The sequence below is a fragment of the Roseateles violae genome (assembly GCF_030410485.1).
In the GTDB taxonomy this organism is placed as follows: Bacteria; Pseudomonadota; Gammaproteobacteria; order Burkholderiales; family Burkholderiaceae_C; genus Roseateles_D; species Roseateles_D violae.
Map to the genome: position 1 here is coordinate 322128 of NZ_JAUHHC010000004.1, position 111920 is coordinate 434047.

Below are 111920 nucleotides of genomic sequence, written 5' to 3' on the forward strand. Positions count from 1 at the left end.
CATCGCCACCGCGCAAGTCGCCCACATGACCAGCGCTGACCTGGTCGCGCTGGGCACCTCCGGCATCCGTGCCCTGTCCAGCGCCCAGCTCGGCGCTCTGGACTCCGCCCAGATCGGCAGCCTGACGACGGACCAGATCAAGTCACTGACCACCGCCCAAATCCGCGGCCTGGGCAGTGACGACTTGAACGCACTGAGCACCACTCAAATCCAGCAGCTCAGCACCGACCAGATCCGGGCGCTCACCACGACGCAAATCGGCACGATGGAAACGGCCGACGTGCAGGCGATGAGCAGCAGCCACTTCAGCGCGATGACGACGGCCCAACTTGGGGCGCTGACGACGGCGCAGGCAGCCGTGATCAGCACCGAGGACCTGGCAGCGATCAGCAGTGCAGGCATTCGCGCCTTCAGCTCAGCTGATTTCCACGCCTTCGATTCGAGCCAGATCGAGGCGCTGACCAGCAGTCAGTTTGCGGCGCTCAGCAGCAGCCAAATCAGAGGCATCGATACGGCCGACATTGCGGCGATCGGCACCGAAGACATTCATGCGCTCAGCACTGCGAGCTTGCGCGGACTGGATGCAGATCAGGTCCATGCGATGACCAGCAGCCAAATCGGCGCACTGTCCTCCAGCCAGCTTGCATCGCTAACGACCAGTCAGGTCCATGCCCTGCAGTCGGATGATATTGGTGCCTTGACGACCGCCCATGTGGCGGCACTGAGTTCGGCACAGCTTCATGCGCTGACGACCGAGGCCTTCGTAGCCTTGGGCTCGGAGGACATCATGGCCCTCACGACCCATCAGATCGCCGGCCTCAGCACTGAGGAATTGGCCGCGATGACGTCCGCACAGATCCTGGGCTTCGAGGCAGAAGACATTGCCAAGATGGATATGACACAGGCCGCGGCGCTGGTTCACAACACGGCAGCCACGGCGGCCATGACTGGCGACCAACTTGACGCGCTGTTCCTGACCTCGCCGATCATGCTGGACCTGAACGGCAATGGGATCGAGACCTTGTCCGCCAGCCATGGCGTGCACTTCGATCTCAACAACACCGGCAACAGCGCCAGCAAGTACGGCTGGGTCGGAGGTGGAGACGGCCTGCTGGCGATCGACCGCAACGGGGACGGCGTCATCAACAATGGCGGCGAACTGTTCGGCAACGGCACCATGCTGACCAACGGACAGCGCGCTGCGAACGGCTATATCGCGCTACAGCAGTTGGACGGCAACCACGACGGCGTGCTGAATCAGTCGGATGCTGCATTCAAGGACCTGCGTATCTGGGTCGATGCCAACCACAACGGCAGGACCGACGCCGGCGAACTGAAGAATCTGGCCGATTTGGGCATCACGGAACTTGACTTGAACGCGAAGGCAGGCTCCGACGTCAACAACGGCAATCTCGTGGGCCTAATCTCGGGCTACAAGACGGCCGATGGCGTAACGCACGAGATGGCCGATGTCTGGTTCGCGAAGGATGTGACACCGCAGGTGAACGAAGCGAAGCCGAGTGTTGGCCTGGGCGATGTGCTTGCTGCGCCGAGCAGTCATCTTCTCGGCGACAACAGTGACACGATAGCTTCGTCGACACAGGCAACCAATGCGCACCAGGCAGCCATCGTCGATCGCAAACTGATCGATGACGAAGAACGCAACAGGCTCGGCGGCCCCCTGCTCTAAGCTGATATCGCAACGGCGGCGCGGCATTTCTAGAGATGCCGCGCACGCTATGCAGTAGAAAGAATCCGTCTTTTCGTTCGGAGAAGAGCAGTGCTTGCCAAGCAAGCAGCCAAGTCAACAGCATGCGGAAAACAAATCAGATGCCAGGCCTATCCCTCGCTATTTGATCATTCTGCGCTTTGCGACCGGCATAGACTCGGCACATGGGTCTTGGAACTTCATCGCCTGTCCGGCTGTATCAGATAGCCTATTCGAATTCGACGCTCGCGAGCGTGGATCCTGAATACCTGCTACTCGACAATCTCGACAACCAGCGTCCTGACTGGTACGAGTATTGGGCGATACGCCGCTTCCTAATAAGCGAGCACTTGGCAGAGGACGCTTTCTATGGCTTCTTTTCGCCTAAGTTCAGCAGCAAGACCGGTTTGACGCACGCCAGCGTCACGAGCTTCGTGCAGACCCATGCGCCGAACACGGACGTCTACCTGTTCTCGCCTCAGCCCGATATGGGCGCATTCTTTCTCAACGTATTCGAGCAAGCGGAAGTTTTCGACCCGGGCTTCATCAAGGCTTTTGGTGCCTTTCTGGAGGCAGTTGGGCGGCCGACAAGGAATCTAGGCGGCATGATCATGGATTCTCGCCAGACCGTCTTCTCCAACTACTTTGTGGCCAGGCCTGCCTTCTGGCGTGAATGGCTTGCCCTGAATGAACAGTTGTTCTGCATCTGCGAAGGGCCGGAGACCGCGCTGCAACGGGAGTTGACCAAACCCACCAGCTACGCAGGGGGAGCGCACCGCAAGGTATTCATGATGGAGCGAACAGCTTCGTATCTGCTCAGCACGCAAACGCATTGGCGCAGCCGAGCGGCCGACACTTTTCGATTCGCCTGGTCGGCAACGCGCTTCTCGGAACATCGCGGCGAGGCCATTCTGAGCGACGCTCTGAAGATCGCCTACCGAGACCAAGGCTTTCCGGAATACCTGGCGGAGTTCGTCAATCTCCGGGAGCGCTTCCGCGCCAGTGCCGCGGAGCGGCAGCCCATCAACGGCTCCGTCGACTCAATACGCCAGGAGATTGGGGCATGAAAACCGCGTGCGCCATCATGGCGGTCTATAACGAAGCCGATGTGGTGCGCGAAGCCGTCACAAAGCTGATCGAGCAGGGTGTTGATGTCTACCTGATAGACAACGCGTCTACCGATGGCACCGCCGATGTGGTTTCCGACCTGGTTGGGCGCGGCGTGGTCGACATTGAGACGGCCCGCTTTCACGAGAACGGGCGGGAGGTTTACGACTGGACAGCGCTGCTGCGGATGAAGGAGCAGCTCTCGCGCAGGCTTGGCCACGACTGGTATTTGCATGTCGACGCCGATGAGATCCGCTACGCCCCCTGGCCGGAGCTCTCTCTGCGCGAGGGTTTGGATCGGGTTGACGGCGCCGGCTACAACCTCGTGAATTTCAAGCTGTTCAACTTTCGTCTGACGGCCGACACGCGCGTCTGCGGCGACTTCGAGTCGTCAATGACGCTTTATTCGAGTATCGAGCGATTCAACCAGCGTCAAGTGAAAGCATGGAAGGCGCACCCGGATGTCGACATCGCGTCGCTCGGGGGACACCACATTCGGGTGCCCGGCGGACGCGTGTTCCCGACGCGATTCATCCACAAGCACTACCCGGTGCGCAGCCTCGAACATGGTCGTCGCAAGATCCTTGCCGAACGCAAGGCCCGTTTCTCCGATGCCGAGAGGGCCCGAGGCTGGCATGTCCAATACGACCACCTCGCCGACGTCGATTCGAAGGACGTATTCTGGGATCCGGCCGCCCTCGTGGCTTTCGATTTCGCATGCGAGAGTCATGCGCTCTTTGTCGAGTCGAACAGCGTGCTGACCGAGTCCTTCGGTGAAGGCGGCGAACCGGTCAACGATGCGAATTTCGTGAATCGGTGGACTCTGCGGCTGACTCAGGCAGGCGTTGATCCGCAACATGCCACACAACTTATCGCCGCCGCGGGACGCATCGCGCAGTTGCTATCGCAACAGGATCTGCCGCCGATCGCTGCAACGCCCGATGACGCGATTGCACTGCGTCGCATCATCGCCTCGTTCGCTCGCATGCGCTACCTCGACGGGGATCCGTCGCTCTACGGGCGACTGCCACAATTGCGGTTTCGCTGAGATCGATTTGACGGACTACGGCGCGGATTGCGTCACCTGATCAAGACGCAGGCGCGCCTATTGCGCCTGGGTCGCTGCTGTGTATTCCGGCTGCGGAGTCGTACCTTGCTACGAAACCCGTATTAATCTGGCTCCATGCGAGTGCCATCGCCCGCGGCCTGATCTCAGGCGGGTTTGCGAAACAGGAAGCAGCCACAGGCGTAGCGCTGTCCGTCGGCCGTTTCGGGTGCGACATGCTCATCGAAGCGGCCGTTGTCATTGACGAGCGAGAACTCGACCAGTTCCAGCCTTCCAAAGCGACGCACGATGTCAGAGGCCCTAAAAATACGATGGGCATTGAACACGACGCAAGGTTCACCGACCGGCACCACGAAGTACAGCAGGCCACCCGGCGCCAACACTCGCTCTAGCGCATCCATCGCGGTATCGGCGCCGTGGAAGTCGATCGGGTCCCCGTAGCGGCCCAGACCGATGTGTTCGATCACGTGCATGCACGATAGCGACTGGATCGAGCCATTATCGATCTGCAGATCGAGTAGGTTTGCATGACCAGCCACAAGGCCCGGCAGCTTCACCTCACAGGGCCGGTAGTCGAGAAAACGCATGGGCTGAAACGCCGATGCAATGGTAGTGAAGCGGTGATCGCTGCCGATATCGACGTGCTCCGCCACCGGGTTGGCAACCAAGCGGCGGGCGGCCCAGGCCGTGTGATAGACGTAGTGCGCGTCGATCGCCGTCGTGGTCGTGGCGTCATCCAGGCAGGGGCGCTGCTGCACGGTCCAGTCGGCGGGCAGTTGTCCCTGCGAAAAGAAGGTCTGAAAGTCGACGCGAAACTGCTCCCGGTCGAGGACTGCGCGGAAGTCAGCTGCCGGTGTCGGCGTCTCCAAAGCGTCACGCACTCGGCGCCAGCGGGGCGGGCACAGGTGCAGGGACGGCTGGTGAACCAGCGACCAGGGGTCCGGATAGCTCACGTCATCGCTGCCCGATAGCATGGCTCCCCACCAGGAATAGGTGGAGTTCGAGATCACATGGCGACCACACAGAGACATCAGGCAAAGGTCGGCAAGATCGTCGCCGCTGCTTACCAGCGTGTGTGCGATGCCTGCCTGCTTCAGGAAATGGCTCGTGAAGTTCGGTTCGTCGGAAAACACGAAGAGGTCTAGGGGGCCGCGACGTGCGGCCAGCCAGCGCAACGATTGCAGCACGTAGTCTGTCGAGCAGATGCCATGATGGCTATAGTCATGGCGGCGCAGGTGCACTGCGGTCGGCCTCACCGCGCTACGTATGCGGTCTGCCCACGATGCAACGGCCGGCTCGATACAACGCCGCAGTTGCTCGCGGAGCATCGCCAGATCACGCGCGTCGACAAAGCGGTGATCTTGCCAATAGCCATCCATCACAAGATGACTGATCTCAGCCGGCAGGCTGTAACGATCCGGCAGGCCACCTTCGGGTACCACGAAATCGGGCTCGCGCAACAGGCGGATGCCCTCGCCGCGCAGCGTGGCAATCTCGGTGCACTCGGCATCGGGAAGGATGCGCCGCAATACCGAGTTGCGGCCGAAACCATCGCGCGCGAACGAACTTTCGTCGAAGGTCACGCGACTGCCGCTGGCACGCGCCAGCTTCAGCGCAAACGCGATCTGAAATAGCTGGTTGCCAATGCCCCCTTGCAAGCGCTGCACCAAAGTACAGGCAAGAGGAGGTGCAGCGGTCGCGACGGAATTGGCGATGACAGCATCCATGGATCTCGGGCTTTCTTGAGGTCAGGCGGCCGTGAGGCCATAGGTCATTGCGTCGTAGTTGACGTCACGCTGCTCGATGTCCGAGAACGAGGGCCTCTGGCGACCGAACGCGGGTGAGAAGATGTACCAGCGATCACGCCGCTGCAGCGTCTTCCATGCTTGGTCAATCGCCAAACGCGCCGTCACCGCAGCGCGGGGCTGCAGGCCGCGCAGAGCTTCCATCTGCGGGATGCAGTCAGCAAAGCACGCCAGTACGGCAGGCGCGTAACGACGGCTGACCAAGTAAGCGGCGGCCGACTGCGCCTCAAGCAATCGCGCAACGCCCGGCTCGCGAGGTGGCGGCGCCAGCACGGCCGTACCCATCAGCAATAGCGCATCCCAATCAACGCGTTCGTTAGCCAGCGCATTGAACGCGTTGACAAACTCGCCCCAGGGCCGCACGAGCTCGAAATCGTCCTCGAGCACCAAGCAGTAGGGTGCGCTTTCCTGCGTCAGGAAATGCGACAGCGCCGCGACATGCGACTTGGCGCAACCCAGTGCACCGAAGTCCGCGTCGGCCACTGCTGGCCATCGCTGAATCGCGGCCGGATTCAGCCCCTTCGACAAGCTGGTGGCCTGCAGATCGTTCCAGCGGTCGGCGCGCTTATCGAGATTGATGGCGTATATCTTCAGCATGATGGCAGCTTGCCGGAAACGATTGGTAGATCGCACATCGGTGCATGGCGATCCCCTGATCGGTCTTGCAGGAGCCGACACAATGATCTTCCTACAGAGTCGCCGACCAGCGGACACGTCGGCACCGGCCAGCGGTGCATCTGACATGAACTCTAAGGGGAGTACATGTCAGCAAAGAGCCGAATATGTGGACTTCGGTCGGTCAATTCAGATCACAGTTGAGCACCAGGAAAGTCCCGATAGCAAAACTTGCACCTCAAAGCTGAGGCGAGAGATCACGCAAGACCGAAACCGGACGCAAGCCAGCATGCAGTTTCTTCAGCGCAACGGCGTCATCACCCCCCGCCCCTGCGACCAGATGATGGCCACCACCTGTTCGGCGTCGAACAAGGCGTTCACATGGGCGATGCGCATCGAGTAGTAGTCGCCCTCGGCGGCCATCACGTCGAACAGCGAGCGGCGGCCCAGCTGCTGCCATTGCTGCAGGGTCGAGGCGCGCACGCGTTCGCTGTTGCGCAGGATGTCGACGACGCGGCGGGCGCGGTCGAGCGCGGAGCTGGCGGCCTCGTGCATTTCCTGCACGCGGTAGCGCTTGGCCTCGATCGCCTCGTCGCGCTGCAGATTGGCGGCCTGCGCGCGGCGCAGCGCCGAGGTGACGGCCGCATCGGCGCCCGGCGTGACGATGGGAATGTTGACGCTGACGCCGCCGAGCCAGTCGCTCTGGCGCGTCTGCCCGGTCGAGGTGGAGCCATTGACCAGCAGGCTGACGCTGGGCCCCTGGCCGGCCTTGACCGATTCGGCATAGCTGAACTGCGCCTTGGCCTGGGCCGCGGCCTGGGCCACGTCGGCGGCCAGCAGCACGTCGGCCTGCATCTCGTTGAGATCGGGCAGCTGCGCCAGCACGGCGCTCATGCTGGCCGCGCGCGGCAGCGGGTCGCCGACGAAACGCTTCAGCCGCACCTCGGTCTGGCGCAGCGCCGACAGCGTCTGCGCATAGGACAGATCGGCCTGCTGCTGGGTCTTTAGCGCCTGCACCAGTTCGCTGGCGCGGCCGCGATCGGCCTTAGTGATGATCTCCAGCGATTCGACCAGGCAGGCCATCTTGCGCGTGTACTGCGCATAGACCTGGGCCTGCAGCTGGTAGCGGCCGCGGTCCAGCGCCAGCGCCACCGTCTGCAGCGCCAGCTGCTCCTCGGCGCCGGTCTGGCCGAAGCGGGCCGCGTCGGCCAGCTGGCGGCGCCATTCGGTCAGCTTGCTGATGCGGCCGGAGTCGTACAGCGGCGCCGTCACATTGAGCGCGCCGCGGGCCTGCAGGCCGCGCGCGGTCGTCACGCCCTCCAGCACGCCGCCGACATGGCCGGCCGTGCCGCCGACGCTGACGGTGGGCATGCGCTGCGCCTTGGCCTCCTCGTAATCGGCCTCGGCCGCCATCGTCAGCAGCTTCACCGCGCCGATGCTGCGGCTGCGCTCCAGCGAGAGCTGCACCAGCTGCTGCAGTTGCGCGCGCGGATCGGTGCTCGAGGTCTCGAGCAGCTCGGCATCGCGCGCCGCCTGCGGGTTCGGCGCGCCCTCGCCTTCGCAGCGGCTCTGGGCGGGCGGCGGGGCCTCGGTCGAGGCGGCTGGCGGCTGCGGCTTGGCGGGCGCCTTGCTCGGCGCGGCCGTGCCGGCATTCGACAACAGGGCCAAGCTGAGCAGAAGACCGGCGCCGAGGCGCGCGGATTGGGGGGTGGAGACGATGTTCACGGACGCACTACCGGGAGCAGAACAGATGCCCCGTATGACACCATGCAGCGAGCGCTTGCGAAGCCGCGATAAGGAGGCCGCCTGCACCGCATATGCGGGCATCGCGCGCCGCGGGTTCAGCGCTCCTGCAGCGCCTCGCGCGACTTCAGCATCGGCCGCAGGATGTAGCTGAGCACCGAGCGCTCGCCGGTGCGGATCTCGACCGTCGCGGTCATGCCCGGGATGATGGGCAGGGGCTCGCCCTTCAGGTGCAGGTCGGCGCGTTCGGCGGCGACGATGGCGCGGTAATAGGTGCCCTCGCCGCCCTTGTCGGCCTCGCCCAGCGCGTCGGGGCTGATGTACTCGATCTCGCCGTGCAGGCCGCCGATCACGTTGTAGTCGTAGCCGGCCAGCTTGACGACGGCCGGCTGGCCCAGTTGCACGAAGCCGATGTCCTTGGGCTTGATGCGCGCCTCGACCAGCACGCGCGCGCCCAGCGGCACGATCTCCATGATGGCCGCGCCGGTCGTGACCACGCCGCCGACCGTGTTGATGCGGATGTTCTTCACCAGGCCCTTGACCGGCGATTTCAAGACCGTGTGCTTGATCGAATCCTGGCGCACGACCGCCTGCTCGTCGACCTGGGCCAGCTCGGTCTGCACGCGGGCCAGATCGGCGCTGGCCTCCTGGCGCGCGCGGCTGATCCGTTCATTGCGCTGCTGCTGCAGCTCGTTGACCTGGCGGTTCAGCCGCATCACCTCGACATCGGACATCAGTCCCTTGCCGGCCATGTCCTGCGCCAGCTTCAGCTCGCGCGCGAGCAGCGCGATGCTGCGGTTGATGCTGGCCACCGCCTCGTCGAGCAGGCGACGGCGCGCCTCGAAGACCTCGGTCTCGGCCTCGACGATGCGCCTGACCTGCTGCACCTCGGGCGGGAACTGCAGCGCGCGGCCGGTCGATTCGGCCTGCAGCCGCGCCACCTGGGCCATCTGCGCCAGGCGCTTGGCCTGGTTCTCGTTCTGCGCCGCCTCGGCGCGGGTCGGGTCCAGGCGCACGAGCGGCTGGCCGGCCTCGACCTCCTCGCCCTCGCTGACCAGCAGCTCGGCCAGGGTACCGGTCTCCAGGCTGGCGATAATCTGCTCCTTGCCGTCGGGCACGATGCGCGCCTGGCTGCGGGTGATCTCGTCCACCTGCGCAAAGGCGGACCAGGCGATCGCCACCGCCAGCACGACCAGCAGCAGGTAGAGCGCCCAGACGGCGCGCGGCAGCGGCTCGTCGATCAGGGCCGACTGCACGCTGCCGACGAACAGGCCTTCTTCACGGCTGAGACTGCGTTCTGCGGACATGGCTTAGACCGAGGCGGAGCGCTGCACCGGCTGCGCGGCCGGATGCATATGCAGATTGGAGGCCTGTTGCTGCTGCTCGGCCGGGGCCGCCTGGGCCGGGCGCACGCCGGACAGCGCCGCCAGCACCTGGTCGCGCGGGCCGTCCAGCACCAGGCGGCCGCTGTCGACGACGATCACGCGCGAGACCAGCTCCAGCACCGCGGGCCGGTGGGTGACGACGATCAGGGTGCAGTTGCCGGCCGCGTCGCGCAGCTGGCGCAGGAAGGCCATCTCGGACTGCGCATCCATCGAGCTGGTCGGCTCGTCCATCAAGAGGATCTGCGGCTTGCTGACCAAGCTGCGTGCCAGCGCGACCAGCTGGCGCTGGCCGCCCGAGAGCAGCGAGCCCATCTCGCCCACCGGCAGATCCCAGCCCATCGGATGCTGGGCGACCACGCGGTCCAGGCCAGTCAGCCGCGCCACCTCGACCAGGCGCTGGGCATCGAAATGCCGGCCCATCAAGACGTTGTCGCGCAAGCTGCCGTGAAACAGCCGCGGCTCCTGCGAGACGAAACCGACCCGACCGCGGAACTCCGCCGGATCGATCTGGCGCAAATCGATGCCATCGATCTCGACCATGCCCTCGGTGGGCTGATAAAGCCCGGCCAGCAGGCGCAAGACCGTGGACTTGCCGCTGCCGATGCGGCCCAGCACGGCGATGCGTTCGCCGGCGGCGATGCGCATCGTCACGTTCTTCAGCACCTTGGGCGCCTGCGCGTCGCCCTGGGCCGGATAGGCGAAGCCGACGTCGTTCAGGCCCAGCCGGCCGCTGACCTGGGCCAGCGGCACATAGTTGCGCTCGGCCTGGCGCTCGGTCGGCGCGCTCATCACCGAATTCAGCGAGAGCATGGCCGCGCGCGCGCCCTGGTAGCGCGTCGCCAGGCCGACCAGGCTGCTCAGCGGCATCGTCGCGCGGCCGGCAAACATCACCGCGCCCAGCAGGGCGCCCTGGCTGATGCTGCCGTCCTGGATCAGGTAGACGCCCCAGACCAGCATGACGAGATTGATCGCCTGCTGCATGGTCATCGCGATATTGCTGCTCCAGCTCGACATCGTGCGGCCGCGCAGCGCCGACTCGGCGGCGATGGCCGTGCTGTTCTCGTAGCGGCGCAGGAAGCGGCCCTCGGCGCCCGAGGTCTTCAGGTCTTCCAGCCCCTCGATCGCCTCCACCAGGGTGCCCTGCAGATCGGCCATCTCGGTCATGTTCGTGCGCATGGCGCGGCGCAGGCTGCTCTGGATCACCAGGCTCAGGCCGATGATCAGCGGGATCGCCAGCACCAGCACCCAGCCCAGCGGCCCGCCGACCACGAAGGTCATCGCCACGAAGATCAGCACAAAGGGCAGATCGGTCAGCGCCGACATCGTGGCCGAGGTGAAGAACTCGCGCACGATCTCGACCTGGGCCAGGTAATGCGCATAGGAGCCGGCCGAGGGCGGCTTGTGCTCCATGCGCACGCCCAGGGTCTGGCGGAACAGCTTGGCGCCGATGATCAGATCGGCCTTGCGGCCGGCCAGGTCGATCAGATGCGCGCGCAGCTGGCGCGCGAACAGGTCGAACAGCAGGGCCAGGCCGGCGCCGACGGCCAGCGTCCACAGGGTGACGATGGCCTGGTGCGGGATCACCTTGTCGTAGATCACCGAGGTGACCAGGCCCGAGACCAGCATCAGCACATTGGACAGCAGCGCCGCCAGCATCGCCGAGCGGTAGTAGGGCACGAAGCGCTTCAGCGTGCTCCACAGCCAGTGATCGCCGGCCGGCGGCAGCAGCGGCTGCTCGCCCGGATTGCGCTGATGCGCCTGCGACTGCTCCTGCGGCGAGACCACCAGCACGAAGCCGCTGAACTCGGGCTCCAGCTCGGCCGTCGTCGCCGTGCAGGCAGCCGCCTCGGGGCCGGGGAAGACCACCTCGTAGCGCCCATCGTCCAGGCGCTTGACCAGCACGCAGGCATCGCCGCCATTGAGCAGCAGCACGGCCGGCAGCAGCAGCGGATTGATCTCGTCGATCGTCTTGCGCAGCAGGCCGGCGTTGTAGCCGGCCTCGCGCATCAGGCGCAGCGCCTGGTCGGGCGCCAGCGCGCCGTCGACCGGGGCGCCGGCACGCAGCGATTCGGGCGAGCGCGCGCGCCCATGATGACGGGTCAGCCAGGCCAGCGCCTGCAAGAGCGGATCGCCGACCGGCTGCTCGGCCAGGCCTTGCAGCGGATCATCGGGTTCCGCCGGCCGCGCGCGGTCGACCGTGCTGTCGGCGGCCAGGCGCAGGCCGCCGCGCGCCGGCGCCGCACCGGGCCGGCCGCCGTCAAAGAAGGGATCGTGACGCCCGGGCTGCCGCATCAGCTGCCTTGCTGCGCCTGCTCACGGCGGCGCTGGGCCAGCGCCAGGGTCTCGAACTCGCGCTCGAGGTCGCGCACGACGGTGGGCATGTCGAACAGCGCCGAGCTGCGGCCCTGCTCGCGCAGGTAGCGCTTGTAGGACGCCGCACGGGCCGGCTTGCGGCCGATCTGCACCGCGCGCTGCTCGTACTCCTCCAGGCTGTAGGTGATCAGATCGGGCAGGCCGACGGCGCTCAGCAGGCTGCCGGCCATGCGCGAGATATAGCTGCGGCCCGCGCGGGTCAGGATGGGCGTGCCCATCCACAGGCAGTCGCTGGCCGTCGTGCCGGCGTTGTAGGGGAAGGTGTCGAGAAACAGGTCGGCCAGCTGGAAGCGGGCCAGATAGTCCGGCGGCGCGACGCGCGGCGCAAAGATCAGGCGCTCGGCGGCCACGCCATGCTCGGCGGCAAGCTTGAGCATATTGGCCCTGGACCATTCGTTGTCGGCCAGCAGCCACAGCACGCTGTTGTCGACCTGGGCCAGCACCCGCATCCAGCTGGCGAACACGTCCTCGCCGAATTTGTGGTTGTTGTTGAAGGAGCAGAAGACGAAGGCGTCCTCGGGCAGGTGGTACTGCGCGCGCGTCGGCGTCGCGCCGACCTCGCGCTGGCGGTCGCTGACCTGGTAGCTGTTGGGCAGGTAGATCGGCTTCTCGGTGCAATAGGGCAGGTACTCCGGCGGCATCACGAAGCGGTCGGCAATGATCCAGTCGACCCCCGGCAGGGCCGAGGTAGCCGGCAGGCCCAGATAGCCGACCTGGATCGGCGCCGGGCGGTAGGCCAGGATATTGGGCCGCGCGCCATTGGTCAGGCCCTGCAGGTCGACCAGCACGTCGATGCCGGCCTCGGCGATCAGCTGCGCGGCGCGGCGGTCGTCCACGCCATGCAGGCGCACATGGTGGTCCATGGCCTTCAGGATGCGCGCGCGCAGCGGCGTGCCGTCGTCGCGGCTCCAGTCAAAGGCCCAGAGCTCGAAGCGCTCGCGGTCGTGCAGCTCGTAGAGCTCGGCGGTCAAGAGGCCCACCGCATGCATGCACAGATCGCCGGACAGATAGCCGATGCGGATCTTGCCGCTGCGCGGGGTCTTTGCCTGCGCATAAAGCCGCTCGCTGGTCTTGACCACCTTTTCGTGCACGAAGCGCTGCGCCGCCATCAGCTGCAGCGCCGGGTCGTCGCTGGCGCTGAGCATGGCCAAGAGCGAGGTGCTGCACAGCAGCTGGTTGTGGGTGACCTCGCCGACCGGCTGGTAGACCGGCCAGTCGCATTGCTTCTGGCGGATGTGCACATAGTGCTGCATCACGTCCGGCTGCTCGGGCTTGAGCTCCAGGCTTTGCCGCATCAGCGCCTGCGATTCGGCATAGCGCTTGTTCGTCTCCAGCAGGCGCGCCGAGTTGTTCAGCGCATGCAGGCGCAGGCCTAAGCGGTCGGCACCGACGCCATCGGCCTGCTCGTCCTCGGCCACCGTCTTCCATTCGGCCAGCGCCTCGGCGACCTTGCCCAGGTGCTCCAGCTGGTGGCCCAGGTTCAGGCGTGCCTGGGCGAAATGCGGGGCCAGGCTCAGCGCCAGGCGGTAGGCGGCCTCGGCCTCGGCATGCTTGTGCAGCGCGCCCAGCACCGTGCCCCAGTTGAAGCAGGCGACATGGCGATAGGGCGAGCCCGGCGTGCCGGCCACCCAGTTCTGATACAGCAGGGCCGCCGCCTCGGGCATGCCGGCCTGCTGCAGGGTCTGCGCCTGCGCCATCAGCTGGCCGAGCTCCATCACACCGGAGCGCGCGACGGCAAGCAGTTGCTCGACCTGCTGCAGGGCGGTGCTGGGGCTGGCGGTGGCGGGGGTCGAAAGATCCATGGCGGGCAGGCCGCGGCGAGCGGCTTGTTTGAGCTTGGGCGATGTTAGAAGCCCTGCCCCGGCCGGATCGCCCCGATTAAGGCCCGGATTGGATCGCAATTCGGCGCTTGCAGCGGCCGGCTGGCGGCAGCCGGGCCCGGGAAGACCCCAATCCTTCACGATCTGGGCGAAGAAGCCGCCCTTATTCCAGTCATTGCCGGCCGGCAGCCCTGCCGAGAATTCCGACCATGCTGACCGCCCTGCTCAAGCATTGGAACCGCAAGCAAGCGGCGTCGATCTCGACGCTGGGCCCGGTTGCGAGCACGCGGCTGGCCTCGCGCTCGGCGAACCGGCCGGCCGGCGACTCGATCTGGCAGGGCCTCATGCGCCTGCTGCCCGGCGAGGCTGATCCCTGGCAGGGCCGCGGCGCAAACGGCGGCCACGGCGCCATGGCAAGCGCGCGCCAGCGCTTTGCCGCCTGCCTGGACGATCTGCAGGGCGATGGCGTCGAGGAACTGCTGCGCAGCATCCGCCGCAGCCGCACGCTGGCCGATCTCTGGCATCTGCGCACCTGGCTCTATACCGAGATCGCCCGCGCCCATTCGCAATGGGAGGCCGAGCAGCGGCTGGCGCCGCTGAACGCGCATTTCGTGAGCCTGGCCCGCGGCGCCGCGCGGCGCCATTGATCGAAGAAGAAAAACGGAAAGAAAAACAAGATGCAGCTGACCCTGCGCGAGATCCCGCAATTCCTGCCGCCCTGGGCCTATGCCAGCGCCGGCCGCCCCGACGAACGCCGCGGCCGCCTGGCGGCGCGGCGCAGCTTCGTCGAGCAGAAGCTGGTCTTCATGCGCGCCGCCGCCCGCGTCGCCGGCCCGCTCGGGCAGGCGCTGCAGCAGCAGCTGCGCCAGGCCAGCGAACCGATCGAGCTGTGGCTGCTGCGCAGCAAGCTGCTGGACGCGCTGCTCGCCGACGAGGAAGACCGCCTGGACCCGCAGCGCCAGCAGATGTGCGACGCGCTCGACTCGGCCTTTGCCGAGACCGAGCTGTCGAGCCGCTGGTAGTCGGCTGCGAAGCGCTGACTGGCGCTCAGCGCCCCAGATAGTCCATCTTGCCCAGCTCGACGCCGGCGTGGCGCAGCAGCGCGTAGGTCGTCGTCGCGTGGAAATAGAAGTTGGGCAGTGCGAAGTGGCGCAGGAAGTTCTCGCCGCTGAAGCGCAGCGGCTCGCCCGTGCGCCGCGGGATCTCGATCACCCGCTCCTCGCTGCCATCGATCGCCGCGGCCTCGAAGCTCTGCACATAGTCCAGCGTGCGCTGGATGCGCGCGATCAGCTCGTCCAGCGTCGCCTCGCTGTCCTCCCATTTGGGCACCTCCTGGCCGGACAGCCGCGCCATGCAGCCCTTGACCCCGTCGCTGGCGATCTGGATCTGGTTCTTGAAGGGCAGCATGTCCGGCGCCAGGCGCAGCGTCAGATAGACCGCGGTATCGAACTTCTTCTTCTCGGCATGGGCCTTGGCCGCGTCCATCCACTTCAGCATATTGCCCAGCATGCGGGCAAAAGCCGGCGCACTGGCCGAGTACATCGAGATCGTCATGGCTCTGTCTCCGGGCGTATAGAAATTGAAGCGCGCATCGTAACGATTTGCGCCCACCGCTGCTGCGCCGGGCCTCGGTGCAAAATAGCCCGGCCATGAACATCATCATCCTCGACGATTACCAGGACGCGGTGCGCAAGCTGCGCTGCGCGGCCAAGCTGGAACACCTGAACGCCAAGGTCTTCACCAACACCGTCAAGGGCATCGGCCAGCTGTCGATCCGCCTGCGCGATGCCGAGGTGCTGGTGCTGATCCGCGAGCGCACCCATTTCAACCGCCAGCTGCTGGAAAAGCTGCCCAAGCTGAAGCTGATCGTGCAAACCGGCCGGGTCGGCTCGCACATCGACGTCGAGGCCTGCACGCGGCTGGGCATCGCGGTGGCCGAGGGCGTCGGCTCGCCGGTGGCACCGGCCGAGCTGACCTGGGCGCTGATCATGGCCTCGATGCGGCGGCTGCCGCAGTACATCGGCAATCTCAAGCATGGCGCCTGGCAGCAGTCCGGGCTGAAATCCGGCTCGATGCCCCCGAACTTCAATGTGGGCATGGTCTTGCGCGGCAAGACCCTGGGCATCTGGGGCTACGGCAAGATCGGCCAGTTGCTGGCCGGCTTCGGCCGCGCCTTCGGCATGCAGGTGCAGGTCTGGGGCAGCGAGGCCTCGCTGCTGCGCGCCCAGGCCGACGGCTATGCCGCGGCGGCCAGCCGCGAGGCCTTCTTCGAGAGCAGCGATGTGCTGAGCCTGCATCTGCGCCTGGTCGAGGCGACGCGCGGCCTGGTGACGCCGGAGGATCTGGCACGCATGAAGCCGACCGCGCTCTTCGTCAACACCTCGCGCGCCGAGCTGCTGGCCGAGGGCGCGCTGGTCTCGGCGCTGAACCGCGGCCGGCCCGGCATGGCGGCGATCGACGTGTTCGAGAGCGAGCCCATCCTGCAGGGCCATCCGCTGCTGCGGCTGGAGAACGCCGTCTGCACGCCACATATCGGCTATGTCGAGCAGCAGAGCTACGAGCTCTACTTCGACACCGCCTTCGACAATGTTCTGAACTTCATTGCCGGCAAGCCCAGCAATATCGTCAACCCCGAGGTGCTGAAGGTTCGCCGGTGAGCGGGCAGCCCCCGGCGACGACGCGGCCCGCCTCGCTGTGGGCGCTGTTCTGCGCCTTCACCTGGCTGGCGCTGCAGGGCTTCGGCGGCGTGCTGGCGGTCGCGCAGCGGGAGCTGGTCGAGCGGCTCAACTGGCTGTCGCGCGAGGACTTCGTCGAGATGCTGGCGATCGCCCAGGTGCTGCCCGGGCCCAATGTGGTCAATCTGTCGCTGATGATCGGCGACCGCTTCTTCGGCCTGCGCGGCGCCTTCAGCGCGCTGGCCGGCATGCTGCTGCTGCCCTCGCTGATCGTCATCGCGCTGGCCGCGCTGTACGGCCAGCTGGCCGCCCACCCGCTGGTTGCCGATGTGCTGCGCGGCATGGGCGCGGTCTCGGCCGGTCTGATCATCGGCACCGGCATCAAGCTACTGCCGGCGCTGCGCCGCAATGCGATCGGCCGCTGGCCGGCCTTTGCGCTGGCGGCGCTGAGCTTCATCGCCATCCTGGTGTTCCGGCTGCCGCTGCCGCTGCTGGTGCTGGTGTTCGGCGGCCTGGGCATGTTCATGGCCTGGCGGCAACTGAAATGACGGTCGACCTCGGCGCGCTGTTCCTGCATTTCCTGGCGCTGTCGCTGCTGGCGATCGGCGGCGCGATCACGACCGCGCCGGAGATGCACCGCTATCTGGTCGGCCAGCAGCATTGGCTCAGCGACACCGAGTTCACGACCTCGATCGCGCTGGCGCAGGCGGCGCCCGGGCCCAACATTCTGTTCGTCGCGGTGCTGGGCTGGAACGTTGCCGGCCTGGCCGGCGCCGTCACCGCGATGGCCGGCATCCTGATCCCCTCGACGGTCCTGGTGCTCAGCGCCATCCGCTGGGCGCGCGCCAAGCGCGAGAGCCGCGGCGTGCGCGCCTTCACCGCCGGCATGATGCCGCTGACCCTGGGCCTGATGCTGGCCACCGGCTGGCTGATCGCCGAGCCCTTTGTGCGCGAACCGGCGCACCGCTGGCCGACCCTGGCGCTGATCGCCGCCACCCTGGTGCTGATGCTGAAGACCCGGCTGGGGCTGGTGTGGATCGTGCTGGGCGGCGGCCTGCTGGGCGGGCTGGGCCTGGTCTAGGCTCGGTCTAGGCGCGGGCCGCGCGGTAGAGCTCGCCGTCGGCGGCGGCGATCAGTTGCTCCAGCGAGGGCTCGGCACCGGACGACGCCAGGCCCTGGCGCAGCCTGATGCCCTGGGCGGCGGCCGCCGCGCACAGATGCCGGGCCAGCGCCTGCGCCTCGGCCGCGCCGGTTTCCGGCAGCAGCAGCAGGAAGCGGGCCTCGCCCCAGTCGGCCGCCAGATCGCCATCGCGCGCCTGCTGGCGCAGCAGCTCGGCCAGCCGCGGCCGCGCCGTCTCGGCCTCGGCCTCGGACTCGATCTCCAGCAATAGCGCGCACAGCGGTCGGGCGCGCCGCCGCGCTGCGCTCCACAGCCGCAGGCCCTCGTCGAAGAAGGCGAGCCGGGTCGGCAGGCCGCTGAGCGGGTCGAGCCGGCGCTGGCGGCCGGCCGCCCAGCGCTGCCGCAGCCGCGCGCGCGAGTCGCGCTCCAGCGCCAGCGCCAGCAGCAGCGCCTGAGCCAGCACGCCGAGCTCGAGGCCCTGCGCGGTCCAGCCGTTCAGCGGCAGCCAGCCCCAGATCGCCATCACGGTCAGCGCGGCGCCGGCCGGGCCGCCAAGGCTGGCGGCCAGGAACAGCGCCGCGGCCGGCTGCTGGCGCTCCAGCGCCCAGAGGCCCAGCTGCAGCATCGCCAGGCCGGCAAGCAGCAGCAGGGTCAGCGCCCAGGCCAGCGCCGCCACATGCCAGTCCAGCGCGATGCAGGCCGGCAGCGGCAGCAGCGCCAGCGGCAGGCCCCACAGCAGCTGACGCTGCCGCAGCGGTGCCAGCTGCCCGAGCCGCAGCAGCTGCGCGCCGAGCAGCAGGCCGGACAGGCCGAACAAACCGGTCGCCAGCGGAATCGCATAGCGCTGCACCGCGGCCTCCTCGGGCCAGACAAAGGCATAGCCGAGCCCGCTCAGCGCCAGCTCCAGCGCGGCAAAGGCCAGCAGATGCAGCGCATACAGCGGCTGGCTGGTCTGGCGCAGGCCGGCGAACAGCAGCAGCTGATGAAGAGCCAGGGCCAGCAAGGCGCCGCAGACCAGCAGCGGCGGCAGCGCGGCGGCCTGCAGGCGCGGCGCCGGCCCGGCGCGCGCCTGCGCCTCGTCGAGCAGGCGCAGCGGCAGCACCATCGGGTCCTGCGAGGCGACGCGGATGAACAGCTCGCTCTGGCCCGGCGGCAGGTTCAGCGGGAAACCATAGCCCAGGCCCGGCAGCAAGGCCGCGGCGCCGGCGCGCGGGCCGGCCTCGTCGCCGCTGTGCGCCTGGGCGAGCATGCGGCCGGCCGCCAGATGGTGGACGTCCAGGCTGTCGATCCAGCTCATGCCCAGCGCCAGCCGCAGCGCCTGTGGGCGCTCCAGCGGGTTGTCCAGCCACAGATAGATCCAGACCGGCCGCGCGGCCAGGCCGAAGCTGGCGACGCTGCGGTCGTCGCGGCGGAACTCGCCGCGCTGCAGCGCCGCCCTCGCCTGCTCCAGCCCCAGCGGGCCGTTGCGCTCCTGCAGATAGAGCAGGTGCGGGCCCAGCGGGGTTTCGGGCAGCTGGTCGATGCGCAGCGGCTGCGCCTGGGCAAGGCCGGCCAGCCAGCACAGGGCCAGCAGCAGCAGTTTCTTCAGCGGGGCCATCTTGTCGATCCTCTTGAAGATCGCCTGAGGCCCCCGGGCCTCAGGCGTCCTTGGTGCCGAAGATCTTGTCGCCGGCGTCGCCCAGGCCCGGGATGATGTAGCCCTGCTCGTTCAGATGGCTGTCGATCGCGGCGGTCCAGCAGCGCACCTCCGGATGCGCCTTGCCGAGCGCCTCGACGCCTTCCGGCGCGGCGACCAGCACCAGCGCCCGGATGTCCTTGCAGCCGCGGCGCTTGAGCAGATCGATGGTCGCGATCATCGAGCCGGCCGTGGCCAGCATCGGGTCGACGATCAGCGCGGTGCGCTCGTCCAGCTGGCCGACGAAGCGCTCAAAGTAATGCACCGGCTGCAGGGTCTCATGGTCGCGCGCCAGGCCGACGACGCTGATCTTGGCGTTGGGCACCATGTCCAGCACGCCGTCCAGCATGCCCAGGCCGGCGCGCAGGATGGGCACGACGGTGACCTTGCGGCCGGCGATCTGGTCGACCTCGGTCGGACCGCTCCAGCATTCGATCGTCGTCTTCTCGAGCGGAAAATCGGCGGTGGCCTCATAGGCCAGCAGGCGGGCGACCTCGCCGGTCAGCTCGCGGAACTTCTTGGTCGAGATCTCGGCCTCGCGCATCAGGCCGATCTTGTGCTTGACGAGGGGATGGTGGACTTCGATGACGGCCATGATCAGCAGCTCTTGTTAGATGGAAAGGAATGGGCGCGATTATCGGCTCTGGGCCCGGCGCTGGCGCAGCGCCTCGTAGAGGCAGACACCGGCGGCCACCGAGACATTGAGGCTCTCGACCGCCCCCTGCATCGGGATGCTGACCAGCTCATCGCAGGTCTTTGCGGTCAGCTGGCGCATGCCCTCGCCCTCGGCGCCCAGCACCAGCGCGACCGGACGGTTCAGATCAATGTCGTAGATTGACTTCTCGGCCTGGTCCGAGGTGCCGACGACCCAGACATCGCGCTCCTTCAGCTCCTTCAGCGCGCGCGCCAGATTGGTCACCATCAGATAGGGCACCGTCTCGGCCGCGCCGCTGGCGACCTTGGCCACCGTCGCGTTGAGGCCCACCGCATGGTCCTTGGGCGCGACCACCGCCTGGGCGCCCGCGCCATCGGCGACGCGCAGGCAGGCGCCCAGATTGTGCGGATCGGTGACGCCGTCCAGCACCAGCAGCAGCGGCAGCTGCTCGGCCGCCTCCAGATCCTCCATCACCGCGTCCAGCGAATGCTGCATCGCGATCGCGTTGACGCGGGCGACCACGCCCTGGTGGCGCGGGCTGCCGGCCAGCTTGCCCAAGCGCTCGTCGTCGCTGTCGACCAGCTTGACGCCGGCCTCCTTGACCCTCTCGACGAAGCCGCGCATGCGCTGGTCGCGCCGGCTGGCGTCGATATGGACCTCGGTGATCGACTTCGGATGCGTCTTCAGCCGCACGGTGACGGCATGGAAGCCGAACAGGATTTTGTTGGAGCTCATGCCCGCATTGTCGCCTGCAGGAGCAGCAAGGCGCCGATCAGCAGCGGCTGATGCAGCATGTAGAAGCTCAGGGACCAGCGCCCCAGCAGGGCCAGCGGCGCGAGCGGCGCCGGCAGCGGCCCGGCCAGCAGCGCCGGCCGCTGCGCCAGCAACCAGCGGCCCAGCGCATGGCCCCACAGCATCAGGCCGAACCAGGGCAGGATCGGCACGAAGTCCTCGGTCACCGGCTTGCGCGTCACCAGGCCCAGCCAGTTGCTCCAGCGCGTGTCGAAGAACGGGTGCTGCACCCATTGCGGCAGCAGCACCGCCGCCAGGCCCAGCAGCAGGCAGGCGGCCGGCGTCAGCCGCGGCCCCAGCGCGCGCAGCAGGATCAGCATCAGCGCCATGCCGTGCAGCACGCCGAAGCTGATGAAGCTGCGCGGGAACATCAGCCAGGAGCCCAGCGAGACCAGCAAGGCGCAGCCGGCCACCTGGGCCCAGCGCCTCCAGAAGCGCCGCCAGGGCTGCCCCTGGGCCAGGGCCAGCGCCTGACCCAGACCGGCGCAGAGCAGGAACAGGCTGACGATCATGGTGCGCTGGCCGGTCCAGAAGGGGTCGCGGTAGAAATCGGCGCGCAGCCAGCCGAAATGGCTGAGGTCGAAGCAGAAGTGGAAGGCCGCCATCCAGACGATGGCCGCGCCGCGCAGCGCATCGAGCCGCGGGCTGCGCCAGACGCCGGTGCCAGCCCCGGAATTCGGGTCGCGATTTATCATCATTTGGCCGGCAGTCTAGCGGCCACTTCCCCTCCTGCTCAGCTTGCAACCCTCGCTCACGATGCGCCGTCGAGTCCTGACCCTGTCCTCGCTCCTCTTGCTGTCGACCGCCCTGGCCGCGCCGCCACCGCCGGCGAGCCGCCCGGTGCAGCCGCGCGGGCCGCTGGATGCGGCCGAGCTGAACCATATCGCCGTGTTCAAGCGTGTCTCGCCCTCGGTGGTCCACATCACCACCTTGGCGCTGCGCCGCGACATGTTCTCGCTCAACGTCACCGAGGTGCCCAGCGGCACCGGCAGCGGCTTCGTCTGGGACGGCGCCGGCCATATCGTCACCAACGCCCATGTGATCCGCGGCGCCAACGGCGCGCGGGTGACCCTGGCCGACCAGAGCGAGTACGAGGCCGAGCTGGTCGGCGTATTCCAGGACCGCGACCTGGCCGTGCTGCGGATCAAGGCGCCGCGCGAGAAGCTGCCGCCTATTCCCGTCGGCTTGAGCCGCGATCTGCAGGTCGGCCAGCAGGTCTATGCGATCGGCAACCCCTTCGGCCTGGACCAGACCCTGACCACCGGCATCGTCAGCGCGCTGGGGCGAGAGATTGAGTCGCTGAACCGGCGCACGATACGCAATGCGATCCAGACCGATGCCGCGATCAACCCGGGCAATTCGGGCGGCCCGCTGCTCGATTCGGCCGGCCGGCTGATCGGCGTCAACACCTCGATCTACAGCCCCAGCGGCGCCAGCGCCGGCATCGGCTTCGCGATTCCGGTCGACGAGGTCAACCGCATCGTGCCACGGCTGATCCGCGACGGCCGCATGATCCGCCCGGTGCTGGGCGTGACCGGCGGACCGCCATCGCTGTCCGAGGTCTTGAAGCTGCCGCGCGGCGTCGCGCTGCTGCGCGTCGCACCCAACAGCCCGGCCGAGAAGGCCGGCCTGCGCGCTTTTGCCCGCGGCCGCGACGGGCGCCTGATCCAGGGCGATGTGATCACCGCCATCGACGACGAGGCCGTCGCCAGCTTCGACGATATGCTGACCCTGTTCGAGCAGCGCCAGGTCGGCGAGCGGGTCTCCTTAAGCGTCTGGCGCGCCGGGGCGACGCGCAAGCTGCAGGTCCAGCTGGCGGCCAGCGAGGATTGATCGCCCGGCAAGGAACTTGAACTATGGGCCCGGCCCGGCAAGGTCTTGGAGCGGGCTATAGACTGGGCCGATGAGCTTGCCCCTGTCCATCCTCGACCTCGCACCCATCGTCGAAGGCAGCGATGCCGCGAGCGCGCTGCGCCAGAGCATCGCACTGGCCCAGCATGCGGAAAAGCTCGGCTACCGGCGCTTCTGGGTGGCCGAACACCACAATATGGATGGGGTCGCCAGCTCGGCGACCGCCGTGCTGATCGGCCAGCTGGCGGCGGCCACCTCGACGATACGCGTCGGCTCGGGCGGCATCATGCTGCCCAACCATGCGCCGCTGACGGTGGCCGAGGCCTTCGGCACGCTGGCGACCCTGTTCCCGGACCGCATCGACCTGGGCCTGGGCCGCGCACCGGGCACCGACCAGCCGACAATGCGGGCGCTGCGCCGGCATCTGAGCACGGCCGCCGAGGACCGCTTTGCGGAGGATGTCGTCGAGTTGCAGACCCTGCTCGGGCCGCCGCGCGAGGGTCAGATCGTCCGCGCGATCCCGGGCCAGGGTACCGAGGTGCCGATCTGGCTGCTGGGCTCCAGCCTCTACAGCGCGCAGCTGGCCGCCTATCTGGGCCTGCCCTTCGCCTTTGCCTCGCATTTCGCGCCCGATCTGCTGCAGCAGGCGCTGGACATCTACCGCGCCCAGTACCGGCCCAGCGAGAAGCACCCCAGGCCCTATGCGATGGTCGGGCTGAACGTGATCGTGGCCGACAGCGATGCCCAGGCCAAGTACCTATTCAGTTCGCTGCAGCAGCGCTTTCTGGGCATGCAGCGCGGCCAGCGCGGGCCGCTGCCCCGCCCGGTCGACAGCATGGACGGCTTGTGGAGCGCTGGCGAGAAGGCCGGCGTCGAGCGTATGCTGGCCGAGTCGCTGGTCGGCTCGCCGGACAGCGTGCGCTCGGGCCTGGCGGCGACGCGCGAACGCACCGGTGCCGATGAGTTGATCGTTGCCTGCGCCGTGCACGACTTCGCGGCCCGGCTGCGCTCCTACGAGTTGCTGGCCGGGCTTTGAGCCGGCAACATACGCTTACGGGATGTTGGCCCGGCTGCGTTAACGTGCCGGCCGGACAGAGACAGATATCACGTTTGGAGCCCTGGGCATGCAGATTGCGTCGTACGAGTTCATTTCCGACAGCGGCCGGTTCGCCATCAGCTGGCGCCCTTATGGCCGCTGGCGCGTCAAGTGCGCGCAGGGATTGATCGACCGCTCGTTCGAGACGCCGCAGCAGGCGCTGGCCGAACTGGTGCGTCGCTTTCCGGTGCCGCCCGATCTGGACGACTGGATTCCGCTGGAAGCAACGGCCGGCGAGACCCTGCCCGGCGAACTGGACCCGCTGGGTCCGACCGGTAAGCTGGGGTAACAAGCGTAAGCCGGCAAGCAGCCGGCTTTTTCTTGGCAAGCCGGCGCAGCGCCGGCTGGTCTCCGCCCCTCAGCCCAAGGCCTTGCGCGCGTTGCGGAACATGCGCATCCAGGGGCTCAAGGCGCTCTTGTCGCCCGGGCTCCAGCTCATCTGCACATTGCGGAAGACCCGCTCCGGGTGCGGCATCAGCACGGTGAAGCGGCCATCGGCCGTGGTCACCGAGGTGAGGCCGTCCGGGCTGCCATTGGGGTTCAGCGGGTAGACCTCGGTCGGCCGGCCGGCGTTGTCCACATAGCGCATCGCGCGCGCGACCTGAGCCGCATCGCCGCGCTGCGAGAAGTCGGCATAACCCTCGCCGTGGGCGACGGCGATCGGCAGGCGGCTGCCGGCCATGCCCTGGAAGAACAGGCTGGGCGAATCGAGCACCTCGACCATGGCCAGCCGCGCCTCGAACTGCTCGCTCTTGTTGCGGGTGAACTTGGGCCAGTACTGCGCGCCGGGGATGATGGGCGACAGCGCCGCCATCATCTGGCAGCCGTTACACACGCCCAGCGCGAAGCTGTCGGGCCGCGCGAAGAAGGCCTTGAAGTCCTCGGCCAGCACCGGGTTGAACATCACCGAGCGGGCCCAGCCCTCGCCGGCACCGAGCGTGTCCCCATAGCTGAAGCCGCCGCAGGCGACAAAGCCCTTGAAGTCGCGCAGGCTCGCGGCCCCCGACTGCAGATCGCTCATGTGCACGTCGTAGCTGTCGAAGCCGGCCAGGGCCATCGCATAGCTCATCTCGACATGCGAGTTGACGCCCTGCTCGCGCAGGATCGCCAGCCTGGGCCGCGCGCCCCTATTGATGAAGGGCGCGGCGACATCGTCGGCCGGATCGAAGCTCAGCAGCTGATGCTGGCCCGGATCGTCGGCACGGCCGACCTCGGCATGCTCGCTGTCGGCACAGGCCGGGTTGTCGCGCAATTGCGCGATGCGCCAGCTGACCTCGTCCCAGCTCTTGTGCAATTGCTCCAGCGGCGCCGCAAAAACCTTCTTTGCATCGCGCCAGACCTCGATCTGGCCGCTGCTGTTCGGCTTGCCGATCACATGGCTGTGCTTGGACAGGCCATGCGCGCGCAGCAGCTGCAGCGCCGCATCGCGGTCGGCCGTGGCGACCTGCAGCACGGCACCGAGTTCCTCGTTGAACAGCGCCTTCAGGGTCAGCTCGTTGCGGCGCGCGTCGACCTGCTGGGTCCAGTTCTTGACGTCGCCCTCCTCGACCTCCTGCACCAGCATGTCCACGTTCAGGCTGACGCCGACATGGCCGGCAAAGCCCATCTCGCAGACGGTGGCCCAGAGGCCGCCGTCGCCGCGGTCGTGGTAGGCCAGCAGCTTGCCGTCGGCGCGCAGCGCGTTGACGGCGGTGACCAGGTTCTTCAGCAGCGCGGCATCGTCCAGATCGGGCACCGATCCGCCGAACTGGTTCAAGGTCTGCGCGAGGATGGAGCCGCCCATGCGGTTCCGGCCCTGGCCCAGGTCCACCAGGATCAGGCTGGTGTCGCCGGCCTGCAGCTGCGGCGTCAGCGTCTGCCGCACATCGGCAATCGAGGCAAAGGCGCTGATGATCAGCGAGACCGGCGCCGTCACTTGTCTATCGTCCCAGCGCGTGCGCATCGACAGCGAATCCTTGCCCACGGGAATGGACACGCCCAGCGCCGGGCACAGCTCCATGCCGACCGCCTTGACGGTGTCGAATAGCGCGGCGTCCTCGCCCGGCTCGCCACAGGCGGCCATCCAGTTGGCGCTGAGCTTGACCCGCGGCAGCTCGATAGGCGCGGCCAGCAGATTGGTGATCGCCTCGCCGACGGCCATGCGGCCCGAGGCCGGCGCATTGACGGCCGCCAGCGGCGTGCGCTCGCCCATGGCCATCGCCTCGCCGGCAAAGCCCCTGAAGTCGGCCAGGGTGACCGCGCAATCGGCCACCGGCACCTGCCAGGGTCCGACCATCTGGTCGCGCGAATTGAGGCCGCCGACCGTGCGGTCGCCGATGGTGATCAGGAAGCGCTTGGAGGCGACGGTCGGGTGGCGCAGCACGTCGTGGGCGGCCTTGCTCAGATCGACGCCGGTCAGCTCCAGCCGGCCGCCCGAGCGCTCGACGCGGGTGACATCGCGGTGCACCTTGGGCGGCTTGCCCAGCAGCACATCCATCGGCATGTCGATCGCGCGCTCGCCGCCCTCACCGTCTTCCAGGATCAGCTCGCGCTCTTCGGTGGTCACGCCGACGATGCCGAAGGGGCAGCGCTCGCGTTCGCACATGCTCTGGAACAGCTCGAGGCTTTCGGGCGCGATCGCCAGCACATAGCGCTCCTGGCTCTCGTTGCACCAGATTTCCTTGGGCGCAAGACCCGACTCCTCCAGCGGCACCCGGCGCAGATCGAAGCGCGCGCCGCGGCCGGCGTCGTTGACCAGTTCGGGGAAGGCGTTCGAGATGCCGCCGGCGCCGACGTCGTGGATAGCCAGGATCGGGTTCTTCTCGGCCAGGCCCCAGCAATGGTTGATCACTTCCTGCACGCGCCGCTCGATCTCCGGATTGCCGCGCTGCACCGAGTCGAAGTCCAGATCGGCCGTGTTGGTGCCGGCCGCCATCGAGGAGGCGGCACCACCGCCCATGCCGATGCGCATGCCCGGGCCGCCGAGCTGGATCAGCAAGGTGCCGGCGGGGAACTCGATCTTCTTGGTCAGGTCCGCGCGGATCGCGCCGAGACCGCCGGCGATCATGATGGGCTTGTGATAGCCGCGCTGGACGCCGTCGACTTCCTGCTCGTAGACGCGGAAGTAGCCGCCCAGATTCGGCCGGCCGAATTCGTTGTTGAAGGCCGCGCCGCCCAGCGGGCCCTCGATCATGATCTGCAGGGCGCTGGCGATGTGCGCGGGTTTGCCGACGTTGGCCTGTTCCCAGGGCTCATTCAATCCCGGCAGACGCAGGTTCGAGACCGAAAAGCCGGTCAGGCCGGCCTTGGGCTTGGCGCCGCGGCCGGTGGCGCCCTCGTCGCGGATCTCGCCGCCGGCGCCGGTCGAGGCGCCCGGGAACGGCGAAATGGCGGTCGGGTGGTTGTGCGTCTCGACCTTCATCAAGACATGGGCCGTCTCGGCCCGCGCCTCGTACTTGGGCGCGCGCCGATCTGTCAATGAAGGGCCGGCCGGCATCCAGCGTTCGATCGCGTGGCCTTCCATCACGGCGGCGTTGTCGGAATAGGCGATCACCGTGTGCTGGGGCGACAGCTTCTCGGTGTTGCGGATCATGCCGAACAGCGACAGCGGCTGATCCACGCCATCGACGGTGAACTTGGCGTTGAAGATCTTGTGGCGGCAATGCTCGGAGTTTGCCTGCGCGAACATCATCAGTTCGACATCGCTGGGGTTGCGCTTCAAGCTGTTGAAGGCATCGACCAGATAGTCGATCTCGTCGTCGGACAGGGCCAGGCCGAAGTCCTTGTTGGCCTTCTCCAGTGCGCCACGGCCATGGCCCAGCACGTCGACATGCTCGAGTGGCTGGGCGGTCTTCTCGTCGAACAGATGGCGGGCGTCCTCGCGGGCCAGCAACACGCTCTCGGTCATGCGGTCGTGCAAGAGCTCGGCGCAGGCGAGCAGCTCGGCCTGCGTCAGCGTCTTCACGCCGCCCAGCAGGCCCGACTTCAGCGTGATGCGGTACTCGGTAACGCGCTCGACGCGGTGGATGCCGAGGCCGCAGTTGTGGGCGATGTCGGTGGCCTTGGAGGCCCAAGGGCTGACGGTGCCCAGGCGCGGCGCGACGACGACCAGGGCGCCCTCGGTTCCGCCTTCGTAGGCATCGCCGTAGTTCAAGAGCGCGGCCAGCTTGGCCTCGTCCTCGGCCCCCAGCGCGGCATCGCTCCAGACCCAGTGCACATGGCGGGCCGCCACGCCGTTAATGCGCTCGTTGACCGCCTGCAGCCGCGGCAGCAGAGCCTGGGCGCGAAAAGCCGACAGAGCGTTGCCGCCCTCGAAAGAAAGCAGATGCTTGGTGGAAGCCATGGAGTCCCGCGATGCCTGCCAGACCGATGCGATCTGGCCTTCTGGATGAAGTGCGGGATTCTACCGAGGCTGACCGCCGCTCCCGGGCGAGCGGCGGCAATTTCACCAACTGGTCAGCCTTTGCTCAGCGCTCGGTCTTCATGCGATCGACGATGGCCTCGCAGCGATCGATCAGCGCGCCCTGGTCGATCGTCGTCAGCGCCCGGCCCTTCAGCACCTGGCGGCCGCCGACCCAGACGTCGGACACATGCTCGCGACCGGCCACATAGACCAGTTGCGCCGCCGGGTTGTAGACCGGTCGGCATTCCAGCGCGTCGAGCGAGACGGCGACGCAATCGGCCAGCTTGCCGACCTCCAGCGAGCCGAGCTCGTCGCCCCGGCCCATGGCCCGGGCCGCGCGCAAGGTCGCCATCTCCAGCGCCGTGCGCGCCGAGACGGTCAGCGGGTCGCCGCTGACGCCCTTGGCCAGCAGGGCCGCGGCGCGGATCTCGCCGAACATGTCCTGACGGTTGTTCGAGGCGGCGCCGTCGGTGCCGAGGATGGTGTTGATGCCGGCCGCCTCCAGCGCCTTCAGCGGCTGCACGCCCGAGGCCAGCTTCAGGTTGGAGTTCGGGTTGTGGACCAGATGGACCTTCTGCTTGGCCAGCATCTCGATCTCGGCCTCGTTCAGATGGACCATGTGCACGGCCATCATCTTCTCGTTCAGCAGGCCCAGCTTGTTCAGGCGCTCCAGCGGCCGCATGCCGTGCTGCTTGACGCTGCCCTCGACCTCGTCCAGCGTCTCGTGGATGTGGCAGTGCATCTGCAGGCCGTGCTGCTCGGACAGCTGGCGCAGCTTGATGAAGGTCTCGTCCGAGACCGTGTAGGGCGCGTGCGGCGCGCTGGTCCAGTCCAGCAGCTTCTCGCCCTTGAACTGCTCGTAGGCAGCCAGGCCCTTGGCGATGTAGTCGTCCGGCCCCGAGGCGTAGCCGGTCGGGAAGTCGATCACATTGATGGACACGCCGGCGCGGATGCCCGCATCGACCGCGGCGCGCGCCATCGCGGTGGGGAAGAAATACATGTCATTGAGGTAGGTCACCCCGCCACGCAGCGCCTCGGCCGCCGACAGCAACGAGCCCTGGTAGGTCCAGTCCTCGTCTACCCACTTCTTCTCCAGCGGCCAGATGTGGTTGTTGAGCCAGTCCATCAGCGCCAGGTCGTCGGCAACGCCGCGCAAGAGCGACATCGCCGAATGCGTGTGGCCGTTGATCAGGCCGGGAATCAGCACATGTGAGCCCAGCTCGACGCGCTCGGCGCTCGGATACCGGGCCTCGGCCTGGGCCCAGGGCAGCACGGCGGCGATGCGCTCGCCCTCGATCACCAGCGCATGCCGGTCCAGCACCTCGCTGCCGGGGGCCATGGTCAGCAGCCAGCGCGGCTTCAGAATCTTGGTCGTCGTCATCTCATCATCCTCATAGATCGAAAGCCTGGTCGAACAGGGCCAGCACGCGTTCGGCGTGAACGCCGATGCAGGCCTGCTGCACCGGCTGATCGCTCCAGGCCGTGCGCGCATGATGGCCCATGTCCTTGAAATCCTGAATCGTCTGACCGCGCGCCAGGCCCTCGCAGACGACGCGCACCGGGCCGGCGCGCAGTGTGAAGGCGCCGGGCTCGATCGCATAGGCGATCGCGCTGGCGTCGTGCGCATAGACGCCGGCGATGCCGTCGCGCTCGCTGTAGAAATCCTGGTAATGGCGGGTCGCGCGCCAGATGAAGTCGCCGACCTGGCCGCCGCGGCCCTGCAGCGCGGCCAGATAGCGTTCGTCCATCACCACCTGCTGGGTCACGTCGAGGCCGACGATGACCAGCGGCCAGCGCGCGGTAAAGACCTGGTCGGCCGCCTCGGGGTCGCTGATGATGTTGGCCTCGGCCACCGGCGTGACATTGCCGAAATGCCCGTTCATGCCGAAGGCGCCCCCCATCACGATGACCTGCCGGACCTTGTCGACGATGCCGGGATCGTGGCGCAGCGCCCGCGCGAGATTCGTCATCGGGCCGACGGCGATCAAGGTGATGGCACCGGGCTGCGCATTGACCATCTCGCAGATCAGCTCGTGTGCCGGGCGCGGATCGGGCGCCGGCAGCCCCCCATCGGCCTGCGCCTGGCCACCCAGGCCGTCCTCGCCATGCACATGGGCCGGGAACTCGGGCTCGCGGCTCGCCAGCAGCGGCATCGCCGCGCCGGCCGCCACCGGGATCTGCAGGCCGTAGAGCCGGCACAGCAGCTGCGCATTGCGCGTGGTCGTCGCCACCGAGGCATTGCCGAACACCGTGGTGACCGCGCGCAGGCGGATCGCCGGATGGCGGGCCAGCAGGTACAGCGCCATCGCATCGTCGATGCCGGGGTCGGTGTCGAAGATCACCTGCTGGAGGCCCAGGGCCGTGCTACTGCTCATCGCCGCTCCTCGTTGATCTCAAGTCCGTCAGGCGCGCGGCGCGAAGGCCGCGCCGAGTTCGGCGCGGCGCGGCATCGCCGACTGCACGCCGCTGCGGCTGACCGCGATCGCGGCCGCCGCCTGGCCCAGGCGCAGCGCCTCGGCGGCGCTGCGGCCTTCGGCCAGGCCGGTGGCCAGGCCGCCGACAAAGGTATCGCCGGCGCCGACCGTGTCGACCGCCTGCACCGCCTGGGCCGGCAGATGCTCGAGCCGGCCGCCGGCATCGGCCAGCAGCACGCCCTCGGCACCCAGCGTCACGACGACGGTGCGCGGCCCGCGCTGCAGCAGCGCCTGCGCCGCCTCGCGCGCCCCGGCCAGGCCGCTGAGCTGCGCCGCCTCGGTCTCGTTGAGCACCAGCCAGTCGCTTAAGCCCAGCAGCGCCTCGGGCACCTTCAAGGCCGGCGCCGCGTTCAGCACCGTGGTGGCCCCGGTGGCACGCGCCAGCGCGAAGGCCTCGGCGATCGCCGGCACCGGCACCTCCAGCTGTGCAACGACGACGGCGGCCGTCTGCAGCGCATCCTTGCTGGCGGCGACATCGTCGGGGCTCAGCTCGGCATTGCTGCCCGGCACATAGACGATGGCGTTCTCGCCGCCCTCGCTGGCGACCATGATGACGGCAATGCCCGGCAGGGCCTGCCCGTCGCGCACGACGCCCTCGCAGGCAATGCCCTCGTCGGCCAGCGCGCGCAGCAGCGCCGGCCCATGCTCGCGCGTGCCAACGCGTGCGACAAAGGCGACCTGGGCGCCCAGGCGCGCGGCGGCCACCGCCTGGTTCGCGCCCTTGCCGCCGGGCGCCATCACGAACTGCTGGCCGACCAGGGTCTCGCCCGGCGCCGGCAGGCGCATCCCATGGGCGACCATGTCCATATTGATGCTGCCGACGACGACGACACCGGTCCTCTTGCGTTCGCTCATTGCTTGTTTTCCCTCATCCCTTGTTCTCGGCCGGCGCGGCCGTGCTCTCGCGCACGACCAGGCGCGGCGTCAGCTGCACATCCTTCAGCGCCGCGCCCGGATTCTCGATCCGGTCGATCAGCACCCGGCCGGCCTCGTGGCCCAGCTGGCGGATCGAGCAGCCGACCGAGCTCAGCGCCGGAAACACATAACGGCTCAGCTCGATGTCATCAAAGCCGACGATGGACAGCTGCTGCGGCACCTTGAGCCCCAACTCGGCGGCGGCGCGCAGCGCGCCGATCGCCATCATGTCGTTGCTGGCGAAGATGCCAGTCACGGGCGCGGCCGCCCCACCTTGTGCGCGCAGCAGCTTGCGCACCGCCTCATAGCCGCCCGGGCTGGAGAAATCGCTCTCGACGACCAGTTGCTCGTCCGGCGCGAGGCCGGCCTCCAGCAGCGCGCGGCGCCAGCCCTCGATGCGCTCGCGCGAGACCTCGAACTCGGCCGGCCCGCTGATGCAGGCGATGCGGCGATGGCCCAGGCTCAGCAGATGCTGGACCGCGTTGTAGGCGCCCTGCTGGTTGTTGACGCTGACCCGGTCGGCGCGCGCGCCCGGCACCAGCCGGTCCACCGTCACCGAGGGCACGCTGGCCAGCTTGAAGATCCGCGCCAGCGCCTCGTCGTCGCCGGCCGAGGACAGCAGCAGACCGTCCACGCGTTTCTCCAGCAGGGTGCGCATGTACTGCTGCTGGCGCTTGGGGTCGTTGTCCGAGTTGCACAGGAAGACCGAGAAGCCGGCCAGGCGGCAGCACTCCTCGACGCCGGCGACCAACTCGGCAAAGAAGGGGTTGTTCACATTGGGCACCAGCACGCCGACGATCTTGGTCTCGCTCTTGCGCAGCGAGCGGGCGACCGCGCTGGGCAGATAGCCGATCTCCTCGACGGCGGCCAGCACACGCCGGCGCGCATCGGCGCTGACCGGGCGGGTGTCGTTCAGGACATGGGAAACGGTGGTGAACGAGACCCCGGCCAGGGCCGCCACATCTTTGATCGTGCTCAAGGTTTCGCTCGCCGCCTCGATGGCGGCTGTAGTCGGCAAACGTTTGCCAATGACCAAAGCATAGCCGAGATGTGCGGTCTTTCGCGGTCGGCGCGAGGAATTTGCGCAAATAGCGTCGAGCCCGGCGCCCCATCTAGCGAGCGGCGTCGAGCGCGCTCAGCGCCCCAAACGAAAAACCCCGACCTGCCGGAGCGGGTCGGGGTTGTCGGACGCTTGGGGCGATCAGCGCTGGGAGATCGGCTTGACGTCGCGGGCGCTGGCGCCGACGAAGAGCTGGCGTGGACGGCCGATCTTGTACTCCGGGTCGCCGATCATCTCGTTCAGCTGGGCGATCCAGCCGACCGTGCGGGCCAGCGCGAAGATCGCGGTGAACAGCGGCACCGGGATGCCGATCGCGCGCTGCACGATGCCCGAGTAGAAGTCGACGTTCGGGTAGAGCTTGCGGGCGACGAAGTACTCGTCTTCCAGCGCGATCTTCTCCAACTCCATCGCCAGCTTGAACATCGGGTCGTTGTGCAGGCCCAGTTCGTTCAGCACCTCGTGGCAGGTCTCGCGCATCAGCTTGGCACGCGGGTCGTAGTTCTTGTAGACACGGTGACCGAAGCCCATCAGCTTGACGCTGCTGTTCTTGTCCTTGACCTGCTTGATGAACTCGCCGATCTTGGCCACGCCGCCCTGCTTCTGGATGTCTTCCAGCATGTTCAGCGCCGCCTCGTTGGCGCCGCCGTGGGCCGGGCCCCACAGACAGGCCACGCCGGCCGCGATCGCCGCGAACGGGTTCGTGCCCGACGAGCCGCACAGGCGCACGGTCGAGGTCGAGGCGTTCTGCTCGTGGTCGGCGTGCAGGATGAAGATGCGGTCCATCGCGCGCACCAGCACGTCGTTGGGCTTGTATTCCTCGCAGGGCGTGGCGAACATCATGCGCATGAAGTTGCCGGCGTAGCTGAGGTTGTTCTGCGGGTAGATGTAGGGCTGGCCGATGGTGTACTTGTAGGCCATCGCCACCAAGGTCGGCATCTTGGCGATCAGGCGGATCGCCGAGATCTCGCGATGCTCGGGGTTATTGATGTCGGTGCTGTCGTGATAGAAGGACGACATCGCGCCGACCAGGCCGGTCATCACCGCCATCGGGTGCGCGTCGCGGCGGAAGCCGCGCAGGAAGAACTGCATCTGCTCGTTGACCATCGTGTGGTTGGTCACGCGGCTGACGAAGTCGGCCTTCTGCGTCTCGTTCGGCAGCTCTCCGTACAGCAGCAGATAGCAGGTTTCCAGATAGTCGCAGTTGGTCGCCAGCTGCTCGATCGGGTAGCCGCGGTACAGCAGCTCGCCCTTGTCGCCGTCGATATAGGTGATGGTCGAGTTGCAGGAAGCGGTCGACAGGAAGCCCGGGTCGTAGGTGAACTTGCCCGTCTGCGCGTACAGCTTGCGGATGTCGATCACATCCGGACCGATGCTGCCCTTGTAGATGGGCAGGTCCATTTGCGGGCTGCCGTCCGAGAACGACAGGGTGGCTTTGACGTCTGACGGGGTCATCATGGTCTCATTCCTCGGTTATTCGCTAAATCGATTCAGGGGGCGGTTCTGAGCAGGGCCAGAACCTCGTTCACATCGCTGCGGTCCAGCTCGCCTTCGGGTTCCTTGCGGCACAGGAACAGGTCCATCAAATCATTGTCGGACAAGTCCATCAGCAGCCGCAGACCTTCGGCCTGCGCTTCGGTGAGGCTGCTCTCGTGGCGCTTGAAAAAGCGCTCGATGAACAAGTCGTTCTCGAGCAGGCCGCGCCGGCAGCGCCAGCGCAGCTTGGAGAGCGCCCGTTCATCGATCAGGGTATCGGCAGCCATCATCGTCTCGGCATCAGACCGCGCGGCGGACCATCAATTCCTTGATCTTGCCGATCGCCTTCGTCGGGTTCAGGCCCTTCGGGCAGACATCGACGCAGTTCATGATCGTGTGGCAGCGGAACAGGCGGTAGGGGTCTTCCAGATTGTCCAGGCGCTCGGCGGTCGCCTCGTCGCGGCTGTCGGCGATGAAGCGGTAGGCCTGCAAGAGGCCGGCCGGGCCGACGAACTTGTCCGGGTTCCACCAGAAGCTCGGGCAGCTCGTGGAGCAGCTCGCGCACAGGATGCACTCGTACAGGCCGTCGAGTTCCTCGCGCTCGGTCGGCGACTGCAGGCGCTCCTTGTCCGGCGGCGGGTTGTCGTTGACCAGATAGGGCTTGATCGAGTTGTACTGCTTGAAGAACTGCGTCATGTCGACAATCAGGTCGCGCACGACCGGCAGTCCGGGCAGCGGCTTCAGCACGATGGTGCCGGGCAGCGTGCGCATATTCGTCAGGCAGGCCAGGCCGTTCTTGCCGTTGATGTTCATCGCGTCCGAACCGCAGACGCCTTCGCGGCAGCTGCGGCGGAAGCTCAGGGTCGGGTCGACCGCCTTCAGCTTGACCAGCGCGTCCAGCAGCATGCGCTCATGGCCGTCGAGCTCGATCTCGAGCGTCTGCATATACGGCTTGGCATCCTTGTCCGGGTCGTAGCGGTAGATCTGGAAAGTGCGTTTCATGTTGGCTCTCAATCCTTAGAACGTACGGACCTTCGGCGGCACCGATTCGACGGTCAGCGGCTGCAGGTTGACCGGCTTGTAGTCGAGGCGGTTGCCTTCGGAATACCACAGCGTGTGCTTCATCCAGTTCGCGTCGTCGCGGTTCGGATAGTCGTTGTGCGCATGGGCGCCACGGCTTTCCGGACGCGCCGCGGCCGAGGTCATCGTGGCCTTGGCGGCCTCGATCAGGTTCTCGACCTCCAGCGCCTCGACACGCTCGGTGTTGAAGACCTTGCTCTTGTCCTTCAGGCCGATGCCGCCGACGCGCTGGGCGACCTCGAGGATCTTGCTGACGCCCTCGTCCATCGAGGCCTGCGTGCGGAACACGCCGGCATGCTTTTGCATCGTCGAGCGGATGTCGTTGGCGACGTTCTGCGCGTATTCGCCGCTGGTCGACGACTCCAGGCGCGCCAGGCGGGCCAGGGTCTTGTCGGCCGCATCCTTGGGCAGCGGCTTGTGATTCTTCGTCTTCAGATTGAAGTCGACGATGTGGTTGCCGGCCGCCCGGCCGAAGACCACCAGGTCGAGCAGCGAGTTCGTGCCCAGGCGGTTCGCACCGTGCACCGACACGCAGGAGCATTCACCGACGGCGTAGAGGCCGTTGATGATGTCGTTGTGCTTGCCGTTCTTCGGCACGACGACCTGGCCGTGGACATTGGTCGGGATGCCGCCCATCTGGTAATGGATCGTCGGCACGACCGGAATCGGTTCCTTGGTGATGTCGACGTTGGCGAAGTTGTGGCCGATCTCCAGCACCGAGGGCAGGCGCTTGGCAATGGTCTCGGCGCCCAGGTGGGTCATGTCCAGCAGCACATAGTCCTTGTTGGGACCGCAGCCGCGACCTTCCTTGATCTCCTGGTCCATCGAGCGCGAGACGAAGTCGCGCGGCGCCAGGTCCTTCAGGGTCGGGGCATAGCGCTCCATGAAGCGCTCGCCATTGGCATTGCGCAGGATCGCGCCCTCGCCGCGGCAGCCTTCGGTCAGCAGCACGCCGGCGCCGGCCACGCCGGTCGGGTGGAACTGCCAGAACTCCATGTCCTCCAGCGGGATGCCGGCGCGCGCCGCCATGCCCAGGCCGTCGCCGGTGTTGATGAAGGCATTGGTCGAGGCGGCGAAGATGCGGCCCGCGCCGCCGGTGGCCAGCAGCACGGTCTTGGCTTCCAAGATGTGGACCTCGCCGGTCTCCATCTCAAGCGCGGTCACGCCGACGGCATCGCCCTCTTCGTCACGGATGATGTCCAGCGCCATCCACTCGACAAAGAACTGGGTGCGCGCCTTGACGTTCTGCTGGTACAGCGTGTGCAAGAGCGCATGGCCGGTGCGGTCGGCCGCGGCGCAGGCGCGCTGCACCGGCTTCTCGCCGTAGTTGGCCGTGTGGCCGCCGAAGGGCCGCTGGTAGATCGTGCCGTCGGCATTGCGGTCGAAGGGCATGCCGAAATGCTCGAGCTCGTAGACGACCTTGGGCGCTTCGCGGCACATGAACTCGATCGCGTCCTGGTCGCCGAGCCAGTCGGAGCCCTTGACGGTGTCGAAGAAGTGGTAGTGCCAGTTGTCCTCGCTCATATTGCCCAGCGAGGCGCCGATGCCGCCCTGGGCGGCGACGGTGTGCGAGCGGGTCGGGAAGACCTTGGACAGCACGGCCACGTTCAGGCCGGCCAGCGACAGCTGCAGCGAGGCACGCATGCCGGAGCCGCCGGCTCCGACGATGACGACGTCAAACTTGCGCTTTGCGAGTGTGGTTCCGATTTGCATTTTTTCTCAAAGCCTCCAAAGCACCTGGATCGCCCAGCCGGCACAGCCGACCAGCCACACGATCGTGAACACCTGCAGCGCCAGACGCACGCCGACCGGCTTCACATAGTCCATCCAGATATCGCGCATGCCGACCCAGGCGTGGTAGGCCAGCGAGATGATGGTCACGAAGGTCAGCGTCTTCATCCACTGCGAGGAGAAGATCGCGGCCCAGTGGTCGTAGCCGAGTTCGCCGGGCATCAGGAACTGCACGAGCAGCGCGACGGTGAACAGGGCCATCAGGACGGCGGTGATGCGCTGGGCCAGCCAGTCACGCAGACCGTAATGCGCACCGGTGACGATGCGCTTGGAGCCGAAAGTGCTCATGTCTTTTCCTTCTTCTCAGTACACGCCGAACAGCTTGGCGCCAAGCAGCACGGTCAGCGCCAGACTCAGCACGAGGGTCACCAGCGCCGAGCTGTGGCCCTGGGCCTTGCTGACGCTGTGCGTCGCGTCCATCCACAGATGGCGCACGCCGGCGATGAAGTGGTGCAGATAGCCCCAGATCAGGCCCAGCACGACCAGCTTCACGAACCAGGCCGGGACGACGCCGACGCCGGCGACGAAGGCATTGGTGAAGACGTCATAGGAGATGTCCGAAGTCAGGCTCTTGTCGAACATCCAGATGACGAAGGGCAGCAGCAGGAACATCAGCAAACCGCTGACGCGATGCAGGATGGACACGATGCCGGCCGGCGGCAGACGGTAGGAAACGATCTGCGTCACATGGATGTTGCGATAGACCGGGCGACTTTTATTGGTGGCGTCTGTCATAACCAACCTTGTTGTGGATGTAACGGAAGTGAAACCGGACGATTTTATTGCAATGCAACAGCGTCCAAGCGCCGCTCGTGCGGGCAGCGCAACGGCGGGGGACTTAGTTCAGTTCATTGCGATAGAAATGGGTGGAAGTGTTGTATAGGCCGCGGCGCAGTTCCACCGGCCTGTCCCCATAGGTGAAGGACAGGCGCTCGACACTCAGCAGCGGCGTGCCGACGGGCACCTGCAAGAGCGCCGCGCTATCGGCATCGGCCGCTACCGCGCGAATCTTTTCCTCGGCGCGGATCATGTGGACACCGAACTCGGCCTCGAACAGGCCATAGAACGGGCCGCGGTGCTGGGCCAGCCTCTCGGCCGTCAGACCCTTGAACAACTGGCCGGGCAGCCAGATATCGTCCAGCACGACCGGCACGCCCTTGCTGTGCAGCAGCCGCCGCACCTCGACCATCGCGTCGCCGGCACGCATCTGCAGCGCCTTGGCGATCCAGGCCGGCGCGCGCTGGCGGCGGCAGTCGAGCAGTTGCCGACCCAGCGCCTCGGAACCCTCGTCGGGCACCAGGCGCAGGAAGCGGTACTGGATTTTTTCCTCGGCATGGGTGGCGACGAAGGTACCCTTGCCCTGGCGGCGCACCAAGAGGTTCTCGGCCGCCATCTCGTCGATTGCCTTGCGCACGGTACCCTGGCTGACGCCGAAGCGCGCGGCCAGTTCCAGCTCGCTGGGAATGGCCTCGCCCGCCTTCCATTCGCCGGCCTGCAGCCGCGCGATCAAGAGGCTCTTGATCTGTCGGTACAGCGGGCTGAAGGACGCGGCCCCTTCGGGGCGCGGCAGTTCAGCGGCGGGGACGAGCGGCGTCGACATCGGCGCATTGTCCACCAATTTGACGGATGTCTTCTATAAGACATAAGACAAAACGGTCGCCGCGCCAATTCGTCGCATAATCGCGGGCTGATCGAGATGCGATTCAGGGAAAGCCCTGGGACTGACCTAAACTCGCTGGACCCGCCTCGAACGACCGAATCCCTTCATTCATCGTCATCCTCTCGGAGCTTTCACATGAGCAATAAGAAACCCGTTCGCGTTGCCGTCACCGGCGCCGCTGGCCAGATCGGCTATGCCCTGCTATTCCGCATCGCCTCCGGCGAGATGCTGGGCAAGGACCAGCCGGTGATCCTGCAGCTGCTGGAGATCCCGGACGAGAAGGCCCAGAACGCGCTGAAGGGCGTGATCATGGAGCTCGAGGACTGCGCCTTCCCGCTGCTGGCCGGCATCGAGGCCCACAGCGACCCGCTGCAGGCCTTCAAGGACACCGACTACGCGCTGCTGGTCGGCGCCCGCCCGCGCGGCCCCGGCATGGAGCGCGCCGATCTGCTGGCCGCCAACGCCCAGATCTTCACCGCCCAGGGCAAGGCGCTGAACGCCGTCGCCTCGCGCAATGTCAAGGTGCTGGTGGTCGGCAACCCGGCCAACACCAATGCCTATATCGCGATGAAGTCGGCGCCGGACCTGCCGCGCGAGAACTTCACCGCCATGCTGCGCCTGGACCACAACCGCGCCGCCTCGCAGCTGGCCGCCAAGGCCGGCGTCAAGGTCGGCGAGATCGAGAAGCTGACCGTCTGGGGCAACCACTCGCCGACGATGTACGCCGACTACCGCTTCGCCAGCGCCGGCGGCAAGTCGCTGAAGGACGCGATCAACGACCAGGTCTGGAACGCCGACACCTTCCTGCCGACCGTCGGCAAGCGCGGCGCCGCCATCATCGCCGCCCGCGGCCTGAGCTCGGCCGCCTCGGCCGCCAATGCCGCGATCGACCATATGCGCGACTGGGCACTGGGCTCGAACGGCAAGTGGGTCACCATGGGCGTGCCCTCGAACGGCGAATACGGTATCCCCAAGGACGTGATGTTCGGCTTCCCGGTCACCACCGAGAACGGCCAGTACAAGATCGTCGAGGGCCTGCCCATCGATGCCTTCTCGCAAGAGCGCATCAACATCACGCTGGCCGAGCTGCAGGGCGAGCAGGACGGCGTCAAGCACCTGCTCTGAGCGTCGCGCCTGAGCGAAACTAAGGGGTCGGCGCGCGCCGGCCCTTTTCTTTTTTGGGAATCCGACTTGAGCACCGCACTGCATCCGAAACTGGCCCTGTTCGAGGAAGGCGACGCCGCCGCGAGCCTGCCCGTCGTCGACCATTACTGCGGCATCGAGGCGCGCATGAAGAAGAGCCTGGAGCTGCAGGCGCAGATGGGCCCGGTCTTCGACATCACGCTGGACTGCGAGGATGGCGCGCCGATCGGCGGCGAAGCCGAGCATGTGCAGCTGGTGCTGTCCATGCTCAACGGCGCCGACAACCGCCACGGCCGTGTCGGTGCCCGTGTCCATCCGCTCGACCACCCCGCCTTCGAGGCCGATGTCGACGGCCTGATCGCCGGCGGCGGCGAGCGGCTCGCCTACCTGATGCTGCCCAAGCCGCGCGGCCTGGCCGATGTGCAGCAGGCCTGCGACTTTATCGATGCCGCCCTCGCCCGCCACGGCATCGCCAAGCCGCTGCCGGTGCACACGCTGATCGAGACCCATGGCGCCTTGCGCGAGGTGCAGCAGATCGCCGCCCATCCGCGCATCGAGTCGCTGTCCTTCGGACTGATGGATTTCGTCTCCGCGCATCGCGGCGCGATACCGCGCGCCGGCATGAGCGCACAGGGTCAGTTCAACCATCCGCTGGTCGTGCGCGCCAAGCTCGAGATCGCCGCCGCCGCCCATGCCTGGGGCAAGACGCCCTCGCACTGCGTCGTCACCGAGTTCAAGAGGACGGCGGCGATCCAGGAGGCCGCCCAGCGCGCCGCCCGCGAGTTCGGCTACACGCGCATGTGGAGCATCCATCCGGCACAGATCCAGCCCATCATCGATGCCTTCGCGCCCAGCGTGGCCGAGATCGACGAGGCGATCGACATCATCCACGCGGCGCAGGCCGCGCAATGGGCGCCGATCCAGTTCCGTGACGTCCTGCACGATCGCGCCAGCTATCGCTATTTCTGGCAGTTGCTGGAACGCGCGCACCGCACCGGCCAGGCGCTGCCGGTCGAGGTGCAACTTGCCTACTTCGACACGCCTGCCACCATCGCCGGCGCCTGAGCATCGGGAAAAGCAGGACGCTGTAGCGCCGGCGCGCCAGTGACAATCGCTCACCCGTCCCTTGCGCCGCCGAGGCTACAGTGCAGCGCGCCATCCCGAGCCGTAATGGCGTTTCCGCCGTATTTCAGAAAACCTCATGACCAAGACCCGCAGCCTTCCCCTCCTGACCCTGCTGATCGGCGCCCTGTCGCTGGCCGCCCAGGCCCAGCCTGCCGCCAAGCCGGCCGCCAAATCGGCCACAGCCCCGGCCGCGACGTCCAAGGGCCGCGCCGCCAAACCCGAGCCCAAGCCGGCGGCGCCGGCCCCGCTGCCGGATGCCGACGAGGAGCAGCTGGCCGCCATCGAACGCGCCTATCTGGGCACCTACGACTGCGAGTTCAAGCAGTCGGTCAGCATCACCCGCAACAGCAAGCAGGGCTATCTGGACGTGATGTGGCAGAAGAGCACCTTCACGATGAAGCCGGTGCTGTCCAGCACCGGCGCGCTGCGCCTGGAAGACGTGACCGGCCGCACGCTGATGATCCAGATCGCCAACAAGTCCATGCTGCTGGATACCAAGGTTGGCCAGCGCCTGGTCGATGAATGCCTGCACCCGGAGCAGCGCGCCGCGATCGAGCGCATGAAGGCCGAACGCGCCGCCGCGCTGGCCTCGGGCATCCAGCGCCCGGACAACGGCCTGGGCATCGAGCCCAAGGCCGCCGTCGCCGCGGCCGCCACCGCTGCTACGGCCGCCGCCACCGCCGCCTCGGCGGCCGACAGCGCCGCGCTTGCCGCCGCCAAGGCAGCCGCCGCCGCTTCGGCCCTCGCGGCCGCGGTACCGGCCACGGTTCCGCCCGCAGCGGCCGGCTCCGCGCCCAGCGCGCCGGCCGCCGCCAGCACCGCGGCCGCCGCAGCCTCGGCAGCCTCCGCCGCCACCGCTGCGGCAACGGCGGCCTCGGCCGCCGAAGGTGCGGCCGCCGTCGCGGCCAAGGCCGCGGAAGCCGCCTCGGCAGCTGCCGCCGCCGCCCTGCCGGCGAGCGCCACGCCGCCGGCCGCCGCAGCCTCGGCCGGCGCACCGAAGTCCTAAGGCCCTTCGAACGGCCCGGCGGGGCTGTCCGCGCGCAGGAAAGTATGTAAAATCATTGCATACTTTCCCTTCCATACCTGCTCCGGCAGGCATGGAGCGTCCCGGAGCCTCGCATCATGGAAGCCACCGTTGCCGAACGCGGGCAGATCACGCTGCCCAAATCCGTTCGTGATGCCCTGGGCCTGACCAAGGGCACGACCCTCAAGGTCGAGCTCGACGGCGCCCGCATCATCCTGCGCAAGAACGTCGACGACGCGATCTCGCGCGCCCGCGGCAAGTTCAAGCTCGACGGCTTCGAGTCGGTCGACGACGCGATGCGCGCGATCCGCGGCCGCGCCCCGGGCGATCCGGTCGAGAACTGAGCCGCGATGATCGCCATCGATTCCTCGGTCCTGATCGACCTGCTCTCGGGCAGCGCCCGCGCCGACATGGCCGAGGCCGCGCTGCGCGAGGCGCTGAGCCACGGCCCGGTGGTCGTGAGCGACGTCGTCGTCTCCGAGGTCTGCTCCTCGCTGCAGGGCGGCGACCAGGCGATGCAGGTGCTTGAGGACATGGGCATTCGCTACAGCGCGGTCGAGCAAAAGGCCGCGATCCGCGCCGGCGAGATGCAGCGCCGCTACCGCACGCGCGGCGGCCAGCGCCAGCGCACCGTTCCCGATTTCATCGTCGGTGCCCATGCACTCTTGCAATGCAGCGCGCTGATCACCGCCGACGACGGTTTCTTTCGTGATTACTTCAAGGGGCTCAAGCTGATCGTGCCGAGCACGCCGGCCTGATCGCCAAGCGCCCCACACCATTTACTGCCAGCCAACCAGGAGTCGACATGCTGCAAGCCTACCGCCAACACGAGTCCGAGCGCCGCGCTCTGGGCATCCCCCCGCTGCCGCTGGACGCCAAGCAGGTCGCCGAGCTGATCGAGCTGATCAAGAATCCGCCCGCCGGTGAGGACGCCTTCCTGCTGGACCTGCTGACCCACCGCGTGCCGCCGGGCGTCGACGATGCCGCCAAGGTCAAGGCCAGCTTCCTGGCCGCCGTCGCCCATGGCGACCTGAAGGTCGGCCTGATCTCCAAGACCAAGGCCACCGAGCTGCTGGGCACCATGGTCGGCGGCTACAACGTCCATCCGCTGATCGAGCTGCTGGCCGATGCGGAAGTCGCCGGCACTGCCGCCGCCGCGCTGAAGAAGACGCTGCTGATGTTCGACTACTTTAACGACGTCGCGCAATTGGCCAAGGGCGGCAATGTCTTCGCCAAGGACGTGATGCAGAGCTGGGCCGACGCCGAGTGGTTCACCTCGCGCCCCGAAGTGGAGAAGAAGATCACCGTCACCGTCTTCAAGGTGCCCGGCGAGACCAATACCGACGACCTGTCGCCGGCGCCTGACGCCTGGAGCCGCCCGGACATCCCGCTGCATTACCTGGCGATGCTGAAGAACACCCGCCCCGACGCGGCCTTCAAGCCCGAGGAGGACGGCAAGCGCGGCCCGATGCAGTTCATCGAGGAGCTGAAGAAGAAGGGCCATCTGGTCGCCTATGTCGGCGACGTCGTCGGCACCGGTTCCAGCCGCAAGTCGGCCACCAACTCGGTGATCTGGGCCACCGGCCAGGACATCCCGTTTGTTCCGAACAAGCGCTTCGGCGGCGTGACGCTGGGCGGCAAGATTGCGCCGATCTTCTTCAACACGCAGGAAGACTCTGGCTCGCTGCCGATCGAGGTCGACGTCAGCAAGCTCGAAATGGGCGACGTCATCGACGTGCTGCCTTATGAGGGCAAGCTGGTGAAGAACGGCGAGACCGTGGCCGAGTTCAAGCTCAAGAGCGATGTGCTGTTCGACGAGGTGCGCGCCGGCGGCCGCATCAACCTGATCATCGGCCGCTCGCTGACCGCCAAGGCGCGCGAGTTCCTGGGCCTGCCCGCCTCGACCCTGTTCCGCCTGCCGCAGGCGCCGGCCGCCTCGAGCAAGGGCTTCACCTTGGCGCAGAAGATGGTCGGCCGCGCGGTCGGCCTGCCGGAAGGCCAGGGCGTGCGCCCGGGCACCTATTGCGAGCCCAAGATGACCACCGTCGGCTCGCAGGACACCACCGGCCCGATGACCCGCGACGAGCTGAAGGACCTGGCCTGCCTGGGCTTCTCGGCCGATCTGGTGATGCAGTCCTTCTGCCACACGGCCGCCTATCCGAAGCCGGTCGACGTCAAGACTCACCGCGAGCTGCCCGCCTTCATCTCGAATCGCGGCGGCGTGGCCCTGCGGCCGGGCGATGGCGTGATCCACAGCTGGCTGAACCGCCTGCTGCTGCCCGACACCGTCGGCACCGGCGGCGACTCGCACACCCGCTTCCCGATCGGCATCTCCTTCCCCGCGGGCTCGGGTCTTGTCGCCTTCGGCGCCGCCACCGGCGTGATGCCGCTGGACATGCCCGAATCGGTGCTGGTGCGCTTCAAGGGCGAGATGCAGCCCGGCGTGACCCTGCGCGACCTGGTCCATGCGATTCCGCTGTACGCGATCAAGGCCGGTCTGCTGACCGTCGCCAAGGCCGGCAAGAAGAACATCTTCTCCGGCCGCATCCTCGAGATCGAGGGCCTGCCGGACCTGAAGGTGGAACAGGCCTTCGAACTCAGCGACGCCTCGGCCGAGCGCTCGGCCGCCGGCTGCACGATCAAGCTGAACCCCGAGCCGATCAAGGAATACCTGACCAGCAACGTCGTGCTGATGAAGAACATGATCGCCGACGGCTATGCCGACGCCAAGACGCTGCAGCGCCGCATCGAGAAGGTCGAGGCCTGGCTGGCCAAGCCGGATCTGCTGGAAGCGGACAAGGACGCCGAGTACGCCGCCGTGATCGAGATCGACCTGGCCGACATCACCGAGCCCATCGTCTGCTGCCCGAACGATCCGGACGACGCCAAGGTGCTGTCCGAGGTTGCAGGCGCCAAGATCGACGAGGCCTTCATCGGCTCCTGCATGACGAACATCGGCCACTTCCGCGCCGCGGCCAAGCTGCTGGGCGGCCAGCGCGACATTCCGGTCAAGCTGTGGGTCGCCCCGCCGACCAAGATGGACCAGAGCGAGCTGATCAAGGAAGGCCATTACGCCGCCTTCGGCACCGCCGGTGCGCGCACCGAGATGCCGGGCTGCTCGCTGTGCATGGGCAATCAGGCGCAGGTCCGCGAGGGCGCGACGGTGATTTCGACCTCGACCCGCAACTTCCCGAACCGTCTGGGCAAGAACACCAACGTGTATCTGGGCTCGGCCGAACTGGCCGCGATCGCCTCCCGCCTCGGTCGCCTGCCGACGAAGGACGAGTACCTGAAGGAAATGGGCGTGATCGACGCCGACAAGGCCAGCGTCTACCGCTATATGAACTTCGACCAGATCGAGGAGTATGCGGAAGCCGCCAAGGGCGTCACGGCCTGATCCGGCTTGCCGCCAAGCAGGGCCCGCCATCGGCGGGCCTTTTTAATTGCCTCGAGAATTCGACGATGAGTTTCGAACCCACTTCGATGCTGGACATGTCCAGCCCCCAGGCCAAGCGTGAGGCCTATGCGCTGCTGCAGAAGCAGGCGCGGGCCGTGCTGCACGGCGAACGCGACTGGCTCGCCAACCTCGCCCAGTTCACCGCCCTCGTCTTCAACAGCGTGCCCGATCTGAACTGGGCCGGCTTCTACCTGGTCAATGCGCGCAAGGAGCGCGAGCTGGTGCTCGGCCCCTTCCAGGGCAAGGTCGCCTGCGTGCGCATCGCCTTCGAGCGCGGCGTCTGCGGCGCTTGCGCGCGCACGCAGCAGGTCCAACTGGTCGAGGACGTCCACGCCTTTCCCGGCCATATCGCCTGCGACTCGGCCTCGCGCTCGGAGCTGGTGCTGCCGCTGATCGTGGACGGCCGGCTGCGCGGCGTCTTCGATCTGGACAGCCCGCTGCCGGCGCGCTTCGATGCCGACGATGCGCGGGGCTTCGAGGCGCTGCTGTCGGTGCTGGTCACAGGCACCGACTGGCCTTGAGCACTTAGTCGACGAACAGCAAGGCCGGCGTCTCCAGCAAGGCGCGCAAGGCCTGGATGAACTCGGCGGCGTCCTGGCCGTCGACGACGCGATGGTCGAAGGAGGAGGACAGGTTCATCAGCAAGCGGCCAACGACCTGCCCCTGTCGGAAGACCGGCCGCTCGACGATGCGGTTGACGCCGATGATGGCGACTTCGGGATGGTTGATCACCGGCGTCGTGACGATGCCGCCCAAGGGACCGAGGCTGGAGATCGTGATGGTCGAGCCACTCAGCTCGTCGCGCGTTGCACGGCCGGCGCGGGCGGCCTCGGCCAGGCGGCGGATCTCGGCCGCGCAACGCCAGGGATCCAGCGCCTCGGCATGGCGCAGCACCGGCACCATCAGGCCGGCCGGGGTCTGCGTCGCGATGCCCAGATGCACGGCCCGGTGCCGCGTCAGCACGCCGGCCTCGTCGTCGAGGCGGGCATTGAGCTGCGGGAAGTCGGGCAGCGTGCGGCACAGCGCGCGCGCCAGCAGCGGCAGCAAGGTGAGCTTGCCGCGCTGGGCCTGGTGCCGGGCGTTGAGTTGCTCGCGCAGCGCCTCCAGCGCGGTGACGTCGAACTCCTCCACATAGCTGAAATGCGGGATGCGGCGCTTGGCCTCCTGCATCTTCTGCGCGATCTTGCGGCGCAGACCGACGATGCGGATCTCCTCGACGCCATCGTCGCCCGAGGCTGATGCGGTCGGGGCCGCGGCCGGCATCGGCACGGCTTGGCGCGCGGCGGCGACCGTGCCGCGTGCCGCGACGAAGGCATCCAGATCGGCCTGCATGATGCGCCCGGCCGGCCCGCTGGGCTCGACCTCCGCCAGCTCGACGCCCAGCTCCCAGGCGCGCCGTCGCACGGCCGGCGAGGCAATCGGGCGATCGGGTGACAGCTGATCGGGTTGATGAGCGGGCGGCGCGGCCATCGGTGTCGCAGCCACGGCCACCGCAGCGGCCGGCGCCGGCGCCGCGGCCTCCACCGGCAGGGCCGGCGTCGCCACCTCCCCGTTGAAAGCAATCCGCAGCAGCTCCGCGCCAACGCGGATCAGCTGCCCGGCCTCGCCGCCCAGGCTCTGCACAACGCCTTGCACCGGCGACGGAATCTCGACCGTCGCCTTGTCGGTCATCACATCGGCGAGGATCTGGTCCTCCTGCACCGCATCGCCGGGCTGCACGCGCCAGGCCAGCAGTTCGACCTCGACGATGCCCTCGCCGATATCGGGCATCTTGATCGTGTGGATCGATGACATCAGGCCTCCATCGCGCGTTGCATCGCCGCCGCCACGCGGGCCGGGCCGGGAAAGTAGTCCCATTCCTGGGCATGCGGATAGGGCGTGTCCCAGCCGGTGACGCGCTCGATCGGCGCTTCCAGGTGGTAGAAGCAATGCTCCTGCACCAGCGACAGCAGCTCGGCGCCGAAGCCGCTGCTGCGCGTCGCCTCGTGCAGGATCAGGCAGCGGCCGGTCTTCTTCACCGAGGCGACGAGGGTGACCAGGTCGAGCGGCCACAAGGCGCGCAGATCGAGGATCTCGGCATCGACCCCGGCCTCGCGCGCCGCCGCCTCGGCCACATAGACCATGGTGCCGTAGGCGATCACGGTCAGCGCCCTGCCCGGCCGATAAACCGAGGCGCGGTCGAGCGGCAGCTTGTAGTAGCCCTGCGGCACCTGGCTCAAGGCATGCTCGCTCCAGGGCGTGGCCGGGCGGTCGTGGTGGCCGTCGAAGGGGCCGTTGTAGAGGCGCTTGGGCTCGAGGAAGATGACCGGGTCGTTGCACTCGATCGCGGCGATCAGCAGGCCCTTGGCATCAAAGGGGTTCGAGGGCATCAGCGTGCGCAGCCCGCAGACATGGGTGAACAGCGCCTCGGGGCTCTGGCTGTGGGTCTGGCCGCCGTAGATGCCGCCGCCGCAGGGCATGCGTATCGTGATCGGCGCGGTGAAGTCGCCGGCCGAGCGGTAGCGCAGCCGCGCGGCCTCCGAGACGATCTGGTCCGAGGCCGGGTAGAAGTAGTCGGCGAACTGGATCTCGGCCACCGGCCGCAGCCCGTAGGCGCCCATGCCGACGGCGACGCCGACGATGCCGCCCTCGGAGATCGGCGCGTCGAACACGCGCTGGCGGCCGTACTTGGCCTGCAGCCCGTCGGTGCAGCGGAACACGCCGCCGAAATAGCCGACGTCCTGGCCAAAGATGACCACGTCCGGGTCGCGCGCCAGCATCACATCCATCGCCGAGCGCAAGGCCTGGATCATCGTCATGCCGACGAGCGGGCCGGCCTCATCCGGCGAGCCGGCGGGCGGCGGCAGTTGTTCGGGCTTCATGGCCGGCCTCCGTAACGCTGCGCCTGGCGCAGCTGCGCCTGCAGATGCGGCGGCATCTGCTCGTAGACGTCCTCGAACATCGAGGCGATGCTGGGGATATGGCCATCGGCCAGGCTGCCGAAGCGCTCGGCCTCCTTCATCGCAGCGACCACCTCGGCCTCCAGCTCGGCCTGCAGCGCTTGCTGCTGCGCCTCGGACCAGAGCTCGCGCAGCATCAGATGCTGCTTCAGCCGCGCGATCGGGTCGCCCAGCGGGAAACGGGTCCAGTCGTCGGCCGGCCGGTACTTGCTCGGGTCGTCCGAGGTCGAGTGCGGGCCGGCGCGGTAGCTGACCCATTCGATCAGGGTCGGGCCTAGATTGCGCCGCGCCCGCTCGGCCGCCCATTGCGATGCGGCGTAGACGGCCAGGAAGTCGTTGCCGTCCACGCGCAGCGAGGCGATGCCGCAGCCGACGCCGCGCGCGGCGAAGCTGGTGCCCTCGCCGCCGGCGATCGCCTGGAAGGTCGAGATCGCCCACTGGTTGTTGACGACGTTCAGGATCACCGGCGCGCGGTATACATGGGCGAAGGTCAGGGCCGTGTGGAAGTCGCTCTCGGCCGTGGCGCCGTCGCCGATCCAGGCCGAGGCGATCTTGCTGTCGCCCTTGATCGCACTGGCCATCGCCCAGCCGACCGCCTGCACGAACTGCGTCGCCAGATTGCCGCTGATGGTGAAGAAGCCGGCACGCTTGTAGGAGTACATGACCGGCAGCTGCCGCCCCTTCAGGGGATCGCGCTCGTTGGACAGCAGCTGGCAGATCAGCTCGACCAGCGGCACGTCGTCGCGGGCGATCAGCAGCCCTTGCTGGCGATAGGTCGGGAAGCACATATCGCCAGCGCGCAGCGCCAGGCCATGTGCGCAGGCAATCGCCTCCTCGCCCAGGCTTTGCATATAGAAGCTCAGCTTCTTCTGCCGCTGGGCGATCAGCATGCGGGCGTCGAACACCCGCGTCTTCAGCATCGTGCGCAGGCCGCGCAGCAGTTGCGCATCGCTCAGGTCCGGCGCCCAGGGCCCCAGGGCGCGCCCGTCCTCGTCCAGCACGCGGATCAGCTGGTGGCTCAGCTCGCCGGTGTCGACCGGCGCGACCTCGACAGGCGGGCGCGGCACGGCGCCGGCCTTTGACACGCGCAGGTAGGAGAAATCGGTGGGACAGCCCGGGCGCCCGCTGGGCTCGGGCACATGCAGCCGCAGCTGCTCCTCGTCGTCGCTGGTCGACCGCATGCGAAACGCTCCTGCGCAGGGTATGCGCGCTTGGCTTCATCGATGTCATCGCGATCCGCGGCTTGGGGCCGCGCTCGCCCGCTGCTGCGCCGCGGCGGGATCACCGGCATGGCGCAGTGCCTAGCGTAGTCCATCTGAGCCCGCGGTGGCGCAGGGCCAAGCCCCGATCTCGATTACCCTAGCGGCTTCGCCCGAAAGACCTCCTTTTCCTCCTCCTCCGACCGTGAGCCTGCATCTCTCCCTTGTTCTTCCGCGTTCCCGCCGCCTGGCCCTGCTGCTGCTGCTGGCCCTGGCCGCCCTGCCCCCGGTCCAGGCGGCCGAGCTGAGGCTGCGCATCCTGGAAACCAGCGATGTGCACATGAATCTGCTCAACTACGACTACTACCAGGACCGGCCCACCGACGAATACGGCCTGGCCAAGACCGCCAGCCTGATCAAGGCGGCGCGCGCCGAGGCGAAGAACAGCCTCTTGTTCGACAACGGCGATCTGCTGCAGGGCAATCCGCTGGGCGACTATGTGGCCAAGATCAAGCCCTTGGCCGCCGGCCAGGTCCATCCGGCCTACAAGGTGCTCGGCGCGCTGCAGGTCGACGCGGCCAATATCGGCAACCACGAGTTCAACTACGGCCTGGACTTCCTGCGCCGCGCGCTGGACGGCGCGCCCTTCCCGGTCCTCAATGCCAATGTGATGCAGGCCGGCAAGTCGCAGCAGCCTGTGTTCAAGCCCTATGTGCTGCTGCAGCGCCGCTTCGCCGACGAAAGCGGCAAAGACCAGGACCTGAAGATCGGCGTGATCGGCTTCGTGCCGCCGCAGATCATGCAGTGGGACAAGCACCAGCTCGAGGGCAAGGTGGTCGCCGCCGACATCGTCGAGACCGCGCGCCGCTATGTGCCCGAGATGCGCGCCCAGGGCGCCGATCTGGTCGTCGCGATCGCGCACAGCGGCTTCGAGAAGAGTGCCGAGCCGCTGCCGCGCCTGGCCGAGAACGTCGCCACCGAGCTGGCGCGCGTGCCCGGCATCGATGTGCTGCTGCTGGGCCATGCGCATGCCGAATTCCCCGGCCCGGCCTTTGCCGGCTATCCGGGCGTCGATCTGGAGCGCGGCACCGTCTTTGGCGTGCCGGCGCTGATGCCGGGCCGCTGGGGCGACCATCTGGGCGTGATCGACCTGAAGCTGGACAGCCGAAGCGGTGCCTGGAAGATTGCCGACAGCCGCGCCTCGCTGCGCCCCATCTACCGGCGCGCCGAGCGCCGCGCCCTGGTCGATGCCGACCCGCTGGTGATGCAGCAGATCGGCCACGAGCACGAGCAGACGCTGGCCTATGTGCGCGGCCAGGTCGCGCGCACGCAGGCGCCGATCTTCAGCTACTTCGCCCAGGTCGCTGACGATCCCTCGGTGCAGTTGGTCGCACAGGCGCAGCTGGCTTACCTGAAGCGCGCGGTGCAGGGCACGGCGCTGGAGGGTCTGCCGCTGCTGTCGGCGGCCGCGCCCTTCAAGGCCGGCGGGCGCCAGGGCACGAGCAGCTATACCGACATTCCGGCGGGGCCCATCGCCGTCAAGCACATTGCCGATCTCTACGTCTATCCGAACACCATCAAGGTGCTGAAGATCAAGGGCGCCGAGGTGCGCGAATGGCTGGAGATGTCGGCCGGCCAGTTCCGCCGCATCGACCCGCGCGGCCCGGCCGAGCAGGAGCTGCTCAACCTCGACTACCGTTCGCACAACTTCGATGTGCTGGACGGCGTCAGCTACGCGATCGACGTCAGCCAGCCGGCGCGCTACGACGCCGAGGGTCGCCTGGTCGCGCCGGACGCGCACCGCATCGTCGACCTGCGCTACCAGGGCAAGGCCATCGATCCGGCGGCCGACTTCCTGGTCATCACGAACAATTACCGCGCCAGCGGCGGCGGCAACTTCCCGGGCCTGAACGCCGGCCGCATCGTCATCGACGCGCCGGACGAGAACCGCGAGGCGCTGGTCCAGTACCTGGCCGCGATGAAGGACGGCCTCAATCCCGGCGCCGACGGCAACTGGCGCATCCTGCCGGTGCCCGGCGTCAAGCTGCGCTTCGTCTCCGGCGCCGCCGGCATCCGCTACCTGCCGCTGGTGCCCAGCGTGCGCCTGGTGCGCGACCAGGGCGACGGCTCGGCCGTCTACGAACTCGCCCCTTAGCCGGCCAGTTCCTCGTAGCCGCCGGCCGACACGAAGACCCGCACGCTGTCGCCGCCGGCCGCCTTGGCCTCGGCGCAGGCCAGCGCGGCGGCACCGAGCACCGCGTCGACGGTCTCCAAGGTCGGCTGCAGCTGCACGACGCCGATGCTGGCCTTGACGCGGCTGCGGTGCAGGCCCCAGCGCAGGCGGTAGCCGGCGATCGCGGCGCGCATCTTCTCGGCGACGATCTGTGCGTAGTGCTGGTCGCAATCGGGCAGCAGCACGGCGAAATGGTCGTTTTCCAGCCGCGCGACCAGGTCGGAGGCGCGCACCTTGCCGACCAGCATCTGGCCCAGGCCATAGAGGAAATGGTTGCCGACCTCGGCGCCCATCTCGTTGACGATGCCGAGGAATTTGTCCACGTCGATCCACAGGGCCGAGACCGGCTCGTGGCGCCGGCTGCCGACATGGTCGGACAGGCGGCGCTCGAACTCGCGCCGGTTCGCCAGCTCGGTCAGCGCGTCGTGCTTGGCGGTCCAGGTCGGCTGCAGGCGCTGCTGGCGCGCGGCGGTGACGTCCTGCAGCACCCACAGCGCCTCGCCGCCCGGCTGCTCCCATTGCACCGGCGTCGCCTGCAGGCGCCCCCAGAAGCGGCTGCCGTCGCGGCGCACGAATTCGATCTCCTCGTCCAGCGGCCGGCCGGCGGCAAAGGCGGCGGCCAGGCGCTCGGCGACGCCGGCATGGGTGGTGTCGGAGACATGGACGTCACGCGTCGCGGCCCCGGCCAGATCGGTCTCGTCGCCATGGCCGAACAGATGGTTGAACTGCTCGCTGACCGACTCGAAGCGGCCCGCGTGGACGAAGGCCACCGCCATCGGCGCGCGCACCAGCAGCGCGTGCATGCGCGCAGCGCTCAGGTCGGCGCCCGCGGCGGGGGCCGGGGCGTGGGAATCGGTCGGCGGCATGGGCATCTCTCCTTGGCCGGTGCGGGGCAGCCGGCGCTTCTTTCCATCTCTGTCTGTCTATCGGCCGTTGCGGCCTTGAGCAAACCTAGGGATAACCCTCGCTCCGCAGAAAAGTGGCAAAGCGCGGCAGGCCCTTGCTGCTCATGCCGCGGTAACGATAGACCACCGTGCTGCCCACCGGCGGTGGCGCGCGCCGCTGCGCCTCGCTGAAGCCGCTGCCAAGCAGGAATTCGCGCCCTTCGGCATTGCGCACCTTCAGCGCGCCCAGCAGGCCCTGGTAGCGGCCCTCGCCCGGCAGATGCGCCAGCACCACGGCCTCCTCGTCGTCCTGCGGCTTCAGCTTCAGCAGGGCCGGCTGGCGGCCGCTCTTGTAGGGCGCGTCGGCCAGATGCAGCATCAGCCCCTCGCCGCCGTCCTTGACCAGGGCCGCCAGCCGCTGGCGCAACGCCGCGGGACTGGCCACCCGGCCCTGCGGCGCCGCCTGCAGCCCGTCGGCCCAGGCCGCCTCAGCGGCAATCGCGCGCAGGCGCTCGGCGCGCTGCTCGAAGCTGCCGTCGGCGCCGGGCAGCTCGAACAGCATGTAGCGGATCTGCCGCCATTCCTCGTCCAGCGGCTTGGCGCGGCGCACCGCGGCCGAGGTCGCGTCGAAACGGCCGCGGCCCATCCACAGCTCGCCGTCCAGCGCGCGCAGCGGCAGATGCGAGGCAAACCAGGCCGGCACGGCGATGGGCTGGCCCTGGCGGCTGAACATCAGATTGCCATCCCAGAAGGCGCGCACGCCGTCATATTTCTCGCTGACCAGATAGCGACGCGGATCGAGATTCGCCGGCGCCTTCTGCGCCAGCAGCAGGGCCGGCGGCTCGGCCTTGCCGGCAGATTGCGCCGGCCAGGCCATGGGCAGTGCGGCGGCGACCAGCGCGCCGTTGAATCGACGTCGTCCCTGCTGCATCGCAGCCTCCCTGCCCTCGATATGGACCGATGGATGCCCTGGACTGCGGCGGCGCTATTGTGGCGCAGTCAGCCCCTCGCAGCCCTTGCCGGGCTGGGTCTTGGCCTCGGCCTCGCGGTCGGCCGGGGTCAGCGGCGCGCCGCGGTCGATGACGATCAGCCAGCGGCCCGGCGACTCCTGGCGCCAGACCGAGGCAAAGCGGTTCGTCAGCTCGCCTTTCGGATTGCGCACCGGCCCGGTCGAGTAGGCGAGGCTGCCGTCGGCAACGACGACGATCTGGTCCGGCTCCCAGGAAAACGGCGCCTGCGCCCCCTCATAGAAGGGCTTCCAGGCAGCAAGGACGGCGGCGCGGCCCTGCAGCGCATCGCGGCCATTGAAGAAAACGGCCGGCTCGGCCAGATGGCGCTCGAAGGCGGCCAGATCGCGTCGGGCCATGCTGGCGGCAAAGCCGCATTCGGCCGCCCTCACCTGCTCGCGCCAGCGCGCCAGCTGCGCCTCGTCGGCCGCCTGGGCGCCGCCGGCGAGCAGCAGCATCGCTATTGCCCAGATTCCCTTCATCGTCGCCTCCGCTGGTTCAAAGCGCCGGCGCGATCTGCTCGGCGTAGTCGTAAAGCGCGCTCAGGATCGCCTCGCCGCGCTCGTCGGCGTTCTCGCTGAGCTGGTCGATGCGCTCGAAGAAGGCGGTCAGCGTCTGCGCACCGCCCTCACCCTCGTGCAGGCGCGCCGCGCAATGCGCCTGCCAGCGCTGCTGCTCCTCGGCCGCCAGACTGGCCGGGAAGTTGCGCGCGCGCCAGCGGAACACCAGCTCGTCCAGGCGCGCATCGGCGAAGTGCAGCTTGCCCTCGGCCGCGCGCTGCGCCAGCTGCTCCGGGCTCATGCCGCGCAGGCGCTGCAGCGCGCGGCGGTCCTCGGGGCCGATGAAGCCGCCGTAGAGGTCCTCGTCCACGTCCAGCGGCGGCAAGGGGTCGCGCTTGAACACCTCGCCCCACAGCCCGTCGAGCAGGCGGCCCTGCTCCATCAACCGCCGCGCATGGGCCAGGCCCTGCTCGACATCGAGCCCCCATTGCGCCGCCATCGCCGGGCTCAAGGTGCGCAGATTGCCGATGACGATCGGCGACTTGTTGATGTGGATGGTCTTGATCGGCAGGCGGCTGACGCCCTCGGGCAGCTGGTCCTGGCGGACGAACAGGCGGGCGCGGATCTGTTCGGCGCTCAGCGTCAGCAGCTCGCCCGGATCGGCGGCGCAATCCCAGACGATCAGCTCGTTCTTGTTAGTCGGATGCGGGGCCAGCGGCCAGACCAGCGCGATGCAGCCGCGCTCGGGGCCGTACATGCCGGAGATGTGCAGAAAGGGCTTCCCGACGCCGATCTCGGCCCAGACCGCGTCCTTCTTGCGCAGCTTCAGGCAGAAGTCCCAGAGCTTGGGCTGCGCCTGCTTCAGCAGTCGCGCCAGCGCGATCGTCGCACGCACGTCGGACAGCGCATCGTGCGCCGCCTCGTGCGCCAGACCGTTGGCGACGGTCAGGTGCTCGAGCTTGAACGAGGGCCGGCCGTCCTCGTGGCGCGGCCACTGGATGCCCTCGGGCCGCAAGGCATAGGCGCAGCGCACGACGTCGAGCAGGTCCCAGCGCCCGCACTCGTTCTGCCACTCGCGCGCATAGGGATCGATCAGATTGCGCCAGAACAGATGGCGGGTGACCTCGTCGTCAAAGCGGATCGTGTTGTAGCCCAGGCCGACGGTGCCGGGCCGGGCCAGCGCCGCCTCGATCGCGTCGGCGAATGCATGCTCGGGCACGCCGCGCTCCAGGCAGGTCTGCGGCAGGATGCCGGTCAAGAGGCAGGACTCCGGGTCGGGCAGGAAGTCCGGCGAAGGCCGGCAGTACAGCATCAGGGGCTCGTCGATCTCGTTCAACTCCGCGTCGGTGCGGATGCCGGCGAACTGGGCCGGCCGGTCCCGGCGCGGCACGCGGCCGAAGGTTTCGTAGTCGTGCCAGAAAAAGCTCATCTCGGTCATGGCCGGCACGATAACCGATCGTTCGCCGGCCGCCCCGTGCCATCGCTCATTGCTGGTCATAATCGCCCGATTGCCCGAGCCCGCAGCCCATGCCTCTTCTGACGAAACTCCGTGAATCGCTCCGCCAGCTCAACACCCGGCAATGGCTGGCCCTGGGCCTGGGCATCGTGGCCGTGCCCTTTCTGCTGCTGGCGATCACCGCCCTGCTGGTCTGGGCAACCCTGCCCAATATCGACGAGCTGAGCGATTACCGGCCCAAGCAGCCGCTACGCGTCTACACGGCCGACGGCGTGCAGATCGGCGAGTTCGGCACCGAGCGGCGCACCTTCCAGCCGCTGGACCAGATCCCGCAGCTGATGCAGGACGCGCTGCTGGCCACCGAGGACGCGGCCTTCTACGAGCATGGCGGCCTGTCGCTGAGCGGCATCACCCGCGCGGCGCTGGCCAATCTGAGCCATGGCCGCAGCCAGGGCGGCTCGACCATCACCCAGCAGCTGGCGCGCACCTTCTACCTGACGAAGAAGAAGAACTACACGCGCAAGTTCATCGAGATGCTGCTGGCGCTGAAGATAGAGGGCGCGCTGTCGAAGAAGCAGATCCTCGAGGTCTATATGAACCAGATCTATCTGGGTCAGCGCGCCTATGGCTTCGAGGCCGCCGCCAGCGCCTATTTCGGCAAGAGCCTGAAGGAGCTGTCGATCGCCGAGACGGCCATGCTGGCCGGCCTGCCGCAGAACCCGGCCTATGCGAATCCCATCGTCAACCCCGCGCGCGCCCAGCGCCGCATGGCCATCGTGCTGGACCGCATGCAGGAGACCGGCGTCATCAACGCCGAGCAGGCCGCCGCCGCCAAGGCCGAGAAGCTGCATATCCGCAGCAGCCAGGACGAACGCCTGCACGCCGAATACGCGGCCGAGATGGCGCGCCAGGTGGTGTTCGCCCAGTACGGCGATGAGAGCTACACGCGCGGCCTGAAGGTCTACACCACCCTGGTCGCCGCCGAGCAGGAGGCCGCCTACCATGCGCTGCGCCGCAGCCTGACCGAGTTCGAGCGCCGCAAGCCCTACCGCGGGCCCGAGGGCTTTGTCGAACTGCCCGAGGACGAGGGCGAGCAGGACGCGGCGATCGCGCAGGCGCTGACCGAGCACCCGGACAACGACGAGCTGCGCGCCGCCGTCGTCACCAAGGTCGGCACCAGCCGGCTGCAGCTGAGCCTGCAGAACGGCGAGGAGCTGACCATCGCCGGCGAGGGCCTGCGCAGCGTGCAGGCGGCGTTGTCGGACAAGGCGCGCGCCGGCCTGCGCATCCGCCGCGGCTCCATCGTCCGCGTGCTGCAGAATCCGCCCCCCAAGGCCGGGGCCGAGGGCAGCTGGGTGGTCGTGCAGTCGCCCGAGGCCGAGGGCGCGCTGGTCGCGCTAGAGCCGGCCAACGGCCGCGTGCATGCGCTGGTCGGCGGCTTCGATTTCGCCCGCAACCAGTTCAACCACGTGACCCAGGCCTGGCGCCAGCCGGGCTCCAGCTTCAAGCCCTTCGTCTATTCGGCGGCGCTGGAGCGCGGCGTCGGCCCGGCCACCGTCGTCAACGACGCGCCGGTCTCGGTGGACGGCTGGGAGCCCAAGAATTACGACGGGACCTTCGACGGGCCGATGACCGTGCGCGAGGCGCTGGCGCGCTCGAAGAATATGGTGACGATACGGCTGGTGCAGCTGCTGGGCCCGGCGCGCGTGCGCGAATGGGCGTCGCGCTTCGGCTTCGACAGCGACAAGCAGCCGGACAATCTGACCCTGAGCCTGGGTGCCGGCTCGGTGACGCCGCTGCAGATGGCCGCCGCCTATGCGGTGATCGCCAACGGCGGCTACCGGATCGCGCCGCTGGTGATCGCGCGCATCGAGGACAGCAAGGGCACCCTGCTGTTCGAGGCCGACAAGCCCAGGCTGGACGAGGCGGCCCGCGTGATCCCCGAGCGCAATGCCTTCGTCATGGCCAGCCTGCTGCAGGAGGTCGCGCGCAGCGGCACCGCCGCGCGCGCGCAGGCGGCGCTGCGCCGGCCCGATATCTACGGCAAGACCGGCACCACTAACGAGTCGGTGGACGCCTGGTTCGCCGGCTTCCAGCCCTCGCTGGCGGCCGTGGTCTGGATCGGCTACGACCAGCCGCGCGGCCTGGGCGAGCGCGAGACCGGCGGCGGCCTGGCACTGCCGGCCTGGATCGACTTCATGACGGTGGCGTTGAAGGGCCAGCCGGTGCAGGAGATCGCGCCGCCGGCCGAGGGCCTGCTGCAGCTGGACGGCGACTGGAGCTTTGCCGAGTTCGCCGGCGAAGACGGCGTCAAGACCCTGGGCCTGGAGCCCCCTTCACCGCTGGGCAACGATCCCTCCGGCGCGCTGCTGCCGCAGCCGCCCGGCGCCTCGGCGCCGCAAGGCGCGCCGGTGATTCCCGGCTTCGCGGCCTCGGCGCCGGGCTAGCGCCGCGCGGCGGCGAGCAGCTGGGCCTCGCGCTCGCGCGACAGGCCGGCCTTGTCGAAGCGCTGCTGCTGCGGCGGCAGGCCGCGCCACCAGGCCAAGGTGTCGGCCACCGTCTGCGCCATCGGCCGCAGCCTCAGGCCGGCAGCGAGCGCCTTGGCGTTGGCGCTGCGCATCAGCGTGGCGAACTCGCCCTCGGCCGGCAGCCACAGCGGCAGCTCGGTCCAGGGCTTGGCGCCCAGCGCGAGCAGGCGCGCATCGTCGACCCAGACCGCTTGCGGCCGGCGGCCCGAGGCCACCATGCAGGCCTCGACCAAGTCGCCGCGGCTGAACTGGCCCGGCGTGCTCACCACATTGAAGGCCCCATGGCGCCCCGCCTCCAGCGCGCCGATCGCGAAGCGCGCCAGATCGCGGGCGTCTATCCATTGCAGTGCATCGCCGGGCCGGCCCGGCAGCAGCAGCGGCCCGCCGTCGGCCGCCAGGGCGAAGCGCGCCGGCCAGTAGCTGAAGCGCTGCGTCGGGTCGTGGGGGCCGACCACCAGGCCGGGCCGGATCAGCAGCGAGCGCTGCTCGCCGAAATGCCGCCGGACCTGCTGCTCGCAGGCCGCCTTCAGCGGGCCGTAGCTGGCGCCGTCGACGAGCTCGGTGTCCGGATCGGCCAGCACGCCCAGCGGCGAGGTCTCGTCGTTGGGCGCGGCAAAGCCGGCATAGGCGGAGATGCTGGAGATGAACAGGTAGCGGCCGACACGCTCGCGCAGCAGCGCCGCGCTGCGCTCGACCTCGCCGGGCAGATAGCCGCAGCAGTCGATCACCGCGTCCCACTCGCCATGCGCCAGTGCGGAAAGATCGACGCGGCGGTCGCCTCGCAGTGCCGGCAGCCCGGGGAACAACGTAGCGGCCGTCTGGCCGCGGTTGAACAGGGTCGGTGCATGGCCGGCCGCCAGCGCCGCCTCGACCAGATGCCGGCCGACGAAGCGGGTGCCACCGAGAATCAGAAGCTTCATGGCGCGATACTACGGCGATGAAGTCGATCCAGTGCGTGACCGTGGTGACGGGTCTTGCCCTGCTGCTGCAGGCGGGCCCTGCCCGCGCCGAGGAGGCGCTGGTCACCGACCGGCCGGACTTCGTCGAATCCAGCGATGTGGTCGGCCGCGGCCGCCTGCAGCTGGAAACCAGCCTGGCCGGCGAGCGCAGCACGGCGAACGGCGTGCACGTCAAGGGCCTGGCGACGCCAACCCTGCTGCGGCTGGGCGTGGCCGAGGACTGGGAGCTGCGCCTGGAGACCGAGGGCTGGCGACGCGAGACCAGCAGCGGCGGCGGCGCCAGCGAACAGGGCTTCGCCGATCTGGCGCTGGGCGCCAAATGGCATTGGCGCGATGGCGATGCCGAGCGCGGCCTGCCCGGCCTGGCCTGGCTGCTCCATGTCGATCTGGCCAGCGGCTCGGCCGCCTTTCGCGGCGCAGGCACCCGGCCCTCGCTGCGCCTGTCGGCCGAATGGGATCTGCCGGCCGGCTACAACCTGGGCCTGATGCCGGGCCTGTACCACGACCACAACGAGGCCGGCCATGGCTTCGTCGGCGGCATCCTGGCGCTGAGCCTGGGCCGGCAGTTCAGCGCAGCGCTGCACGCCTTCGTCGAGCTGGCCGGCCAGCAGCTGGCCGCCGACAAGAACGGCGGCCAGCAGATCAGCTTCGATACCGGCCTGTCCTATCTGCTGGGCGACTCGCTGCAGATCGACGCGGCGATCTTCTGCGGGCTCAACAAGCGCACGCCGCAGCTGCAGTGGACGGCCGGGGTGTCGAAGCGCTTTTAGCGCTTGCGGACGATGACGCTGCCGACCGAGTAGCCGGCGCCGAAGGAGCAGATCACGCCGAGGTCGCCGCTCTTCAGATCGGCGCGGTGCTCGTGGAAGGCAATCACCGAACCGGCCGAGGCGGTGTTCGCGTACTCGTCAAGGATCAAGGGCGCGACGTCGTCGCCCGCATCGGCGCCGACCAGCTTCTTGATGACGAACTGGTTCATGCCCTGGTTGGCCTGGTGCAGCCAGAAGCGGCGCACATTCGTCGGCTCCTGGCCCAGCGCGGCCAGATGGCCTTCGATGTGCGTGGCGGCGATGGGAACGACCTCCTTGAACACCTTGCGACCCTCCTGCATGAAGGTCTTGTCGCGGGCCAGCGGGTCGCTATCCTCCATGCGGTTCATGAAGCCGAAGTTGTTGCGGATATTGTTCGAGAACTGCGTCGCCAGCTTGGTGCCCAGCACCTCCCACTGGTCGGCCGAGGTGGCCGTGTCGGCGCGCTCGATGATGACCGCGGTGCACACGTCGCCGAAGATGAAGTGGCAGTCGCGGTCGCGCCATTCCAGATGGGCCGAGGTGATCTCGGGGTTGACGACCAGCACGCAGTTGGCGGTGCCGGACTTGACCGCATTGACCGCCTGCTCGATCGCGAAGGTCGCCGATGAGCAGGCGACGTTCATATCGAAGCCATAGCCGCCGGCGCCGAGCGCCTGCTGGATCTCGATGGCCATCGCCGGATAGGCGCGCTGCATGTTCGCGGCGGCGCACAGCACCGCGTCGACGTCCTCGGGCTTCTTGTTGGCGGCAGCCAGCGCCTTCTTGGCCGCGTCGACGGCGATCTCCGCCATCAGCGACAGCTGCTCGTCGGGGCGCGATTCGAAGCGCGGATACATGCGCGCCGGATCCAGCACGCCGTCCTTCTCGATCACATAGCGCTGCTTGATGCCGGAGGCCTTCTCGATGAACTCGACGCTGGAATGCGGCACCGGCTGGCGCTCGCCGGCGGCGATCGCCGCGGCGTTCTGCTCGTTCTGCAAATCGGCGTAACGGTTGAACGCTTCCACCAGTTCGGCGTTGCTGATCGTGTTGGGAGGCTGGTAGAGGCCCGTGCCGCTGATGACGACGTTGTTCATTGGATTCTTCCTGGATACGGTGCGCCGTCCCGGCAGGAGTTGGCGGCGGCTGTGCTTTTGAGTGCCCTCAATTTTAGCGATCCGGCCAATCGGCGTAGAATCAATCACCGGGCCCAAATATTGGCGACCCGGTTTTTTTATGGGTTTTTGCGGAACACGGCAAAAGCCCAGCACGTCCCTCACCGCCCCAGCCGGCGGCCTCGGGGGACAAGACCGGTCCCAGTTCAAGTGCTCGCAGCCCAGGTGGTGCACTGCGTGAACGCACCCCGACAATGCGACCTTCTTGAATCATGGAAATCTTCGATTACGACAATATCCTGCTGCTGCCGCGCCTGTGCCGCGTCGAGAGCCGCGCCGACTGCGATACCTCGGTGGAATTCGGCCCGCGCCGCTTCAAGCTGCCGGTCGTGCCGGCCAATATGAAGACCGTCGTCGACGAGAACATCACCGAATGGCTGGCGGCGAACGGCTATTTCTATGTGATGCACCGCTTCGACCTCGACAACGTCGCCTACGCGAAGGCGATGCGCGACAAGGGCCTGTTCGTCTCGCTGAGTTCGGGCGTCAAGCCGGCCGACTATGCGGTGATCGACCGGCTGGCCGCCGAGGGCGTCGGCGCCGACTACATCACCATCGACATCGCCCATGGCCACGCCGACAGCGTGCGGCGCATGATCGCCCACATCAAGGAAAAGCTGCCACAGACCTTTGTCATCGCCGGCAATGTGGGCACGCCCGAGGGCGTGATCGACCTGGAGAACTGGGGCGCCGACGCGACCAAGGTCGGCATCGGCCCGGGCAAGGTCTGCATCACCCGGCTCAAGACCGGCTTCGGCACCGGCGGCTGGCAACTGTCGGCGCTGAAGTGGTGCGCCCGCGTGGCCACCAAGCCCATCGTCGCCGACGGCGGCATCCGCCACCACGGCGACATCGCCAAGAGCGTGCGCTTCGGCGCCTCGATGATCATGATCGGCTCCCTGTTCGCCGGCCACGAGGAGTCGCCCGGCAACACGGTCGAGGTCGACGGCAAGCTCTACAAGGAGTACTACGGCTCGGCCTCGGACTTCAACAAGGGCGAGTACAAGCATGTGGAGGGCAAGCGCATCCTCGAGCCGGTCAAGGGCCGGCTGGCCGACACCGTGCGCGAGATGCAGGAAGACGTGCAGAGCTCGATCTCGTACGCCGGCGGCCGCGTGCTGACCGATCTGAAGAAGGTGAACTACGTGATCCTGGGTGGTGAGAACGCCGGGGAACATCTTTTCATGTAGCAGGCCGCCGCTCGCCCGGCGTTCCGGCAAGCCGCAAGGCGAGTCAAAACGCCGGCGAGCATCTGTTCATGTAGGACAATCGGACCGATCCCCCTGTTTCCATGGGGCGCCTCCTTCGCGGGAGACGCCCTTTGCCATTTCAGCGTCCCACCATGACCGAACTCGCCAAATCCTTTGAGCCCGCCGCCATCGAAGCCCATTGGGGCCCGCTGTGGGAGGCCCAGGGCCTGTACAAGCCGACCTTGGATCCGGCGCGCGAGTCCTTCTGCGTCCAGCTGCCGCCGCCGAACGTGACCGGCACGCTGCATATGGGCCATGCTTTCAACCAGACCATCATGGACTCGCTGACGCGCTACCACCGGATGCGCGGTCACAACACGCTGTGGGTGCCGGGCACCGACCATGCCGGCATCGCCACGCAGATCGTCGTCGAGCGCCAGCTACAGGGCCAGGGCCAGAGCCGGCACGACCTGGGCCGCAAGAACTTCGTCGCCCGCGTCTGGGACTGGAAGCACGAGTCGGGCAACACGATCACGCAGCAGATGCGCCGCATGGGCGACAGCGTCAGCTGGGAGCACGAGTACTTCACGATGGACGAGAAGCTCTCGACCGTCGTCACCGAGACCTTCGTGCGCCTGTACGAAGAAGGCCTGATCTACCGCGGCAAGCGCCTGGTGTCCTGGGACCCGGTGCTGAAGTCGGCCGTCTCCGACCTCGAGGTCGAGAGCGAGGAGGAGGACGGCTCGCTGTGGCATATCCGCTATCCGCTGGCCGAAGGAAGTGAATCGCTGGTCGTCGCCACCACGCGGCCGGAGACCATGCTGGGCGACACGGCCGTCATGGTCCATCCGGAGGACGAGCGCTACAGGCACCTGATCGGCCAGCAGGTGCGGCTGCCGATCACCGGCCGCCTGGTGCCGGTGATCGCCGATGACTATGTGGACAAGGAATTCGGCACCGGCGTCGTGAAGGTCACGCCGGCGCATGACACGAACGACTACCAGGTCGGCCTGCGCCATGGCCTGCCCATGCTGACGATCTTCGATCTGGACGCCAAGGTCAGCGCCGTCGAGGCGGCCGACATCCCGGCCGCCTACGTCGGCCTGGACCGCTTCGTCGCGCGCAAGCAGATCGTCGCCGCGCTGGAGGCCGACGGCCTCTTGGTCGAGGTCAAGAAACACAAGCTGATGGTGCCGCGCTGCGCCCGCACCGGCCAGGTGATCGAGCCGATGCTGACCGACCAGTGGTTCGTCGCGATGACGAAGCCGGGCGCCGGCGGCAAGTCGATCGCCGAGCAGGCGATCGAGGCCGTCGCCAGCGGCGACGTCAAGTTCGTGCCGGAGAACTGGGTCAACACCTACAACCAGTGGATGAAGAACATCCAGGACTGGTGCATCTCGCGCCAGCTCTGGTGGGGCCATCAGATCCCGGCCTGGTACGACGAGGACGGCCGGGTCTATGTCGCCCGCAACGAGGCCGAGGCGCAGGGCCAGGCGCCGGGCAAGACCTTGACCCGCGACGAAGACGTGCTGGACACCTGGTACTCGTCGGCCCTGGTGCCCTTCTCGACCTTGGGCTGGCCGGCCAAGACGCTGGAGCAGGACCTCTTCCTGCCCTCCTCGGTGCTGGTGACCGGCCACGACATCATCTTCTTCTGGGTCGCCCGGATGATCATGATGACCAAGCATTTCACCGGCAAGGTGCCGTTCAAGCATGTCTACATCCACGGGCTGGTGCTCGATGCACAGGGCAAGAAGATGAGCAAGAGCGAGGGCAATGTGCTGGATCCGGTCGATCTGATCGACGGCATCGCGCTGGCGCCGCTCTTGGACAAGCGCACGCAGGGTCTGCGCAAGCCGGAGACCGCACCCAAGGTGCGCAAGGCGACCGAGAAGGAGTTTCCCGAGGGCATCCCCGGCTATGGCGCCGACGCGCTGCGCTTCACCTTCGCGGCGATGGCGACCTTGGGCCGCACGGTCAACTTCGACACCAAGCGCTGCGAGGGCTACCGCAACTTCTGCAACAAGCTCTGGAACGCGACCAAGTTTGTGCTGATGAATACCGAGGGCAAGGACTGCGGCCTCGCGCACGAGCCGGGCCACTGCCCGCCCGGCTACAACAAGTTCTCGCAGGCCGACCGCTGGATCACGAGCGAGCTGCAGAAGGTCGAGGCCGCGGTGGCCCAGGGCTTTGCCGACTACCGCCTCGACAATGTCGCCAACGCGATCTACGCCTTCGTCTGGGACGAGTACTGCGACTGGTATCTGGAGATCGCCAAGGTGCAGATCCAGACCGGCGACGAGAGCCAGCAGCGCGCGACCCGCCGCACCCTGATCCGCGTGCTGGAGACGGTGCTGCGCCTGCTGCACCCGATCGCGCCCTTCATCACCGAGGAGCTGTGGCAGACGGTGGCGCCGATTGCCGGCCGCAAGACCAGCGACTACCTGGTGACGGCCGCCTACCCGGTCGCCCAACCCGAGCGCATCGACGAGAAGGCCGTCGCCTGGGTGGAGCAGCTGAAGGCGGTCGTCGGCACCTGCCGCAGCCTGCGCGCCGAGATGGGCCTGAGCCCCGGCGAGCGCGTACCGCTCTTGGTCGGCGGCGACACCGGTTTCATCGCCGAGGCGGCAGCGATTTTGAAAACCCTGGCCAAGCTCAGCGAGGTGCAGATCATTGCCGACGAGGCCGCCTTCGCCGCGGCCAGCCAGAGCCTGCCGGTGCTGGTCCATGGCGCGGCGCGCCTGGCCCTGCATGTCGAGATCGACATCGAGGCCGAGAGCGCGCGCCTGAACAAGGAGATCGACCGCCTGGTCGGCGAGATCGCCAAGGCCGAGGCCAAGCTGGGCAACGAGGGCTTTGTCGCCCGCGCGCCGGCGGCCGTGGTCGAGCAGGAGCGTCAGCGCGTCGCCGACTATGGCCAGACCGTCGCGCGCCTGCGCGATCAGCTGGCGCGGCTGGCCCGCTGAAGCGTGGCGGACGGGCTCAGCGCCAGCGGCGCTGGGCGCTGGGCTCGGGCAGCACCGCCGGCGCGCTGGCGCGGAACTCGGCCGCCGGCTCCGGCGGCGCGGCCAGCAATTCGTCGATGCGCCGCGCCACGCCCCAGGCGGCGCGCGTGCGCGATTCGCGCGTCGTGCCGGCCAGGCGCGGCGTCACCTGCAAGGCGCCGATGCCGTACAGCGGCTGGCCCGGCTCGACCGAGCCGGGCTCCAGGCTGTCGAACCAGGCGGCCAGCAGCCGGCCCTCGTTCAGCGCCGTGGCCAGCGCCGCATCGTCGAAGACGGCCGAGTGGGCGATGCTGACCATCACCTGGCCCGGCTTCGCAAAGCCCAGCACCCGCTCGCCGATCAGGCCGCGGTAGCGCTGAAAATAGGCCAGCTGCACGCTGACGCCATCGCTCTGCTCCATCAGCTCGCGCAGCGACAGCGGCTCGATGCCCCATTGCAGCCACAGCGGATCGCTCTGGTGCAGGCTGGGGTCGTAGCCGACGACGCGGGTGCCGAAGGCCGGCAGCAATTGCGCCAGCATTCTTGCAGTGGGCGTCATGCCGATCAGGCCTATCGTCGCGCAGCCGAGCTCGCGGCCGACCAGCATGCCGTCACTGGTCTGCACCGGCACCCGCCGCAGCATCGCCAGCAGTGCGCCGATGACGAACTCGGCCTCGGCGCTGGCGGTCGCCGTCAGGCTGCGGATCACCTCGACCCGGGCCGCGCGGCAGGCGTCCAGATCGATGTTCTCGCCGCCGGCGCTGACCCGGCCCAGCACGCGCAGCCGCGGCGCCGCGCGCAGCAGCGCCGCATCGACGGCGACGCTGGGCGGCAGGATCAGCGCCTGCGTCTGGTGCAAGTGCTCGCGCAGCTGCGCCGGCTCGGCCGCCAGCTGCGGCGCGTAGTGCACCGCATGCCGCTCCGACAGCCACTGCATCACATCGGCTTCCAGCGGCTCGACGATCAATAGAGTCATGGCATCAGCAGGGGAAAGAAGAGCTCGTGCAACAATGGCCCGAAGCCCAACCTCAAGTGTATGTTTATGACACGATCAGCAGTCACGAAGGCAATCTTTCCCGTCGCCGGCCTCGGCACCCGTTTCCTGCCCGCGACCAAGGCGCAGCCCAAGGAAATGCTGCCGGTGGTGGACAAGCCCCTGATCCAGTACGCCGTCGAGGAAGCCTATGCCGCCGGCGTGCGGGAGATGATTTTTGTGACGGGCCGGCACAAGCGCCCGATCGAAGATCACTTTGACATGACTTTCGAGCTCGAGGTAGCCCTCGAACAGGCGGGTAAGCAGGAGCTGCTGGACGTCGTGCGCAGCGTCAAGCCCGACGATATGGAGTGCATCTATGTACGCCAGGCCCAGGCCCTGGGCCTCGGCCATGCGGTACTGTGCGCGCAGCGCCTGGTCGGCAACGAGCCCTTCGCCGTCCTGCTGGCCGACGACCTGATGGTCGGCCCCGACGGTGGCCAGCCGGTGCTCAGGCAGATGGTCGAGCAGTTTGCCGACTGGCGCGCCTCCATCCTGGCCGTACAGGAGGTGCCGGCCGAGCACACGCGGCGCTACGGCATCGTCGACGGCGCGGCGGTCAACGACAAGCTGGTCGACGTCAGCCGAATCGTCGAGAAGCCGGCACCCGAGGTCGCGCCCTCGCGCCTGGGCGTGGCCGGCCGCTACATCCTGACGCCGGGCGTCTTCCACGAGATTGCCACGCAGCCGCGCGGCGTCGGCGGCGAGATCCAGCTGACCGACGGCATCGCCGGCCTCCTGCGCCGCGAGAAGGTGTTCGCCTACCGCTACGAGGGCAAGCGCTACGACTGCGGCAGCAAGGAAGGCTTTCTGCAGGCCAATGTCGAGCTGGCGCTGGCGCACCCGCAACTGGGCCCGGGCTTCCGCGACTATCTGCGCGGCCTGGACGTCTGAGGCCGCTGCCAAGTCAAAAAAAAGGCCACGCATGCGTGGCCTTTTTCATCGCTCGGCCGGCTCAGCGGCGCTTGAGCACGTGGACGAATTCGTCGCCGGCGCTGCTCTGCTCGACCAGCTCGTTGCCGGTCTGGCGCGCAAAGGCCTGGAAGTCGCGCATCGAGCCTGGGTCGGTGGCGACGACCTTCAGCAGCTGGCCGCTTTCCATCTCGGCCAAGGCCTTCTTCGCCTTCAGAATGGGCAGCGGGCAGTTCAGGCCGCGGGTATCGAGTTCTTTGTGGGCATCCATCGGGGCATCGTCCTTTGCTGGCGCTATTTTAGTTCCGGCGTCACGTCGCAATGCGACATGAGCCTACTCGGAACGATCACCGTTAGCGCGGTTCACGTTCAGTTCCGGCTCACTCCAGCCACTGCGGCTCGATGCCCTTGCTGCGCAGCCAGGTCGCCAGCGCCTGGCCGGTGCCCTGCGGCCAGCAGCGGACCTTCTCGGGCGCGATCAGCTTGTATTCCGCCAGTTCGGGCGAGAGCCGGATCTCGCCGCGCGCCTCGGCGTGGTACGCAATGATGACCTGGTTCATGCGCTGGAAGTCCCAGACGCCCAGCAACTGCAGGCGCTCGACCTGCAGCGAGGTCTCCTCGGCCACCTCGCGCCGTATGCCCTCTTCCGGCGTTTCACCGGCCTCCATGAAGCCGGTGATCAGGCCGAAGAAGCGCCCGGGCCAGGCGGCATTGCGCGCCAGCAAAACCTGACCCTCTCGGTCCACGCATTCGATCACCGCGGCCAGCACCGGCGTCGGGTTGTTCCAGTGCGTGAAGCCGCAGGCCGGGCAGCGCAGCCTCGTCTTGGGTCCACCGTCCTCCTCCAGGCTCAGCAGCGCCAGCTCGCTGGCGCAGCTGGGGCAGAAACGATAGGTCGTGTTCACGCGGGGAACACGCCGGTGGACAGATAGCGATCGCCGCGATCGCAGACGACGAAGACGATGGTCGCGTTCTCGACCGTGCGCGCCAGTTGCAGCGCAACCCAGCAGGCGCCGGCCGCGGAGATGCCACCGAACAGGCCCTCCTCCCGCGCCAGCCGCCGCGCCATCTCCTCGGCGTCGGCCTGGCCGACCAGCACCAGCTCGTCGACGGCCGCCGGGTTGTAGATCTTCGGCAGATAGGCCTCCGGCCATTTGCGGATGCCGGGGATGCGCGAGCCCTCGGCCGGCTGGGCACCGATGATGCGGATGGCGGGGTTCTTCTCCTTCAGGAAGCGCGACACGCCGGTGATGGTGCCGGTCGTGCCCATCGCGCTGACGAAGTGCGTGATCCGCCCGTCGGTATCGCGCCAGAGCTCGGGGCCGGTGGTCTCGTAGTGGACACGCGGGTTGTCGGCGTTGGCGAACTGGTCCAGCACCCGGCCCTTGCCGTCGCGCTGCATCTGCTCGGCCAGATCGCGCGCGTACTCCATGCCGCCCGAGCGCGGCGTCAGGATCAGTTCGGCGCCGAAGGCCTTCATCGTCTGCGCACGCTCGATCGACAGGTCCTCCGGCATGATCAGGAGCATGCGGTAGCCGCGGATCGCCGCGGCCATCGCCAGCGCGATTCCGGTATTGCCCGAGGTCGCCTCGATCAGGGTGTCGCCGGGCTTGATCTCGCCGCGCTGCTCGGCACAGCGGATCATGCTGATCGCCGGCCGGTCCTTGACCGAACCGGCCGGGTTGTTGCCCTCCAGCTTGGCCAGGATCACATTGCCGCGCGCCTCGCTGTCGCGCAGCAGGCGCTGCAGCCGCACCAGCGGCGTGTTGCCGATCACATCCTCGAGGCTCAGATAGTCTTTTGTGCTCATGCGGCGATTGTGGCAGCCAACGCGCGGCTCTGCTGGGGCGGCGTTCTTTGCATGGCATAATGTTGGGCTTCAGCAGCGATACCTCGCGCACCCTGGCCCGGGTGGCGAAATCGGTAGACGCAGGGGACTCAAAATCCCCCGCCGCAAGGTGTGCCGGTTCGAGTCCGGCCCCGGGCACCAGAGTTGATGCGCAGTGAGCCGTTGAAGCAGCAAAGCCCCGCGACGCGGGGCTTTTTCTTTGCGCCGCCCGAATTGAATCCCCGGCATCCGCGGAACGATCACCCGCGCAGCGATGCCTAGCGGAATACCCGCCCCGTGAATCGGGGAGCGAATGGGCGCCAGGCGGCGATTACATGCGGGTACATCGCGATAATGGCGCCGCTCTTACTTTCAGTTACGTCCCATGCCTGCCCGCCCGCTTACCTCTCTCTCCGCTCTTGCCGCCGCGCTGGGCCTTGCCGCCTGCGCGAACATCTCGGCACCGGCGGATGGCATCGCGGCCGTGCCGGCGAGCCAGGTGCTGGATGCCCGCCTGACGACGCCGCAGGCCGGCTACGGCAAGATCGTCGTCAAGCGTGGCGAGGGCATGGCCATCGCCGGCTGCGCCTCGCGGGTGTTTGTCGACGCGAAGGCGGTCGCCGAGCTGTGGCCGGCGCAGAAGGTCGAAGTGTTCCTGCCGCCAGGCAATTACACGATTGCCGCACATCCGGGCAACTCCTGCGGCGGCAAGCTGATCGAGGCGGGCGCCAAGGTCACCGCCGGCGGCGAGCTGAAGTTCAAGGCCAGCGGCGCGGGCGCCTTCTCCTTCGGCCCCGAGTCGATCTAAGTCGCCCGCGGAGCGCACAGTCCGCTCGAATTCGTCCCTAGCAGGCGCCGGGACTTCGGCGCCGCTCGGCTATCCTCGCGCCTTCGGCATCGCTGCGTGATGCCCGGGAGAGCGAGGGCCATGCAGACAGCGCAAGCCGACGGGCCCCTGGCCCGGGCGAAACGGGAATGGCCGCCGGCCCTGCTGGCGGCGCTGACGACGGCGGCGGTGCAAACGCCGTTCGCCGCCTTCTACGGCCTGCTCGCCTTCGCGCCGCTGGGGCCGGATCTTGCCCACCAGGCGCTGGCGACGGCGCTGTTCGGCACCGCCGCGGCCCATCTGGCCGCCAGCCTGGCGGGCAGCCGCAATCTGATCCTGGGCCCGCGCCCGGCCACGACCCTGCTGGTCGCCGGCCTGCTGAGCAGCCTGATGCTGCGGCCCGAAACGCAATTGCCCGATGGCAGCGGCGCCGATGTCGGGTTGCTGCTGGCACTGACGGCGATCGGCGTCGCGCTGACCGGCCTGCTGCAACTGCTGCTGGCCGGCCTGAACCTGGCGCGGCTGGCGCAGTTCCTGCCGCATCCGGTGCGCGCCGGCTTCGTCAACGGCGTCGCGGTGCTGCTGCTGGTCGGCAGCCTGCCGCTGCTGCTGGGCCTGCCGCTGTCGGCCGACGGCGTGCTGGCCACGCTGACCAAGCTGCCGCTTCTGCTGCGGCAGACCGAAGCCGGCGCGCTGCTGGTCGGTCTGGTCGCGCTGGCGCTGGGCCGGTGGCCGCTGCGCTGGCGGGGCCGGCTGATGCCGGCCGGCCTCAGCGCGATGCTGGGCGGCATCGCCTGCCACCAGCTGCTGAGCATCAGCGACCTGCTGGCGCCGGGGCCGACCTTGCAGGTGCCGGCCCGGTTGCCGCCGCCGGACGGCGATCTGCTGCTGCAGGGCCTGCGATTGGCGCAGGAGCCGGCGCTGTGGCCGCTGCTGCCGCATCTGCTGGCCTTCGCGGCCGCCGCCTGCCTGCTCTGCACCCTGGACAGCCTGCTGGTCGCCGGCGCGATGGACGGCCTGCGCGGCCGCCGGCATGACGGCCGGCGCGAACTGCTGGCCCAGGGCGTGTCCAATGTCGCCGCGGCCCTGGTCGGCGGCCAGCCGAGCGCGCCGGCACTGGGCCGCAGCCGCCTGCATTTCCAGGCCGGCGGCAGCCGGCAGTTCTCGGTCGCGCTGTACGGCCTGCTGATCCTGCTGTGCCTGTGGCTGGCACCGACCCTGCTGGGCCAGGTGCCGATGAGTGCGCTGGGTGCCTCGCTGCTGCTGGTCGGCCTGCAGATGTTCGACGACTGGAGCCTGCGCGCACCGCGCCGCCTGTGGGCCGGCGGCCTTGTGCCGGCGCAGCGGCGCGGCCTGCTGCTGGACTACCTGCTGATGGCGCTGGTCGCGCTGCTGGTGATCTGGCGCGGCGTGGCGCTGGCGGTGGGCGTGGGCGTGCTGCTGGCCATGCTGCTGTTCGTGCGCGGCCAGGCGCGCGGCCTGCTGCGCTCCTCGCTGCGCGGCGATCAGCGCCGTTCGATCAAGCAGCGCCTGCCCGCCGCCCAGGCGCTGCTGCAGCGCGAGGGCCGGCGCATTGCGGTGCTGGAGCTGGAGGGGCCGCTGTTCTTCGGCACGGCCGAGCCGCTGATCGCACGGCTGCGCGAGCTGGTGGACGAGGTCGACTACCTGGTGCTGGGCCTGCACCGCATCGGCGCCGTCGACGGCACCGGGGCGCGCTTCCTGCTCGAGTTCGCCGCCGATTGCGAGGCGCGCGGCAAGCATCTGCTGCTCGCCGAATGGGGCGACGCAAGCGATCCGCGCCTGCAGGCGCTGCTCGCCGGCGATGTGCATGGGCAGGCCGGCGGCCTGCGGCTCTACGCCGACATCGATCAGGCGCTGCAATGGGCCGAGGACGATCTGCTGCGGCGCGAGCGCTTCGAGGCGGCACCGCAGCCGGCGCGGCTGAGCCTGGCGCAGACGCAGCTGGGCCAGGGCTTGGATGCCGAGGAGCTCGACTGGCTGGCCGGCCGCATGCAGGGCCGCCAGCACGCGCCGGGCGAGCGCATCTTCGCGGCCGGCGATGCCGGCGACGCGCTCTACGTCAGCATCGAGGGCGAGATCGCCGTGCTCTTGCCCGCCGCCGGCGGCGCCGCGCGCCGGCTCGCCCTGCTCGCGCCCGGCGTGATCCTGGGCGAGCTGGCCCTGCTCAGCGGTGAGCCGCGCAGCACCGAGGCGCGCGCCGAGACCGCGCTGTGGCTGATGCGGCTGGAGCGCGCGGCCTTCGAGGCGCTGCGCCACGAACGCCCGGCATTGGCCGACAAGCTGCTGCGCAATATGAGCCTGCAGCTGTCGGCGCGGCTGGCGGGCGTCACGCGCGAGCTGGCGGCGGCGCTGGCGCGCTGAGTCACCGGCGCCGCTGCGCATACACTCGGGGCCTCGCAGGGTGCTCGGCGCCTGCATAGCCCTCAGGCATCACGAGAGTTCAACAGAGAATCCATGCCCCCGATCCCCTCGGTTACCAAAGCATTCATGCTGGCCTGCGTGGGCCTGTACTGCCTGTTCTTCCTGGCGCCGGGATTGCAGGGCCCGTTCGAGTTGTGGCCGCTGCAGTCGGGCAATTTCTTTCCCTGGCAGCTGATCAGCTACGCCTTTCTGCATGGCAGCGAGTGGCATCTGTTCTTCAATATGCTGGGCCTGTGGATGTTCGGCTCCGAACTGGAGCGTGTCTGGGGCGGCCGTCGCTACACGCAGATCCTGCTCGCCAGCACGCTGAGCGCGGCCATCGTCCAGCTGATCTTCACCTTCCTGATGGGTTCCTACGCGCCGACGGTGGGCGCCTCCGGCGCGCTGTTCGGCCTGCTGCTGTCCTTCGGCATGCTGTTCCCGAACCGCATCATCGTGCCGCTGTTCCCGCCGATCCCGATGAAGGCCAAGGTCTTCGTGGCGATCTTCGGTGGGCTGGAACTGCTGCTGGGCCTGGGCGGCAGCAGCGGCGTCGCCCATTTCGCGCATCTGGGCGGCATGCTCGGCGCCTATCTGCTGATCCGCTACTGGCGCGGCGGCCGCCGGCGCTAGGCCAGCAGCCCCAGCGCCGGCTGCGGATAGCGCAGCCGCAGGCGCAGCTCGGTCTTCAGCCGGCTGTTGGCGAGCCGCCGCGATTCGCTCAGGAAGCTCAGCTGCAGCGGCGTCATCAGCGCCGCCGCCTCGGCCCGGCCGACGCGCGGCGGCCGCGGCAGGCCGCAGAGATCGGCGGCCAGATCGAAATAGTCGCCCATCAGCAGCTCGCTGTCGTCGCAGACATGGACGGCGCGCTGCGGCCGGCCGCGCGACAGCGCCAGCACGCAGGCGCGCGCCAGATCCTCGGCATGGATGTGGTTGGTGTAGACATCGTCCTCGCGCCGCAGCACCGGCTTGCCGGCCGCCAGGCGCTCACGCGGATGGCCGCCGGGCCGGTCGGCGGCATAGATGCCCGGCACGCGCAGAATCGTCACGCTGCAACCGAAGGCGGCGCCGAACCAGCGCAGCCGCCGTTCGGCGTCGACCCGGCGGCGCGCGCGCGCGGTCGTCGGCGCCACCGGCCGCGTCTCGTCGAAGCGCGCGCCGCCGCAGTCGCCATAGACGCCGGTCGTGCTCGCGTAGACCAGGCGCCGCGGCGGCGACTTGCGTGCCAAGGCACGCAAGAGCGCCAGGCTGCGCCGGTCCTCATCCCCCTCGGCCTGCGGCGGCGCCAGGTGCAGCACCGCATCGGCCCAGCCGGCCAGGCGGGCCAGCGTCTCGGGCCGGTCCAGATCGCCCAGCAGCGGCGTCGCGCCGGCGGCGCGCAGCTCGTCGACGCGCTGCGGATTGGAGCTCAGTGCGGCAATCCGCCAGCGGCCGCGCAAGAGCCGCAGCACCCGCAGGCCGATATCGCCGCAGCCGACGATCAGCAGGCGTGGCCTTTTGGCCAGCAGGGCCGTGGCGGAGGGCTTGGCGGACATCGGGTGAAGCTCAGGCAAAATGGCGGCCCAGTGTACGGCCCGGCAAGCGCGGGCCGCTTTCGCGTCCAGACGGCGTCCAGCGCCCCAGCCTTCATCATGAATTTCCAGGTCACCGTACAACCCAGCGGCCGCGTCTTCGAGGTCGAACGCGACGAAACCATGCTTGGCGCCGCGATCCGCCAGGGCGTCGGTCTGCCCTATGGCTGCCGTGATGGCGCTTGCGGCTCCTGCAAGAGCAAGCTGCTCGAGGGCCGCGTGATCCATGGCGCGCACCAGAGCAAGACCCTGACGCCGCTGGAAGAGGAAGCCGGCTATGTGCTGACCTGCTGTGCGACGCCGCAGACCGACTGCGTGCTGGAAGCGCGCACGGTGCCCGGCGCCGGCGAGTTCGCCGTGCTCAAGCTGCCCAGCCGCGTGATGACGCTGGAGAAGCCGGCCGGCGACGTGGCCGTCGTGCGCCTGCAGCTGCCGGCCACGCAGAACTTCCAGTTCCATGCCGGTCAGTACGTCGAGTTCATTCTGCGCGACGGCTCGCGCCGCTCTTACAGCATGGCCAATGCCCCGCACAATCTGGGCACCCCGCCGGCCGTCGAGCTGCACATCCGCCATATGCCGGGCGGCAAGTTCACCGACCATGTGTTCGGCACGATGAAGGAAAAAGACATCCTGCGCATGGAGGGCCCGTTCGGCAGCTTCTTCCTGCGCGAGGACTCGGACAAGCCGATGCTGCTCTTGGCCAGCGGCACCGGCTTCGCGCCGATCAAGGCCATCATCGAGCGCATCGAGCACCTGGCCCTGACGCGCCCGACGACGCTGTACTGGGGCTGCCGCAGCAAGGCCGATTTGTACCTGCATGACTGGGCGCTGGAGGCGGCCGCGCGGCTGCCGAACCTGACGTACATCCCGGTGCTGTCCGAGCCTAAGCCCGAGGACGCGTGGACCGGCCGCACCGGCTTCGTCCACCAGGCGGTGATGGCCGACCTGCCCGATCTGTCGGGGCATCAGGTCTATGCCTGCGGCGCGCCCATCATGGTCGACTCCGCGCATCGCGACTTCGTCTCGCAATGCAATCTGCCGGACGAGGAGTTCTACGCGGACTCGTTCACGTCCGAGGCCGACAAGCATGGCTGAACAGCGTTCAGCCATGCTTGCGGCGCAGGCTCATATCGCCAACGGCGATGTGAGCCGTAGCCACAAGCACCTTGGATAAAGCCCCGTGATGTTCGAGCCGCCTTACGTTCCGGTCGATCGATTCGAGCAGCAGCTCCGTCGGCTCGGCCATGCCGTGCTGGCGCCGGAGAGCCTGGCTGCCGGCCTGGGCTGCGAGACGAAGGAACTGGCGGCGCTGGCCCCGTTCTGGAACGACCTGCCCCCCGATGCCTATCTGAAGGACGGCGGCCGCTATCGTTTCCGCCGCCACAGCTGCTTCATCGCCGACGGCAGGGCGCTGACGCTGGCCCCGCACCGCGCGCATTGGCAGCCGCTGGACTACAACGCCCTGCATGGCGGCATCGAGCGCTGGTTCGAGCCAATGGCGGCCGCGGCACTGGCCCAGCCGGCCTGGCAGCGGCTGCTGCTGGGCCTGGCCCGCATCGCCTCGGGCCTGAAGGGCGAGCAGCCCTGGTTCATCGAGGCGCACCAGTTCCGCATCGACACGACCGACGGCATCGGCCGGCCGACGCCGGAGGGCGCGCACCGCGACGGCGTCGATCTGGTGGCCGTCTTCCTGGTCGACCGCCAGGGCATCAAGGGCGGCGAATCGCGCGTCTTCGAGGCGCAGGGCCCGAACGGCCAGCGCTTCACCATGAGCGCGCCCTGGACCCTGCTGCTGCTGGACGACGAGCGGGTGATCCACGAGACCACGCCGATCCAGCCGACGGCCGAGCATGGCCATCGCGACACCCTGGTCGTCACCCTGCGCGGCGGTGGCTTCCAGGGGCCCGAACAGGCCCAGTAATACCATCCCGGCATCGCTTCATGCGCAAGCGGCTGTCCGGCCGCCGGCTGGCGCCCACTACACTTGCGGGCGCCGGCGACCACAAGTCGCCGGTTCCTTTCCCAACCGCATCACGAGTGCCAACACGCCATGAACGCTGTCACCGATCTCGCGCGCGCCATTTCCGAACATTCGGGCGCCGCATCCCTCCCCTCCTCCCTCTTCGGCCTGCCGGATCAAGCCCCGCATGAGCGCGTGCTGCTGGCCGCCGATGAACAGACCGGCCTGAAGGCCATCCTGGCCGTGCACAGCACCGCCCGCGGCCCGGCCTTCGGTGGCTGCCGCCTGTGGAGCTACGACAACGAGCTGTCGGCGCTGAACGACGCGCTGCGCCTGTCGCAAGGCATGAGCCTGAAGAACGCGCTAGCCGATCTGCCCTTCGGCGGCGGCAAGGCCGTCATCATCAAGCCGGCCGGCGCCTTCGACCGCCCGGCCCTGTTCGCCGCCTTCGGCCGCGCCGTCCAGTCGCTGGAAGGCGCCTACATCACGGCCGAGGACGTCGGCACGACGACGGCCGACATGCTGGGCATGCAGGCCCACACGCAGTTCGTCAGCGGCATCCCGCGCGCCGGCGCCTTCGGTGGCGACCCGAGCCCGAAGACGGCCTGGGGCGTGTTCGTGTCCATCCGCGCCGGCGTGCGCCAGGTGCTGGGCCGCGAGTCGCTGGAAGGCGTGCGTGTCGCCCTGCAGGGCCTCGGCGCCGTCGGCTGGCATCTGGCCGAATTCCTGCACCAGGCCGGTGCCAAGCTGGTCGTCGCCGACATCGACGCGGCCAAGGTCGCCCGCGCGCAAGAGCTGCTCGGTGCGCAGGCCGTGGGCGTGCATGAGATCCTGGCCGCCGACGTCGACGTGCTGGCGCCGAACGCCCTCGGCGCGGCGCTGAACGCCCAGTCGATCCCGACCCTGCGCGCCCGGCTGGTGGCCGGCGCGGCCAACAACCAGCTGGCCACCGTGGCCGACGGCGATGCGCTGCAGGCGCGCGGCATCACCTATCTGCCCGACTACCTGGTCAATGCAGGCGGCATCATCAGCGTCGCGCGCGAATACCGTGGCGAGGGCGAGGAGCAGGCGGTGATGGCCGAGGTCGGCAAGATCGCCGATCGGGTCACCGAGCTGCTCGAGCGCGTCAAGACGGCCGGCGGCGACGCCACGCCGGGCCGCATCGCCGATGCGTGGGCGCGCTCCAAACTGATCAAGCCGAACTGAGGCCTTGTCCCGATGCGGAACAGGCCCCGGGGCTGCTAGGCTCCGGGGCCTATGAGTTTGATGATCCCGACAAGCCGCCGCCGCATGCTGGCCGGCGCGGCGAGTCTGCTGGCCACCCCGGCCGGCCTGGCGCAGGTGCTGCTTGGCGCCCCGAGTGCCGCCAATAGCCTGAGCAGCAAGCCGGGCACCCGGCTGGTCGTTCCCTTCGCCCCCGGCGGCGCCACCGATGTACTGGCCCGCGCGCTCGCGGAGCGCACCCAGGAACGGCTCGGCCCCATCGTCATCGACAACCGCGCCGGCCTGCGCGGCAGCCTGGGCACCGAATCGGTCGCCCGGGCGGCGCCGGACGGTTCGACGCTGCTCCTGGGCACCGTCATCACCCATGCGATCAATCCCTGGCTGGGCGCCAGCAAGCTCTATGACCCGGTGCGCGACTTCACGCCGATCACCCTGCTGGCGCGCATGCCCAATGTGCTGGTCGTCAATGCCGACAGCGCCAGGCGCCTGGGGCTGAACAGCGTCGCCGATCTGATCGCCTATGCGCGCCAGCATCCGGGCAAGCTCAGCTATGGCTCGACCGGCATCGGCAGCACCGGCCATCTGGCGGCCGAACTGCTGAAGGCGCGCTGCAATGTCTTCATCACCCACCTGCCCTATGCCGGCATCAATCCGGCGCTCAAGGGCCTGCTCGGCGGCGAGGTCGATCTGAGCTTTCAGAACCTGGCCAGTGCCGCGCCCGGCATCAAGTCCGGCAAGCTGCGCGCGCTGGCGGTCAGCACCGCGCGGCGCAGCAGCAGCATGCCGGAGCTGCCGACTCTGGCCGAGAGCGCGCCGGGCCTGGGCCTGGACGGCTTCGACGTGGGCATCTGGTTCGGCCTGTTCGGCCCGGCGCGGATGACGCCGGCGCTGACCGCGCGGCTGAACGGCATCTTCACCGAGGCGCTGGCCACGCCCGAGCTGCGCGAGCGCCTAGACACCCTGAAGGCCGAGGCCTCGCCCAGCACGCCCGAGCAGCTGGCCGCGCTGGTCAAGACCGATCTGCAGCGGCACGAACAGATGAGCAAGCGCAGCGGCGGCCGGCTCGACGGAATGCAATGAAAACAGGCGCCCGCGGCGCCTGTTTTGATCCTGCGAGCGCCGCGCGGCGCCCGCCTTACTCCCCCGGAATTACTCGCCCAGATAGGCGGCGCGCACCTTGGGGTCGTTCAGCAAGGTCATGCCCTCGCCGCTCATCGTCACCTCGCCGGACTCCATCACATAACCGCGATTGGCCAGTTGCAGCGCGCGGCTGGCATTCTGCTCGACCAGCAGCACCGTCACGCCCTGCTTGTGGATGTCGTCGACGACCTCGAAGATCTTGTCCACCATGATGGGCGACAGGCCCATCGAGGGCTCGTCCAGCAGCAGCAGCTTGGGCCGCGTCATCAGCGCGCGGCCCATGGCCAGCATCTGCTGCTCGCCGCCCGACATGGTGCCGGCCAGCTGGTTGCGGCGTTCCTTCAGGCGCGGAAAGATCGTGAAGATGCGCTCCATATCGCTGGCGATCTCCTTGTCGCTGCGGATATAGGCGCCCATCTGCAGGTTCTCGGTGATCGTCATGCGGGTGAAGGTGCCGCGGCCCTCGGGCACCATCACCAGGCCCTGCTTGACCAGGTTCCAGGCGCCGCGGCCGCGGATCTCCTGGCCCAGGTACTCGATGCGGCCTGCAGCGGCCGGCTGGATGCCGGTGACCGCCTTCAGCGTCGTCGTCTTGCCGGCGCCATTGGCGCCGATCAGGCTGACCAACTCGCCCTCGCGGACCTCGAAGCTGACGCCCTTGACGGCCTGGATGCCGCCATAGGCCACCTTCAGGCCTTCGATCTTGAGCAGGACCTTGTTGTTCTCGCTTGCTGCCATATTCAGTTCCCGTTAAGGCCGTTCAATGGGCCGCATGGCCGGCGCCCAGATAGGCCTCGATGACCTTCTCGTTGCGCTGCACCTCGGCCGGCGTGCCCTCGGCGATCTGCTTGCCGTAGTCCAGCACGGTGACGCGGTCGCACAAGCCCATCACCAGCTTGACGTCGTGCTCGATCAAGAGAATCGTGCGGCCGTCGTTGCGGATGCGGTCGATCAGCTCGCGCAGCACGACCTTCTCGGTCGCGTTCATGCCGGCGGCCGGCTCGTCCAGCGCGATCAGCTTCGGATCGGTGGCCAGCGCGCGCGCGATCTCCAGGCGCCGCTGGTCGCCATAGCTGAGCGTGCGGGCCTTGTACTCGGCATAACGGCCGATACCGACGTAATCGAGCAGCTCCTGCGCGCGCTTGGCGATGGCCGCCTCCTCGGCCTTGAAGCCGGGCGTGCGCAGCACCGCGCCGAGCAGGCCCGACTGGGTGCGGATATGCCGGCCGACCATCACGTTCTCCAGCGCCGTCATGTCGGCGAACAGGCGGATGTTCTGGAAGGTGCGCGCGATGCCGGCCTTGGCGACCTGGTGCACCGCCTGCGGCGTGTAGGGCTCGCCGCCGAGCGCGAAGCTGCCGCTGTCGGGCGTGTACAGACCGGTCAGCACATTGAAGAAGGTGGTCTTGCCGGCGCCGTTCGGGCCGATCAGGCCATAGACCTGGCCGGCGCGGATCTGGATGCCGACGTCGGACAGCGCCTGCAGGCCGCCGAAGCGCTTGGACACGCCGCTGACGTTCAACACGATGTCTGTGGTGCTCATGGAATGCTCTCTTCCTTACTTCGCGGCCTTCGGCGTCGGGGCGACCTTGCCATGCTCGGGCGAGGGCCAGAGGCCGCGCGGGCGCACCAGCATCACGCTGATCATCGCCAGCGCCACCAGCAGCTGGCGCAGGATGGAGGCATCCAGGCGGCCGCCGGTCATCTCCTGCAGCGGGCCGGCGACATAGCGCAGCACCTCGGGCAGCGCCGACAGCAGCAGGGCGCCGAGGATCACGCCGGGGATGTGGCCGATGCCGCCCAGCACCACCATCGCGACGATCATCACCGACTCCTGCAGGCTGAACGATTCCGGCGAGACGAAGCCCTGGAAGGCGCTGAACATCGAGCCGGCGACGCCGCCGAAAGTGGCGCCCATGCCGAAGGCCAGCAGCTTCATATTGCGGGTGTTGATGCCCATCGCCTTGGCGGCGATCTCGTCCTCGCGGATCGCCATCCAGGCGCGGCCGATGCGCGAGTTCTCCAGCCGGTAGCAGATCAGCACGCTGATGACCACCAACAGCAGGAACAGGTAGTAGTACATCGACACCGCCGGCACGGTCAGGCCGAAGATCTCGTGCGACTTGCCCAGATCGAAGCCGAACACATTGAAGGAGTCGATCTGACCGATGCCGCGCGGGCCGTTGGTGATATTGGCCGGGTATTCCAGATTGTTCAGGAACACGCGGATGATCTCGCCGAAGCCCAGGGTCACGATGGCCAGGTAATCGCCGCGCAGCTTCAGGGTCGGGGCGCCCAGCACGACGCCGAAGAAGCCGGCCAGGCCGGCGCCCAGCGGGATCACCAGCCACCAGGGCGAGTGCAGGCCGGCCGGAAAGGCCGCCTGGATCGCCTCGAAGTTCTCGCTCAGATGCGGGCTGCCGAGCAGCGCAAACATATAGGCGCCGACCGCATAGAAGGCCACATAGCCGAGATCCAGCAGGCCGGCGTAGCCGACCACGATATTCAGGCCCAGCGCCAGCATCACGTACAGCAGGGCCAGGTCGATGATGCGCACTGGGCCGTTGCCGAACTGCTGCGCGATCAACGGCACGACCAGCAGGCCCAGCGCCGCCAGCAGGAAGACCACGAGTTTGTTCTGTTTTTGCATGGTGAGTTCTCCTCAGGCGCGGTCGGCGACGCGTTCGCCCAGCAGGCCCGAGGGCCTCAGGGTCAGCACCAGGATCAGCGCGATGAAGGCGAAGATGTCGGCGTAATGGCTGCCCAGCACGCCGCCGGTCAGATCGCCCAGATAACCGGCGCCGATCGCCTCGATCAGGCCCAAGAGCACGCCGCCCACCATCGCACCGGCCAGATTGCCGATGCCGCCGAGCACCGCCGCGGTGAAGGCCTTCAGACCCGGCATGAAGCCCATCGTGTGCTGCACCGTGCCGTAGTTGGCCGCCCACATCAGGCCGGCCACCGCGGCCAGCGCCGCGCCGATGACAAAGGTGGTGGAGATGATGAAATCGGGCTTGACGCCCATCAGGCCGGCCACGCGCGGGTTCTCGGCGGTGGCGCGCATCGCGCGGCCCAGCTTGGTGTGATTGACCAGCCACATCAGGCCGGCCAGGATCACGACGGTCAGGCCCAGGATCAGGCATTGCGTGACCGTGATCACCGGGCCGCCCAGATCGATCGGCGTCGTCGGCAGCAGCAGCGGGAAGGGTTTCGGGTTCGGCTTCCAGATGATCATCGCCAGGGTCTGCAGCAGCAGCGACATGCCCATCGCGGTGATCAGCGGCGCCAGCCGCGGCGCATTGCGCAGCGGCCGGTAGGCGATCTTCTCGACCACGAAGTTCAGCACCGTGCAGACGACGATGGCGCAGGCCAGCGCGATCAGCATCAGCGCCCAGCCGGGCAGCCCGCTGTCGGCCAGCGCGACCACGACGGTCCAGCTGACCAGGGCCCCGACCATCAGGATTTCGCCATGCGCGAAATTGATCAGATTGATGATGCCGTAGACCATGGTGTAGCCCAGGGCAACCAGCGCGTACATGCTGCCGAGCACCAGCCCGTTGATGATTTGCTGGAAAAAGGTTTCCATCACTGCTTCTCCGGTTCGTCCGCCACGCTGTAACACGGCGTACCCATTCATTGTGCAGACCCAGGATGAGCAAAAAAAATGCCCGCCGTTTCGACAGTCGGCGGGCCTCTTGGCCATCAAGTTCCTGCAGGCTGGCAGGATTGTAGGAGTGCGTCTTCCGCACGCTTTGTTGGTGTATACCCGTACACACAGGCGCGGCGAAAAGTGTCAGTCCGAGGGCTCGCGCGCCGCCTCGTTGAGGCGCCTCAATTCGGCCAGTTTCTCGCCGATGCGCAACTCCAGGCCGCGCCCCACCGGCTCGTAAAAGCGCTGTTCCTGCAGCCCCTCGGGCAGGTAGTGCACGCCCGCCGCGAATCCGCCCGGCTCGTCATGCGCATAGCGGTATTCGCGCCCGTAGCCGAGCTCGCCCATCAGCTTGGTCGGGGCATTGCGCAGGTGCAAGGGCACCGGCCGGCTGGCATCCTGCTTCACCAGCGCGCGTACCCGGTTGTAAGCGCTGTAGACCGCGTTCGACTTTGGTGCGACGGCCAGGTAGACGACCGCCTGCGCCAGGGTCAGTTCGCCCTCGGGCGAGCCGAGGCGCTCGTAGGTCTCGGCCGCATCGAGCGCCAGGCGCAGCGCGCGCGGGTCGGCCAGGCCGATGTCCTCGCTGGCCATGCGGATCAAGCGGCGCGTGATGTAGCGCGCGTCGACGCCGCCGTCCAGCATGCGCACCAGCCAGTAGAGCGCCGCGTCCGGGTCGGAGCCGCGCACCGATTTGTGCAGCGCGGAGATCACGTCGTAGAACTGCTCGCCACCCTTGTCATAACGGCGTAACTGCTCGCCTAAGGCGCGCTCCAGCACCGCCTCGTCGATCTGCGGCGTGCCCGGGGGAGACAGGGAGATCACCGACTCGACCGCATTGAGCAGGCGTCGTGCATCGCCATCGGCATAGGCGGCCAGGCGCTTGGCCGCGGCGGGCGTGATCGGCGGGCCCTGCAGCGTCTGCTGACCGCGCTCGACCAGGGCCAGCAGATCGGCCTCGTCCAGCGACTTCAGCACATGGGCGGTGGCGCGCGACAAGAGCGCCGAGTTGACCTCGAAGGACGGGTTCTCGGTCGTCGCGCCGATAAAGGTGAACAAGCCCGCCTCGACATGGGGCAGGAAGGCATCCTGCTGCGCCTTGTTGAAGCGGTGCACCTCGTCGACGAAGACGACGGTGCGCCGGCCCTGCGCGGCGACCGCCTGCGCCCGCTCGACCGCCTCGCGGATGTCCTTGACGCCGCCCAGCACGGCCGAGATCGTGATGAACTGGGCGTCGAAGGCCTGCGCCATCAGCCGCGCCAGCGTCGTCTTGCCGACGCCCGGCGGTCCCCAGAGGATCATCGAATGCAGGCGGCCCGACTCGAAGGCGACCCGCAGCGGCATGCCGGGGCCCAAGAGCTGGCGCTGGCCGATCACCTCGTCCAGGCGGGTCGGCCGCAGCCGCTCGGCCAGCGGCTGGCCGGCAGCCGGCACGACGGGGGGCGCCGCCGATGGCGCGGGCGAGATCTCGGGGAACAGCGATTCGGTGGTGTCCGGCATGCGCCGATTGTCCTCTTCAGTGGGCGGGCACGCCGCCCTGCATGCGCCCCAGCACCTCGCGGCTCAGCTGGTCGGCCAGGCTATGCTCGGCCAGGAAGACCTCGCCCAGCTGGGCCTGGCGCAGCAACTGAGCCTCGTCTTCGCCGCGCGCGCGCAGCAGCACGCGCACGCCGGGGTTCAGCTGGCGGGCCGTGTCGACCATCTGGCGGATCTCGACGCTGTCGCCGCCGGTGATCACCAGCAGCGCGGCGCGCGCGATATGCGCCTGGATCAGCACGGCCGGCTCGCTGGCATCGCCGCTGACAGCGGCCACGCCGCGCGCGCGCAGGCCCTCGACCAGATCGCGCTGCTGCTCGGCGACGACCAGATGCACCTGCTGCGCCAGCAGCCGTTCGGCCAGGCGGCGGCCGACCCGGCCATAGCCGACCAGCACGACCTGACCCTGCAGATGGGCCTGGTCGGTGCTCGCCGGCAGCTCGGCCAGCGGATCGTCGCGCAGCTCCATGTGCCGGGCCCAGGCCGAGCGGCGCAGGATCCAGGCCTTGGCGGGCTCGAGCAGGCCGAACAGCAGCGAGTTCAGCGCGATCGAGATCAGCGCGCCGGCGAGGATCAGGCTCTGCCCTTCCTTGGGCAGCAGATTCAGCGCGACGCCCAGGCCGGCCAGGATGAAGGAAAACTCGCCGATCTGCGCCAGGCTGGCGCCGACGGTCAGCGCCGTGTTCAGCGGATAGCGCAGCAGCAGGACCAAGGCCATCGCCGCCAGCGTCTTGCCGACGATGATGATGGCGACGACCGCCAGCACCTTCAGCGGCTCCGCGAGCAGCACGCGCGGGTCGAAGAGCATGCCCACCGAGACGAAGAAGAGCACGGCAAAGGCGTCGCGCAGCGGCAGCGATTCGTCGGCCGCGCGGTGGCTGTACTCCGACTCGCGCATCATCATGCCGGCGAAGAAGGCGCCCAGCGCGAAGGAGACGTCGAACAGGCCGGCCGAGGCGTAGGCGACGCCGACGGCGACGGCGACCACGCAGAGCGTGAACAGTTCGCGCGAGCCGGTCCCGGCGACCCAGAACAAGAGGCGCGGGAAGACGCGCCGGCCGACGACCAGCATCAGCGCGATGAAGGCGCCGACCTTGGCCAGTGTCCAGGCGATCGTGCCCAGCAGATCGGCCTGCAGCTTGCCTTCCAGCAGGCCGGCCAGCGGCGGCAGCAGCACCAGCACCAGCACCATCACCAGATCCTCGACGACCAGCCAGCCGACGGCGATCGAGCCGTTGGCCGATTCGAGCTGGCCGCGCGCCTCCAGCGCGCGCAAGAGCACGACGGTGCTGGCCACCGACAGCGCCAGGCCGAAGACGAGGGCGCCGCCGGCGCTCCAGCCCCACCAGCGGGCCAGGCCGAAGCCCAGCGCGGTGGCGACGGCGATCTGCACGATCGCGCCCGGCACGGCGATGCGCTTGACCGCCAGCAGGTCCTTCATCGAGAAATGCAGGCCGACGCCGAACATCAAGAGCATCACGCCGATCTCGGCCAGCTGGCCGGCGAGATCGACGTCGGCGACGAAGCCCGGCGTGGCCGGGCCGATCACGATGCCGGCCAGCAGATAGCCGACCAGGGGCGGCATGCGCAGCCGCACGGCGATGAATCCAAAGGCAATGGCCAGGCCGAAGCCGGCGGCGATCGTCGCGATCAGGCTGACGTTGTGCGGCATCGTCCCGACAAGGTCATTGTTCGATCAGGTCGGCGCCGGGCGGCAGCACGAAACGGAAGCGCTCGGCGGGAAGCGCGATATTGGTCGTCACGGCCGTGAAGCGCAGCTGCGAGCGCTGACCGAAGCCGTCGACGATGTCCAGCGCCGCCAGATCGCGGCCCTTGAAGCCGATGCGCAGGCTTTGCAGATTGCCGTCGGCATGGCGCGGCGTGGCCTGCACCCAGTCCAGGCCTTCCTCGGCCGGCAGCGTCTTGAGGCTGAAGTCGCGCTCCAGCGTGTTGCCGGCCAGCAGCGCGGCCGGGGTCGCGCCCAAGGCCTGGTCGATCTTGCGCGAGCTGGCCTGGTTCAGGTCGGCGTCGTAGATCCAGACCTTCTGGCCGTCGCCAACAATGACCTGCTCGAAGGGCTTTGCATAGGCGAAGCGAAAGCGGTTCGGGCGCTGGAACTCGAAGCTGCCCGAGGAACTCTTCTTGCGCTTGCCGTCCGGCGAGCTGACCACCTGGCTGAACTGCGCACTGCCGCTCTTGGCCTCGGCCACGAAGGCCTTCAGCGCCTCGACCGCATCGGCGCGCGCCAGCATCGGCAGCGCCAGCAGCGCCGCCATACCCAGCATCCTCTTCATCAACAGCTTGTAGTTCATTCGTCCCGCTTCGGAATGATCAGATCGCGATTGCCATTGGTCGCCATCGCCGACACCAGGCCCGATTTCTCCATCTGCTCCAGCAAACGGGCGGCCCGGTTGTAGCCGATGCGCAGATGGCGCTGCACCAGCGAGATCGAGGCGCGGCGATGCTGCAGCACGATGGCGACCGCCTGGTCGTACATCGCATCGGCCTCGCCGTCGCCACCACCACCCATCGCGGCCAGATCGCCGCCGCCCTCGCCCTCGAGCACGCCGCCTTCGAGAATGCCCTCGATATAGTTCGGCTCGCCCTGGGCCTTCAGATATTCGACAACGCGGTGCACCTCGTCATCGCTGACAAAGGCGCCGTGCACGCGCACCGGCAGGCCGGTGCCCGAGGCCATGTAAAGCATGTCGCCCATGCCCAGCAGCGCCTCGGCGCCCATCTGGTCAAGGATGGTGCGGCTGTCGATCTTGGAGCTGACCTGGAAGGCGATGCGGGTCGGGATATTGGCCTTGATCAGGCCGGTGATCACGTCGACCGAGGGCCGCTGCGTGGCCAGGATCAGGTGGATGCCGGCGGCGCGCGCCTTCTGCGCCAGGCGGGCAATCAGCTCCTCGATCTTCTTGCCGACCACCATCATCAGATCGGCCAACTCGTCGATGATGACGACGATATGCGGCAGGCGGTCGAGCGGTTCCGGCTCTTCCGGCGTCAGGCTGAAGGGATTGCCGATCTTCTCGCCGCGCTCGTCCGCATCGGCGATCTTCTTGTTGTAGCCGGCCAGATTGCGCACGCCCATCTTGGACATCAGCTTGTAGCGGCGTTCCATCTCGCCGACACACCAGTTCAGCGCGTTGCCGGCCTGCTTCATGTCGGTGACGACCGGCGCCAGCAGATGCGGAATGCCCTCGTAGACGCTCATCTCCAGCATCTTGGGGTCGATCATGATCAGGCGCACATCGCGCGCCTCGGCCTTGTAGAGCAGCGACAGGATCATCGCGTTGATGCCCACGGACTTGCCGGAACCGGTCGTGCCGGCCACCAGGCAGTGCGGCATCTTGGCCAGGTCGGCCACGACCGGCGCGCCGACGATGTCCTTGCCGAGCGCCATCGTCAACAGCGAGGCGGCGTCGGCATAGACCTGGGAGCCGAGGATCTCGCTGAGCTTGATGGTCTGGCGGCGCGCGTTCGGCAGCTCCAGCGCCATGTAGTTCTTGCCCGGAATCGTCTCGACGACGCGGATGCTGGTCAGGCTTAAGGACCGCGCCAGGTCCTTGGCCAGGCCGACGATCTGCGAGCCCTTGACGCCGGTGGCCGGCTCGATCTCGTAACGGGTGATCACCGGGCCCGGCGAGGCGGCGACGACGCGCACCTCGACGCCGAAATCGCGCAGCTTCTTCTCGATCATGCGCGAGGTCATCTCCAGCGACTCGGGCGTCACCGTCTCCTGGCGCGGCGGCGCGGCGTCGAGTAGATCGACCTGGGGCAGCTTGGCGTCGCTGGGGTCGACGAAGAGCGTGGTCTGACGCTCCTTGGCCACCCGGGTCGACTTCGGCACCTCGATCACCGGCGGCTCGATGACGATGGGCAGGTGCTCCTCGACGACCTGGCGCTCGACCTCGACCACCTTGGCGCGCTCCTGCTTGGCCTTCTTGCCGGCGCGCTGGTCGTCGGCAATCTCGCGCTTCTCGATGCGGCGCTCGCGCAGCTGGTCAATGCGGGTGCCCAGCTGCTCGGCCAGGCTCAGCCAGGAGAACTTCAGCGCCAGCGAGGCCCCCGCCAGCAGCGCCGCGATCCATAGCACGCCCGAGCCGGCGAAGCCGACCAGGCGCATGCTCAGCGGCCCCAGCGTGTAGCCGAGCACGCCGCCGGCATGGCCGGGCAGGCGCGGCTCCCACAGATAGAGGCGGGTCCATTCCAGCGCGCAGCTGGCGGACATCAGCAGCGCGATGCCGACGCACCAGGGCGCGACGCGCTGCCACATCGGCGCAACCGGCCGCTCGTCGGCACGCAGAAGCCCGGCCAGACTGCCCAGCCACAGGCGCAGGCCCACCAGCGGCAGCCACCAGGCCGAGTAGCCGAAGCAGAACAGCAGCAGATCGGAGATCCAGGCGCCCAAAGCGCCGACCTTGTTGCCGTAGAGCGAGCGATTGCCCGAGATCGAGAAGGCGGCGTCGGCGCCGTCATGCGTCAGCAGCGCCAGCACGACCAGGCACCACATGGCGCCGCCAACCATCAGCCACAGCGGCGTGCGCAGCGGATTGCCGCGCGGCGGCGGCGTGGCGGCGGCCTTCCTGGCCTGGCGTTTATAGACTTTTTCCGGCGCGGCGGCGGCCTGTTCGCCGTCGCCGCTGCCCAGCATGGAACCGAGAGGGAAACTCATGCCGCCATTGTGGCGCAGGATTAGAGGCGCCCCGCCGCCTCGAACGGCCGCTTACTCAATCGTGCGCCAGGCGTTCCTTGATGACGACCGAGCCGTTCTCCAGCGTCTCGATGACGCCCTTGTCCTCCAGGTCCTTCATCACCCGGCTGACCATCTCGCGCGAGGCGCCGACCACCTTGGCCATGTCCTGGCGGGAGACCTTGCCGCGAATGATCTTCAGACCCTTCTCTTCCTCGGCCATGTCGAGCAGGGTGCGGGCGACGCGGCCATAGACGTCCAGCAAGGCCAGCGATTCGATCTGGCGGTCGGCATTGCGCAGGCGCGCGACCAGGCCGCGCAGGATCGCGTAAGAGAGGCTGGAACTTTCCGGCAGGCAGCGCGCAAACTCGTTGCGGCCCAGCACCAGCATATCGGTCTGCACCTCGGCGCGCACGGTGGCCGAATGCGGCTCGTTGTCGATCAGGCTCATCTCGCCGACATAGTCGCCCGGCTGCAGCACCGCCAGGATGACCTCGCGGCCGCGGGTGTCGGCGGTCAGCACGCGGGCGCGACCGTTGAGCAGGATGAACAGCGCGTTCGACTTGGTGCCCTGCTCGACGATCAGTTCACCGCGCTTGAAACGGCGCTTGACGACGCTGTCGGCAATGGACTGCGCCTGATCGGTGGTGAGCAGGGAGAACAAGGGCACCCTGCGGATCAGGTCCAGATTGGACAACATCGCCATGAACGGCCTCCTGTGACTGTGGTTTGTTGAAAGCAGGCCGGCATGGTGACCGGGCTTGCCTAGAATGCGACCCATTGTGCCAACTCGATCACGCTTTCACATAGGGTATAGGCCGTATAAAGCCGGCCAATCGCAGCGTTGAGAACCTTGTGCGCCGCACCCACAACCCCATATAAACCCGATGAGCCAAACCACCCAACACCATCCGCTGCTGATCCTCGGCTCCGGCCCGGCCGGCTACACCGCCGCGATCTATGCCGCCCGAGCCAATCTGAAGCCGACCCTCTTGACCGGCATGGCCCAGGGTGGCCAGCTGATGACGACGACCGAGGTCGACAACTGGCCCGCCGACGTGATGGGCGTGCAAGGCCCCGAGCTGATGCAGCGCTTCCAGGAGCATGCGGAGCGCTTCAAGACGCAGATCGTCTTCGACCACATCAACGAGACCGACCTCAGCAAGCGCCCGTTCACGCTGAAGGGCGATAGCGGGACTTATACCTGCGACGCGCTGATCATCGCGACCGGCGCCTCGGCCAAATACCTGGGCCTGCCCTCGGAAGAAAGCTTCATGGGCCGCGGCGTCAGCGGCTGCGCGACCTGCGACGGCTTCTTCTACCGCGAGCAGGAGGTCTGCGTGGTCGGCGGTGGCAACACCGCCGTCGAAGAAGCGCTGTACCTGTCCAATATCGCCAGCAAGGTCCACGTGATCCACCGCCGCGACAAGTTCCGCGCCGAGCCCATCCTGATCGACAAGCTGATGGAAAAGGCGGCCAGCGGCAAGATCGAGCTGCATCTGTTCAACACCCTGGACGAGGTGCTGGGCGACCAGAGCGGCGTGACCGGCGTGCGCATCAAGAGCACCAGCGACGGCGCGACCAAGGAGATCAAGCTGCAGGGCTGCTTCATCGCGATCGGCCATCAGCCCAACACCGACATCTTCAAGGGCCAGTTGGAGATGAAGGACGGCTACATCATCACCAAGAGTGGTCTGGCCGGCTTCGCGACCATGACCAGCGTGCCCGGCGTGTTCGCCGCCGGCGACGTGCAGGACCATGTCTACCGCCAGGCCATCACCAGCGCCGGCACCGGCTGCATGGCCGCGCTGGACGCACAGCGCTTCCTCGAGCAGGAGAACGGCTGAGCATCGCTGCGCCGAGCGCATGCCTTGCCGACACGGGCCGCCCTGGCGGCCTTTGTCATTTGTGGCTATAATCGTCGGCTTGCTCGCTGGATGGACCGCGCCCGATAAGGTCGTTCGCAAGGACGGCTGGGTTTGGCGAGCATAAAGCGGTCATGTGGATGCCCCCCGGCAATGCGAATGGGGCAGCTGGTCAGCAATCAAACCGGAGAAGCGTCATGGCACGCGTCTGTCAAGTCACGGGCAAGAAGCCCATGGTGGGAAACAATGTCTCCCACGCCAACAACAAAACCAAGCGTCGTTTCCTGCCGAATCTGCAGTACCGCCGTTTCTGGGTGGAAAGCGAGAACCGCTGGGTCCGCCTGCGTATCAGCAACGCTGCTCTGCGTTTGATCGACAAGGTCGGCATCGACCAGGTCGTCGCCGATCTGCGCGCCAAGGGCGAGCTGTAATCCACCGTCCACAGTAATCAAGGAGCATCACCATGGCATCCAAAGGCGGACGCGAAAAGATCAAGCTGGAATCCACTGCGGGCACCGGCCACTTCTACACCACGAACAAGAACAAGAAGACGACGCCCGAAAAGCTCGAATTCATGAAGTTCGACCCCAAGGCCCGCAAGCATGTGCTGTACAAGGAAACCAAGCTGAAGTGATTCGGCTCGGCCTCCAGGCCCGATAAAAAACCCGCCAGCGCGAGCCGGCGGGTTTTTTTATGCCCTGCCCCGGGCGGGAGCGACTACTTGCCCGCCGCAGTGACCGGCGAGAACTCGCTGTAGAACCACTGGTCGATCATCCGCTTCTCGTAGCGGATCGGGTCGGTGTCGAAGTAGCGGTTGATATGGTGCAGATAGTCCAGGTCGCTGAGCCGCGATTCGCCGCGCCGCAGTTCCTGGCCCTCACGGCTCAGCACATAGCGCAGGCTCATCGCCGGTCGGCCGACCGGACCGGCGATGCGCAGCATCTCCGCGCGCGCGCCGGCCGGCCACACATTGCCGGCTAGGTCGATGTCGGTGACCTCGATCGCCAAGTCCAGCCCGGGCAGCATTGCCTCGCCGCGCTGCTTCAGATGCGTCTCAATCAGCTTCATTGTGCGGTCGCGATCGCGCTCCACCTCGCCGGCGTCGATGAAGCGCTCCGGCGCAATGAAACGCACCTGCACCGCCGCCAGCGCCGCGCTCGCGCCGAAGAAGAGCGCCAGCGACACGACCGTCCATTTCGTCGTCCTGCTCATCGTCGCCTCCATTGGCAGTGGCCGATTGATGCAGTCTAGTCCCTGGCCAAAAAAAAGACGCCCGCGAGGGCGTCTTTGATCGGGCTGCGTCCGTCGCTCAGATGCGGGCGGCGCGCAGGCCCATCGAGAAATTGCGCAGCTCGGCGATGCCGCTTTCCTCGGCGCGGCGGCACCAGGCCTGCAGATCGCTGACCAGCTGCTCGGCCGAAACATTGGTGCGCGTCCAGAGCTGGCGCAGCTCTTCGCGCATGGTCACCAGCTTGTCCAGCACCGGGCTGGCGGCGCGCACGCCTGCCAGCTCGCCGTGCAGGTCCTGCGGGATCTTGTCGGCATCGCGGTGCAGCCAGCGCTTGGCCAGCTTGAACTGGGCCAGCTTGGGGCTGTGCGCCGCACCCTCGGCCTTCAGCCGGGTCAGCTCGGCCGCGCAGGCCGCCTTCAGGCCGCGGCCATAGCTGGCCATCACCTCGTAGCGGTTGGCGATGATGGCTTCCAGCGTGTCCTTGTCGGCCGGCTTGATCTCGCCCTGGCGCAGCTTGGGCGCGGTCTTGCGGACCTTGGCCCAGCCGATCATCTCCATGGCGCGGATATAACCCCAGCCGATATCGAACTCATAGGGCTTGACCGAGAACTTGGCCGAGGTCGGATAGGTGTGGTGGTTGTTGTGCAACTCCTCGCCGCCGATGATGATGCCCCAGGGCGAGATATTGGTCGACGCGTCGGCCGCCTCGAAATTGCGGTAGCCCCAGAAATGGCCGATGCCGTTGACCACGCCGGCGGCCCAGATCGGGATCCAGGCCATCTGCAGCGCCCAGATCGAGGCGCCGATCGCGCCGAACAGGGCCATATTGATGATCAGCATCAGGCCGACGCCCTGCCAGCTGTAGCGGGTGTAGAGATTGCGCTCGATCCAGTCGTTCGGCACGCCGTGGCTGTACTTGGCCAGCGTCTCCTGGTTCTTGGCCTCGTGGCGGTACAGCTCGGCGCCCTCGCGCAGCACTTTCTTCAGGCCGCGCGTCTGCGGGCTGTGCGGGTCTTCCTCGGTCTCGCACTTGGCGTGGTGCTTGCGGTGGATGGCGACCCATTCCTTGGTCACCATGCCGGTGGTCAGCCACAGCCAGAAGCGGAAGAAATGCGAGGGGATGGGGCCCAGATCCAATGCCCGGTGCGCCTGCGCGCGGTGCAGGAAGATCGTCACCGCGGCGATCGTGATATGCGTCACCACCAGCGCGTAGACCACGACTTGCCAGGCGCTGGCATCAAGCAGGCCGAAGCCCAGCCATTGCACCAGGGCGTCATGTACGGTCATCAAGAAGTCCATTCGTTCCTTCGCCGCCCCGACATCAGGGCACCAGATTGGTAAAAAGCAAGCCGATTGTAGTTGACCGCCCCTAAATCGCCGAGGGCGTATATCTCAGCGGGGCTTGCGCTGCATCAGTCTTTTGCGCTTTTTCGCCGTTTTCGTGACAAGTTGACCGGCTTTGGCCCCAGGATCGTTGGCGAAGCGCCGCAAACCCCTATTTTTTTCTAGCGCTTCCTCTCCCACACGGCGGCAAAGAAGCCATCCGTCTGGTGCCGGTGCGGCCACAGCCGCAGATAGCCGTTCTCGACCAGGCCGCCGGCCTGCGCCACATGGGCCTTGTCCAGCGCCTCCCCGGCCGGCAGCGGCACAAAATCGGGATGGGCGGCGCCGAAGGCCTCGGCGATCGCCTCGTTCTCGGCGTCCAGCAGGCTGCAGGTCGCATAGACCAGGCGGCCGCCCGGCTTCAAGAGCCGCGCGGCGCTGGCCAGGATCGCACCCTGCTTGGCCTGCAGTTCTGCGATCGCCTGCGGCGTCTGGCGCCATTTCAGGTCCGGGTTGCGGCGCAGGGTACCCAGGCCCGAGCAAGGCGCGTCGACTAGCACGCGGTCGATCTTGCCGGCCAGCCGCTTGATGCGCTCGTCGCGCTCATGGGCGATCTGGCTCGGGTAGATATTGGACAGACCGCTGCGCGCCAGCCGCGGCTTCAGCGCCGCCAGCCGGTGGCCGGACACGTCGAAGGCATAAAGCCGGCCGGTATTGCGCATCGCCGCACCCAGCGCCAGGGTCTTGCCGCCGGCGCCGGCGCAGAAGTCGACGACCATCTCGCCGCGCTTGGCGTCCAGCAGCAGGGCCAGCAGTTGGCTGCCCTCGTCCTGCACCTCAACGCCCCCGCCGGTGAAGAGTTCCAGCTTGTTCAGCGCCGGCTTGCCCTGGATGCGCAGGCCCCAGGGCGAGTAAGGCGTCGCCTCGGCTGCAATGCCGGCCGTCTTCAGCGTCGCCAGCGCGTCCTCGCGCTTGGTCTTCAAGGTATTGACGCGCAGATCGAGCGGGGCCGCCTCGTTCATGCTGGCCGCCAGCGCCCGGAACTGCTCGTCGCCCAGGCGAGCGAGCAGCGGCTCGGCCAGCCATTCGGGCAGGTTGTGATGCAGATGGGCGGGCAGCGCCGACTTGTCCAGCGCCTGCACCTGGTCCAGCCATTGCTGCTCGGCCGGGCTAAGGGCGCCGCGCAGAAAACCGGCATTGCCCTGCCAGCCCAGGATGGCCAGACGCCGCTCCGCCGGTCCGCTGCCCGACTGGGCCAGATGGCGCAAGAGCGGGCGCTGGCGCAGCACCGCGTAGGTCGTTTCGGCCAGCGCGTGGCGTTCGCGCTGACCCAGGTTCTTGTTCTTGCGGAAAAAGGCCGACACGATGGCGTCGGCCGGGGAGTCGAGCCGCAGCACGTCGCGCAGCAGCTCGGCCGTCATGTCGAGAAGGGCATTAGGATGCATGGCCTCGATTATCCCCGGCCCGCCGCCGTTGCCGCGCCCGATGAATTCCGATCTGCCCCCGCTGCCCCAGCTGGCCACCGGCCGCTACCGCCATTACAAGGGCGGCGACTACGAGGTGATCGGCGTCGCCCGCCACAGCGAGACACTGGAGCCCTTGGTCGTCTACCGGCCGCTGTACCAGGACTCGGGCCTCTGGATCCGGCCCTACGAAATGTTCTGCGGCAGCCTGGAAGTCGACGGCCGCCTCGTGCGGCGCTTCAGCCCGCTGCCATGAGCCGGGCGCCGGCCGCGCTGAACTGGCTGCGGCTGCGTCCGCGCCTGAGTTCGGCCATCGTCGCCGGCCTGCTGCTGGGCCTGCTGTGGCCGGCCGCCATGCCGGTGCTGACGCGCTGCCTGATCGGCTGGACCGGCGGCGTCTGGCTCTATCTGCTCCTGGCCCTGCACATGATGCTGCGGGCCGACCATGCGCATCTGCAGCGCAATGCCAAGGCCCAGGCCGACAGCATCGGCGCGGTGCTGCTGCTGGCGATCGCCGGCGCCATCGCCAGCCTGGGCGCGATCGCGCTCGAACTGGCGCAGCTGCGGCCCGGGCTGGCGGCGGCCGCCTGGCCGCATCTGCTGCTGGCGATCGCGACGGTCAGCGGCTCCTGGCTGCTGCTGCCGGTCGAGTTCGCGCTGGCCTATGCGAGCCTCTACCACCGCGGCAAGGACACGCCGCATGGGCTCGAGTTCCCCGGCGACGAGGCCGACCCGGACTATATGGACTTCATGTATTTCTCGGTCACCATCGCGGCGACCTCGCAGACCTCGGACGTGGCCGTCAGCGCGCGGCCGATGCGTCGGCTGGTGCTGCTGCACGCGGCGCTGTCCTTCGTCTTCAATACCAGCGTGCTGGCGTTGACGATCAATCTGCTGGCCGGCCTGTTCAGCTGAACTGCTGGGCCACGCCAGCGGTCTGCAGAACCCGGCCGTTCTCGATGCGCAACTGGCCGTCGATGAACCAGCGCACCGCGCGCGGATACATCAGGTGCTCCTGCTGCAGCACGCGGGCGGCCAGCGTCTGCTCGTCGTCGCCGTCCAGCACCGGCACCACCGCCTGCGCGACGATGGCGCCATGGTCCAGTTCGGCGGTGACGAAGTGCACCGTCGCGCCGGCAAATTTGCAGCCGAAGTCCAGCGCCGCCTGGTGCGTGTGCAGGCCCGGGAAGGCCGGCAGCAGCGAGGGATGGATGTTCAGCATGCGGCCGGCGTAATGTGCGGTGAAGCCGGGGGTCAGGATGCGCATGAAGCCGGCCAGCACGACCAGATCGGGCGCATGGGCGTCGATCGCGCGCTGCAGTTCGGTGTCGAAGGCCTCGCGCGTGTCGAAGGCCTTGTGATCGACGACGGCGGTCGCGATGCCATGCTGTTCGGCAAAGCCCAGGCCGGCGGCGCCGGGCCGGTTGCTGATCACGGCGGCGATGCGGGCGTTCCAGCCCTCGGCCGCGCAAGCCTTGACGATGGCCTCCATATTGGAGCCGCGCCCCGAGATCAAGATCACGATATTCTTCATGGCTTCTTCGCTTTGTCTTCGCTGGCTCCGGCTGGGACAGCGATTGAGGGACCCTGGCCAACGCTGACGCGAAGAAGCCTAATCATCCGGCGGCAGTGTAACAATGCCCCTCCCGATGAATACCGAAGCAGTCCCCTCCCCCCGCGCCCGCGTCGTCTCCGGCATGCGCCCGACCGGCGCCCTGCACCTGGGCCATTACCACGGCGCCTTGAAGAACTGGCTGCGGCTGCAGGCCACGCACGACTGCTTCTTCTTCGTCGCCGACTGGCATGCGCTGACGACGCACTACGAGCAGCGCGAGGACCTCGAGAAGAATGTTTACGACATGGTCGTCGACTGGCTGGCCGCCGGCATCGATCCGGAGCGGGTGACCCTGTTCATCCAGAGCCGCATGCCCGAGCATGCCGAGCTGTTCGCGCTGCTGGCGATGAGCACGCCGACCTCCTGGCTCGAACGCATCCCCAGCTACAAGGACCAGATCGACAAGAACCGCGAGCTCGCGACCTACGGCTTCCTCGGCTATCCGCTGCTGCAGGCGGCCGATATCCTGATCTACAAGGCCGCCCAGGTGCCGGTCGGCGAGGATCAGGCCGCCCATGTCGAGGTCACGCGCGAGGTGGCACGCCGCTTCAACCGCGTCTACGAGCGCCCGGTCTTTCCGGAGCCGCAGGCGCTGCTGACCGAGACCGCCCGCCTGCCCGGCCTGGACGGCCACAAGATGAGCAAGAGCGCCGGCAATGCGGTCGCGATGCGCGATGCGCCCGAGGTGGTCGAGCAGAAGATCCGCACGATGCCCACCGACCCGCAGCGCGTGCGCCGCGTCGATGCCGGCGACCCGGCGCGCTGCCCGGTCTGGCCGCTGCACCGGCTCTATACCGACGAGGCCACGCGCGCCGGTCTGGAGCAGAGCTGCAGGAGTGCCGGCATCGGCTGCCTGGACTGCAAGCAGCCGCTGATCGAGGCGATCCAGCGCGAGCAGGCGCCCTGGCGCGAGCGGGCCGATGACTACCTGGCCAATCCCAAGCAGGTGCACTGGATCCTCGAGCTGGGCACCGAGCGCGCCCGCGCGGTGGCGCGCAAGACCCTGCGCGAGGTGCGCGCCGCGATCGGCCTGAACTACTGAAACGATGCGCCCCCACGTTCACTTCGTTCACTGCCCCCCGAGGGGGCCCTCAGCGCCCTTGGTGCGGCCGGGCGGGCGCTGATGGCCGCCATTCACATCACCGATATCGAGACCGCGATCAACTGGTGGCGCGAGCGCCGGCCCTCGGCCGACGGCATCAGCGCCTGCGCCGAGGTGCGCGCGCTGGCGGAGGTCTATGCGCTGATGGTCTATTACCGCGAGCTCGAGTGCGACGAGGACACGATGCCGGCCGCGGCCAAGGAGGCCTGGCTCGCCTGGTACGACAGCACGCCCGACGCGCCCTGCATCGCGATCTGCTCGACCAGCCAGGGCGACGATATCTGCAAGGGCTGCGGCCGGACCTTCGACGAGGTGCAGAACTGGCCGGTGATGACGCCGGCCGAGAAGCGCATCACCTGGCACCGCATCTCAATCGAGGCGACCGCCTGGCGCTTCAACCGCTACGCCGAGCGCGCGCGCGAGTTCAACGGCATCGACCATCCGCAGAACGGTCCCCGAGCCGGGGGCAGGACTTGACGGCCGGCCATCTCGACAGCCTGCGCCGCATCGCGCCGCTGGCCTGGCCGGTCTTCGTCGGCCAGCTGGCGGTGCTGGCCTTCAGCACGATAGACACGATGCTGATCGCGCGCCACTCGGCCACCGACCTGGCCGCGCTGGCCGTCGGCGCGGCGATCTACATGACCGTCTTCATCGGCCTGATGGGCGTGATGCTGGCGATCTCGCCCATCGTCGGCCAGCTCTATGGTGCCGGCAAGCTGGAAGCCGCCGGCGACCAGCTGCACCAGTCGGTCTGGCTGGGCCTGGCGCTGATGCTGATCGGCGAGGCGTTGCTGCTCTTCCCCGAGCCCTTCCTGGCGCTGTCGCGCACCGCGCCCGAGGTCGAGAGCAAGGTGCGCGGCTATCTGCTGGCGCTGGCCTGCAGCCTGCCGGCCTCGCTGCTGTTCACCGCCTACCGCGGCTTCAACACGGCGGTGTCGCGGCCCAAGATGGTGATGGCGCTGCAGATCGGCGGCCTGGCGCTGAAGGTGCCGCTGACCCTGCTGCTGATCCGCGGCGCGGCGCCGCTGAACCTGCCCGCGCTGGGTGCCGTCGGCTGCGGCATCTCGACGGCCATCGTCATGTGGGCGCAGACCCTGATCGCCTTCGCCCTGCTGCGCCGCGACCCCTTCTATGCCCGCTTTGGCCTGCAGCGCGGCGGTCTGCATGCGCCGCGGCCGGCCGCGCTGCGCGCCTTCCTGCGCCTGGGCCTGCCGATGGGTGCCTCGATCCTGGTCGAGGTCACCGGCTTCACCTTCATGGCGATCTTCATCGCCCGCATCGGCGCCACCGCCGTCGCCGGCCACCAGCTGGCGGCCAATCTGGTCACCCTGCTCTTCATGGCGCCGCTGTCGCTGGCGAATGCCACCGGCACCCTGGTCGCGCAGCGCGTCGGCGCACACGACGCGGCCGATGCGCGCCGCATCGGCTGGCATGGCTTGGAGATTGCCGTGCTCATCGCGGCGCTGCTGGGCGCCCTGGTCTTCCTGGCGCGCGAGCAGGTGCTGCGCCTGTACACGCAGGACCCGGTCATCGTCGCCGCCGCGCTGCCGCTGCTGCTCTGGGTCGGCGCCTTCCATATCGGCGACGCGGCGCAGACGATGGCGGCGCAGATCCTGCGCGCCCACCACATCGCCACCGCGCCGCTGATCATCTACGCGCTGGCGATCTGGGGCGTCGGCATCGGCGGCGGCTATTTCCTCGCCTTCTCACAGGCGGCCTGGCTGCCGGCCTCGCTGCGTGGGCCGGCGGGCTTCTGGTCGGCCGCCACGGCCGGCCTGATCCTGGCGGCGCTCGGCCTCAGCGCCTTCCTGGCCTGGGTCCACAAGCAGGAAGCCCAGGCCTAGCGTCTGTCGGCCTTAAGCGGTCGGCAGGCTGAACACGAACACGCTGCCGCCCCCTTCGCGCCCCTCGCAGCGCACCTCGCCGCCATGACGCTGGGCGATCTGCTTGACCAGGGAGAGGCCCAGGCCGACGCCGCCGGCCTGTTCAGCATGGCCGGGCAGGCGGTAGAAGGCCTCGAAGATGCGCTCGCGCAGCGCCTCGGGCACACCGGGGCCGCGATCGCAGACGCGCAGCTGGGCACGGGGGCCCTCGCGGCGCAGTTCCAGCAGCACTTGCGGGCCGCCGTAGCGGCGCGCGTTCTCGAGCAGATTGCGCAGCGCGCGACGCAGCAATCGCTCCTCGCCCTGCACCTTCAGCTCGACCAGGCCCTCGGCCGGCTCGAAGGCGGCGCCGGCACGCGCGGCCTCCTCGGCGGCCAGGCCGATCAGCTCAACCGGCTCGCGCACCGGCTGCTGGCTGCCGGCCTCGAGCCGGCTGGCCAGCAGCACCTCCTCGACCAGCGCATCGAGCTCGGCGATATTGGTGTTGATCTCGGCCGCCAGCCGCGGCCGCGTCGCCGGGCCGGCCTCGTCCAGCATCGCAAACGCCATCTTCAGCCGCGCCAGCGGCGAACGCAGCTCATGGCTGGCGTTGGCCAGCAGATCGCGATGCGACTGCAGCAGCGACTCGATCTGCGCCGCCGCGCGGTTGAAGCTGCCGGCCAGCGCGGCCACCTCGTCGCGGCCGCTGTCGTCGACCCGGTGCGAGAGATTGCCGGCGCCGAAGCGCTCGACCCCGCTCTTCAGTGCCTCCAGCCGGCGCGTCAGCCGACGCACGACCGGATAGGCACCGGCCGCGACGCCGAAGAACAGCAGCACCAGCACGACCAGCAGCGCCTCGCCGCCCGGCCGGTGGCCCAGCATCGGCCAGGCGCCCCAGGGCGCATCGTCGCGACGCGGCGGCATCATCATGCGCCCGCCATGCTCGCCGGGCGCACCCGGTCCGGAGCCCATTCCCGGTCCACCGGGCCCACCCGGGCCGCCCTGGGCGCCAAAGCCCACCGGCGGCCGCCAGCCGCGGATCAGCTGCAGCGTGCGCCCGTCCTCCAGCGGCACCTGCACCATGCGCAGGCCCGGCTCCTCGGCGCGGCGCTCGAACAGCTCGCTGGCGGCGATGCGCTGGCCCTTGGCATCGTTCAGCGCCATCGCCATGCGCAGGCGCTGGCCCCATTCCTGCAGCGCCTCGGCCTGCTGCTCGCGCGGCGCATCGGCCGGCGGCAGCGCTCGATGGACCAGGGTCGCGATCGCCGTCAGCCGCTCGCCGGCCGCTGCATCGGCATTGCCGCGCTCCTGCTCGATCTGGCGCTGGAAGATCCAGGCCGAGCCGAAGGCAAAGGCCAGCAGCACGGCCACCAGCGTCAGATAGATGCGCAGGTAAAGGGATTTCAAGGGGAATCAGGCTTCGGCGTCTTGTTTTCTCGCGAAGACGTAGCCGACGCCGCGTACGGTCAGCACGCGGCGCGGATTCTTGGCATCGTCCTCGATGACGGCGCGGATGCGCGAGATGTGCACGTCGATCGAGCGATCGAAGGCATCCAGCGGGTGGCCCTTCAGCGCGTCCATGATCTGGTCGCGCGACAGCACCCGGCCCGGGCTCTGCGCCAGCACCACCAGCAGGTCGAACTGGTGGCTGGTCAGGTCGCAGGCCTTGCCGTCCAGCCGCGCCAGCCGCGCCGCCAGGTCGATCTCGAGCCGGCCGAAGCGCAGCACGTCGTCGCCGTCCGCCTGCGGTTCCAGCCGGCGCAGCAGCGCCTTGATGCGGGCCTGCAGCTCGCGCGGCTCGAAGGGCTTGGGCAGGTAGTCGTCGGCGCCGAGCTCGAGGCCGAGGATGCGGTCCATCGGCTCGCCGCGCGCCGACAGCATCAGCACCGGCAGGCGCCGCGACGCCGCCTCGCTGCGCAGCTCGCGGCAGAAGTCCAGACCGTCGCCGTCGGGCAGCATCAGGTCCAGCACCAGCAGCTCGAAGCTGCCGGCCGCCAGCGCCTCGCGGCCGGCGGCCAGCGAGCCGGCCACCGTCACCTCGAAGCCGGCGTTGTTGAGGTAGTCGCTCAGCATCGCCGTCAGGCGGGTGTCATCGTCGATCAGCAGCAGTCGGGCACTCATGGCGGCAGGATGGGGGGGCCGGGTCGCGCTGCGGCGCGACCGGCTCGATTCGCTCAATGAAGATTGAAGCATAGGGCAAGCCGGTTTCTGTGTAGGAAGGGACCGCTCAGTTGCTCGGCTTGCTGGCCGCGCGCTCGCGCATGTGTTCGGCCATGCGCGCCTGGCGCTTCTTCATCTTCTCGGCCAGGGTGGCGCGCTGCTGCGGCGTCAGCACGCGGGCCGCCTCGACCATCGCCTGCGTCATCCGCTTGCCGACCTGCTCGTGCAGCGCCTGGGTCTGCTGGCGCAGGCTCTCGAAGGCATTGGCATCGATCGTCGGCGCCGCGAACAACGCCAGGCCCTGCTCATGCAGCTTGCGGCCGGCTTCGCGCTGCGGCTGCAGGTCCTTGCGGGCCGCCTGCATGATCTGGCGGATCTGCGCGCGCTGCGCATCGCTGGCGTCCACGTCGTCGAGCAGATGCTCGATGCGGCCGCCGTCGAACAGGCCCGGGCCGCCGGGGCCGCCGCGCATAGGGTGATGGTCCTGGGCCTGGGCGGCAAAGCCGCTCAATGCCAGCGCCGAGGCAATCGCGCCGGTCTTCAAAACATCGATCAGATTCAGCTTGGACATCTGGGATCTCCTTGTCGAGAACAATTTCTCGATGGCTGAATCTTCGATCCGATGCGTAAGCCCGCTATGCCGAGCGCGTAAAGATCTGTGAAGCGGCCGGGACGGCTGCTAGGAGTCGGCGCGGAACAGCTCGTCCGGCGTGGCCGGCTCGATCAGATGCGGCATGCGGGTCGGCCGCTCGCGGCTGGTGTAGAGATGCAGGGCCGGCAGCGGCGGCGGCCGCAGCCGGGCCAGTCGCTTGCCCAGCTCGTCCTGCCTGCCGGCATTGGCGGCGCCGGACTCCCAGACGATGCGCAGCGGCCCGGGCAGTAGCGGGGAGTCGCTCAGCAGGTTCAGCGAGCGGGCCACGATGCCGTCCTTCACCTCCAGCGTCCGGTCCGTCATCAGGCTCAGCAATCGCTGCGCCGACTCGGGCGTGGCCACCAGCACCATGCCCTGCTGCGGCGCCTGCAGCCAGCGCTCGGTCCAGGAATTGCGCGCCGAGGCGATCACCAGCGCGGCGACATTGCGTCCGCCGGCATGCTGCATCAGGCCCTCCGACTGCAGGCGTTCACGCATATCGACCGGCGGCTTGAGCGGCGGCGCGATCGCCGCCAGCAGTTCCAGCCAGAAGCCCTGCCAGGCCTGGTCGAGGGCCGGCATGCCGAGCTTGTGCAGCGCATAGGCGGCCAACCAGGGCGGCTCCCCGGGCCGCTGCTCGGCCAGCAGGCATTGGGTCCAGCGGCCCAGGCTCATCGCGCCGAACTGCAGGTCCAGCAGCAGCGCCGGACCGATCTGCGCCGTCGCACACAGCAGCTCGTTGGCATCGGCCAGCGCCTCCTGGTCGCCCAGCAGATGCGCGCGCAGGCGCGCCTCGGCATTCGTCCAGGCCAGCGCCACGACCCGGGTCTCGCGGCCGCTGCGCGCCTGCTGCGCCAGCCTGACCGCCTGCTCGCACAAGGCCTGCAGGCCGCTGGCGGCCTCCCAGTTGCTGGGCAGTTCCTCGCCATCGCGGCCCGGCAGCGCCGATACGCTGGCATCGCCGGCCAGCTGCTGCAGCTTCAGCGCACCGAGCGCCTCGTTCAGCTCGTCGATCAGCAGCAGCAGCCGTCGCTCGACCTCGCCCACATTGACGCGGCCGAAGGCCAGGCCGCGCGCCAACACCGCCGTGCCATGGCGGCTGGCCTGCGCCAGCGCCGCCTGCCCGGCGAAGCCGCCGATCGCGCTGCCGCACAGCAGGGCCAGGAAAATGCTGCGAACCGTCTCCGCCTGGCGCAGGACGGCAACGAACTCGGCCAGCGTCGAGGCGTCCTGCAGCAGGCTCTCGACATTGCCGACATTGCCCGCTGCCTCGCGCAGGCTGCGCATCGCCCGCTCGACCTGAGGCCAGGCCGGCACCGAGGGCAGGATGTTCAACGAGGCTAGATGGGAGAAGGCACGGCCGGCCGCCGGCTTGGCATCGCCGGCCGGCGCCAGCACCGTCCACAGCAGCTTCTCGATGCCCTCGACGAAATCCAACGCCTCGGACGCCGCCGCGGCGATGTCCGCCGGATTCTGCTCGGCGACATCGATGGCGCCCGGCGCCGTCGCCAGCAGGCGCCCGGCCGGGTCGTACTGCCAGCTGTACTGATAGCGCCGTCCCTCGACGGGGCGCAGCAGCGCGCGCGTGCCGGCCTCGGGCGCCTCCAGCCACAGCGCGTCGAGCACCCATTGCCTCTGCTCGCTCCATTGCGGCTGGAACTCCAGCCAGGCGGCCTTGATGCCGTCCAGCGCCGACACGGCCAGCGTCAGCTTGCTCGCGATGTCGCGGGCGACACCGATCAGCGCATCGATCTGCGAATGCTCGCCGGCCGCCGCATCGTCCGCATCGAGCGACCAGCGGTTCTTGATCGGCGGCTCCGCGCACTGGCGCAGATAGGCGGCGAACTCCGCCTTGGCGCCATTGGACAGGTCCAGCGTCACGCGGCCGCCCTGCTTGCGCCATTGCCGGGAGACGTAATAGGCGGCATCGAACAGGGCCGGGCCATGCTCGGGCCAGCGCTCGCGCCAGGCCTTGACCGTCGGATCGGCCAGCGCCCACTCGATCATGAACTGCAGGGTCAGGTGGATGCGCGAGCTCTGGCCCCGCAGCAAATGCGGATCGAGCGTGAGCTCGTCATCGGGCCCGCGATAGGACTCCACCAGCCGGTTCAGCCGCAGCGGATTGAGCTCCGACTGATGCAGCAGCACCCATTTCAGCAGCTCCAGCTCGAGCGCACCCAGGCCGGCCGACGGGGTCGTCGCGCCCGCATCGGGCGGATTCATGGCTTGACCTCCAGCAGCTCGGACAAGTAGGCACGCAGCTGCGCGGGCTCGTAGTTCATCAGCACGCGGTGCGAGAAATAGGAGAAATGCCGGCCCCGCTCGTCCTCGCGCTCCTCGCGCATCAGCTGCTCGAAATGGCTGCGGTCGACCAGCAGGCAGGTGAAGGACGATTCGGTGAACAGCATCTTGAAGCGCCGCACGACCGGGCTCAGCGCCCCCCACAGCTCCTCGACCTTGTCGAGCTCGTCGACGATGAAGACCGGCGCCAGGCCGGCCTGCTTCAGCCGGTCGATCAGCAGCGGGATGACGCGGTCCAGCGTGCTGGCCGAGGTGTCGGGCATCCAGCTGCGGCCGCGCTTGGCCTCGCGGCTGCGCTTGCGCGTGCTGCTCAGCTTCAGCAGCATGGAGGCGCCCAGCGCGCTGACCAGGCCCAGCCACAGCGCCGTGCCGATATTGCCGGGCGTGGCGCTGGCGGCCGTCACGGCCGCGCCGGTACCCAGCACGGCCAGCGGCTTGACAAAGTCCGCCCCCTTGGCCTCCAGCCCGAAACTTGCCTCGCTGCTCTGCGCGCTGTTGGCATTGCGCTCGTAGCTGTCCTGCAGCTTGCCAGCGATGCGCATATAGGCCTCGTTGAGGCTGTGCAGCGCGACGATCTCCTTGAAACCCTGCTGCGGATCGCTGCTGCGCGTCGTCCCGGGATTGAACAGCAGGCCGCGATCGACCACGTCCAGATAGCGCCACAGCTCGTTCAGCCGGCCGGGCGCCAGACCCTCGGCCAGCTCGAGCTCGAAGCGCGCCGCCATCTCCAGTGGCTCGTTCAGCGGCAGGGCCGGACGGCGCACATCGGCGCTACGCGCGCAGATGCCGAAGCGCAGCACATACTCGCGCCCGGTCGCCTGGTACAGGGCCAGCAGCACCTTTTGCAGCACGCGGCTGATCGACAGCTCGTCGCCGATGCCGCTCTCGCTCTTGCCGCCGGCGGCAAGCTCGTCCAGCAGGGCCGGGCCGTTCAGATAGACCGGCAGCAGCCGCATCTTCAGCTCCTGCCCCTGTGAGGCGACGTCGCGCAACTGCGCCTCGACCATGGTGGTCTTGCCCGCCCCGCGATGGCCGGCCACCAGGAAGGAGCGGCCCTTGACCTCGCCATCGGCATAACGCCTGAGCTCATGGTGCAGCAGCGCGCCGGCCTCGGAGGGCGCCAGGATGATGGGCCGCTCGGGCACGCCCACGGGTGCGCGCAGCGACATCGGCTCGGCGCGCGAGCGGATGCGGATGCTCATGGGGCCGACGCGGCGGAGGCGGCCGCCTTGATGGGGGTCGCCACCAGCTTCGCCGTCTCCAGGCCCGGCTGCAGGCTCAGCAGCTGCAGCAGAAGCAGCAGGCCCGCGAACAGCGCCACGAGCGCCCCGATCAGCGGCATGCAGGCCGGCGCCAGCGACCAGCCGCCGCTCTCCCCGCTGAGGCCGCCCCAATGGCTGCGCAGCCAGAAGCCGGACTCTTGCGCCAGCCGGTAGCTGCGCCAGGTCAGCAGGATCGCCGCCAGCAGGAGCAGCAGGGCAACACCGAGCACCAGCAGCGGCAGCGCCGGCATGTCGGACAGGCGGGCCCAGGTGATGGGCGCGGAGCCCGCCGCACTTGCCGCAGCGGCCGAGGCAGCTACGACCTGGGCCGAGGCCGTCCCGGCCCAGCCCAGCAAAGCCCCGGTGATCCAGCGATGCCGCATCGGAAGCCCTCCCGCCGTCACCGTCGCCTCGGGCGAGGCAGCAGCAAGCGGCGCGGGCTCATTTCACCGCAGAGCCCCGCCCTTGTCATCCGACACGGGCTTGAGGCTTAGGGGGGCCGATTTACTTGATCGGCTTGAAGCGCATCCGCTTCGGGCGCGCGCCCTCTTCGCCGAGGCGCTTCTTCTTGTCGGCCTCGTACTCGTGGAAGTTGCCGTCGAAGAAGAACCACTGCGAGTCGCCCTCGCAGGCGAGGATGTGGGTGCAGATGCGGTCGAGGAACCAGCGGTCGTGGCTGATCACCATCGCGCTACCGGCGAATTCGAGCAGCGCCTCTTCCAGCGCGCGCAGGGTTTCGACGTCGAGGTCGTTGGACGGTTCGTCCAGCATCAGCACATTGCCGCCCTGGGCCAGGGTCTTGGCCAGGTGCAGGCGGCCGCGCTCACCGCCGGAGAGGCTGCCGACCAGCTTCTGCTGGTCATTGCCCTTGAAGTTGAAGCGGCCCAGATAGGCGCGGCTGGGCATGACGAACTTGCCGACGGTGATATTGTCCAGGCCGCCCGAGACGTCCTGCCAGACAGTCTTGTCGGCTTCCAGGCTGGCGCGGCTCTGGTCGACGAAGGCCATCTTGGCCGTCTTGCCGATCTTGACTGTGCCCGAGTCCGGCTGCTCGGTGCCCTGCAGCATGCGGAACAAGGTCGACTTGCCGGCGCCGTTGGGGCCGATGATGCCGACGATGGCGCCGGCCGGGACCTTGAACGACAGGTTGTCGATCAGCATGCGGTCGCCGAAGCTCTTGCTGACGTTCTCGAACTCGATCACCTCATTGCCCAGGCGCTCGGCGACCGGGATGAAGATTTCGTTGGTGACGTTGCGCTGCTGGTATTCGACGTCGGACAGTTCCTCGAAGCGGGCCAGACGCGCCTTGCTCTTGGCCTGGCGGCCCTTGGCGTTCGAGCGCACCCACTTCAGCTCTTCCTTCATCGCCTTCATGCGGGCGTCTTCGCTCTTCTGCTCCTGCTCGAGGCGGCGTTCCTTCTGGTCCAGCCACTCGGTGTAGTTGCCCTTCCAGGGGATGCCATGGCCGCGGTCCAGTTCCAGGATCCACTCGGCGGCGTTGTCGAGGAAGTAGCGGTCGTGGGTGATCGCGACCACGGTGCCGGGGAAGCGCTGCAGGAACTGCTCCAGCCACTCGACGCTTTCAGCGTCCAGGTGGTTGGTCGGCTCATCGAGCAGCAGCATGTCGGGCTTGCTCAGCAGCAGGCGGCACAGCGCGACGCGGCGCTTCTCGCCGCCGGACAGCACGCCAATCTGCGCGTCCCAGGGCGGCAGATTCAGCGCATCGGCGGCCAGTTCCAGCTGCAGATCGGTGTTCTCGGAGCCGGCGGCGGCGATGATGGCCTCCAGCTCGCCCTGCTCGGCGGCCAGCTTGTCGAAGTCGGCATCCGGCTCGGCGTACTCGGCATAGACCTCGTCCAGGCGCTTCTTGGCGGCCAGCACGCCGCCGATGCCCTCTTCCACCGCCTCGCGCACCGTCTGGTTCGGGTCCAGCTTGGGCTCCTGCTCCAGATAGCCGATCTTGATGCCCGGCATCGGGATCGCTTCGCCCTCGATCTCCTTGTCGACGCCGGCCATGATCTTCAGGAGCGTGGACTTGCCCGAGCCGTTGACGCCCAGCACGCCGATCTTGGCGCCGGGGAAGAAGGACAGCGAGATGTCCTTGAGGATGTGGCGCTTGGGAGGAACCGTCTTGTTGACACGGTTCATCGAGAAAACATACTGGGCCATGAAGGGGCTTCCTGGATTTGCGGGGGAGTTTCGGTGCTGCGGGCCGGGGCCGGCCCGCCGCGCCCCGCGGCAGGGCGGGACGCAAAACACCGTATTGTCTCATTCCCTGGGGTTTGCCCCTGCGGGGCGCGGCTATGCCCTGCCTACACTGGGCCGCGGGCGCCTAGGCAGGGCGCCGGGAGCCCGATATGCGCATGACGACGGCACGACGCCTCCTTCTCGGCCTGGCCTGCTGCTTGGGCGTAAGTGCGACGGCGCAGACGCTGCGCTGGGCCAGCCAGGGCGACATCCAGACCCTGGATCCGCATTCGCAGAACGAGCTGCTGACCAATTCGCTGAACGGCCAGGTCTACGAGTACCTGTTGCGTCGCATGCCCGACCAGAGCCTGGGCCCCAGCCTGGCGACCGAGTGGACGCGGCTGTCGCCGACCGTCTGGCGGCTCAAGCTGCGCGCCAGCGTCAAGTTCCACGACGGCACGCCGTTCACCGCCGAGGACGTCGCGTTCTCGATGCAGCGGCTGCGCGACGCGAACTCGCCGTTCCGCGTCTATGCCTTCGCCGTCGGCGCGGCCCGGGCGCTCGATCCGCTGACCATCGAGTTCGTCCAGGACAAGCCCGACCCGATCTTCCTCGAGCATCTGCTGAACCTGCACATCATGAGCAAGCGCTGGTGCGAGCAGCACCGGATCACCCGGCCCTTGAACTTCAAGGCCAAGGAGGAAAGCCACGCCAGCCAGAACATGAACGGCACCGGCCCCTTCATGCTGGTCAGCCGCCAGCCGGGCACGAAGACGGTCTACAAGCGCAACCCGGCCTGGTGGAACCGGCATGAGGGCAATGTGCAGGACTTCGTCTACCTGCCGATCGGCAACGATGCGACCCGGCTGGCCGCGCTGATCTCGGGCGAGATCGACCTGGTGCTCGACCCCGCGCCGCGCGACGTGGCGCGCTTGCGCAGCCTGCCCGGCATCAAGGTGCTGGACGGACCGGAGAACCGGCTGATCTTCGTCGGCATGGACCAGGGCCGCGACAAGCTGCTCTATGCCAAGGTGCCGGGTGATGCCAATCCCTTCAAGGATCAGCGCATGCGCCGCGCGATGTACCAGGCGATCGACATCGAGGCGATCCGCACGAAGCTGATGAACGGGCTCTCGCTGCCCACCGGCGGCGTCACCGTCTCGCCGCTGGGCTCCTTCAATGACCCGCAACTCGAGTCGCGCCTGCCCTACGACCTCGCCGCGGCCCGCAAGCTGATGCAGGAGGCCGGCTACGCGGACGGCTTCGAGGTGACGATGGACTGCCCGAATAACCGCTATATCAACGACGAGGAGATCTGCATCGCCTTGGCGACGATGTGGGCGCAGCTGAAGCTCAAGGTGCGCGTCAACGCCCAGCCGCGCGCGCTGGTCTTCCCCAAGCTCGAGAAGCTAGACACCAGCCTCTATCTCTACGGGTGGGGCGGCGGCACGACCGATGCTGAGATCATGTTCGGCCCGGTGCTGCGCAATCGCGGCGCCGACGGCATCGGCTATGCGAACTACGGCCAATGGATCAACGAGCGCGGTGACGAACTGGCGGCAGCATCGGCGCTGGAGGCCTCGCCCGAGAAGCGCCAGGCTCTCATCAAGGCGGCGTTGCAGGCCTATCGCGAGGCCGTGACCATCATCCCGCTGCACCGCCAGGTGATCCCCTGGGCGATGCGATCGGGCGTCAGCGCCGTGCATTCGCCGGCCAACTGGCTCAGCGTGGACTGGGTCACGGTGCAGAAATAGCGCGCCCGCTATAATCGGTTCATCGCCGCGACTACCAGTCTTGTCGCGGCGTTTCCTTTTTGAGCCAAGCACGCTCCTAAATGGCAGGCCCGAAGACTGGCGCGGCAGACGCCGCGCGGCCCAGCTGACACGCGAGTCGTGCGCACAAAGCAGTCGATGACATTTGAATCCCTGGGCCTGGCAGCACCGCTGCTGAAGGCCATCGCCGAAGCCGGCTACACCTCCCCAACCCCCATCCAAGCCCAAGCGATCCCGGCCGTCCTCAAGGGCGGCGACCTGCTCGCCGGCGCCCAGACCGGCACCGGCAAGACCGCCGGCTTCACCCTGCCGATGCTGCATCGCCTGGCTGCCGGCCAGCCGGTGCGCAACGCCCGCGGCCGCCCCATGGTGCGCGCGCTGGTGCTGACCCCGACCCGCGAGCTGGCCGCCCAGGTCGAGGAATCGGTGCAGACCTATGGCAAGCACCTGCCGCTGAAGAGCATGGTCATGTTCGGCGGCGTCGGCATGCAGCCGCAGGTCAACAAGCTGCGCGACGGCGTCGACATCCTGGTCGCCACGCCGGGCCGCCTGCTGGACCATCACCAGCAGGGCACGCTGGACCTCAGCAAGGTCGAGATCCTGGTGCTGGACGAAGCCGACCGCATGCTGGACATGGGCTTCATCCACGACATCAAGAAGGTGCTGGCCGTGCTGCCGCCCAAGCGCCAGAACCTCTTGTTCTCGGCCACCTTCAGCGACGACATCAAGAACCTGGCCGACCGCCTGCTGAACCAGCCGGCCCTGATCGAGGTCGCGCGCCGCAACCAGACCAATGATGCGATCGCGCAGAAGGTCCATCCGGTCGCGCGCGACAAGAAGAAGGAACTGCTGGCTCATCTGATCAAGAGCGGCGACTGGCACCAGGTGCTGGTCTTCACGCGCATGAAGCATGGCGCCAACCGCCTGACCGACTACCTGAACGACAACGGCATCAGCGCGATGGCCATCCACGGCAACAAGAGCCAGGGCGCGCGCACCAAGGCGCTGGCCGAGTTCAAGAGCGGGGACCTGACCTGCCTGGTGGCAACCGACATCGCCGCCCGTGGCATCGACATCGACCAGCTGCCCCATGTCGTCAACTACGAGCTGCCCAATGTCCCCGAGGACTATGTGCACCGCATCGGCCGCACCGGCCGCGCCGGCGCCCAGGGCGAGGCGGTGAGCCTGGTCTGCGTGGACGAGAACGGCTTCCTGCGTGAGATCGAGAAGCTGATCAAGCGCGAGATTCCGAAGGAGATCGTGGCCGGCTATGCGCCCGATCCGAGCGAGAAGCCCGAGCCCATCGTGCTGGGCCGCATGGTGCTGAACAACAATGGCAGCCGTGGCCGCGCGCCCGGTGGTGGTGGCGGTGGCGGCCGCGGTGCTCGCCCCGGCGGCGATCGCGGTGGCCGTCCCGGCCAGGGCGGCGGTCGCCCCGGCGCCTCGCAGGGCGGACGTCCGGGCCAGAGCCAGGGCCAGCAGCAGCAACGCTCGGCCTCCGGTCATGGCGGCCAGGGCCAGCAGCCGCGCCGTGACGGCGGCGCGCCGCGCTCGAATGGCGGTGGCGGCAATAGCAACGGCGGCTACAGCAATGGCCCGCGCCTGACGCAGCCGAAGCGCTGAGCCTAGACTCGAACGATCAAACCCAGCCCCGCCCACCGGCGCGGCTGGGTTTTTTCTTGGGTGGCTGCGCTGGCCCGTCTACGATGCCGGCATGAAGGACAAGAACAAGAGCATCTGGGTGGCCGGCGCCAGCGGCCTGGTCGGCCGCGCGCTGCTGAGCGAGCTGCTGCAACAGCCCGGTGACGACACCGAGATCCATGCGCTGCTGCGCCGCCCGGTCGAGGGCCTGCCGCCAAGCCCCCGCCTGCATGCGCAGCGCCTCGACTTCGCCCGGCCCGATCTGGCGGCGCTGCCGGCACCGACGACGATCTATATCTGTCTGGGCACGACGATCAAGCAGGCCGGCTCGCAGGAGGCCTTCCGCGCCGTCGACTACGAGGCGGTCCTGACGCTGGCCCGTGCCGCCCGCGCAGCCGGTGCGACTCGCTGCGCCGTCGTTTCGGCCCTGGGCGCCAAGGCCACATCGACGGTGTTCTACAACCGCGTCAAGGGCGAGATGGAAGAGGCCTTGATCGCGCTGGGCTTCGAGCGCCTGGTGATCGCCCGCCCCTCGCTCTTGATCGGCGAACGCGCCGCGCTGGGCCAGCCGGTGCGCAAGGGCGAGGTCTGGGGCGAACGCATCGGCCGCCTGCTGCGTCCGCTGCTGCCGGCGCGCTGGCGACCCATCGAAGCCGCCCGGGTCGCGCGGGCGATGCGGCGCGCGCTCAGCGAGGACGGACCCGCCGTGCAGCGCCTCGAGTCCGAGACGCTGCAGCGTCTGGGCCGATGAAGACGGCCCCCATCGTCCCGGCCGAGGTCGACTTCAGCGATGCCGCGGCGCCCAGCGCGCCGGCCTTCGGCGACGTCTATCACAGCCGCGCTGGTGCGCTGGGCCAGGCCCGCCATGTCTTTCTCGGCGGCAACGGCCTGCCGGGCCGCTGGGCCGGGCGCGAGCGATTCCTCATCGTCGAGACCGGCTTCGGCCTGGGCAACAACTTCCTCGCCAGCTGGGACGCCTGGCGCCGCGATACGCAGCGCTGCCAGCGCCTCGTCTTCATCGGCATCGAGAAGCACCCGCTGCGCCGCGAGGATCTGGCGCGCGCCCATGCCGGCAGCGAACTGGCCGAGCTGGCGACGCAGCTGGTCGAGGCCTGGCCGCCGCTGACGGCCAATCTGCACGGGCTCGAATTCGAGGGCGGCCGGGTCCAGCTGCTGCTCGGCTTCGGCGACGTGCATCTGTGGCTGCGCGAACTGGTCGCCGACGATGTCGATGCCTTCTACCTCGACGGCTTCTCGCCGCGGACCAACCCCGCCATGTGGGACCGCCATGTGCTGAAGGCGCTGGGCCGGCGGGCGGCGCCCGGCGCGACGGCCGCGACCTGGAGCGTCGCGCCGGACACGCGCGAGGGGCTGGCGGCGGCCGGTTTCACGGTCGAACGCCAGCGCGGCTTCGCCAACAAGGGCGGCATGTCGGTCGCCCGCCACGAGCCGCGCCATGCAGCGCAGCGCCCGGCCGCGCGCAGGCCCCTCGCCCCCCGGGCGCGCGAGGCCGTCATCATCGGCGCGGGCCTGGCCGGTGCCGCCTGCGCCTGGGCGCTGTCTCGCCAAGGCCTGCGCGCCACCGTGCTCGAGGCCCGGGACGGCCCGGCCCAGGCCAGCTCGGGCAATCCGGGAGGGCTGTTCCACGGCACACTCAATCCCGACGACGGCCTGCATGCCCGCTTCAACCGCGCCGCCGCGCTGGCCACGGCCGCCGCGCTGCGCGAGCTGCCTCCGCTGCCCTGGCTGCAGCGCGGGTTGCTGCGGCTGGAGAGCGAGCGCGATGTGGAGG

The 111920-nt window shown here is 68.3% G+C and carries 100 protein-coding genes and 1 tRNA gene (1 of these 101 only partly in view); 44 read left to right on the plus strand and 57 right to left on the minus strand.

Going from position 1 to position 111920, the window contains the following annotated elements:
• The 3 genes from QWJ38_RS15895 to QWJ38_RS15905 form a co-directional block, all read left to right on the plus strand.
• Positions 1 to 1690: SPM autocatalytic domain-containing protein (locus tag QWJ38_RS15895; protein WP_491572021.1), on the plus strand; the 1690-nt coding region annotated here is incomplete at its 5' end.
• 203 nt (positions 1691 to 1893) lie between these two features.
• Positions 1894 to 2775: a hypothetical protein gene (locus QWJ38_RS15900; RefSeq protein WP_290360083.1), complete on the plus strand. Its 882-nt coding sequence runs from the start codon at positions 1894 to 1896 to the stop codon at positions 2773 to 2775.
• Positions 2772 to 3863 (plus strand): glycosyltransferase family 2 protein, encoded by a 1092-nt coding sequence (locus QWJ38_RS15905; protein ID WP_290360084.1) that lies wholly within the window; start codon positions 2772 to 2774, stop codon positions 3861 to 3863. The genes QWJ38_RS15900 and QWJ38_RS15905 overlap by 4 nt, the downstream gene beginning before the upstream one ends.
• 164 nt (positions 3864 to 4027) lie before the next feature.
• On the opposite strand, the gene QWJ38_RS15910 is transcribed toward QWJ38_RS15905, so the two are convergent.
• From QWJ38_RS15910 to QWJ38_RS15935, 6 genes are all read right to left on the minus strand, one after another.
• Entirely contained in the window at positions 4028 to 5608 is a 1581-nt protein-coding gene (locus QWJ38_RS15910; RefSeq protein ID WP_290360085.1) for an alpha-1,2-fucosyltransferase, read from the minus strand.
• Between the two features lie 21 nt (positions 5609 to 5629).
• Positions 5630 to 6283, minus strand: coding sequence for a glycosyltransferase family 25 protein (locus tag QWJ38_RS15915; RefSeq protein WP_290360086.1), 654 nt, complete (start codon positions 6281 to 6283; stop codon positions 5630 to 5632).
• 318 nt (positions 6284 to 6601) lie between these two features.
• Positions 6602 to 7969, minus strand: coding sequence for a TolC family protein (locus QWJ38_RS15920; RefSeq protein WP_290360087.1), 1368 nt, complete (start codon positions 7967 to 7969; stop codon positions 6602 to 6604).
• 173 nt (positions 7970 to 8142) lie between these two features.
• Positions 8143 to 9351, minus strand: coding sequence for an HlyD family type I secretion periplasmic adaptor subunit (locus tag QWJ38_RS15925; protein WP_290360088.1), 1209 nt, complete (start codon positions 9349 to 9351; stop codon positions 8143 to 8145).
• A gap of 3 nt (positions 9352 to 9354) precedes the next feature.
• Positions 9355 to 11721, minus strand: coding sequence for a type I secretion system permease/ATPase (locus QWJ38_RS15930; RefSeq protein WP_290360089.1), 2367 nt, complete (start codon positions 11719 to 11721; stop codon positions 9355 to 9357).
• Complete coding sequence (locus QWJ38_RS15935) at positions 11721 to 13604, minus strand: O-linked N-acetylglucosamine transferase, SPINDLY family protein (RefSeq protein ID WP_290360090.1); 1884 nt, start codon at positions 13602 to 13604, stop codon at positions 11721 to 11723. The genes QWJ38_RS15930 and QWJ38_RS15935 overlap by 1 nt, the downstream gene beginning before the upstream one ends.
• Positions 13605 to 13831: 227 nt before the next feature.
• On the opposite strand from QWJ38_RS15935, the gene QWJ38_RS15940 reads away from it, so the two are divergent.
• Together QWJ38_RS15940 and QWJ38_RS15945 are read left to right on the plus strand one after the other, a co-directional pair.
• On the plus strand, positions 13832 to 14269 hold the full coding sequence (locus QWJ38_RS15940) for a hypothetical protein (protein WP_290360091.1): 438 nt from the start codon (positions 13832 to 13834) through the stop codon (positions 14267 to 14269).
• A gap of 30 nt (positions 14270 to 14299) precedes the next feature.
• On the plus strand, positions 14300 to 14644 hold the full coding sequence (locus tag QWJ38_RS15945; RefSeq protein ID WP_290360092.1) for a hypothetical protein: 345 nt from the start codon (positions 14300 to 14302) through the stop codon (positions 14642 to 14644).
• Between the two features lie 25 nt (positions 14645 to 14669).
• On the opposite strand, the gene QWJ38_RS15950 is transcribed toward QWJ38_RS15945, so the two are convergent.
• On the minus strand, positions 14670 to 15176 hold the full coding sequence (locus QWJ38_RS15950; RefSeq protein WP_290360093.1) for a DUF1993 domain-containing protein: 507 nt from the start codon (positions 15174 to 15176) through the stop codon (positions 14670 to 14672).
• A gap of 95 nt (positions 15177 to 15271) precedes the next feature.
• Here QWJ38_RS15950 and QWJ38_RS15955 point away from each other — a divergent pair, with 95 nt between their 5' ends.
• Genes QWJ38_RS15955 through QWJ38_RS15965 form a run of 3 tightly spaced genes read left to right on the plus strand, consistent with a single transcriptional unit; the run spans position 15272 to position 17378 of the window.
• A complete protein-coding gene (locus tag QWJ38_RS15955; RefSeq protein WP_290360094.1) occupies positions 15272 to 16279 on the plus strand; it encodes a D-2-hydroxyacid dehydrogenase family protein in 1008 nt (335 codons plus the stop codon).
• Complete coding sequence (locus QWJ38_RS15960) at positions 16276 to 16845, plus strand: chromate transporter (protein WP_290360095.1); 570 nt, start codon at positions 16276 to 16278, stop codon at positions 16843 to 16845. The genes QWJ38_RS15955 and QWJ38_RS15960 overlap by 4 nt, the downstream gene beginning before the upstream one ends.
• Positions 16842 to 17378 carry a chromate transporter gene (locus QWJ38_RS15965; protein ID WP_290360096.1) on the plus strand — a complete coding sequence of 179 codons (537 nt, stop codon included), beginning with the start codon at positions 16842 to 16844 and terminating at the stop codon, positions 17376 to 17378. The genes QWJ38_RS15960 and QWJ38_RS15965 overlap by 4 nt, the downstream gene beginning before the upstream one ends.
• A gap of 7 nt (positions 17379 to 17385) precedes the next feature.
• Here QWJ38_RS15965 and QWJ38_RS15970 read toward each other — a convergent pair whose 3' ends face one another.
• Genes QWJ38_RS15970 through QWJ38_RS15985 form a run of 4 tightly spaced genes read right to left on the minus strand, consistent with a single transcriptional unit; the run spans position 17386 to position 21237 of the window.
• Entirely contained in the window at positions 17386 to 19014 is a 1629-nt protein-coding gene (locus tag QWJ38_RS15970; RefSeq protein WP_290360097.1) for a 7TM diverse intracellular signaling domain-containing protein, read from the minus strand.
• Between the two features lie 40 nt (positions 19015 to 19054).
• Positions 19055 to 19687: a uracil phosphoribosyltransferase gene (gene upp / locus QWJ38_RS15975; protein ID WP_290360098.1), complete on the minus strand. Its 633-nt coding sequence runs from the start codon at positions 19685 to 19687 to the stop codon at positions 19055 to 19057.
• A gap of 39 nt (positions 19688 to 19726) precedes the next feature.
• On the minus strand, positions 19727 to 20482 hold the full coding sequence (rlmB, locus tag QWJ38_RS15980; protein ID WP_290360099.1) for a 23S rRNA (guanosine(2251)-2'-O)-methyltransferase RlmB: 756 nt from the start codon (positions 20480 to 20482) through the stop codon (positions 19727 to 19729).
• Entirely contained in the window at positions 20479 to 21237 is a 759-nt protein-coding gene (locus QWJ38_RS15985; protein WP_290360100.1) for an acetyltransferase domain-containing protein, read from the minus strand. Before QWJ38_RS15985 ends, rlmB begins: the two co-directional genes overlap by 4 nt.
• A gap of 58 nt (positions 21238 to 21295) precedes the next feature.
• On the opposite strand from QWJ38_RS15985, the gene QWJ38_RS15990 reads away from it, so the two are divergent.
• The 3 genes from QWJ38_RS15990 to QWJ38_RS16000 all read left to right on the plus strand — a co-directional run bounded on the left by QWJ38_RS15990 (position 21296) and on the right by QWJ38_RS16000 (position 23775).
• Positions 21296 to 22372 (plus strand): S1C family serine protease, encoded by a 1077-nt coding sequence (locus tag QWJ38_RS15990; RefSeq protein ID WP_290360101.1) that lies wholly within the window; start codon positions 21296 to 21298, stop codon positions 22370 to 22372.
• A gap of 70 nt (positions 22373 to 22442) precedes the next feature.
• Positions 22443 to 23426, plus strand: coding sequence for an LLM class flavin-dependent oxidoreductase (locus QWJ38_RS15995; RefSeq protein WP_290360102.1), 984 nt, complete (start codon positions 22443 to 22445; stop codon positions 23424 to 23426).
• A gap of 88 nt (positions 23427 to 23514) precedes the next feature.
• The gene (locus QWJ38_RS16000; protein WP_290360103.1) at positions 23515 to 23775 is read left to right on the plus strand and encodes a hypothetical protein; all 261 of its coding nucleotides are present in this window, start codon (positions 23515 to 23517) and stop codon (positions 23773 to 23775) included.
• A gap of 69 nt (positions 23776 to 23844) precedes the next feature.
• On the opposite strand, the gene purL is transcribed toward QWJ38_RS16000, so the two are convergent.
• From purL to QWJ38_RS16060, 12 genes are all read right to left on the minus strand, one after another.
• On the minus strand, positions 23845 to 27807 hold the full coding sequence (purL, locus tag QWJ38_RS16005; protein WP_290360104.1) for a phosphoribosylformylglycinamidine synthase: 3963 nt from the start codon (positions 27805 to 27807) through the stop codon (positions 23845 to 23847).
• A gap of 124 nt (positions 27808 to 27931) precedes the next feature.
• The gene (locus QWJ38_RS16010) at positions 27932 to 29248 is read right to left on the minus strand and encodes a TRZ/ATZ family hydrolase (protein ID WP_290360105.1); all 1317 of its coding nucleotides are present in this window, start codon (positions 29246 to 29248) and stop codon (positions 27932 to 27934) included.
• 10 nt (positions 29249 to 29258) lie between these two features.
• Complete coding sequence (locus QWJ38_RS16015) at positions 29259 to 30242, minus strand: nucleoside hydrolase (RefSeq protein ID WP_290360106.1); 984 nt, start codon at positions 30240 to 30242, stop codon at positions 29259 to 29261.
• A gap of 27 nt (positions 30243 to 30269) precedes the next feature.
• Positions 30270 to 31196: a ribokinase gene (gene rbsK, locus QWJ38_RS16020; protein WP_290360107.1), complete on the minus strand. Its 927-nt coding sequence runs from the start codon at positions 31194 to 31196 to the stop codon at positions 30270 to 30272.
• A gap of 13 nt (positions 31197 to 31209) precedes the next feature.
• A complete protein-coding gene (locus QWJ38_RS16025; RefSeq protein ID WP_290360108.1) occupies positions 31210 to 32235 on the minus strand; it encodes a LacI family DNA-binding transcriptional regulator in 1026 nt (341 codons plus the stop codon).
• A gap of 222 nt (positions 32236 to 32457) precedes the next feature.
• Positions 32458 to 33768, minus strand: coding sequence for a citrate synthase (gene gltA, locus QWJ38_RS16030; protein WP_290360412.1), 1311 nt, complete (start codon positions 33766 to 33768; stop codon positions 32458 to 32460).
• Positions 33769 to 33803: 35 nt separating this feature from the next.
• Positions 33804 to 34076 carry an FAD assembly factor SdhE gene (locus QWJ38_RS16035; RefSeq protein WP_290360413.1) on the minus strand — a complete coding sequence of 91 codons (273 nt, stop codon included), beginning with the start codon at positions 34074 to 34076 and terminating at the stop codon, positions 33804 to 33806.
• 13 nt (positions 34077 to 34089) lie between these two features.
• Positions 34090 to 34791 carry a succinate dehydrogenase iron-sulfur subunit gene (locus tag QWJ38_RS16040; protein WP_290360109.1) on the minus strand — a complete coding sequence of 234 codons (702 nt, stop codon included), beginning with the start codon at positions 34789 to 34791 and terminating at the stop codon, positions 34090 to 34092.
• Between the two features lie 15 nt (positions 34792 to 34806).
• Positions 34807 to 36582, minus strand: coding sequence for a succinate dehydrogenase flavoprotein subunit (sdhA, locus tag QWJ38_RS16045; protein ID WP_290360110.1), 1776 nt, complete (start codon positions 36580 to 36582; stop codon positions 34807 to 34809).
• A gap of 6 nt (positions 36583 to 36588) precedes the next feature.
• Positions 36589 to 36948, minus strand: coding sequence for a succinate dehydrogenase, hydrophobic membrane anchor protein (sdhD, locus tag QWJ38_RS16050; protein ID WP_290360111.1), 360 nt, complete (start codon positions 36946 to 36948; stop codon positions 36589 to 36591).
• A gap of 15 nt (positions 36949 to 36963) precedes the next feature.
• Positions 36964 to 37395: a succinate dehydrogenase, cytochrome b556 subunit gene (gene sdhC / locus QWJ38_RS16055; protein ID WP_290360112.1), complete on the minus strand. Its 432-nt coding sequence runs from the start codon at positions 37393 to 37395 to the stop codon at positions 36964 to 36966.
• Between the two features lie 103 nt (positions 37396 to 37498).
• Positions 37499 to 38260: a GntR family transcriptional regulator gene (locus QWJ38_RS16060; RefSeq protein ID WP_290360113.1), complete on the minus strand. Its 762-nt coding sequence runs from the start codon at positions 38258 to 38260 to the stop codon at positions 37499 to 37501.
• A 195-nt stretch (positions 38261 to 38455) separates the two neighbouring features.
• Here QWJ38_RS16060 and QWJ38_RS16065 point away from each other — a divergent pair, with 195 nt between their 5' ends.
• From QWJ38_RS16065 to QWJ38_RS16095, 7 genes are all read left to right on the plus strand, one after another.
• A complete protein-coding gene (locus QWJ38_RS16065) occupies positions 38456 to 39445 on the plus strand; it encodes a malate dehydrogenase (protein WP_290360114.1) in 990 nt (329 codons plus the stop codon).
• A gap of 66 nt (positions 39446 to 39511) precedes the next feature.
• Complete coding sequence (locus QWJ38_RS16070; RefSeq protein WP_290360115.1) at positions 39512 to 40528, plus strand: HpcH/HpaI aldolase/citrate lyase family protein; 1017 nt, start codon at positions 39512 to 39514, stop codon at positions 40526 to 40528.
• A gap of 136 nt (positions 40529 to 40664) precedes the next feature.
• Positions 40665 to 41594, plus strand: coding sequence for a hypothetical protein (locus tag QWJ38_RS16075; protein ID WP_290360116.1), 930 nt, complete (start codon positions 40665 to 40667; stop codon positions 41592 to 41594).
• Positions 41595 to 41710: 116 nt separating this feature from the next.
• Complete coding sequence (locus QWJ38_RS16080; RefSeq protein ID WP_290360117.1) at positions 41711 to 41956, plus strand: AbrB/MazE/SpoVT family DNA-binding domain-containing protein; 246 nt, start codon at positions 41711 to 41713, stop codon at positions 41954 to 41956.
• A 6-nt stretch (positions 41957 to 41962) separates the two neighbouring features.
• Positions 41963 to 42370 carry a type II toxin-antitoxin system VapC family toxin gene (locus tag QWJ38_RS16085; protein ID WP_290360118.1) on the plus strand — a complete coding sequence of 136 codons (408 nt, stop codon included), beginning with the start codon at positions 41963 to 41965 and terminating at the stop codon, positions 42368 to 42370.
• A gap of 47 nt (positions 42371 to 42417) precedes the next feature.
• On the plus strand, positions 42418 to 45009 hold the full coding sequence (acnB, locus tag QWJ38_RS16090; protein WP_290360119.1) for a bifunctional aconitate hydratase 2/2-methylisocitrate dehydratase: 2592 nt from the start codon (positions 42418 to 42420) through the stop codon (positions 45007 to 45009).
• Between the two features lie 65 nt (positions 45010 to 45074).
• Entirely contained in the window at positions 45075 to 45590 is a 516-nt protein-coding gene (locus QWJ38_RS16095) for a GAF domain-containing protein (protein WP_434063988.1), read from the plus strand.
• 4 nt (positions 45591 to 45594) lie between these two features.
• Here the strand turns inward: QWJ38_RS16095 and QWJ38_RS16100 are convergent, their stop codons facing one another.
• From QWJ38_RS16100 to QWJ38_RS16110, 3 genes are read right to left on the minus strand one after another with little or no spacing between them, the layout of a single operon-like run.
• Positions 45595 to 46863: a dihydrolipoamide acetyltransferase family protein gene (locus QWJ38_RS16100; protein ID WP_290360120.1), complete on the minus strand. Its 1269-nt coding sequence runs from the start codon at positions 46861 to 46863 to the stop codon at positions 45595 to 45597.
• On the minus strand, positions 46863 to 47867 hold the full coding sequence (locus QWJ38_RS16105) for an alpha-ketoacid dehydrogenase subunit beta (protein ID WP_290360415.1): 1005 nt from the start codon (positions 47865 to 47867) through the stop codon (positions 46863 to 46865). Before QWJ38_RS16105 ends, QWJ38_RS16100 begins: the two co-directional genes overlap by 1 nt.
• Positions 47868 to 47926: 59 nt before the next feature.
• Positions 47927 to 49189, minus strand: coding sequence for a 3-methyl-2-oxobutanoate dehydrogenase (2-methylpropanoyl-transferring) subunit alpha (locus tag QWJ38_RS16110; RefSeq protein WP_290360121.1), 1263 nt, complete (start codon positions 49187 to 49189; stop codon positions 47927 to 47929).
• A gap of 223 nt (positions 49190 to 49412) precedes the next feature.
• Between QWJ38_RS16110 and QWJ38_RS16115 the strand changes: the two genes are divergently transcribed.
• The gene (locus tag QWJ38_RS16115; RefSeq protein WP_290360122.1) at positions 49413 to 51362 is read left to right on the plus strand and encodes a bifunctional 2',3'-cyclic-nucleotide 2'-phosphodiesterase/3'-nucleotidase; all 1950 of its coding nucleotides are present in this window, start codon (positions 49413 to 49415) and stop codon (positions 51360 to 51362) included.
• On the opposite strand, the gene QWJ38_RS16120 is transcribed toward QWJ38_RS16115, so the two are convergent.
• From QWJ38_RS16120 to sbcB, 4 genes are all read right to left on the minus strand, one after another.
• The gene (locus tag QWJ38_RS16120) at positions 51359 to 52306 is read right to left on the minus strand and encodes a GGDEF domain-containing protein (protein WP_290360123.1); all 948 of its coding nucleotides are present in this window, start codon (positions 52304 to 52306) and stop codon (positions 51359 to 51361) included. The two genes, QWJ38_RS16115 and QWJ38_RS16120, sit on opposite strands and share 4 nt — an antisense overlap.
• Positions 52307 to 52391: 85 nt before the next feature.
• Complete coding sequence (locus QWJ38_RS16125) at positions 52392 to 53255, minus strand: DNA ligase (protein ID WP_290360124.1); 864 nt, start codon at positions 53253 to 53255, stop codon at positions 52392 to 52394.
• A 54-nt stretch (positions 53256 to 53309) separates the two neighbouring features.
• Positions 53310 to 53813 (minus strand): YybH family protein, encoded by a 504-nt coding sequence (locus QWJ38_RS16130; RefSeq protein WP_290360125.1) that lies wholly within the window; start codon positions 53811 to 53813, stop codon positions 53310 to 53312.
• 16 nt (positions 53814 to 53829) lie between these two features.
• Entirely contained in the window at positions 53830 to 55269 is a 1440-nt protein-coding gene (sbcB, locus tag QWJ38_RS16135) for an exodeoxyribonuclease I (RefSeq protein WP_290360126.1), read from the minus strand.
• A gap of 89 nt (positions 55270 to 55358) precedes the next feature.
• On the opposite strand from sbcB, the gene QWJ38_RS16140 reads away from it, so the two are divergent.
• Complete coding sequence (locus QWJ38_RS16140; RefSeq protein WP_290360127.1) at positions 55359 to 57734, plus strand: penicillin-binding protein 1A; 2376 nt, start codon at positions 55359 to 55361, stop codon at positions 57732 to 57734.
• Here QWJ38_RS16140 and QWJ38_RS16145 read toward each other — a convergent pair.
• Positions 57731 to 58735, minus strand: a complete 1005-nt coding sequence (locus tag QWJ38_RS16145) for an NAD-dependent epimerase/dehydratase family protein (protein WP_290360128.1) — start codon at positions 58733 to 58735, stop codon at positions 57731 to 57733. The two genes, QWJ38_RS16140 and QWJ38_RS16145, sit on opposite strands and share 4 nt — an antisense overlap.
• Before the next feature lie 17 nt (positions 58736 to 58752).
• Between QWJ38_RS16145 and QWJ38_RS16150 the strand changes: the two genes are divergently transcribed.
• Entirely contained in the window at positions 58753 to 59544 is a 792-nt protein-coding gene (locus QWJ38_RS16150) for a transporter (RefSeq protein WP_290360129.1), read from the plus strand.
• On the opposite strand, the gene QWJ38_RS16155 is transcribed toward QWJ38_RS16150, so the two are convergent.
• The gene (locus QWJ38_RS16155; RefSeq protein WP_290360130.1) at positions 59541 to 60662 is read right to left on the minus strand and encodes a beta-ketoacyl-ACP synthase III; all 1122 of its coding nucleotides are present in this window, start codon (positions 60660 to 60662) and stop codon (positions 59541 to 59543) included. The genes QWJ38_RS16150 and QWJ38_RS16155 overlap by 4 nt on opposite strands.
• Before the next feature lie 290 nt (positions 60663 to 60952).
• On the opposite strand from QWJ38_RS16155, the gene QWJ38_RS16160 reads away from it, so the two are divergent.
• Together QWJ38_RS16160 and QWJ38_RS16165 are read left to right on the plus strand one after the other, a co-directional pair.
• Complete coding sequence (locus QWJ38_RS16160) at positions 60953 to 61930, plus strand: GMP reductase (RefSeq protein ID WP_290360131.1); 978 nt, start codon at positions 60953 to 60955, stop codon at positions 61928 to 61930.
• Between the two features lie 152 nt (positions 61931 to 62082).
• Positions 62083 to 64896, plus strand: a complete 2814-nt coding sequence (locus tag QWJ38_RS16165; protein ID WP_290360132.1) for a valine--tRNA ligase — start codon at positions 62083 to 62085, stop codon at positions 64894 to 64896.
• Positions 64897 to 64912: 16 nt separating this feature from the next.
• Here the strand turns inward: QWJ38_RS16165 and QWJ38_RS16170 are convergent, their stop codons facing one another.
• Positions 64913 to 65890: an NAD(P)-dependent oxidoreductase gene (locus tag QWJ38_RS16170; protein WP_290360133.1), complete on the minus strand. Its 978-nt coding sequence runs from the start codon at positions 65888 to 65890 to the stop codon at positions 64913 to 64915.
• Between the two features lie 66 nt (positions 65891 to 65956).
• Here QWJ38_RS16170 and galU point away from each other — a divergent pair, with 66 nt between their 5' ends.
• Positions 65957 to 66841 carry a UTP--glucose-1-phosphate uridylyltransferase GalU gene (gene galU, locus QWJ38_RS16175; protein ID WP_290360134.1) on the plus strand — a complete coding sequence of 295 codons (885 nt, stop codon included), beginning with the start codon at positions 65957 to 65959 and terminating at the stop codon, positions 66839 to 66841.
• Positions 66842 to 66902: 61 nt separating this feature from the next.
• Here the strand turns inward: galU and QWJ38_RS16180 are convergent, their stop codons facing one another.
• From QWJ38_RS16180 to cysM, 3 genes are all read right to left on the minus strand, one after another.
• Positions 66903 to 67130, minus strand: coding sequence for a sulfurtransferase TusA family protein (locus QWJ38_RS16180; protein WP_290360135.1), 228 nt, complete (start codon positions 67128 to 67130; stop codon positions 66903 to 66905).
• 109 nt (positions 67131 to 67239) lie between these two features.
• Positions 67240 to 67764 carry an NUDIX hydrolase gene (locus tag QWJ38_RS16185; protein ID WP_290360136.1) on the minus strand — a complete coding sequence of 175 codons (525 nt, stop codon included), beginning with the start codon at positions 67762 to 67764 and terminating at the stop codon, positions 67240 to 67242.
• On the minus strand, positions 67761 to 68669 hold the full coding sequence (gene cysM / locus QWJ38_RS16190) for a cysteine synthase CysM (RefSeq protein WP_290360137.1): 909 nt from the start codon (positions 68667 to 68669) through the stop codon (positions 67761 to 67763). The genes QWJ38_RS16185 and cysM overlap by 4 nt, the downstream gene beginning before the upstream one ends.
• A 95-nt stretch (positions 68670 to 68764) precedes the next feature.
• Here cysM and QWJ38_RS16195 point away from each other — a divergent pair.
• From QWJ38_RS16195 to QWJ38_RS16210, 4 genes are all read left to right on the plus strand, one after another.
• A tRNA-Leu gene (locus QWJ38_RS16195) sits at positions 68765 to 68849 on the plus strand.
• A 223-nt stretch (positions 68850 to 69072) separates the two neighbouring features.
• The gene (locus QWJ38_RS16200) at positions 69073 to 69495 is read left to right on the plus strand and encodes a hypothetical protein (RefSeq protein WP_290360138.1); all 423 of its coding nucleotides are present in this window, start codon (positions 69073 to 69075) and stop codon (positions 69493 to 69495) included.
• A 120-nt stretch (positions 69496 to 69615) separates the two neighbouring features.
• Complete coding sequence (locus tag QWJ38_RS16205) at positions 69616 to 71895, plus strand: SulP family inorganic anion transporter (protein ID WP_290360139.1); 2280 nt, start codon at positions 69616 to 69618, stop codon at positions 71893 to 71895.
• Between the two features lie 93 nt (positions 71896 to 71988).
• Positions 71989 to 72567 carry a rhomboid family intramembrane serine protease gene (locus QWJ38_RS16210; RefSeq protein WP_290360140.1) on the plus strand — a complete coding sequence of 193 codons (579 nt, stop codon included), beginning with the start codon at positions 71989 to 71991 and terminating at the stop codon, positions 72565 to 72567.
• Here the strand turns inward: QWJ38_RS16210 and QWJ38_RS16215 are convergent.
• Positions 72564 to 73469 carry an NAD-dependent epimerase/dehydratase family protein gene (locus tag QWJ38_RS16215; RefSeq protein WP_290360141.1) on the minus strand — a complete coding sequence of 302 codons (906 nt, stop codon included), beginning with the start codon at positions 73467 to 73469 and terminating at the stop codon, positions 72564 to 72566. The genes QWJ38_RS16210 and QWJ38_RS16215 overlap by 4 nt on opposite strands.
• 96 nt (positions 73470 to 73565) lie before the next feature.
• On the opposite strand from QWJ38_RS16215, the gene QWJ38_RS16220 reads away from it, so the two are divergent.
• The 4 genes from QWJ38_RS16220 to QWJ38_RS16235 all read left to right on the plus strand — a co-directional run bounded on the left by QWJ38_RS16220 (position 73566) and on the right by QWJ38_RS16235 (position 77769).
• A complete protein-coding gene (locus QWJ38_RS16220) occupies positions 73566 to 74600 on the plus strand; it encodes a CDP-6-deoxy-delta-3,4-glucoseen reductase (RefSeq protein WP_290360142.1) in 1035 nt (344 codons plus the stop codon).
• A gap of 88 nt (positions 74601 to 74688) precedes the next feature.
• Entirely contained in the window at positions 74689 to 75426 is a 738-nt protein-coding gene (locus tag QWJ38_RS16225) for a 2OG-Fe dioxygenase family protein (protein WP_290360143.1), read from the plus strand.
• Positions 75427 to 75555: 129 nt separating this feature from the next.
• On the plus strand, positions 75556 to 76671 hold the full coding sequence (locus tag QWJ38_RS16230) for a Leu/Phe/Val dehydrogenase (protein ID WP_290360144.1): 1116 nt from the start codon (positions 75556 to 75558) through the stop codon (positions 76669 to 76671).
• Between the two features lie 51 nt (positions 76672 to 76722).
• Positions 76723 to 77769 (plus strand): Bug family tripartite tricarboxylate transporter substrate binding protein, encoded by a 1047-nt coding sequence (locus QWJ38_RS16235; RefSeq protein ID WP_290360145.1) that lies wholly within the window; start codon positions 76723 to 76725, stop codon positions 77767 to 77769.
• A gap of 69 nt (positions 77770 to 77838) precedes the next feature.
• Here QWJ38_RS16235 and QWJ38_RS16240 read toward each other — a convergent pair whose 3' ends face one another.
• The 9 genes from QWJ38_RS16240 to QWJ38_RS16280 all read right to left on the minus strand — a co-directional run bounded on the left by QWJ38_RS16240 (position 77839) and on the right by QWJ38_RS16280 (position 88419).
• Positions 77839 to 78567: an ABC transporter ATP-binding protein gene (locus QWJ38_RS16240; protein ID WP_290360146.1), complete on the minus strand. Its 729-nt coding sequence runs from the start codon at positions 78565 to 78567 to the stop codon at positions 77839 to 77841.
• A 22-nt stretch (positions 78568 to 78589) separates the two neighbouring features.
• Entirely contained in the window at positions 78590 to 79372 is a 783-nt protein-coding gene (locus QWJ38_RS16245; RefSeq protein WP_290360147.1) for an ABC transporter ATP-binding protein, read from the minus strand.
• Between the two features lie 15 nt (positions 79373 to 79387).
• On the minus strand, positions 79388 to 80479 hold the full coding sequence (locus QWJ38_RS16250) for an ABC transporter permease subunit (RefSeq protein ID WP_290360148.1): 1092 nt from the start codon (positions 80477 to 80479) through the stop codon (positions 79388 to 79390).
• Positions 80480 to 80491: 12 nt separating this feature from the next.
• Positions 80492 to 81415 (minus strand): branched-chain amino acid ABC transporter permease, encoded by a 924-nt coding sequence (locus tag QWJ38_RS16255; protein WP_290360149.1) that lies wholly within the window; start codon positions 81413 to 81415, stop codon positions 80492 to 80494.
• A gap of 207 nt (positions 81416 to 81622) precedes the next feature.
• Positions 81623 to 82978: a replication-associated recombination protein A gene (locus tag QWJ38_RS16260; RefSeq protein WP_290360150.1), complete on the minus strand. Its 1356-nt coding sequence runs from the start codon at positions 82976 to 82978 to the stop codon at positions 81623 to 81625.
• Between the two features lie 16 nt (positions 82979 to 82994).
• The gene (locus tag QWJ38_RS16265; protein ID WP_290360151.1) at positions 82995 to 84686 is read right to left on the minus strand and encodes a cation:proton antiporter domain-containing protein; all 1692 of its coding nucleotides are present in this window, start codon (positions 84684 to 84686) and stop codon (positions 82995 to 82997) included.
• Positions 84687 to 84699: 13 nt separating this feature from the next.
• Positions 84700 to 85326 (minus strand): outer membrane lipoprotein periplasmic chaperone LolA, encoded by a 627-nt coding sequence (gene lolA / locus QWJ38_RS16270; RefSeq protein ID WP_290360152.1) that lies wholly within the window; start codon positions 85324 to 85326, stop codon positions 84700 to 84702.
• A complete protein-coding gene (locus QWJ38_RS16275; protein WP_290360416.1) occupies positions 85323 to 87548 on the minus strand; it encodes a DNA translocase FtsK in 2226 nt (741 codons plus the stop codon). The genes lolA and QWJ38_RS16275 overlap by 4 nt, the downstream gene beginning before the upstream one ends.
• Positions 87549 to 87750: 202 nt before the next feature.
• Positions 87751 to 88419, minus strand: coding sequence for a Crp/Fnr family transcriptional regulator (locus QWJ38_RS16280; RefSeq protein ID WP_290360153.1), 669 nt, complete (start codon positions 88417 to 88419; stop codon positions 87751 to 87753).
• 181 nt (positions 88420 to 88600) lie between these two features.
• Here QWJ38_RS16280 and trxB point away from each other — a divergent pair, with 181 nt between their 5' ends.
• From trxB to rpmG, 3 genes are all read left to right on the plus strand, one after another.
• Positions 88601 to 89560, plus strand: coding sequence for a thioredoxin-disulfide reductase (trxB, locus tag QWJ38_RS16285; protein ID WP_290360154.1), 960 nt, complete (start codon positions 88601 to 88603; stop codon positions 89558 to 89560).
• A 215-nt stretch (positions 89561 to 89775) separates the two neighbouring features.
• On the plus strand, positions 89776 to 90009 hold the full coding sequence (gene rpmB / locus QWJ38_RS16290) for a 50S ribosomal protein L28 (protein ID WP_233375050.1): 234 nt from the start codon (positions 89776 to 89778) through the stop codon (positions 90007 to 90009).
• Positions 90010 to 90041: 32 nt separating this feature from the next.
• Positions 90042 to 90212, plus strand: coding sequence for a 50S ribosomal protein L33 (gene rpmG / locus QWJ38_RS16295; protein ID WP_058934741.1), 171 nt, complete (start codon positions 90042 to 90044; stop codon positions 90210 to 90212).
• Between the two features lie 83 nt (positions 90213 to 90295).
• Here the strand turns inward: rpmG and QWJ38_RS16300 are convergent, their stop codons facing one another.
• From QWJ38_RS16300 to QWJ38_RS16310, 3 genes are all read right to left on the minus strand, one after another.
• Positions 90296 to 90790 carry a DUF3016 domain-containing protein gene (locus QWJ38_RS16300; RefSeq protein ID WP_290360155.1) on the minus strand — a complete coding sequence of 165 codons (495 nt, stop codon included), beginning with the start codon at positions 90788 to 90790 and terminating at the stop codon, positions 90296 to 90298.
• 97 nt (positions 90791 to 90887) lie between these two features.
• Positions 90888 to 92096, minus strand: a complete 1209-nt coding sequence (locus QWJ38_RS16305) for a DesA family fatty acid desaturase (RefSeq protein ID WP_434063989.1) — start codon at positions 92094 to 92096, stop codon at positions 90888 to 90890.
• A gap of 218 nt (positions 92097 to 92314) precedes the next feature.
• Complete coding sequence (locus QWJ38_RS16310) at positions 92315 to 93577, minus strand: RsmB/NOP family class I SAM-dependent RNA methyltransferase (protein WP_290360157.1); 1263 nt, start codon at positions 93575 to 93577, stop codon at positions 92315 to 92317.
• A gap of 40 nt (positions 93578 to 93617) precedes the next feature.
• Between QWJ38_RS16310 and QWJ38_RS16315 the strand changes: the two genes are divergently transcribed.
• On the plus strand, positions 93618 to 93851 hold the full coding sequence (locus QWJ38_RS16315; protein ID WP_290360158.1) for a DUF1653 domain-containing protein: 234 nt from the start codon (positions 93618 to 93620) through the stop codon (positions 93849 to 93851).
• Positions 93848 to 94510 (plus strand): DUF1345 domain-containing protein, encoded by a 663-nt coding sequence (locus tag QWJ38_RS16320; protein ID WP_290360159.1) that lies wholly within the window; start codon positions 93848 to 93850, stop codon positions 94508 to 94510. Before QWJ38_RS16315 ends, QWJ38_RS16320 begins: the two co-directional genes overlap by 4 nt.
• On the opposite strand, the gene purN is transcribed toward QWJ38_RS16320, so the two are convergent.
• Complete coding sequence (gene purN, locus QWJ38_RS16325; protein ID WP_290360160.1) at positions 94503 to 95129, minus strand: phosphoribosylglycinamide formyltransferase; 627 nt, start codon at positions 95127 to 95129, stop codon at positions 94503 to 94505. The two genes, QWJ38_RS16320 and purN, sit on opposite strands and share 8 nt — an antisense overlap.
• A gap of 115 nt (positions 95130 to 95244) precedes the next feature.
• Between purN and trpS the strand changes: the two genes are divergently transcribed.
• The 3 genes from trpS (at position 95245) to QWJ38_RS16340 (ending at position 98156) form a co-directional block, all read left to right on the plus strand.
• On the plus strand, positions 95245 to 96252 hold the full coding sequence (trpS, locus tag QWJ38_RS16330) for a tryptophan--tRNA ligase (RefSeq protein ID WP_290360161.1): 1008 nt from the start codon (positions 95245 to 95247) through the stop codon (positions 96250 to 96252).
• Positions 96253 to 96333: 81 nt separating this feature from the next.
• On the plus strand, positions 96334 to 96789 hold the full coding sequence (locus QWJ38_RS16335; RefSeq protein WP_290360162.1) for a DUF3717 domain-containing protein: 456 nt from the start codon (positions 96334 to 96336) through the stop codon (positions 96787 to 96789).
• Positions 96786 to 98156, plus strand: a complete 1371-nt coding sequence (locus tag QWJ38_RS16340; RefSeq protein WP_290360163.1) for an MATE family efflux transporter — start codon at positions 96786 to 96788, stop codon at positions 98154 to 98156. Before QWJ38_RS16335 ends, QWJ38_RS16340 begins: the two co-directional genes overlap by 4 nt.
• Before the next feature lie 12 nt (positions 98157 to 98168).
• Here the strand turns inward: QWJ38_RS16340 and QWJ38_RS16345 are convergent, their stop codons facing one another.
• From QWJ38_RS16345 to ettA, 7 genes are all read right to left on the minus strand, one after another.
• The gene (locus tag QWJ38_RS16345; RefSeq protein WP_290360164.1) at positions 98169 to 99581 is read right to left on the minus strand and encodes a sensor histidine kinase; all 1413 of its coding nucleotides are present in this window, start codon (positions 99579 to 99581) and stop codon (positions 98169 to 98171) included.
• 6 nt (positions 99582 to 99587) lie between these two features.
• Positions 99588 to 100295 carry a response regulator gene (locus QWJ38_RS16350; RefSeq protein ID WP_290360165.1) on the minus strand — a complete coding sequence of 236 codons (708 nt, stop codon included), beginning with the start codon at positions 100293 to 100295 and terminating at the stop codon, positions 99588 to 99590.
• A 106-nt stretch (positions 100296 to 100401) separates the two neighbouring features.
• Positions 100402 to 100905 (minus strand): Spy/CpxP family protein refolding chaperone, encoded by a 504-nt coding sequence (locus QWJ38_RS16355; protein WP_290360166.1) that lies wholly within the window; start codon positions 100903 to 100905, stop codon positions 100402 to 100404.
• Positions 100906 to 101013: 108 nt separating this feature from the next.
• Complete coding sequence (locus tag QWJ38_RS16360; RefSeq protein ID WP_290360167.1) at positions 101014 to 103188, minus strand: hypothetical protein; 2175 nt, start codon at positions 103186 to 103188, stop codon at positions 101014 to 101016.
• Positions 103185 to 104468 carry a hypothetical protein gene (locus QWJ38_RS16365; RefSeq protein ID WP_290360168.1) on the minus strand — a complete coding sequence of 428 codons (1284 nt, stop codon included), beginning with the start codon at positions 104466 to 104468 and terminating at the stop codon, positions 103185 to 103187. The genes QWJ38_RS16360 and QWJ38_RS16365 overlap by 4 nt, the downstream gene beginning before the upstream one ends.
• Complete coding sequence (locus QWJ38_RS16370) at positions 104465 to 104911, minus strand: hypothetical protein (RefSeq protein ID WP_290360169.1); 447 nt, start codon at positions 104909 to 104911, stop codon at positions 104465 to 104467. Before QWJ38_RS16370 ends, QWJ38_RS16365 begins: the two co-directional genes overlap by 4 nt.
• Positions 104912 to 105032: 121 nt before the next feature.
• Positions 105033 to 106697 carry an energy-dependent translational throttle protein EttA gene (gene ettA / locus QWJ38_RS16375; RefSeq protein WP_290360170.1) on the minus strand — a complete coding sequence of 555 codons (1665 nt, stop codon included), beginning with the start codon at positions 106695 to 106697 and terminating at the stop codon, positions 105033 to 105035.
• A gap of 194 nt (positions 106698 to 106891) precedes the next feature.
• Here ettA and QWJ38_RS16380 point away from each other — a divergent pair, with 194 nt between their 5' ends.
• The 4 genes from QWJ38_RS16380 to mnmC all read left to right on the plus strand — a co-directional run.
• Positions 106892 to 108469, plus strand: a complete 1578-nt coding sequence (locus tag QWJ38_RS16380; protein ID WP_290360171.1) for an ABC transporter substrate-binding protein — start codon at positions 106892 to 106894, stop codon at positions 108467 to 108469.
• A 156-nt stretch (positions 108470 to 108625) separates the two neighbouring features.
• On the plus strand, positions 108626 to 110110 hold the full coding sequence (locus tag QWJ38_RS16385; RefSeq protein WP_290360172.1) for a DEAD/DEAH box helicase: 1485 nt from the start codon (positions 108626 to 108628) through the stop codon (positions 110108 to 110110).
• 91 nt (positions 110111 to 110201) lie between these two features.
• Positions 110202 to 110879: an NAD(P)H-binding protein gene (locus QWJ38_RS16390; RefSeq protein WP_290360173.1), complete on the plus strand. Its 678-nt coding sequence runs from the start codon at positions 110202 to 110204 to the stop codon at positions 110877 to 110879.
• A protein-coding gene (mnmC, locus tag QWJ38_RS16395; RefSeq protein ID WP_290360174.1) for a bifunctional tRNA (5-methylaminomethyl-2-thiouridine)(34)-methyltransferase MnmC2/FAD-dependent 5-carboxymethylaminomethyl-2-thiouridine(34) oxidoreductase MnmC1 crosses the window boundary here: on the plus strand, positions 110876 to 111920 show its 5' portion. 878 nt of this gene lie beyond the right edge of the window; 1045 of the gene's 1923 nt are visible here — the first part of the coding sequence; its start codon is at positions 110876 to 110878; its stop codon lies off the right edge, out of view. Before QWJ38_RS16390 ends, mnmC begins: the two co-directional genes overlap by 4 nt.

What these genes read in the sequence shown, in the direction of transcription:
- QWJ38_RS15900 (WP_290360083.1), top strand. Translation starts at nt 1,894, where the DNA reads ATGGGTCTTGGAACTTCATCGCCTGTCCGGCTGTATCAGATAGCCTAT.
- QWJ38_RS15905 (WP_290360084.1), top strand. Translation starts at nt 2,772, where the DNA reads ATGAAAACCGCGTGCGCCATCATGGCGGTCTATAACGAAGCCGATGTG.
- QWJ38_RS15910 (WP_290360085.1), bottom strand. Translation starts at nt 5,608, where the DNA reads ATGGATGCTGTCATCGCCAATTCCGTCGCGACCGCTGCACCTCCTCTT.
- QWJ38_RS15915 (WP_290360086.1), bottom strand. Translation starts at nt 6,283, where the DNA reads ATGCTGAAGATATACGCCATCAATCTCGATAAGCGCGCCGACCGCTGG.
- QWJ38_RS15925 (WP_290360088.1), bottom strand. Translation starts at nt 9,351, where the DNA reads ATGTCCGCAGAACGCAGTCTCAGCCGTGAAGAAGGCCTGTTCGTCGGC.
- QWJ38_RS15930 (WP_290360089.1), bottom strand. Translation starts at nt 11,721, where the DNA reads ATGCGGCAGCCCGGGCGTCACGATCCCTTCTTTGACGGCGGCCGGCCC.
- QWJ38_RS15935 (WP_290360090.1), bottom strand. Translation starts at nt 13,604, where the DNA reads ATGGATCTTTCGACCCCCGCCACCGCCAGCCCCAGCACCGCCCTGCAG.
- QWJ38_RS15940 (WP_290360091.1), top strand. Translation starts at nt 13,832, where the DNA reads ATGCTGACCGCCCTGCTCAAGCATTGGAACCGCAAGCAAGCGGCGTCG.
- QWJ38_RS15945 (WP_290360092.1), top strand. Translation starts at nt 14,300, where the DNA reads ATGCAGCTGACCCTGCGCGAGATCCCGCAATTCCTGCCGCCCTGGGCC.
- QWJ38_RS15950 (WP_290360093.1), bottom strand. Translation starts at nt 15,176, where the DNA reads ATGACGATCTCGATGTACTCGGCCAGTGCGCCGGCTTTTGCCCGCATG.
- QWJ38_RS15955 (WP_290360094.1), top strand. Translation starts at nt 15,272, where the DNA reads ATGAACATCATCATCCTCGACGATTACCAGGACGCGGTGCGCAAGCTG.
- QWJ38_RS15965 (WP_290360096.1), top strand. Translation starts at nt 16,842, where the DNA reads ATGACGGTCGACCTCGGCGCGCTGTTCCTGCATTTCCTGGCGCTGTCG.
- QWJ38_RS15970 (WP_290360097.1), bottom strand. Translation starts at nt 19,014, where the DNA reads ATGGCCCCGCTGAAGAAACTGCTGCTGCTGGCCCTGTGCTGGCTGGCC.
- upp (WP_290360098.1), bottom strand. Translation starts at nt 19,687, where the DNA reads ATGGCCGTCATCGAAGTCCACCATCCCCTCGTCAAGCACAAGATCGGC.
- rlmB (WP_290360099.1), bottom strand. Translation starts at nt 20,482, where the DNA reads ATGAGCTCCAACAAAATCCTGTTCGGCTTCCATGCCGTCACCGTGCGG.
- QWJ38_RS15985 (WP_290360100.1), bottom strand. Translation starts at nt 21,237, where the DNA reads ATGATGATAAATCGCGACCCGAATTCCGGGGCTGGCACCGGCGTCTGG.
- QWJ38_RS15990 (WP_290360101.1), top strand. Translation starts at nt 21,296, where the DNA reads ATGCGCCGTCGAGTCCTGACCCTGTCCTCGCTCCTCTTGCTGTCGACC.
- QWJ38_RS15995 (WP_290360102.1), top strand. Translation starts at nt 22,443, where the DNA reads ATGAGCTTGCCCCTGTCCATCCTCGACCTCGCACCCATCGTCGAAGGC.
- QWJ38_RS16000 (WP_290360103.1), top strand. Translation starts at nt 23,515, where the DNA reads ATGCAGATTGCGTCGTACGAGTTCATTTCCGACAGCGGCCGGTTCGCC.
- purL (WP_290360104.1), bottom strand. Translation starts at nt 27,807, where the DNA reads ATGGCTTCCACCAAGCATCTGCTTTCTTTCGAGGGCGGCAACGCTCTG.
- QWJ38_RS16010 (WP_290360105.1), bottom strand. Translation starts at nt 29,248, where the DNA reads ATGACGACGACCAAGATTCTGAAGCCGCGCTGGCTGCTGACCATGGCC.
- QWJ38_RS16015 (WP_290360106.1), bottom strand. Translation starts at nt 30,242, where the DNA reads ATGAGCAGTAGCACGGCCCTGGGCCTCCAGCAGGTGATCTTCGACACC.
- rbsK (WP_290360107.1), bottom strand. Translation starts at nt 31,196, where the DNA reads ATGAGCGAACGCAAGAGGACCGGTGTCGTCGTCGTCGGCAGCATCAAT.
- gltA (WP_290360412.1), bottom strand. Translation starts at nt 33,768, where the DNA reads ATGACCCCGTCAGACGTCAAAGCCACCCTGTCGTTCTCGGACGGCAGC.
- QWJ38_RS16035 (WP_290360413.1), bottom strand. Translation starts at nt 34,076, where the DNA reads ATGGCTGCCGATACCCTGATCGATGAACGGGCGCTCTCCAAGCTGCGC.
- QWJ38_RS16040 (WP_290360109.1), bottom strand. Translation starts at nt 34,791, where the DNA reads ATGAAACGCACTTTCCAGATCTACCGCTACGACCCGGACAAGGATGCC.
- sdhA (WP_290360110.1), bottom strand. Translation starts at nt 36,582, where the DNA reads ATGCAAATCGGAACCACACTCGCAAAGCGCAAGTTTGACGTCGTCATC.
- sdhD (WP_290360111.1), bottom strand. Translation starts at nt 36,948, where the DNA reads ATGAGCACTTTCGGCTCCAAGCGCATCGTCACCGGTGCGCATTACGGT.
- sdhC (WP_290360112.1), bottom strand. Translation starts at nt 37,395, where the DNA reads ATGACAGACGCCACCAATAAAAGTCGCCCGGTCTATCGCAACATCCAT.
- QWJ38_RS16060 (WP_290360113.1), bottom strand. Translation starts at nt 38,260, where the DNA reads ATGTCGACGCCGCTCGTCCCCGCCGCTGAACTGCCGCGCCCCGAAGGG.
- QWJ38_RS16065 (WP_290360114.1), top strand. Translation starts at nt 38,456, where the DNA reads ATGAGCAATAAGAAACCCGTTCGCGTTGCCGTCACCGGCGCCGCTGGC.
- QWJ38_RS16075 (WP_290360116.1), top strand. Translation starts at nt 40,665, where the DNA reads ATGACCAAGACCCGCAGCCTTCCCCTCCTGACCCTGCTGATCGGCGCC.
- QWJ38_RS16080 (WP_290360117.1), top strand. Translation starts at nt 41,711, where the DNA reads ATGGAAGCCACCGTTGCCGAACGCGGGCAGATCACGCTGCCCAAATCC.
- QWJ38_RS16085 (WP_290360118.1), top strand. Translation starts at nt 41,963, where the DNA reads ATGATCGCCATCGATTCCTCGGTCCTGATCGACCTGCTCTCGGGCAGC.
- acnB (WP_290360119.1), top strand. Translation starts at nt 42,418, where the DNA reads ATGCTGCAAGCCTACCGCCAACACGAGTCCGAGCGCCGCGCTCTGGGC.
- QWJ38_RS16095 (WP_434063988.1), top strand. Translation starts at nt 45,075, where the DNA reads ATGAGTTTCGAACCCACTTCGATGCTGGACATGTCCAGCCCCCAGGCC.
- QWJ38_RS16100 (WP_290360120.1), bottom strand. Translation starts at nt 46,863, where the DNA reads ATGTCATCGATCCACACGATCAAGATGCCCGATATCGGCGAGGGCATC.
- QWJ38_RS16105 (WP_290360415.1), bottom strand. Translation starts at nt 47,867, where the DNA reads ATGACGATGATCCAGGCCTTGCGCTCGGCGATGGATGTGATGCTGGCG.
- QWJ38_RS16110 (WP_290360121.1), bottom strand. Translation starts at nt 49,189, where the DNA reads ATGCGGTCGACCAGCGACGACGAGGAGCAGCTGCGGCTGCATGTGCCC.
- QWJ38_RS16120 (WP_290360123.1), bottom strand. Translation starts at nt 52,306, where the DNA reads ATGCCGCCGACCGATTCCCACGCCCCGGCCCCCGCCGCGGGCGCCGAC.
- QWJ38_RS16125 (WP_290360124.1), bottom strand. Translation starts at nt 53,255, where the DNA reads ATGCAGCAGGGACGACGTCGATTCAACGGCGCGCTGGTCGCCGCCGCA.
- QWJ38_RS16130 (WP_290360125.1), bottom strand. Translation starts at nt 53,813, where the DNA reads ATGAAGGGAATCTGGGCAATAGCGATGCTGCTGCTCGCCGGCGGCGCC.
- sbcB (WP_290360126.1), bottom strand. Translation starts at nt 55,269, where the DNA reads ATGACCGAGATGAGCTTTTTCTGGCACGACTACGAAACCTTCGGCCGC.
- QWJ38_RS16140 (WP_290360127.1), top strand. Translation starts at nt 55,359, where the DNA reads ATGCCTCTTCTGACGAAACTCCGTGAATCGCTCCGCCAGCTCAACACC.
- QWJ38_RS16145 (WP_290360128.1), bottom strand. Translation starts at nt 58,735, where the DNA reads ATGAAGCTTCTGATTCTCGGTGGCACCCGCTTCGTCGGCCGGCATCTG.
- QWJ38_RS16150 (WP_290360129.1), top strand. Translation starts at nt 58,753, where the DNA reads ATGAAGTCGATCCAGTGCGTGACCGTGGTGACGGGTCTTGCCCTGCTG.
- QWJ38_RS16155 (WP_290360130.1), bottom strand. Translation starts at nt 60,662, where the DNA reads ATGAACAACGTCGTCATCAGCGGCACGGGCCTCTACCAGCCTCCCAAC.
- QWJ38_RS16160 (WP_290360131.1), top strand. Translation starts at nt 60,953, where the DNA reads ATGGAAATCTTCGATTACGACAATATCCTGCTGCTGCCGCGCCTGTGC.
- QWJ38_RS16165 (WP_290360132.1), top strand. Translation starts at nt 62,083, where the DNA reads ATGACCGAACTCGCCAAATCCTTTGAGCCCGCCGCCATCGAAGCCCAT.
- QWJ38_RS16170 (WP_290360133.1), bottom strand. Translation starts at nt 65,890, where the DNA reads ATGACTCTATTGATCGTCGAGCCGCTGGAAGCCGATGTGATGCAGTGG.
- galU (WP_290360134.1), top strand. Translation starts at nt 65,957, where the DNA reads ATGACACGATCAGCAGTCACGAAGGCAATCTTTCCCGTCGCCGGCCTC.
- QWJ38_RS16180 (WP_290360135.1), bottom strand. Translation starts at nt 67,130, where the DNA reads ATGGATGCCCACAAAGAACTCGATACCCGCGGCCTGAACTGCCCGCTG.
- cysM (WP_290360137.1), bottom strand. Translation starts at nt 68,669, where the DNA reads ATGAGCACAAAAGACTATCTGAGCCTCGAGGATGTGATCGGCAACACG.
- QWJ38_RS16200 (WP_290360138.1), top strand. Translation starts at nt 69,073, where the DNA reads ATGCCTGCCCGCCCGCTTACCTCTCTCTCCGCTCTTGCCGCCGCGCTG.
- QWJ38_RS16205 (WP_290360139.1), top strand. Translation starts at nt 69,616, where the DNA reads ATGCAGACAGCGCAAGCCGACGGGCCCCTGGCCCGGGCGAAACGGGAA.
- QWJ38_RS16210 (WP_290360140.1), top strand. Translation starts at nt 71,989, where the DNA reads ATGCCCCCGATCCCCTCGGTTACCAAAGCATTCATGCTGGCCTGCGTG.
- QWJ38_RS16215 (WP_290360141.1), bottom strand. Translation starts at nt 73,469, where the DNA reads ATGTCCGCCAAGCCCTCCGCCACGGCCCTGCTGGCCAAAAGGCCACGC.
- QWJ38_RS16220 (WP_290360142.1), top strand. Translation starts at nt 73,566, where the DNA reads ATGAATTTCCAGGTCACCGTACAACCCAGCGGCCGCGTCTTCGAGGTC.
- QWJ38_RS16225 (WP_290360143.1), top strand. Translation starts at nt 74,689, where the DNA reads ATGTTCGAGCCGCCTTACGTTCCGGTCGATCGATTCGAGCAGCAGCTC.
- QWJ38_RS16230 (WP_290360144.1), top strand. Translation starts at nt 75,556, where the DNA reads ATGAACGCTGTCACCGATCTCGCGCGCGCCATTTCCGAACATTCGGGC.
- QWJ38_RS16235 (WP_290360145.1), top strand. Translation starts at nt 76,723, where the DNA reads ATGAGTTTGATGATCCCGACAAGCCGCCGCCGCATGCTGGCCGGCGCG.
- QWJ38_RS16240 (WP_290360146.1), bottom strand. Translation starts at nt 78,567, where the DNA reads ATGGCAGCAAGCGAGAACAACAAGGTCCTGCTCAAGATCGAAGGCCTG.
- QWJ38_RS16245 (WP_290360147.1), bottom strand. Translation starts at nt 79,372, where the DNA reads ATGAGCACCACAGACATCGTGTTGAACGTCAGCGGCGTGTCCAAGCGC.
- QWJ38_RS16250 (WP_290360148.1), bottom strand. Translation starts at nt 80,479, where the DNA reads ATGCAAAAACAGAACAAACTCGTGGTCTTCCTGCTGGCGGCGCTGGGC.
- QWJ38_RS16255 (WP_290360149.1), bottom strand. Translation starts at nt 81,415, where the DNA reads ATGGAAACCTTTTTCCAGCAAATCATCAACGGGCTGGTGCTCGGCAGC.
- QWJ38_RS16260 (WP_290360150.1), bottom strand. Translation starts at nt 82,978, where the DNA reads ATGCCGGACACCACCGAATCGCTGTTCCCCGAGATCTCGCCCGCGCCA.
- QWJ38_RS16265 (WP_290360151.1), bottom strand. Translation starts at nt 84,686, where the DNA reads ATGCCGCACAACGTCAGCCTGATCGCGACGATCGCCGCCGGCTTCGGC.
- lolA (WP_290360152.1), bottom strand. Translation starts at nt 85,326, where the DNA reads ATGAACTACAAGCTGTTGATGAAGAGGATGCTGGGTATGGCGGCGCTG.
- QWJ38_RS16275 (WP_290360416.1), bottom strand. Translation starts at nt 87,548, where the DNA reads ATGGTTGGCGGCGCCATGTGGTGCCTGGTCGTGCTGGCGCTGCTGACG.
- QWJ38_RS16280 (WP_290360153.1), bottom strand. Translation starts at nt 88,419, where the DNA reads ATGGCGATGTTGTCCAATCTGGACCTGATCCGCAGGGTGCCCTTGTTC.
- trxB (WP_290360154.1), top strand. Translation starts at nt 88,601, where the DNA reads ATGAGCCAAACCACCCAACACCATCCGCTGCTGATCCTCGGCTCCGGC.
- rpmB (WP_233375050.1), top strand. Translation starts at nt 89,776, where the DNA reads ATGGCACGCGTCTGTCAAGTCACGGGCAAGAAGCCCATGGTGGGAAAC.
- rpmG (WP_058934741.1), top strand. Translation starts at nt 90,042, where the DNA reads ATGGCATCCAAAGGCGGACGCGAAAAGATCAAGCTGGAATCCACTGCG.
- QWJ38_RS16300 (WP_290360155.1), bottom strand. Translation starts at nt 90,790, where the DNA reads ATGAGCAGGACGACGAAATGGACGGTCGTGTCGCTGGCGCTCTTCTTC.
- QWJ38_RS16305 (WP_434063989.1), bottom strand. Translation starts at nt 92,096, where the DNA reads ATGACCGTACATGACGCCCTGGTGCAATGGCTGGGCTTCGGCCTGCTT.
- QWJ38_RS16310 (WP_290360157.1), bottom strand. Translation starts at nt 93,577, where the DNA reads ATGCATCCTAATGCCCTTCTCGACATGACGGCCGAGCTGCTGCGCGAC.
- QWJ38_RS16315 (WP_290360158.1), top strand. Translation starts at nt 93,618, where the DNA reads ATGAATTCCGATCTGCCCCCGCTGCCCCAGCTGGCCACCGGCCGCTAC.
- QWJ38_RS16320 (WP_290360159.1), top strand. Translation starts at nt 93,848, where the DNA reads ATGAGCCGGGCGCCGGCCGCGCTGAACTGGCTGCGGCTGCGTCCGCGC.
- purN (WP_290360160.1), bottom strand. Translation starts at nt 95,129, where the DNA reads ATGAAGAATATCGTGATCTTGATCTCGGGGCGCGGCTCCAATATGGAG.
- trpS (WP_290360161.1), top strand. Translation starts at nt 95,245, where the DNA reads ATGAATACCGAAGCAGTCCCCTCCCCCCGCGCCCGCGTCGTCTCCGGC.
- QWJ38_RS16335 (WP_290360162.1), top strand. Translation starts at nt 96,334, where the DNA reads ATGGCCGCCATTCACATCACCGATATCGAGACCGCGATCAACTGGTGG.
- QWJ38_RS16350 (WP_290360165.1), bottom strand. Translation starts at nt 100,295, where the DNA reads ATGAGTGCCCGACTGCTGCTGATCGACGATGACACCCGCCTGACGGCG.
- QWJ38_RS16355 (WP_290360166.1), bottom strand. Translation starts at nt 100,905, where the DNA reads ATGTCCAAGCTGAATCTGATCGATGTTTTGAAGACCGGCGCGATTGCC.
- QWJ38_RS16360 (WP_290360167.1), bottom strand. Translation starts at nt 103,188, where the DNA reads ATGAATCCGCCCGATGCGGGCGCGACGACCCCGTCGGCCGGCCTGGGT.
- QWJ38_RS16365 (WP_290360168.1), bottom strand. Translation starts at nt 104,468, where the DNA reads ATGAGCATCCGCATCCGCTCGCGCGCCGAGCCGATGTCGCTGCGCGCA.
- QWJ38_RS16370 (WP_290360169.1), bottom strand. Translation starts at nt 104,911, where the DNA reads ATGCGGCATCGCTGGATCACCGGGGCTTTGCTGGGCTGGGCCGGGACG.
- ettA (WP_290360170.1), bottom strand. Translation starts at nt 106,697, where the DNA reads ATGGCCCAGTATGTTTTCTCGATGAACCGTGTCAACAAGACGGTTCCT.
- QWJ38_RS16380 (WP_290360171.1), top strand. Translation starts at nt 106,892, where the DNA reads ATGACGACGGCACGACGCCTCCTTCTCGGCCTGGCCTGCTGCTTGGGC.
- QWJ38_RS16385 (WP_290360172.1), top strand. Translation starts at nt 108,626, where the DNA reads ATGACATTTGAATCCCTGGGCCTGGCAGCACCGCTGCTGAAGGCCATC.
- QWJ38_RS16390 (WP_290360173.1), top strand. Translation starts at nt 110,202, where the DNA reads ATGAAGGACAAGAACAAGAGCATCTGGGTGGCCGGCGCCAGCGGCCTG.